Here is a 115,343-nt window from a genome sequence, read left to right as displayed (position 1 = left end):
GAAGGCCGGTGCAGACGATCTTTTCCCGGCCGGTGCCGTAAAGATGGATCATCTTCTCAGCCAGGTCTTTGATCCGGACAGGCTCACCCATATCCAGAATAAAGACTTCTCCGCCCTTTGCGATGCTGACCGCCTGAAGTACCAGGGAAGCCGCTTCGGGAATCGTCATAAAGTACCGGATGATATTGGGATCCGTAAGGGTCACCGGACCTCCGGCACGAATCTGGCGTTCAAAGATCGGAACCACAGAGCCATGGGAACCGAGCACGTTGCCGAAGCGCACCGCCATGAATTCAGTTTTCTTGTTCGGGATGGAAGTAATAATGATCTCCGCCAGGCGTTTGGAAGCGCCCATAACATTGGTGGGATTCACAGCCTTGTCCGTAGAGATCATGACAAAGCGTTTTACTCCGCATTCAATAGCCACTTTCGCGGTTTTATAGGTGCCGAACACGTTGTTCAGGATCGCCTGTTCGCTGCTGGTTTCCATCAGGGGAACATGCTTATGCGCCGCGGCATGGATCACAACGTCCGGCTTGTATTTCCCCATCACCCGCCAGAGGGATTCCTCATCCCGGACACTGCCGACCTCCAGGACCAGCGTGTTGGCCACCAGTTCCCCGTACTTTTCTTTCAGTTCGAAGAACAGGTCATACATATAGTTTTCGGATATATCGTAAAGGATCAGTTTTTTCGGGGTAAAGGCCAGGATCTGCCGGCACAGTTCAGAACCGATGCTTCCGCCTCCGCCGGTGATCAGGATGGTCTTGCCGGTCAGGTAGGCGTGCACCTCCGTCATGTCCAGGTGCTGCTCCGCGCGGCCCAGCAGGTCCGCAATATTGACGTCCCGGGCTTCGGCGCCTTCCCGGACGCCGGAATAGATCATCACATGAGCGCCCGTTCCGATGCAGTCATTCAGGAGCGTGGTAATATCCCCGTTGGGGGTGGCAATGGCGATGATAATCTCGCTGATATTGTATCTTTCGGCGGTTTCAGCTACCATGTCCGTTCCGCCCACGATCGGAACCCGCGAAATGGAGGAATGCTGCCTGGCGGGATCGTCATCCAGAATCGCCACAGCCGTAGCGTTGCCGTAACGGCCGTTCTGGATATCGCGGATCACGGTGGAACCGGCATAACCGGCGCCAATAATAAGGATACGTTTGGTTTCCTTGTCCTCTTTCCTGCGGCTGCCCGCGGTCCGGTAACGGATCAGGAAGCGGGACGCGCCCACCAGGAAGAACGTGATAACCCACTGGATAAAATAGACCGGACGGGGCATCAGGAAAAAATTCGTTCCGATCTGATCCCGGAACAGGTAGATAATCAGGGAGACCAGATAGGTGATGCCGGTACCTGCCAGGGTGCTGATCCCGCTCTGCAGGAGAATATCCTGTCCGGCATAGGCAAGAATGGTACGGTAGATCCCGCTGACAGCCAGCGCGGTCAACGTGGTTACGAGAAGCAGCGGCATCGTCCGCCACAGATGATATACATGTCCTTCCGGAACCCTCAGGGAGAAATAAAACTCCAGCGAAATCAGGAGGCCGATAAAGATGAAGACAGCGTCCAGCATAGGCCAGAAGTATTTTTTCAAACGGCTGATGGATCTTCACCTCACAACAGTTATTCTGAATCCGTAATAATACGGGAAAAACAGCATGGCTCCGCCGTCCGGAGCAGAGGCTTCTGCTTCGGGAAAAGGATGGTCCTTTTTGCCCCGGCAAGCCACCGCGGGCGGACCGTGGAAGGGCGGAATGGGCAGACTCTGCCCACATACCTATACAGAGTAAATTATAGTGTTTCTACCAATCTATGTCAATGAAAACGGGCCCTCCGGGAGGGTTCGCCGGACCGGCGGAAATGAACAGATTTTGCCCGCGAAAAAAATTTGACAACTTTTTTTTCGTAATTAGAATAAAAAGTGGCTTTTCGTTCGTCTAATATAGTAGAGTCGTCTGACTCATGTCGATTAAAGGAGTGAAAGAGATGAACAAGTTCCTGAGATGGATGTGCGCACTTTGTGCCGTATGTCTGATGCTGAGCGGCCTGGCCGTTGCGGAAGAATGCGGTATCGGAGAAGCGGCATCCCGTGTACCCACCACGACCACGATGTCTGTTGAGCAGGCTGTGCTGCCCGCGACAAGCGCTCCCGCTTCCAAAGGCGCAACCACCACTGCTCCTGCCTCCACGGGTTCCTCCACGAATCCCCTGGCAAACGAAAACAGCACCAAGGGTTTTGTTTACCGGATGTACACAACCGTCCTCGGCCGTGAGCCCGATGCTGTCGGTTTTGACTACTGGGTAAGCAAGCTGGAAAAGGGCGAGGTCGGTGCCGCGGAAATTGTGAACGGCTTCTTCAATTCCAATGAGTACATTGCCATGAAGAAGAACAACGACGCCGTTGTTGTTGACTGCTATCAGGCAATGCTCAACCGTGCTCCTGACGCCGAAGGCAAAGATTACTGGATGGCCCGTCTGAATGTCGGTATGACCGCCGACGCTGTCTGCTCCGGATTCGTGAGCAGCAACGAGTTCATCAAGCTGGCTGCCCAGTACGGCATCAAGACCGGTAAAATCACTCTTACAAAGGCCCGTGACCAGAGCTATGTGCGTACCGCCTTCGTGTATCGGCTGTACAAGGACTGCCTGGATCGGGATCCTGAAGTCGACGGCCTGGAATACTGGTGCGACAAGCTGAACAAGGGCACCGGCGGAACGCAGATCGCTTCCGGTTTTGTTTTCAGCAATGAGTACAAGAACCGCCTGGCGGACAATGACAAGTTCGTTGAAATGCTGTACCGGGCCATCCTGGGCAGGGATTCCGAACCCGCCGGCAAGAAGTACTGGCTGGATCAGCTGAATTTCACGATTTCCCGTGAAAAGGCCCTCAACGGCTTCATGACCAGCAACGAATTTGCTGCCAAGTGCGCGTCTGCCGGACTGAAGGTCGGCAAGAAGATTGCCGAACCCGATACCAGCCGCGACTGGAAAGCCAACATCCTGGTTCTTTCCCTGATCAACACCGAGCGTGCCAAGGCCGGCCTGCCTGCCCTGACCACCCGTGAGGATCTGTGGGAGCGCGTTGCCAAGGTTCGTGCCCAGGAAGTCAAAAAGTCCTTCAGCCATGTCCGGCCGAACGGAACTTCCTGCTTCACCGCTTATGATGAAGCCGGCTTCCCGGAATCCTACGAAGCTGAAAACATCGCCTTCGGCTACAAGAACGAGAAGGACGTTGTGAATGCCTGGCTGAACTCCGTTGACCACAGGGCCAGCATCATGTCCACCCTGTACAACACGGTTGCCACAAGCCTGTATGCCAAGACCAACTGGGCCCAGAACTTCTACGCCGAACTCGGCAAGTAAGAAGCCTAAACAAGAAAAATCAGATCTCCATTCCGGAGATCTGATTTTTTTATGCTGCTGATTCGTCTCTGTATCCGTCTCTGAATACCCGGGCGATATTATCAGAAACCAAACCGGGCCATGATGGCACCGAACTCATCGGAGGCCGCAAAGCCGGCCGCGATGCTTTCCCGGCTCATGCCGGACGCGATCTTGTTCAGCCAGTACTGCAGGCCGGCGGGTTCCGCCTCCCGGTCCAGGAAGGTGCGGTACATGACCTTCACAAACTCTGTATCGTTCAGTTTCTTGGCAATAAATTCATTGGAATGCATAAATCCGTCCACAGCCACCTGGACCAGCGTTGCCTTGGAGGGCGCCTTCAGGATGATCCGGCACCAGTAATTCAGACCCTCTATGTCAAAGCTCCGGCCCTGCATCCGGGTATACAGCCGGCTGACATAGGCGGTAACGCCATGGTTCCGGTCCCGGTCCTCCGTCGCAGCGCAGGAACCCTGCACAATACCGTATTCCCTGCAGATCACGCCGAACTCATCGGAAGCGGCAAAGCCGCTGATCAGCGCTTTGCGTGAGATCCCGGATTCCAGTTTCTGCAGCCAGTACGCCTTTCCACCCTGGTCTGAAGCACGGCCCAGGATACTCTCATAGGCCCGCTCCACATAATCCGCGTCATTCAGGTTGCGGGCGGTCATCTCATTGCTCGTAAAGAAGCCGAAAGCCACTTCCGCGCCGGTCTGCTTACGGCCTTTCAGCAGGTTGGTCCAGTAGACCAGTCCGCCTTCATCCGGTTCCCGCAGCAGGCAGACCCGGTACATCCGGTACACAAAGGCCTTCACCGGATCCCGGGTGGTCACGGTCACACGGCAGGAAGCGGTTTTGTCCCCCGCGGAAGCGGTGATCACGGCGGTACCGTCCCGCAGGCCGGTCACATAGCCCCGGTCTGTGACGGATGCCACAGACGGATTGGAGGAAGTCCAGACAGGTCTTCCTTTCCATGCCCCTTCCGGCTGGATGACGGCGGTCAGCCGTACTCCTTCGCCTTCCGGCATCACCACGGCATCCTGGTCCAGGGAGATCTCCAGTTCATGAACCGGCAGGTCCACCCTGAACTCCACCCAGTCCGTAATTCCCGGAACATTCCGGGCTGTCACAGTGATCCGGGCATTTCCGTTCCGGATAAAGCACAGCTCGCAGGAACCGCCGTCTGTCCGGACAATGGAGATCACCGACGGATCGGAAGTGGTCCAGATCAGGTCAGTCCCGTTGTTCTTCGCCGGTGTCAGCTCCGCGTTCAGGGTCAGGCGGCTTCCCAGGCCCTCAATAATGCCTGAGTTTTCCTTTACCGGATTGATCCGGTTGTCAAAGCCCTTGATCTTTACGGATTTCAGGCCGGAATTGACGCTGATGACGCAGGTGGCCGTCACGCCGTTGGAGCTGACCGCAGTCACTACCGCCGTACCGCCCTTCGGTCCCGCGGTCACCACTCCGTCCCCGGAAAGATAAACGACGTTTTCATCCGAGGTGTACCAGCGCAGCGACGTGTTGGTCGCGTTCGCAGGAGATATACTTGGAGTCAGGGTAACCGTTTCCCCGGTGGCGAGCGCCAGGGCCGGCCTATCCAGGCTGATCTCAGTCACGAGGCCCTCAGCCCCGTGTTTTTTGGTATACAGCTTGATCGTTGAGTCGCCCCGGTTCACGTTTTTCCCGTTGATCGTGAATCCGCCGCCGCCCACATCCGAGGTAAAGAGGATATCGGTCTGTGCCAGGTACTTTTCACCCTTGTACTGATAGGGGATATAAACCAGGGCTCCGGGCGCCTGCGCGGCATAAGTGACTTCCACTTCAGCCTCCGTCCGGCCGGATACCACATAGGGCGTTTTCAGATTAAGAAGATAGAAACCGTTATGTGCCGCGGAAACCGTGTCGCTGGAAGCAACCACTTTCCCGCCGATCCGCACGGAAGCCGTCAGTGCCAGCCCGTCAGTCACTGTTTCCACACCCACAGCGTGGAGCGTTTCCTGCCCGTCCACCGTAAACTTCTGGCGGACCACCGCTTTGTCCGGCTGCTCCGGATCAGCAATGATCGAGGTGGGGGCGTAAGACTTGTCATAGCTGTAGCAGAAATCCGACTTATCCGTCATATCCGCGTCAAAGGAAGCGGCTTTGGAAACGGAAGCATCCGCGTAGGACAGCCAGAAATAGCCGCCCATACCCCAGGAGGTTCCCCAGCTGTTGCGGACCTTCCAGGCGCCTTCTGTCTTCGGCCGCAGGCCGTTGATAAAGTTTCCTGTTCCGTACTGATCATCCCAGCCCACCAGCAGCACGTCATGATTGGTTACGGTATTGGTGCCGTACAGCGCCGCTGTTGAAGCGTTATAGCCAACCCGGCCGCCTCCGACGGAGTAGATCCGGCTTTCCGGATCATCCGGAAGCCAGATGCTGACCTTTACCGCGCCGTGGGCCATGATCTGCTGTTTGATCAGATCCCGGTCGGTAATGTCCAGGTTATACGCGCCGGTGATCTGGGCAGCGATAGAGGTATATGCGGACGGAAGCTTGTCCGGATCGTTGTCCGCCGGATAGGGGTTGTCCGACTCCGTGGTGGTTCCGATCAGGGTGGCCAGGATATGCCAGGCCAGGTCACTGTGGCCGCCGTTGTTCAGGTAGCTGTCCTTTCCCTTGTAAGCCACGCTGTCGCCATCCCCGCCGGCCTTGGGATACGCGTAATTGTGGGCGGAATAATAGGCAAGGAAGAATTCCGAAAGGTCAATGGAAAGGTTCGCGCCGGCCCGGATCAGGTCCGCCTCCATACCGCCTACCGCCGCGAAAGTCCAGCAGGTGTTGTAGAATCCCTGGTCCCGGATCGCGGGAAGCTCGTTATTCTCATACCGGACCGCAACCAGGCTTCCCTCCGTGACCACATACTCAGTCCCTGCTTCCGGTTCTTCAACAGAAAGGCTGTCCGCGGACAGGATGGTCCCGTCCGGAAGGGAACCAAAGGAAACCGGGGTTTCTTCTATGGTGAGAGGGGATTCTTCTGTTTCAGTCTGGACGGAAACGAGAACTGGTTCATCTTCCTCCTGTTCAGGGTCGGAATCTGAATCCGCGGGAGATTCTTCACTTTCGTCTTCGACTTCGTTCAGAATGACACCTGAAGGAATGGTCTCTTCTTCCGGTTCGCCGTCAGGAAGAGGCTCAGCAGGAGATTCATCGGCTTCGTCTTTTTCCTCTGTCGAAATGACTTCGGGAGCCGGTTCTTCTTCCGTCGGAACAGCGGGCAGGAGAAGATCGTCTGTCCGGAGGTCGGTGGGCGTCGCGGGATCAATCAGGCGCAGGTCTTTTCGGTTCACCCAGGCTTCGATCGGTTTTCCAGCCAGGCGGCAGGTGATCCGGGCCGCTTCGCTATCCGTCTCTGTCACCCTGACCACCGCGGTTTTCTCCAGGGTACCGATCACTTCTTTCAGGTCACTGCCGGTATAAAAAACCGCGCCGGCCGATAGTTCGGCCGCGCACGGCAGGCTTTCCTCCGCCGCGGCTCCCGGGAAAAGGGGAAGCAGCAGGCAGGTACAAAGCAGAAGAAGCAGGATCCTGTTCAGGTCGGTCGCGCGGTTCGTCATGACGAAGACTCCTTGTTCAGATCAGTGAGGTACCCCGGAATATCAGAAACCGTATCTCGCCATGATGGCGCCAAATTCATCCGATGCCGCAAACCCGGCGGCCACATTCTCCCGGGTCATACCGGAAGCCAGCTTGTTCAGCCAGTACTGCAGGCCGGCAGGTTCCGCCTCCCGGTCCAGGAAAGTACGGTACATGACCTTCACAAACTCCGTATCGCTCAGGTTTTTCGCCTTAAACTCGTTGGAGTGCATGAAGCCGTCCACCGCCACCTGTACCAGCGTCTCTTTCTTCGGATCTTTCAGGATAATATTGCACCAGTAATTCAATCCGCCGACATCATACACCCGGCCCTGCATCTTTGTATACAGTCGGCTGACATATGCCGTAATTCCGTAGTTCTGATCCCGGGGCTCCGTCAGGGCATAGGAACCGCGCTCAATCCCGTAACGGGCGCAGATCGCACCAAACTCATTGGAGCTGATAAAGCCGCTGATCAGCGCCTTCCGGGAGAAGCCCGCCTGGAGCCGCTGCATCCAGTATGCCTTACCCTCCGCATCGGAAGCCCGGCCCAGGATGCTCTCATAAGCCCGTTCCACATAATCCGTATCAGAAAGGTTCCGGGCAATCATCTCGTTGCTGAAGAAGAACTCAAAGGCCGCCTGGGCACCGGACCGTTCACCGCTCCGGATCTTGTCGATCCAGTAAACAAAGCCGATATCATCCGGTTCACGCAGCAGGCACACCCGGTACATCCGGTACACAAAGGCCTGGATCTGATCCTGGGTGGAAACCAGCACCACACAGGAGGCGGACGCGTTCCCGTCCTCGCTGGCCGCGGTGATCACGGCTGTACCGTCCTTCACGCCGGTCACAACGCCCATATCATTCACCGTGGCAACTGCCGGATTGGAGGAACTCCATTTAATCTTTTTGTTTTCCGCGTTTTCCGGCTGTACTGTCGCTGTCAGCTGCTGATTTCCGCCCTCCCAGAGGGCCGCGGCTGACGGTTCGAGCTTAACCGCGGAAACCAGCACCGGCAGATAAACCGTGAAGTCCACCCAGTCACTCAGGCTTGTGTTTTCGGTTGACTGCAGGGTGATCCGCGCGGAGCCGTTTTTGTTCAGCCTGATCGTGCATGTCCTGCCTTCTGTCTTTTCAATGGACAGCACAGACGGATTGGAACTCTTCCATTCAATCCCCGGCTGGGTGGTGTATTCCGGTGTCAGCACCGCCGTCAGTGTCAGCTTGTCGCCAAGCTTGATGCCCGCGTCGGTGGAATGATCGATCCGTTTGGTATGGGAATCAAAACCGGAGATCTTTACCTTCGTCACCGGCAGGTTCTGATAGACAACCTCCACATTGCAGGCGGCGGATTTGCCGTTGGAACTCACCGCGGTGATAACCGCGGTTCCGCTCTTCGCCATGCCCACCACCTTGCCGTTTTCATCCACGGTGGCAATGCTGGTGTCTGAGGAGTACCAGCGCAGTGACTGGTTTGTCGCGTTGGAAGGCGTTATGGTTGCTTTCAGCGTTTCATTCTCACCGGTTTTCAGACCAAGGGACGTCTTATTCAGACTCACCCCTGTCACCAGGCCGGTGGAGTTGTTCCGCTTCGTATACAGTTTGATGGTGGAATCACAGGCAACATTGTCTTCATCCTTGAGCTTTGTGCCGTTGACAATAACTCCGCTGCTGGCGGTTGATGCGGTCATCGCGATATCTCCCGCCTTGCTTGTGCTCTTGTTTTTCTGGTAAAGCACCGCTACCTTACCGGTTTGTTTTGTTTTGCAGGTAACCACCACTTCCACGGTCGAAGCCGCGTTCAGCACGCAGGGATCCTTCAGATTCAGCAGGTAGAAGCCGCTGTAGTTCGCGTCCACATTGCCGGTGGAGGCGATCACCTGGCCCTCCGCGTTCTTTACCACAGCGGAAAGGGTCATGGGAGCAAAGACTTTTTGGCCGCTGTCTTTATCTGTATATTCCGTTGTTTCAATACCGATGGAATGCAGGACTTCCTGTCCGTCCACTGTAAAGGACTGGCTGATCACCGCCTGGTTATCCACCACTGCGGCGCTTGAGGACAGGCCCTTATCATAGCTGTAGCAGTAATCCGCCATCTTGTCCGAGTCGTTTTCCGCGGTAAAGGACACCGCCTGGCCGGAACGCAGGGAAGCATCCTCATAAGAGATCCAGAATTCCCCGCTGATTCCCCAGCCGGAACCCCAGCTGTTCCGGGCTTTCCAGGCTCCCTTGCCGGAAGGACGAAGACCGGAAACAAAGTTTTCCGCCGGGTATTCATCATCCCAGCCGATCAGGAGCACATCATGATTTGTTCTTTTATATGTTCCGTAATATGCCGCTTTGGATTTGTTATATCCTACTTTGCCAACAACTTCTCCATTGCTCGTGTATGACTTGATAATGCCGGTAGTTGCCGTTGACATATTCTCCGGAGCCCAGATGCTGGCCTTGACCGACCCGTTTTCAATGATCTGCTGCTTAATCAGGCTGATGTTTGAAACATCCAGGTTATACGCACCGGTGATCTGGGCAGCGATATCCGCATTGGTGTTAACCTGCTGATCCACTCCATCCGCATCAGGATAGGGATTGTCCGATTCCGAGGTGGTACCGATCAGGGTAGCCAGGATATGATAGGCAAGGCGGCTGAATCCGCCGTTGTCAAGATAGCTGCCGTCCCCGTTATAGGTAACCTCATCGCCTTCACCGCCGGCCTTGGGGTTCGGGAAATTATGGGCGGAGAAGTACAGCAGGAAAAACTCGGAAAGGTCGATACTGCTTCCTGCGTTGTTCTGCTTTGTCAGATAGGCTTCCAGCCCGCCAATGGCGGCAAACGCCCAGCAGGTATCATAGTCTCCCTGATTCCTGACTTCGGGCAGTTCTTCTGTGACATATTCTGGATCACCGTAGTCCGCCATCTCCAGCTGGCCGGCTTCCGTAACCGTGTAGACCGCATTGCCGTTCAGGCTTTCACCCGACTGAGGTTCAGCAGTGATTTCCTCAAAGGAGATTTCGGAAATCTCATCTTCGTTTTCAGGGACGGAAGGGGCTTCCTCTTCCCGGATATCCGTAGGGGTGGCTACGGGAGCAGGGAATTCTTCCTCCTGTTTGGGGTCAGGATCTGAATCCGCAGGGGATTCCTCCACTCCGGTCGGAATGACATCGGGGGAGGCTGGTTCGTCTTCGACCGGTTCGCCGTCAGAAAGAGGTTCCGAAGGAGATTCTTCTGTTTCAGTCTGGACGGAAACGAGAACTGGTTCATCTTCCTCCTGTTCAGGGTCGGAATCTGAATCCGCGGGAGATTCTTCACTTTCGTCTTCGACTTCGTTCAGAATGACACCTGAAGGAATGGTCTCTTCTTCCGATTCGCCGTCAGTAAAAGGTTCAGAAGGAGATTCCTCTGTTTCCTCTTCGGCCGGTTCGTCCGCGGGTTCGTCTTCAGCCGGCTGTTCCTCCTCTTCCGGAGGGATCTCCGGAGCGGCCAGCTGCACATCATCGTCAGGGATCAGGGCATCCAGATCCGTAGGCGTGGCAGCAGAAAGCAGGATCAGGTACTTTCCCCTGACCCAGGCCTGCTGCCTGTTCTGCTTTTGGACTGTATAGGTAATCCGGGCAGCGTTTCCCCGTGTTTCCGTAACCAGGATCACAGCATCCTGCTGCAGGATACCCGTTTCCTCCGTCAGCTCAGGATCGGCACAGAAAGCTACGCCTGCCCGAAGCTTCGCGGCATACGGAAGGGCCTGCTCCTGCCAGGCTTCCCCTGCTGCCGCGGGCGCTGCCGGAACAGCGGAAAGCAGCAGGCACAAGGCCGTCAGGACAGCCAGGAAACGGGTGATTCTATGGTTACGAGTCACTTCGGGATAGCCTCCTCAATAATGCTTAGTTAAAACCGAACTGTGCCATAATGGCACCAAATTCGTTGGACGCCGCGAAACCGGCGGCCACATTCTCCCGGCTCATGCCGGAAGCCAGCTTGTTCAGCCAGTACAGCAGTCCTTCCGGTTCCGCCTCACGGTCCAGGAAGGTACGGTACATGACCTTGATAAAGGCTGTGTCATCCAGCCCCTTGGCTTTGAATTCATTGGAATGCATGAAACCGTCCACCGCGACCTGCACCAGCGTCGCCTTGGTGGGCTTCTTCAGGATGATATTGCACCAGTAGTTCAGTCCGCCGATGTCAAAATCCCGTCCCTGCATCTTGGTATACAGGCGGCTGACATAGGCTGTGATCCCGTAATTCTGATCCCGCGGTTCGGATACCTGGTAGTATCCGCGGTTAATCCCGTAACGGGCACAGATGGCGCTGAATTCATCCGAACTGGTAAAGCCGCTGATGATCGCCTGGCGGGAGAAACCCGCCTTCATCCGCTGCATCCAGTACTGCTTTCCGCCCGCGTCAGACGCCCGGCCCAGGATGGCTTCATAAGCACGTTCCAGGTATTCGGCATCCGGCAGGTTCCGGGCAATCATCTCATTGCTGAAGAAGAAGTTGAAAGCAGCCTGTGCGCCGCTCTGCCGCCCGCTCCTGATCTCTTTGATCCAGTACCTGAGACCTATATCATCCGGAAGCCGCAGCAGGCAGGTCCTGTACATCCGGAAAAGGAAGGCCTCCACCGGATCCCTTCTTGGATGAACTGTCACATCGCACGTAGCCGTATAACCGCCGTCTTTTGTTGTGGCAGTGATAACCGCTTTGCCTTCCATTACACACTGGACCATACCGTCAGAAGACACTGTGGCCACAGACGGATTGGAAGAAGTCCAGGTTACCCGCTGATCCGTCGCGTCTGAAGGATAGATGAGCGCTGTCAGCTGCTGCGTTTCTCCTTCATAATAGACAAAGGCATAGGGATTCACCAGCACCGCCTTCACAGGGATCGTCATGTCCAGGGTCAGATTCAGTTTGGCCGTCGCGTGGACTGTATTGTCTGCCCCTTTGGCTTCCACAGTGATCACTGCCGTGCCGTTTCCGTTGGCTCTGAACGTACAGGTGTGCTTCTTCCCGTTCAGGGCTACAAGCGAAACCACACTGGTGTCCGAAGTCGTCCACACAAGGGAATCGGTGCTGTATTTCGGATCCATCACCGCTTCCAGGTCAAAGATGTCACCGCCCATGATCCCGGTTGCGGACGTCCGGATCGTATACTGCGTGGTACCCGCGCTGATAAATTTACCTGCAATCTTCACCGTCGTGGCCGGAACATCCACGGCTGTATTGCTGACCTCGCAGGTGGCATATTTGCCGTTGGAGCTCATGGCCGTAATGACAGCCTTGCCCTTTTCCCTGCCGCCGACCACAATACCGTTTTCGTCGATCCAGGCAATATTGTTATTGGAGGAAGACCAGGAAAGCGTCTGGTTTGACGCGTCAGAAGGCGTGATCGTTGCGGTCAGCTTGATGCTTTCACCGCTCTGCAGGGAAATGCTCTTTTTGTCCAGGGTCACGCTCTGGACCAGCTTCGAGCTGGCTTTCCGTTCTGTATACAGGCGGAGCAGGCTGTCACCGTCCACATGGTTCCCGTTCGCTGTAAATCCGCCGCTGTCAATAACGCTTGTAGTGGTAATCAGTCCGTCAGTAACGCTTGCGCTTCCGGGCCTCTGGTACCAGATCCTGAGCAGCGTGCCTTCCTTCCGGGCCTGGTAAGTCACTTCCACATCGACTTTTGTTTTGCTGCTGACAAGCCAGGGGGAAGTCAGCTCCAGCCGGTAAAAACCAGCTATGGACGCGGTACAGGGTTTTGTTTCAGCCACTTTCCGTCCGTTTACCCGGATCACAGCCGATACGGTCACGTTTTCTGTATCCACATCCACGCCTACCGCGCGGATCTGTTCATCCCCGTCCACCGTAAATGCCTGGACAAGGGTGATTTTGTCATACGCGCTGTAAGAACGCTGGGGATCGATGACCCTCGCGTAGCTGTAGCAGTAGTCATCGATCTGGCTGTCACCGCTCACCGCGTCATAGGCGTGCATGGTTTTGTCGTTCAGGGCATAATCATAATAGGATACCCAGAAATAACCGCCTTCTCCGTCGCTTTCACCCCAGCTGTTGCGCACCAGCCAGGCACCCGGTCCCGCCGGCTGCAGCCTGGTGTCAAAATTGGATACAGCCAGGTCATCCTTCCATCCCACCAGCAGGACGGAATGGTTGCTGGTTGTGGTTTCGCCGTACAGGTAAAGGCCGTCCTTGCGATAAACCTTCCCTTTGTTACTGCTGTCCGGCATGGCAACCGAAGCTCCGACGGCACCGTGTTCCTTGATCATCTGCTTGATCTGATCCCTGTTCGTAGGATCGATCCGGTAGGCGCCGGTCATCTGGGCCGCGATATCCGTCACATTCTGCGGCGTCGTCTTTACGATGCTGCCGTAAGGATTGTCCACCTCAGTGGTGGTACCGATGAGAACCGTCAGGTAATAAAGGGCCAGTTCCCTGTTTCCGCCGTAACTGAGATAATTTCTCCAGTTCGTCGATTCTTTTTTCAGGCTGATATCATCGTCTGATATGCCCTTCGGATAAGGATAATTATGCGCTGTATAGTAGGCCAGGAAAAACTCGGAAAGGTCAATATCCTTGCTCTCGCCGCCCTTGATCAGGTCGGCCTCCAGGCCGCCGATGCTGGAAAAGATCCAGCAGGTTCCGAACGGATTCTGGTTCCGGGGCGCCGGCAGGATATCCTTGTTGCTGAAGTCGGGCGAAACCATCGCGCCGGTTTCTGTAATGGTATAGCTGTTGCCAGTTTCCGCCGCGGCCGCTTTTTCCGCTTCCTCCGCAGCCTGCCGGGCTTCCTCTCCGGTGATCACTTCCAGCACGATTGTGTCTTCAATGCTGCCAAAGCTGACGTCCGTTTCGGATTCTTCCACGGTTTCGATGACAGGGGAGTCTTCGGTCACGGCGGAAAGAACAGCGGAAGCGGCGGAGACGTCCTCCTGCTGCGGGTTGGAATCTGAATCCGCGGGAGATTCCTCGACTTCGACTTCGTCGACCCGGGGCTGCCGCCCGTTCTCCTCTGAGAACTGTCCACTGGACAGTTCTCCGGGCGTTTCGAACCCCAGAATGACAGAAGGAGAAGCGGGTTCCTCTTCCGATTCGCCGTCAGAAAGAGGTTCCGAAGGAGATTCTTCACTTTCGCCTTCGGCTCCGTTCAGAATGACACCGGGCGTGAGGTCATCCTCTTCCTGCTGTGAGTTGGAATCTGAATCCGTGGGAGATTCCTCAACGCTGCCCGGAATAACAACTGGCGCGGATTCTTCTTCCTCCTGTTGCAGGTCAGACTCTGAATCCGTGGGAGATTCCTCGCTTCCGCGAACGGGGCTGCCGCCCGTTCTCCACTGAGGAAGAGCCACTGGCTCTTCCTCCGGGCGTTCCGAACCTTCGGTCGGAATGACATCGATAGCGGAGGGTTCTTCAACATCCGTTGGAACAACACCCGTGGAAGGGTTGTCTTCATCTTCAGCTGGAATGACATCCGGAACAATTTCATCTGCCTCAAGCTGTTCTGGTTCATCCGGGACAATCGGGGCAAACAGGATGACATCCTCTTTGCGGGTCAGGTCTTCCAGGTCTGTAGGCGTCGCAACAGAAAGCAGGATCAGATCTGTTCCCGCGACCCAGGCTTTTTCAGTTTTCTCTTTGACCGTATAAACAATCCGGGCCGCCCGGTCCCGGATTTCGGATACTTCAACCACAGCCCCCTTCTGCAGGGTGCCCAGTTCTTCTGTCAGTTCAGAATTGGTATAAAAAACCGTACCTGCCTTCAGTTTCGCGCCGTAGGGCGTCTCCTGCGTTTTCCAGGCAGCCTCCGCGGCCGCAGGAAACACAGACAGCAGCAGGCACAGTGCCAGCAGCAGTGATATGATCCTCCGTGTCATTCCGGTACGAATTGGCATGAAGGCTCCTCCTTCGGGATTCCGGGTCATGTTCAATGGGGTTCTCCTGTCTCGTTTATTCTTCGGGAATCAGCCGGATGATCTCCTTGAAGGGCATCAGCATCTCATCGCATTCCTCTGCCCTGTGGTTTTTCAGGATGATCTCCGCGGCCTTCTGCATGGCGGGAACCTCCGCCCGCATCAGCTGGTTGGCGTAAATAATAATGTTGGCTCCCCGTTCCTTCCATTCTTCCTCCGTCACGGAGTTGAAGCTGGTGGGAACCAGCACGATGGGTGTCGTGCTGTCCTTTGCCCGGAACTTTTCAATGAATTCCTGAATTTCGGACGGATCCTTCTTCCGGCTGTGGATCATAATGGCGTCCGCTCCCGCTTCCACGAAAGCGAAAGCCCGCGTCAGGGCATCCTCCATGCCCTGCTCCAGGATCAGGGATTCGATCCGCGCACAGATCATGAACTCCTGCGTCCGCTGGGCTTTTTTGCCCGCCCGGATCTTCGCGCAGAAGTTCTCAATGGTGTCCTGGGTCTGGACAACCTCCGTACCGAAAAGGGAGTTCTTCTTCAGCCCGGTCTTGTCCTCAATGATCACCATGGAAACACCCATACGCTCTAAAGAACGTACCGTATACACAAAATGTTCCGTTAATCCGCCCGTATCTCCGTCAAAAATAATCGGCTTGGTGGTCACTTCCATGATATCGTCTATGGTGCGGAACCGGGAGGTCATATCCACCAGCTCGATATCCGGCTTGCCCTTGGCCGTGGAATCACACAGGGAGGAAAGCCACATGGCGTCAAACTGGCGGGCGCCGCCGTTTTCATGCACCACGGTGTTCTCCACGATCAGGCCGGTCAGACCGTCATGGGCTTCCATGACTGTCACCAGGCTCTTCACGTCCAGCAGGCGGCGCAGCCGTCCCCGGCGCATATCCGGCATGGCCAGTTCCGCCCGTTCCCGGCGCTGGAGTTCCCGGTATTTCTCATCATGGCTGTAGGGATATTCCACCAGTTTTCCACCATAGGACGCCAGGATGGAAACCACTTCATCCCGGACAGGCTGCTGGAACCCGGTGCACCAGTCATCCCCGTGAACAACGATGTCCGGATGATACTTCTCCAGGTTTTCCCGGTAACTGAGGGTCCGCTGTTCCACCACTTTGGAGACACCGGCAATATTCTCAAACAGGCGCATCCGTTCCGCTTCCGGAACCAGCGGGAACCGCTTATAGGAAGCCACCGCCTCATCCGAAAGGACGCCGATCACCAGTTTTCCCAGCCGCTGTGCCCGGCGGATGATCTTGATGTGCCCGCCGTGGATAATGTCTGAGGCAAAACACATATAGACCGTCCGGTTTTCCACGGTCTTCAGTTTCGCGGAAACAGCCGCCAGGTCCTCCGGGTTGTCGATCTCCGCGCACAGCAGGTCGCCCACGTCCAGCGCGGCAATATTCGCGGCGCCGTTCAGCTCGTTCAGGGCGTTTTCCGCATAAACCTTCCGGTTTCCGGCTTCGCAGAATTCAACAATCTTGTCCAGCCAGACCTTCCAGTCGTTTTTATTCAGTTTGTACAGAGCCTGGGCTTCCAGCGCGTCCTCAAAAATGTCCACGCCGACCCGCATGACCATACCGTCCTTCACCTGCGCCTTGAAATCCTTTTCCGGCAGCGGAAGGGTGGAGGAAACCGTCATGCAGGAAGATTCGGAAGCCAGCACCTTGTCAAATACTTCATTCTCAAAAACAAGATCACCGTGCATCAGCACGATGTCATCGTCCAGGTACTCCCTTGCGCAGTAGATGGAATAGATATAGTTTGTCTGGTCATAGACAGGATTTTTCACAAAGGTATAGTCCAGCGGAAGGTCCAGCGCCCTGCAGTAGTTCACCAGCACCTCGTCATAATAGCCGGTGGTAATGACTGCCTGCCGGATTCCGGCTTCGGAAAGCTGGCGAAGCTGGCGGGAAAGGATCGTTTCCCGCGGGGAGATCTCCGTCATGCACTTGGGATGCTCGGATGTCAGGACACCCATACGGCTTCCAAGCCCGGAATTCAGGATCAGTGCTTTCATTCTGTCACCTCTTGTCTCCGTCATTCCGTTCGTAACGATCCCGCGGGTTCGTTCATCCTGGTGAATGCGGAAACTCTTCCTGTCTGATAATAAAATGATTTTGCGTTACCGCAAAATCATATAGGTTCCTTCTTCCAGGTACTGAACAGACCAGTAGCCGTTCTCATTCCAAACGGTTTCGGTCTTTACCGGCTCATCGCTGTCAGCCAGCACAAGGGATACCTGCACATCCGCCCGGTTTTCCTGGTAAAAGCGCAGACTGATTCCTTCTCCATCCGGCTCTTCCCGGGTGTTGGAATCGATCACCAGGTACAGACCCGCGAACAGGCTCTTGTCTTCCTGCTCCGCGAGCATCAGATACAGGGATCCGCCGGTTTTCCGCGTCTGCGTCATCATATCCGCCACATTCAGGGCGATCGCGGCAGAGCCCTTCTTTCCCTTAACCAGCACAGTGTTTACCTTTGCGCTGTTCAGCGCGGAAAGATCGTCATAAGTCAGCGTCAGGCTCAGCATGTCTTCATCTGATGCCTGGCCGGCATACAGGGTACGCTCCCCTGGAATGTCCTCAGGCGCCGCGGTAGGTTCACTGGCCTGTTCATGATACCCGCACAGCACACAGACCCCTTTTTTCATGGTATGGGGGCGGTACTCTTCAGCTTCGCCTTCTTCACGGGCAATCTCCTGCCCGCAGTCCTGGCATACTGTCACAATGGACGCAGGGCCGTAAACACGGTGGGTCCTGGAACCCGTCGCGCTGTAGGCAGGGCTGTCATAGAAATAGATAATAACCTTTGTGTTCTCATGCGGACAGGTCAGATCCGTCGGCGTCGCCGGATCTGTTTCTTCTGCTGCGGCTATACCGGAAAGCATCGTCAGCAGGAGCATAAGCATCGCAAAAGCGAGTGATTTCTTCATCATCCTGATACCGGAATCCTCCTCAATCTTCGCATGGAGTATATTCCCCCATGTTCCGTATATTTTACTTCTATTAATATAAAATCGTCAAGTCGGGACGGTTTTGCACGCTGTTTCTGTTGAATTTGCTTACTTCTTGTGATAGAATTGCTGCATTATTCCGAACAGGGATTTCCATCGGGATAATCTGTCGGTCAGAGAAGTAATTCGTAATTGTAAATTATGAATTATGGATTATGAATTGATTTAGGGGGAAACACCAATGACTACCATCACCACCCGGGAACTGAAGGAGCGGCTTCAGGACCTGCAGGGCCAGGAAGTTACCCTGCTGGGCTGGATCCGCAATCATCGGAAACAGAAGAACATGGGCTTTGTCGACTTCTTTGACGGAACCTGCTTCAAGAATCCCCAGGTGGTCTATGATAATACCCTGCCGGACTTCGAGACGGTGCAGGCCCTCCGGGTTGGCAGCGCTGTGAAGGTGACCGGCAAAGTCGTCCCCAGCTACAAGGATCCGGAAACCCCTGAGATCCAGGCCAGTGAGATCACCCTTGAAGGCGACTGCCCGGAAGATTATCCGCTGCAGCCCAAGCGCCACACCGTGGAATACCTGCGGGAAATCGCTTACCTGCGTCCGCGGACCCGGCTGTTCCAGGCGGTCTTCCGTGTACGGAGCGTTGCCTCCATGGCGATCCACACCTATTTCCAGGACCGGGGATATGTTTATGTCCATACACCCCTGATCACCGGCAATGACGCTGAGGGCGCCGGCAACACCTTTACCGTAACCACCCTGCCCAAGGGCTCCACCGCGGACGCGTCCGAAGACTTCTTCGGCAAGCCCACGAGCCTGGCAGTCACCGGCCAGCTGGAAGGCGAAACCTTCGCCATGGCCTTCTCCAAGATCTACACCTTCGGACCCACCTTCCGCGCCGAGAACAGCAACACCAAGACCCACGCCGCGGAATTCTGGATGATCGAGCCGGAAATCGCCTTCTGCGACCTGGACCAGCTGATGGACCTGGAGGAAGACTTCCTGAAAGCCATCGTGAAGACCGTCCTGGAAAAATGCCCGGACGAGCTGAAGTTCCTGGACCAGTTCACCGGCGGCGGACTGCTGGACAAGCTGAACACCCTGCTCACCAGCACCTGTGCCCGTGTGACCCACGAGGAAGCCATCGCCATCCTGCGCAAGGCCATGGAGAACGGAACCGAATTCAAGTTTGAGCCGAAGTTCGGCGAGGATACCGCCAAGGAGCACGAGAAGTACCTGACCGAAGAATACTTCCACAGCCCGGTATTCGTTTACAACTGGCCAAAGGATATCAAAGCCTTCTACATGTACCAGAACGATGACGGAAAGACCGTCGCGGCAGTGGACCTGCTGGTTCCCGGCTCCGGTGAGCTGATGGGCGGCAGCCAGAGAGAAACCCGGTATGACCTGCTGGTACAGCGGATGGATGAGCTGGGCATCAGCAAGGAAGAGATGTACTGGTATGTCAACCTGCGCCGGTTCGGCGGCTGCACTCACTCCGGTTTCGGCATGGGCTTCGAGCGCCTGCTGATCTACCTCACCGGTGTGGATAACATCCGTGATGTCATCCCGTACTTCCGTACACCAATGAACTGCGATTTCTGATTTTGCAGGCAAAATCAGAAATCAATTAACAATTAACAATGAATAATGAACAATGATAAACCTGACGGAGTGTGCGGTTACCGCACACTCCGTTTTACTTCCGGCTGTAGCCCCGGAGACTATTATCATTATGAATTATGAATTATGAATTGTGAATTAAATATACCTGTGTTTCTTTTTCGTTTACATATTTTGCCAAACCTTGACAATTGTCTGCACTGCCTGTAATATTATTATGTTCGGCTGTGCGGTTTTTGATGACCGCCGCTGTTATCGATAGAGCTTCCCCCAAATGTACCACCGTGGAGCGTTGCCCCACGATCTGTTTTCTTTCGGACGCCTTACGGCGAACCGCATAAGATGACTTCCGCAGCAGGAAACATATATCTGTTGTTCCTGTATACAGGCGAATGTGAGAATCTTTCATTCAGGGATTCTCCGTCACCGCCCGGAATGACAGCCACGCATTTTCAGGCAATGCGTTTCCCCGCGGAGAAGATGTTACGATACCGGGAGTCCCTCGGTCGAAGCAGCGTACAGCCGTGCGAAGCATTTTTTCGTACGGTTTTTTCTGTGCGCCGATACCTGAATATGAAATTGAGAATCTGAAGAGAAGGGGAGGGAACTTATGAGTCCAATCATTGCCGCGGTCATTGCCGCGGTTGTGGGCTGCCTGCTCGGCGGCCTGGTGGGATACTCTTACCGGAAGAGCTTTACAGAGAAAAAGATTGAACGGACTGAAGACTACGCCAAGCGGCTGTATGACGACGCGGTTCGCAAGGCTGAAGACTACAAGAAGGAAAAAGTGCTGGAGGCCAAGGAGGAAATCCTGAAGGCCAAGGCTGAAAATGACCGGGAACGCGCGGAAAACGAACGGGAAATCCGTGAACGCCGCAACGAGATCCAGAAGAACGAACGCCGCCTGATCCAGCGTGAAGAAACCCTGGACAAGAAAGCCAGCAACCTGGAAACCCGGGAAGAAACCCTGAACAACAAGCTTGCTGATCTCACCAGGAAAGAAACGGAACTGGATGAGCTGAAAGCAAAGCAGATGACTGAACTGGAACGGGTCGCCGGCCTGAGCCGCGATGAAGCGAAGCAGATCGTGATCGACCGCGTCCAGAAGGAAGCCTTCCATGACGCCGCCGCCCAGGTTCGTGAGATCGAAACCCAGGCGAAGGAAGAAGGAGAAAAGAAAGCCCGCAACATCATCGCCCTGGCGATCCAGAAGTGCGCAGCCGACCATGTGGCTGAAAGCACTGTCAGCGTGATCAGCCTGCCGAACGATGACATGAAGGGCCGCATCATCGGCCGTGAAGGCCGGAACATCCGCGCGCTGGAAACTGCCACGGGTGTTGACCTGATCATTGATGATACCCCCGAAGCCGTGATCGTCTCCGCCTTTGATCCGGTCCGCCGTGAAGTGGCACGGGTTGCTGTGGAAAAACTGATCATGGACGGCCGGATCCATCCGGCGCGGATCGAAGAAATGGTTGAAAAGGCCCGCAAGGAAGTTGACAACCAGATCCGTGAAGCCGGTGAAAACGCCGTATTCGAAACCAACCAGCACGGTATCCACCACGAACTGGTCAAGCTGCTGGGCCGCCTGCGGTACCGCACCAGTTACGGCCAGAACGTGCTGAAGCACTCCATCGAGGTCAGCCACCTGGCCGGCCTGATGGCCGCGGAACTCGGCGCGGATGTCCAGCTGGCGAAGCGTGCCGGCCTGCTGCATGATATCGGCAAGGCCGTTGACCACGAAAGTGAAGGCACCCACGTGACCCTGGGCGCGGACCTCGCCCGGAAGTATCACGAGAACGCGGATGTAGTGCACTGCATCATGGCCCACCACAATGACGTGGAACCCCAGACCGTGGAAGCGGTGCTGGTACAGGCCGCGGACGCTATTTCCGCTGCCCGTCCCGGTGCCCGCCGCGAGAGCCTGGAAAACTATATCAAGCGTCTGGAGAAGCTGGAGGAGATCGCCAACAGCTTCGACGGTGTGGATAAGTGCTACGCCATCCAGAGCGGCCGTGAGGTGCGTATCATGGTCAAGCCGGAAGATGTCAACGATGAAGGCATCAAGGTCCTGGCCAAAGAGATCGCCAAGCGCATCGAGGAGCAGATGGAATATCCCGGACAGATCCGGGTCAACGTCATCCGCGAAACCAGAAGCACGGAATATGCGAAATAAAAAGGCCGGCAGGAAGGACACTTCCTGCCGATTTTTTATTTCAATGCAGAATTCAGAATGCAGAATGCAGAATGATATAGTGTTTCCACTGGCTGCGTACGATGTCTTATCTGCGCAGCTGTTTTCATGCCGGCAACATGCCTGAGACGGCGTCCCGCCGGGGTGTTATACCTCCTACCTCCTACCTTCTACTTCCTACCTTTATTCCGGCTTCTGCCGGAATAATCATAATTCGCTTTCTTCTTCCCAAACCGTTCGCTGTAGCAGGGATCATGCACCGTTGTTCCCCAGCGTTCCTCAAAGCGGGCAACATCCTCCGCGATCCGTTCTTCTCCGGACAGCAGCAGGGAGCAGCGTTCCAGGCGCGCCTGCGCATGAGGCGTGAAGACATACCGCAGCCCGGCCTGTTTCTGCCGCAGGCCCAGGTCCACAGCCGCCAGTCCGCCCCGGTATCCGTCGTCCAGGTCCAGCCAGTTTTCCCGCTTCACCATCAGGCAGCAAAGGCTCACCGCGCTGACGTTATGCACTTTGTTCATCATGTCGTGCCAGCCGCCGGCTGTCACATACATACCCTCGTTCACACACTGGGCCGTGTGTTCCATGCCCAGGGCAAACCCTCCGTGGGTAATATGCTTCTTCCGGTCCGTCAGGACGCCCGTGACTCCGGCCACATCATCCCGCTGCGCAAACATCAGCATCTCCCGGATGAAATACCGGTTCATCTCCGTGACCCTTGCGTCCAGGATCAGCAGGTAATCCGCTGTGCTTGTCCGGGCGGCCTCATTCAGCAGGGAGATCCGATCTTCCTCTCCCGCGACGATAATACTGCCGGTCAGCTGCGGCCAGTCCGTCCGGAACTGCAGCTCACCCAGGCATTCCTGGCACTCTTCTTCGGTATCCCCGTGAACAATCGCCTCCACGGTCACATCCCGCGGGATCTCATACCACAGCCGGATCTCCTTGTTCACCGGAACGGCTTCCGCCTTCCGTCCCAGGGCTGCCTCATGCTCCACCGCGGCGCGGCATCCGTTTTGCAGGCAGATTTCCAGGTTCCGGTGGCTTGCGCTGCTGAAGACCTCCCGCCAGCTGTAAAGGATATAGGGGAGATGTTCAATCCTGTCCGTCTTTTCCGCCACCCGCAGGAACAGGTCATGATCCTGGCTGCCGTCAAAACCGCTGCGCAGACCGCCGATCTCTTCCAGCACTGCCTTGCGGATGACTGCCAGATGGCAGATATAATTGTCGCTGACCAGGTTGTCCGGGCAGTAGTCCGGCTTATAATGCGGATCCATATGCCTCCGGCCGTTCTGGGTGATCCGGTCTTCATCGGAATAAACCAGATCCGGATGTTTCTCCGCGATACATTCAGCCACACGCCACAGGGCATCCGGGCTCAGCAGGTCGTCATGATCGCACAGGGCAATATACTCTCCCCGGGCCAGTTTCAGTGCTTCATTGGTGTTGCTGCTGATTCCCCGGTTTTCCTCTCCGCGGATCACGCGGAAACGTGCCTGTTTTTCACTTCTTTCGCGCAGCACCGCCGCGGTTTCCGCCCGGGTGCTCGCCCCGTCATACAGCACCGCCTCAAAATCCAGGTAAGTCTGGTTTTCCAGGCTGTCCAGGAGCGCGTTCAGCATGCCCGGATCCGTGTTATAGACCGGGATCACCACACTGATGAGTCCCGCCGCCGGCTGGTTTTCCCGCTGCGCTTTCAGTTCTGCTTCCGAAGCCCTTTCCCGCTTCCACCGGCGGTCATAGGTACCCAGAAACTGCTGGGCCGCTTTCTGCCCCAGCCGCTTCAGCGTATAGACGGTCCCGTGGCTCTGCCTGTACTCCCGGATCCTGTCAATCGCTCCCATTTCCATCCCTCTGTTCTTCTGCTATAATCCTTATTAAACTTGTATTTCAAACCACTGCGCATTGACAAACTATTATACGCGATGTATACTGATTCCACAATTTGTCATATTTGGTAAAGTTCGCAGGGGGAATAACCATGCATTCCTATTTATTGAAAGAGATCCCGGATCACCTGGCTGCACTGGCCGTGGAAGGCTATCATAAACCCGGCAGCCTCACGCAGGCAAGCGGCGCGTGGATCCACTCAGCCGGCTCTTTCGTGCTGGAAAAAGGAACCTGGCCCCTGAATCCCCATGATCAGTGGGTCTGGCTTGCCGTGGAAAAGGGAAACATTGTCCTGCTCTGGGACAATCACGAACTCGCCCTGTCCGCCGGTTCCACCTGCTTCCTGCCCGGGGGAGACAAACGCTGTGAAATCTCCACGGAAGAAGATACCCGCTGCCTGTGGATCGCGCTGGAAGGACCGCTCAGTCCCATGGTCGTCCGCAAGATGGGCGCGCTTCTCCATATGCCGCTCAAGCAGGGCGCGCTGCCCAGCCAGATCTACCTGGCGGAGCAGATCGTCCAGGTCATTGTCCGCCACAGCGGCACCGCGGACGCAACCTACCAGCTGCAGCACCTGCTCTACGGCATGATCGCGTCCCACTGGGGACAGCCCGTGGCTATGGATGCCATGCTCTCCCACGAGATCGCCAAGGTGGTGGACATGCTCCGCGCCAACCAGTATAAAGACAACTTCTCCCTGGCCGACATGGCCGCGATCTCCCGCATGCCCATGGAAACCTTCCGGAAACGCTTTGTGGCGGAAGTGGGTATGCCGCCCCTCAGCTATGTGCTCCACTGCAAAATGGAACGGGCGAAAGAACTCCTGCGGGACCAGAACTGCTCTGTCCGCCAGGCCGGCGCGGAAGTCGGCATGCAGGATCCCTACCATTTCTCCAAGCAGTTCAAGCACATCGTGGGCATCAGCCCCAGCGCCTTCATGAAACAGGCCTCCGTGCCCAACGCCACCATCCGCGGCGTCGCGCCGAAGGCGAAGAAGAAATAATGCCGTTCCGGCAAATTCAGAATTCAGAATTCAGAATTATAGATACCGCCTCACTCTGAACGAACCCATTTCGCCCGCAGTTTGTTGAGTAAACGAGCCGCGGGTTTTTCTATGGCGTAAGTCACAAGGATCGCCAGCAGCAGGGAAAGCACGAAGGACACCAGCGTATACTGGTTCTGCCACGGCTGTTCCCCGGCCATGTTCGGCATATCGCTGACCGACGGCGGAAAGCGAAGTCGTTTCAGATGAACAATCACCGTCTGATGGATCAGGTAATAATTCATGCTGACACCGCCGAGGAATTTCGTGACCGGATTTCCCAGCAGTTTACGCAGCGGCAGCAGCGCGAAAGGCGCCGAGAGCAGTAAAGAGACAAAGCACAGGGCGAAGACCGGCCGGTAGATCATCTGTCGCATCTGGATCTGCGTGTTATCCATGGAGGAAGCCTGGAAGCGCAGCATCCGGAGGAGGGCAATGAATCCGACGATAAACACAAATGTTGCCAGCACCTGGTATCCGTACTTCCGCCAATCCGGTTTCCGCTGCGGTTCTGCCGTCTCCGGCTGCCCGTCCGTCCTCCCGGCGCGCTTTCCGTCCAGGCGTACATAAACCATTGCGGCCAGGATACCCACCGTATAAACATCCAGGAAGTTGATCAGCTGGTTTACGACCATGTTGTAATCCGTCAACGCCCAGATGCACCACGCCCGGAATCCGAAGCAGACCGCGCACAAAACACCCAGCATAAGCACCGGCTTTTTCATCACGCCGCGGGCGATCAGCGGGAACAAAGCATAGGCCTGCACCTCGATCGCCAGGGTCCAGCTGGCGGCCCCCAGCGGTGTCAGGAGATAGGTATCCGTAAAGAAGGGAAAAGTAAAGGTCAGGTGTGTTGCCACATCCTTGACCAGGAACTGCGGATTGTCATACAGCTTCCACGGGATCGCGATCGCCAGCAGCGTCACAAGGATAATGAAATAATATCCGGGCAGGATCCGCCTTGCCCTGCGGAAATAAAAATCCCTTGTGTCCGGTGCGGGAGTCCGGTCGAGCATCGCCTTCGCGTAGGGAAGAAACAGCAGGAAAGAACTGAGCAGGACCGTACCGTCCACCCATACATAGCCGGACCGCACCAGGTAATCCAGGCTGTAGGATCCGATCACCGGTCTCAGCCAGCTCTGCTGCCAGATATGAAACCAGCTGACGATAAAGATCATCAGGGTCCTCAGCCCGTCCAGTTCGGGGATCCGCTGTCTTCTCTCACTCATGGTTACTCGTCCTCAGTGACCAGGAAAGGGTCCGGAACCGGTGTTTCCGTCGGAGCGGCTTCCGGTTCGGGGGTGTTTTCTGCGGGTACAGGCGTTTCAGCCGGCACCTCCGGCTCCGCTGCCGGTGTGGGATACGGATCAATACCGGCGCCTTCGCAGGCCTGCAGGTACAGCTGTTCTATATCCCGGTACTGCCGGCGCAGGCCTTCCCGGTCCATGCTTCCCAGCAGTTCCGCCGCCGTAGCCCAGTCCTCCTGGTAAATCGCGTTTTTCGCTTTCTCATAGGAGGCTTCCGCCCGCAGGGCGGCTGTTTTTTTATAGTCATCCGGAACACCACTCAGCAGTTCCAGCGTCCGGGTAAATTCCCGTACAGCAACCGCTTCCTCCGCCAGCGTGTACCGGCATTCCTGGTCTTTGGTATTGCTGTCCAGGTAATCCGGAATAGACGCGTACAGGCTCTGGGCGCTCTTGATATCCCCGGCGGCATACTTTTCCTCCGCCTGGGCATAGGTCAGCGATTTGCACCGTGTCGGCGCGTCTCCCCAGTTGCCTGCCAGCAGGAATTCCCGGCTTGCGCCTTCAGGATCCCCGTCTTCCAGCAAATCTTCCGCCTTGTGATAATGGCACTCCAGCGTCAGTTCCCGGCTGTCCTGGTAATCCGGGATGCCGCTGAGCTTATCGATCGCGCCGTCCCAGTTTTTCTGCGCCATCAGTTCCTTCGCGGGTTCATAGAGACACGCGGACGCTTCTTCCCTTGCGCCAGGGTAACTGCCCAGGGACAGGAAGATCGTCCGGGCATCATCGTAGCTGCCATCCGCTTTCAGCTTGGCTGCCCGGGCCATGTTGGCTTTCTGATCCAGCTCCGTCCGTCCGTCATAGTCCTCCGGCAGCGAGGCCAGCGCATCCAGCGTTCCCTGCCAGTCTCCCTGTTCCATCAGCATCCTGGCCCGGATCAGATCCGTCTCATTGGCCTTGTCCACCGCTTCCGGCTTGTCCACTGCCCGCAGCATCGCGGAAGCCTCTGCCAGCGCCTCAGCGGTTGTGCCTTCCTCCGCCGCCTTCAGGGCAATCCGCCAGTCACACTCCGAGATCATTTCATCCGCTCCGCCGTAGGTTCCCAGCATGCTGAAGATCGCTTTCGCTTCGGCCGGTTTGCCCTCTTCCAGCGCGTTGCGTCCGGCGCACAGCCGGAGCCAGGGCGAAGCAAAGAAAAGCACTCCGGCAGTCAGGGCCGCTGCCGCGATCACCGCGATACCGGTCCGGATACGGCTTCCGCGGCGGTCCTTCTTCTGCCGGTATTCCTCTTCGCGGATCCGCTGCAGGCGGATCGTATCCTCCCGCATACTCCGGCTGTTCAGGTCCAGCTGCCGTTCCTTCATGCTGATCTGCGCTTCCACGGCTTCCGGGCTGAAGCGGGTGAAAATGGTTTTCCGGTCCCGGCCGCAGCGGACGCAGTATTCTGTTTCATCCGTATTGGGCCGGCCGCAGACGCAAACCCACAGGCCGTCCTGCTGGCTCGGGTAGCCTACCGCGGTCTCGCCGGCCGCGTACTTCAGGTTTGTCAGCGCCGGGCTCACCGGAAGATTGTTCGGTACATACTCAACCGCGGCAGCCGGATCCCTCCGCCAGGTTTCATTGTCCGCGTACCAGACCTTCTCAATCGAGGCTGTAATGGATTTCAGCCCCTCAGCCGGCGCGCACGGAACCGTCAGCAGGAAAGTGGAATGAGGCCGCCCGTTCAGTGCCCTTCCGCGAAAAGCCAGACGCTCTGTCTCGCCGCCGTCTTCATCTAGAAGGTGCAGCAAAACCTCGACCGAGGTGATCACCCGGTCGCTGAGGTTGAACAGGGTCAGGGTAGCCGCGGGAACTTCCTCCGTTGGCATCGCCGTACGGAAGATTTCGGCCGGACAGGTTAAATCAATGTAGTTCATAATTCACAATTCATAATTCATAATGATTTATACAGTGTGGATGATGATCTCCGTAAGGATGTTGTATTCGTATTTCAGCAGCAGCTCCACCTGGAGGCCGTCCGCGGTTTCCGTCACATAGCGCAGGTTCATCTCGGAGGGGTCATAGCTGGCGATTCCATAGGGAGCCGTTCCTTCCGTTCCGTAAAGCAGCTCCGTCATGTCCTCCGCCATCTCGTTTTCCCCGTTGCGGAACCGGTTGAAGTCCTCATTGAACTGATCGCCGATCCGCACGCGCCGCGGTCCTTCCATTTCCTCATCCAGGATGGAGAAACTCAGGATAGTCGCGTTTTCCCCGTTGGCGTCGCAGAGGAAAACCGCTTCATATCCGTCCCCGTCACACCGCAGCAGCCACGTGCCGTCCTCATTGTCCAGAAGTTCCGTTTCCGGTGACCCGGGCAGCGTATCCGGCTGCAGCGCGGTATAGGAGAAAGCGTCAAAAACCAGGTCATTCTCATCAAAGGGCGTCAGGGCTTCGCCGATCAGGCTGCTCTTTACCGCGCTGTAATCCTTTTTGTCCGCAAGGCTGATCAGTTCATCATACATTTCCTGCATGGAAGCGGCGTCCATCAGGTCCCGGGCAATGTTCAGCCCTTCCACCCGGATGGAATTCACCAGTCCGTTCTGCATGGAATAAGTCACAGCCACGCAGCGGAACTGATCCCACACCGGCTGCACCTCACCGTATTCCACAGCAGTGATCCGCTGTCCGTCCCGCAGGATCCGGCCGTAAAGGAATCCGCCTTCCGCGCCTTCCCGCAGGTAAAGAACCGCTTCCTCCCGGGTGCCGGAGAGATCGTAATTGTCCTGCGGATAAGCCGCCAGCAGATCCTCCACCCGGGTATCCATTCCTGTTCCGCGGAAAATCGGTCCTTCCAGGCTTTCAAACACCAGCGCGTTGACTGGAGTATCCGCAGTCAGTTCCGTGCTGTCGGCATAAATCCTCGCGTTCTCATACCAGAAGCAGGTACCGTCCTCATCCTGGGCGCTTTCTTCAGCAGGATCGTTCAGCGGGGCGGCGGTCAGCGCCTCCGCCAGGACATGGTCCAGCAGCGCACCCAGTTCAGCTGCTGTCACCGGTTCCGCTGCTTCCTCCGCCGCGGCGGAAAACACAAAACCAATCGCCAGCGCTGCCAGCAGACACAGGATTCTCTTCATCATAACGGGTTTCACTCCTCCCGATGGGGATGTTTGTTTCAGCTCAAAAATGAACATACTGCCTGAATTATAGCACAGGCCCATCATCATGACAACTAAAGCGCCTGTGCCACAAGATATAGGGGAATTGCCAAAGCAGCTTTGGCCCTGCTACAATAGGGAAAACGCAGCTGAACAAAACAGATATGAAGCAGGAGGGATTTCTCTATGAAGAACCGGATTCTTTGTTTCCTGACAGTCATGATCCTGACCCTGCTTTTTTGTGTTCCTGCCGGCGCGGGCTGTAAAAACGAGGATGAACACAAAAGTTCCTGGGTACTTACAACCATTGAAGAACCACAGCCCGGTATACCCGGCTACGGAATCCTGTCCTGCCCGATCTGTAACGAGGTGATCAACGATCACTTTGATCTGCCGGCACTGCTTGACCCTTTCAACAACGATCCTCTGGATCCCAACAACAACATTCCGGCAAACCCGGATGACCCTGTCACTCCGGACACTCCGGATACCCCCGCGCAGCCGGATAACCCGGACGGACCGGCCGTTCCGGAACAGCCGCTGACACCGGATACGCCCCATACCCCTGACAGCCCCGATACTCCGGCCGGTTCCGAAACACCCGAAGACCCCGAAACGCCGGTCATTCTTCCCGGAAAAGATGACAACGACCAGCCGGGAGAAGATCCCCAGTCCGAAGTACCGGTGGTCCTCCCGGAACAACCCGTTCAGCCGGAAACACCCGCGGAGCCTGAACAGCCCGTGCAGCCGGCACAGCCGGTCCAGCCCGAAACACCCGCAGAGCCGGAAGCGCCTGTTCTTCCCGCGGTCCAGGAACCTTCCGATGTCCCGGCCGCTCCCGAAGAAGAGCTTCCCGCTGTTCCCGTTCCGGAACCGGATGAACCGGTTCCCGGCGATGAAGCTTCCAGCGGCGGAACCGGTTCTGCCGGAAGCTTCCGGCGGCCCCGTTTCTCCAAAGATTATCCGTACCGCCGGATCAAAATGAAGCCGGAAGAGAACATCCGCGCGGAAGCCGCCGGCACCCTGATCTGGCCCGTCGCCGCTTCCCCTTTCCAGAAGATACTGAATCACTGATCGTTCCCGATATTCAATTCAACTTCCATAACAGGATATTTTCCGTATCCCTTTTCATGCCCATACAGCTTGTTTCCCTTGCCCCGCAACGCTGTTTGTGCTATACTGCTTTCAATATTTTTTACAGGATCAGGTGAAAGAGCATGGACCGCATTTATGACCCGAAAGCCATTGAACCGAAATGGCAGAAATACTGGGAGGAGCATAAGACCTTCAAAACGGACGTATGGGACTTCTCAAAGCCCAAGTTCTACGCCCTGGACATGTTCCCCTATCCCAGCGGTGTAGGCCTGCATGCCGGCCATCCGGAAGGCTATACCGCCACGGATATCGTCAGCCGCATGAAGCGGATGCAGGGCTATAACGTCCTCCATCCCATGGGATACGACAGCTTCGGCCTGCCGGCGGAACAGTATGCGGTCACCACCGGACATCATCCGGAAGGCTTCACGCAGGAAAACATCAAGACCTTCAGCCACCAACTGAAGGAGCTTGGTTTTGACTATGACTGGGACAAGATGATCGCCACCAGCGATCCGGAGTTCTACAAGTGGACCCAGTGGATCTTCAAACAGCTCTACCTGGACGGTTACGCCCAGTATATCGATATGCCCGTGAACTGGTGCGAAGAACTGGGCACCGTGCTGTCCAACGATGAAGTCATCGATGGCAAGAGCGAACGCGGCGGTTATCCCGTGGTCCGCAAGAACATGAAGCAGTGGGTCATCGACCAGCCCGCCTTCGCGGAAAAGCTGCTGGAAGGCCTGGAAGAGATCGACTGGCCGGAAAGCACAAAGGACATGCAGCGCCACTGGATCGGCAAGAGCACCGGCGTTGAAGTCAAGTTCCAGATCGTCGGCGGCGGTGAGTTCAGCATCTTCACCACCTGTATCGAGACCATCTACGGTATCACCTTCATGGTGCTGGCGCCCGACGGACAGCTGGTTCAGGATCTGATGCCCCGCATCAAAAACCAGGAAGAAGTCAAAGCCTATATTGAGGAAACCCGCAAAAAGAACGACATGGACCGGACCGAGCTGAACAAGGGCAAGACCGGCTGCCGCCTGGAGGGTGTCAAGTGCATCAACCCGGTCAACGGCAAGGAAGCCGAACTGTTCATCGGTGACTTCGTACTGGCCAGCTACGGCACAGGAGCGGTCATGGCCGTTCCCAGCCACGATCAGCGTGACTTTGAATACGCCGTGGCCCATAACATCCCCATGATCCAGGTCATCGACGGAGCCGATGTGAGCGAGCACGCCTTTGAAAAGCAGGATTACCTGGGCAAGGGCTGCAAGCTGATCAACAGCGAGGAGTTCACCGGCCTGACCGTGGAAGACGCCAAGGAAGCCATCACCGCGAAACTGGAAAAGATGGGCGTGGCCAAGCGCACTGTCAACTACCACTTCCGTGAATGGATCTTCGCCCGCCAGCGCTACTGGGGCGAACCCGTACCGGTGGTGCACACCGAAGACGGAAAGATCTACCCCCTGCCGGATGATGAGCTGCCGCTCATCCTGCCCGAGCTGGAAGACTATAAGGGAAAGAACGGCAAAGCGCCCCTGGAAAACGCCGAAGAGTGGAAACACTATGACAAAAACGGCGTGAAGGGCCTGCGGGAAACCAGTACCATGCCCGGCTCAGCCGGCAGCAGCTGGTACTATATGCGCTATATCGATCCGCACAACGATAAGGAGTTCGCGGACTACAAACTGCTGGAGCACTGGCTGCCGGTCGACCTGTATATCGGCGGACCGGAACACGCGGTGGGTCACCTGATGTACAGCCGGATCTGGAACCGCTACCTGTATGACAAGGGCCTGAGCCCGGTCAAGGAGCCCTTCAAAAAGCTGGTCCACCAGGGGATGATCCTGGGCGAGAACGGCATCAAGATGGGAAAACGCTTCCCCAAGTATGTGGTCAACCCCAGCGACATCGTGGAAAAATACGGTGCGGACACCCTGCGGCTTTATGAAATGTTCATGGGCCCGCTTGAAGTTTCCAAGCCCTGGAGCCCCCAGGGTGTGGAAGGCGCCCGGAAGTTCCTGAACCGCGTCTGGACCTTCTTCACCAATGAGGACAACCTCACCGCCGAAAGCGACGGAACACTGGACCGGGTCTTCCACCAGACCGTGAAAAAGGTCAGCGGAGACTTCGAAACACTGGGCTTCAACACCGCCATCAGCCAGATGATGATCTTCGTGAATGCCTGCTACAAGAACGGTACCTGCCCGAAAGCCTACGCGGAAGCCTTTGTGAAGATGCTCAGCTGCATCTGCCCCCACATCGGCGAGGAAATGTGGAGCCTGCTGGGCCATGAAGACACCATCGCCTATGAACCCTGGCCCGCCTGGGACGAGGAGAAGATCAAGGAAGACACGATCCAGATTCCCGTACAGGTTAACGGCAAGGTCCGCGCCACCGTGGAGATCGGTGTGAATGAAGAACAGGACAGCGTGCTGGAGAAAGCCCACGCCATGAAGAACGTCCAGTCCTTCATCGATGGCAAGACCATCGTCAAGGAGATCTACGTCAAGGGTCGAATCGTAAATATCGTAGTGAAATGATAACAGGGAGCGCAAAGCGCTCCCTGTTTCATTTCACAATGCAGAATTCAGAATTCAGAATGCAGAATTATATATTGTGATATTCCAATGGCCTGTCCTGATTCTTTTTCAGCATCTCTGTCTTCGCTCGCTTTCATTTCTGTTAAAAAAATGAACGCAAAACGCTATATTTTCTTTAATATTTTATTGACATTGTAACATTTCCGTAATAGAATGATTCTGTATCTTTGGATACCTTATGTTTGTGTGCCGAAGACTGATGATTTTACAGAGGTGAACCATTCATGACCATGTATCGCCGCCGCCTGCTTTGTTTTGCTCTGGCGCTGAGCATGCTGATCACGCTGATCCCTGCCGCAACCGGCAGCCGGATTTCTGCCTATGCCGAAAACGTTCGTATGGGCATCACACTGGACAAGGTCAACCTGCGCTACGGCGCCGGAACCGACCAGAAGATCGCTTTTGAACTGCCGGCTAATCACGTCTGTGAGATCCTGGGAGACAAAACGGCACAGAAGATTCATTGGTTCAAAGTCAGGACTACCGATCCGTCCCGTAAAAACAGCAATACCTATACCGGTTATATCCATGGCGATTTCATGCGTGAGCTGACCGCCGCGGAGATCACCCAGTATAACGCGGGCAACAGCGTTTCCACGCCTACGCCCATTCCCGCCTCCAACGGCGGAGCTCCTACACCGACACCTACCCCCGTACCTGCCGGCAGGAGCCAGGACCTGCCCGCGATCGCCGGATCCATCGGTTCGGTTACCGCAGGCGGTACCAACTTCCGGGAAGGACCCGGCACCGGATACCACAGCATCGAACGCCTGGACCGCAATACCCAGGTGGAACTGCTGACCATCCCGTCCATCCGCGGTGTGGGATCCGGCACCTTCTATAAAGTTAAATACAACGGCACCGTCGGCTATATCATGAGTGATTTTATCTCCATTATCAGCGGCGGCCCTGCCAGCGGAAGCTCCGAAGTCGTCACCGCCACACCAGCGCCGGCTTCCAGCGCGGCTACTCCGGTTCCCGCGTCCAGCGCGTCTTCCGCCGCCAACTTTACCTATACCCATGTCAAACTGACCCTGTCGAGCTGCCACCTGCGGGTCGCCCCCGGCGGAGATTATGACGACAAGAATGACTGGCTGGGAAAGGGCTCTGTTCTGCCCCTCGCCGGAGTCCCTGTAAAGCAGGGCGGTTATACCTGGTATCCCGTTTCCAAGGACGGGAAAACCTTCTACGTCCGGAACGACTGCGTATCTCCGTTCACTGACACGAATGCGGCGCCGGCCGCCCCGACTCCCACGCCTGCTCCCGCTGCCGCGACAGATACCCCTGCTCCGGCGCCCGCTACCCCGGCTGTCTACAGCAACGTACAGCTTAAGCTGACCAGCTGCCACCTGCGGGTCGCCCCCGGCGGGGACTACGATGACAAGAACGACTGGCTGGGAAAGGGCAGTATCCTGCCCCTCGCCGGAAATCCTGTAAACCAGGGGAATTATACCTGGTATCCTGTATCGAAGGACGGAAAGACCTACTATGTCCGGAACGACTGCGTACAGCTGACCGGAGGCGATAACCCCGCTGTACCGACTGCCACGCCTGAACCCACCGCCACGATTAATCCCAACGGCATCGGCTGGGTACAGACCATCAAGGGCGGTGTAAACTTCCGTGCCACCATCAACGGCACTGTTATCAAGCAGATCAAGAAAAACGTGACCCTGCCTTACCTGCTGGAGCCCGTCCAGAAGAACGGCTATACCTGGTATTTTGTCCAGGACGGCGCAAACCGCGGCTACCTGCGCGGTGATATGGTCAAGGTGATCAACGCCCCGGTCAACACACCGACACCTACCCCTGCTGCCGGAACAGAGACCCCGACACCGACCGTGGCTCCCGCGGAAGAACAGCCCACCGGTTACCTGAAGACCAACTCCGGCGGGGTTAACCTGCGGAAAAAGGCCGGTTATACCGATACCATCGGCCGTGTGGACAAGAATGTGGTTCTTCCTTACTTCGGAGAACCGACAAAAGTCAAGGGCGTCCTCTGGTACCGTGTCAAGCATCCGACCCTGGGTTACGGATACCTGCACGGAACCTATGTGAACATGTGCAATGCCGACGGCACCGCCATCGCGACACCGACTCCCGCGCCCGGAACCACTCCGGCTCCCATCAACACCAACAGTCAGACGGAAGCCACCTATACCACGCTGAAGACCGGCTCCACCGGCGACGCTGTCCGGAACCTGGTGACCGAGCTGAAGAACCAGGGTTATTTCTCCGGAAGCGTAACCAACAAATACACCACGGCTGTTGCCAGCGCCGTAAAGGCTTTCCAGAAGGCCAAAGGCCTGACCGCGGACGGTATAGCCGGCGCCGCGACCCAGCATAAGCTGTTCAACACCGTTCCTGTCGGTGCTGCCGATACAAGCAACCTGAGCATGACCCTGTACCCGGCCGAAAAGATCGACTGGTACACCGGCGGTATCAATGAACTGTGGGCCAAGGGCAGCAACTACAAGGTATATGACGTGAAGACCGGCATCGTCTGGTGGGCACACCGCTGGTCCGGCGGCAACCACGCCGACGTGGAACCGCTGACCGCAGCCGATACCGCACGCCTGTGCAAGTGCTACGGCGTCAGTACCGCCCAGGAGATCGAAAGCAAGAACCTGTACCAGCGCCGTCCGCTGCTGGTCACCATCGGATCCCGTACCTTCGCCTGCTCCCTGTTCGGTATTCCCCACGGTTATCCCGAAGGTGATACCATTCCCAACAATGACATGAGGGGTCAGGTCTGTATCCACTTTACCAACAGTAAGACCCACAACAGCAACAAGGTGGACAGCGGTCACGAAGCGGCTATCCAGTACGCGTATGAGCACGCACCCAACGGACACAAGTAAAAACTGAATGGAATTCAGTTTTTACAATGCAGAATGCAGAATTCAGAATGCAGAATTATGAATACTTTTTACAGAAGGCGGAGCGAATGCTCTGCCTTTTGTGTTATGCTGAAATGGTGGGAAACCATATTCAATTATGAATTATGAGTTGATTTTGGAGATTTGGCGATGGAAAACTGAATGGAATTCAGTTTTTACAATGCAGCGATCGCTGTTACCAAAAGGCTAAAAAGCCTTTTGACAGCTGTAGCATGGCAACTGTATACCGCAATCTCAAAGGTCGTAACTCCACACCGTGGAGATTACTCCCTTTCGATTGACCTCGTATTATTGAATAGTAGTTTATCAACTCTTCTCCAAGAGCTTGTGCTACACTGCTGGGGATGCTGTGGATTGGTGCGATTGACCTACCGCTAGACGGTTGTGGTGAGGCTCCAACCACAGCCCCCTTGTTTGTTCGTTAATCAGTTAGATACCGCTCGACGGTTTATGTGGAACGAGGTTACGAGTGCAAGAGGTACTGTGGACCCAGCAGCATCAATTAACCAAAGGAGGAATGACCATGGTATACCTTGGAATTGATGTCGCCAAAGACAAGCACGACTGCTACATCGTAAACTCGGATGGAGAAATCCTGGCGAATGTTTTCACCATCCCGAATGACCAGGCCGGCTTCAACCTGCTTCTCCAAAGACTCAAGTCTGTAGCACCGGATCTGAGCAAAGTAAAAGTAGGGCTTGAGGCTACTGGTCATTACAGCTACAACATCCTCGGATTTCTTCTTGACAACGGTCTCCACACCTATGTCATAAATCCGTTGCACGTCAATCTGTTTCGTAAGGCAGCCAACATCCGCAAAACGAAAACTGATCCGATTGATGCGCGTACCATTGCAGAGATGATAATGTCCAATGTAGTCCTCACGTCCTACACGGCCAAATCATACCACAATGAAGAACTGAAGTCACTGACAAGATACAGATTCGACAAGGTTCAGGAACGAGCTAAGTTAAAAACGTCTGTTGCCCGACTCGTCAGCATCCTGTTCCCGGAATTGGATAGGCTTGTACCAACACTCCATGTGCATACAGTTTATGCATTATTAGCCGAATTCCCGGGAGCAAGCCAACTTGCATCCTGTCATCTTACTCGGTTAACTCACCTGGTTTCTGAATCCTCCAAAGGTCGTTACAAACGAGACAAAGCCATTCAGATCCGAGAAGCTGCTAGAAACTCCATTGGATCGGTAATGTCTGCCAAGTCTATGGAGTTAAAACATACCATTCACCTGATTGAAGTCCTCACTGAGGAAATCAATGAAATCGAAAGTTCAATCAAGCGAATCATGGATGCAGATCCTTCTCCAATCCTCACAATTCCCGGAATAAGCTACCGGATGGGAGCCATGATCCTGGCAGAAATCGGTGACTTTTCTCGTTTCAGTTCACCTGACCAGATCCTGGCTTATGCCGGCCTTTCTCCATCCACATACCAGTCAGGCAAACTGGATAACGCTTATCCTCACATGGAAAAACGGCTCTCACTATCTACGCTTTGCCTTGTTCAATGCCACTCGGTTCGTTTGCAACTGGGATCCGACTTTCGCGGCATACCTGGCAAAGAAGCGAGCTGAGGGAAAGCATTACTACGTCGCCATTTCTCATGCGGCAAAGAAACTTGTCAGATTGATTTTCGCGCTAGTCAGGTCCGGCCAGGCATATTCTCCGGCAACCTGATGCTATACCCTTCGGAGCCTGAGCTCTTTGTTCGCTGACGCTCAAGCAGCCGGCGTAGCGAACTTTTGACAAATCGAAGCATTCAAGTGCTACACTCCCTTTTTGCGAGGGCGGCTGTGGCTTTGTTTGCTATACCCTCCATCGCCCTCGCTCGGCCAATTTCAGCACTTGAATGCTGTTTGTCAAAAGCGGCGGTGGATAACGAAATTTTCTTCGATTTCCTCCTTTCAGGGGCTTGACTTTTAATAGTTAGTCTCAGCTCTTTCGATATTTCTGCCACTGGCAGTCGAAAGAGCTTCGCCCAAATCAAAGATTTGGACAGTTGCTCAACAATATGAATACTTTTTACAGAAGGTGGAGCGAATGCTCTGCCTTTTGTGTTATACTGAAATGGAGGAAAACCATATTCAATTATGAATTGTGAATTATGAATTAATCGGAGAGTCGATGATGGCAAAAGTCAAAAGCACCTACGCATGCACCGCCTGCGGCTATGAAAGCCCCCGGTGGGTCGGACGCTGTCCGGGCTGCGGCGCGTGGAATACTTTGGAAGAAAGCCTGCAGGCTGTCCCGGAGAAAGCCTCCGGCAAGATTGCCGCGAACCAGCGGCCGGGTACCGGTGCGAAACCTCTTGCCCTGAAAGATATTCCGGAAGATATCACCGTGCGAACCGGCACCGGGATCAGCGAGCTGGACCGGGTTCTGGGCGGCGGTATCGTAGAGGGCGGCCTGATCCTGATCGGCGGCGATCCGGGTATCGGTAAGAGCACGCTGCTGCTCCAGGTCTGCGATCATCTGGCCAAAAGCGGAAAGCGTACGCTGTATATCAGCGGCGAAGAATCCGCCCGGCAGATCAAGCTGCGCGCGAAACGGCTTGGGATCGAAAGCGATATCTACGTCCTGGCGGAGAACGCCCTGGACGCCATTGAGGAAAAGATCCGGGAGCTCCAGCCGGACACCGCTGTGATCGACAGTATCCAGACCATGTATCGTCCGGAAATGGCCAGTGCTCCCGGAAGCGTCAGCCAGATACGGGAAGGCACAAGCCTGATCATGCGCCTGTGCAAGGAAACCGGGACCAGCGTCTTCCTGGTGGGACATGTGACCAAGGACGGCGCCATTGCCGGCCCGCGGATGCTGGAGCATATGGTGGACGTGGTTCTGTACTTTGAGGGAGACCGGCAGCAGGATTACCGCCTGCTGCGGGCTGTGAAAAACCGTTTCGGTTCCGTAAATGAACTCGGTGTGTTCCGGATGACCGGACAGGGTATGCAGGTAGTGGAAAACCCCAGTGAGGAACTGCTGAGCCACCGGGCCAAGGGAGCCAGCGGAAGCACCGTTTTCTGCGGAATTGAAGGCAGCCGTCCGCTGCTGTGCGACGTCCAGTCGCTTACCAGTCCCACTTTCTACGGAACGCCCCGCCGGGCCGTAAACGGTGCGGACAGCGGACGGGTCGCAATGCTGCTGGCCGTCCTTGAAAAACGTGCCAACCAGCGGACCTATAACCAGGATGTATATATCAACGTTGCCGGCGGACTGGAGCTCAGCGAGCCTGCCGCGGACCTTGCCCTGTGCGTGGCGGTGGCTTCCAGTCTGAAAGAAAAACCTGTCGGCCCCGACATCGCCGTGATGGGCGAAGTCGGCCTGGCGGGTGAAGTACGCACCGTGCCCCAGTGTGAGCGGCGCATTTCCGAATGTGCCCGCCTGGGTTTCACCACCATCATCATTCCCCGGTCCAACGCCCAGCGGATCAAAGCGCCGGAAGGTGTACGGGTGATCGGTGTGGATACCGTCGCACAGGCGTTAAGCGTAGTGTTCTGAAATCCTTCAGAACACTACGCAATGAACAATTAACAATGAATAATGAACAATTGATTTGTTCATCCCGGTGTGGAGGGATCTGAAAAAACTGCTTTCATATACCGGATAATTATCGATAGCGAGGTATGCAATCTTGAGATCAAAAGCAATGGAAAAACTGTTACGCTTCCTGCTGGTGCTGCTGGGAATCGGCGTAGGCCTGGCCGCTGCCCAGCTGGGCCTGGCCCTGTACCGGCTCAGCCATCAGAACGCGGATATCCCCACCTGGGTACCCGTTGCTGCTTATTCCGCTATGGCGGTAGTGGGCGGCCTGCTCCTGCTCCTGCTGAGCCGCCGCATCATCCGGCGCGTGAGCAGCTTTTCCCTGGAGATGCAGAAGGAATTTGACAAAATGCCGGCCAACCAGCTGATCGGCGCGGTTGTCGGCCTGATCCTGGGGCTCATCGTCGCGGCCCTGCTGCGGCAGATGGTCTCCTTCCTCGGTGACGGCGTCGCAGGCGCAGCCCTGACCGCAATCCTGTACCTGACCCTCGGTGCTTTGGGATATAACATCGGAAAACGCCGGAGCCGTGAATTCATCACCATGATCACGCGGCTGTCCGGTGCCCGGGAAAAGAGCAAGATCCGGAAACACGGCTATGCTTCCCGGAAATATATCGACACCAGCGCGATCATCGACGGACGGATCCTGGAGATCGCGAAAACCGGTTTTATCGAAGGAGAGTTTGTGATTCCCCAGTTTGTGGTGGATGAGCTTCAGCACGTGGCCGATTCCTCCGATGATACCCGGCGTGAGCGGGGCAGGCGCGGACTGGAAATCCTGCGGGAAATGCGGGACAGCCTGAAACAGCTGGTGATCGATCCCGCCGACATTGAAGACATCCAGGATGTGGACGTCAAGCTGCTTCGGCAGGCCCGGGACTGCGGCGGTACCGTGATTACAGTGGATTATAACCTGCAGAAGGCCGCTGCTGTCAGCGGTGTGAAAAGCCTGAACGTGAACGAACTGGCGGAAGCCTTCCGCCCGGCAGTGGTCCAGGGCATGGAAATGCGGGTCCGCCTGACCAGGGAAGGCAAGGAAGCCGGCCAGGGCGTCGCGTACCTGGATGACGGTACCATGATCGTTGTGGAAAACGCGAAATCCCTTGTCGGTGAAGAGTCTGACATCCTGGTCACCAGCGTCCTGCAGACCTCAGCCGGCCGCATGATCTTTGCCCGCCTGAAAAACTAATTCATAATTCACAATTCATAATTCATAATGATTTTGTTTCACCCACACATAAGGCAGCGATTCGATATGAAACGCTGCTTTTATTATTCGCGCAGTATCCATAATTATGAATTGTGAATTATGAATCATGAATTGCAATAAAATAAGGCCTTTCGGCCTTATTTTATTGCAGTATGCTGTTTGTCACCTCGTCCTCGTACTGCCTGGTATAAAGTCTGTAGTACGCGCCTTTGGCGGCAAGCAGGTCCTGATGGGTGCCCTGCTCCACGATCTTGCCGTCCCGGACCACCAGGATCAGGTCGGCATTCTTTACAGTGGACAGCCGGTGGGCGATCACCAGGGATGTTCTCCCCTTGATTACCTCATCGATAGCGGACTGGATCTGCTGTTCAGTCAGGGTGTCCACGGAAGCGGTCGCCTCGTCCAGAACCAGGATGCGGGGATCCGCCAGGATAGCCCGGGCGAAGGAGATCAGCTGTTTCTCACCGGTGGAAAGCAGGTCACCGCCCTCACCAACGTCTGTATCGATACCCTTTTCCATTTTGGCTACCACCTTGTCGGCGGAGACCAGCTTCAGAGCCCGTTCGATGTCTTCTTCCGATGCGTTCGGGTTGCCGTACAGCAGGTTCTCCCGGATCGTTCCGGAGAACAGGTGCGGCGTCTGCAGTACATAGCCGATGGCGCTGTGGAGCCAGAGCTGGCTCCTTTCCCTGGCATCCCGTCCGTCGATCAGTACTTTGCCCTCCGTGGGCTCAAAGAAGCGGCAGACCAGGTTTACCAGGGTGCTTTTGCCGGCGCCGGTTTCACCTACAATGGCAATATTGCTTCCAAAGGGGATCTTCAGGCTGAAGTGCTCCAGCACGTTCTCGTCTCCGTCCGGATACCGGAAGGTGACGTCCTCAAACTCAATATCCCCGCGGATGGGTTCCCAGTTTTCCTTCTTCGGAGAGAAGGAATCACCGTATTTTTCAATCACTTCCGGCGTATCTGTCACGTCGGATTTTGTTCCGAGCAGCCTTGTGAGGCGCTCGATGTTCACCTGGGTGGTGATCACGTCCGAGATCGCGTCCACGATCCAGCGGACAGGCTCCATCATGCCCTGTGCATAAGACATGAACATGGAGAAAGTACCCACCTCCGAAGCGGCGATCACGCCGCCCTTCCACAGAACAATAGCCAGGGCCATGGAGGAAGCCAGGTGCATGGTCACGGCGAAAGCGCCGCGCAGGCGGGCCGCCCGTACCGAAGTGCTGCGGTATTCCTCCGTGTCTCCCACGAAGTCCTTTTCCATGCGTTCCTCAATCGTCAGGGTCTTGATCGTCTTCGCCCCGGTGATCGCCTCGTTAAAGTCTCCCGTGATCCTTGAATTCAGCTCCCGGATCTGCCGGTTGGCATGGATCAGTTTCTTCTGGAACAGGGAGTAAAGCACGAAGATCAGGGGCAGGATCACCAGTACCATAAGGGCCAGCCTGGCATTGATCACCAGCATGACCACCGCGGCACCGATCACGTAGCTCGTATGCCATACACTGTCCATAAAGGTCCAGGATACGAGGCCGCCAATACGGGAAGTGTCAGACATGACACGGGAATGGATCCACCCTACGCTGTTCTGGTTGAAATAGGAAAAGGACAGGGTCTGCAGGTGGCTGAAAGCCGCTGCCCGCAGGTCCCGGTTGACAGAGACCTCCGTTGTCATGGCGCCCCTGCAGGCAAAAAACGTCGCTACGCCGGCAAGGATGATTGCCGCCACATAGATCACAATGAAAAGCGGCAGGGTATCCAGCGTACCAAGGGCAATAAAGTGATCCAGGGCATAACGCTGGAAAAGGGGCAGGCCGATATCCATACCGGTGCCGATCAGGCCGCCGATCAGCATAACCAGCAGGGTTTTTCTGTATTTCTTCACATAGGGAAGGATCCGCGGAATGCCGAAAAACGGCAGGGACACCGCGTCCTTTTTGATGCTGTCTGTCATCTGCGTCATTCCGCAGTCACCTCCTTCAGATCAGCTGCAGATTCTTTTTCTTTTGTTTCCGGTTCAGCGGAGTATCCCTGTATCTCCATGATCCGGCGGTACAGGCCGTCCTGCCCGGACAGTTCTTCCGGAGTACCCAGCTGGCTGACCTTTCCGTGATCCAGGACCAGGACCTGGTCCGCCTTGGAAAGGGTCGTGATCCGGTGGGAGATCAGGATAATCGTTGCTGAACCAAAGCGCTTCTCCAGCGCCGTGCGGATCTTCGCGTCCGTCTCCGTATCCACGGCGGAAAGGGAGTCGTCAAAGATCATAATGGGCGTGGGCCGGGTCAGCATCCGGGCAATCGCCGCCCGCTGCTTCTGGCCGCCGGACAGGGTTACGCCCCGCTCACCCACAAAGGTGTCATATCCCTTGGTGAAAGACTGGATGGTTTCATCCAGGCACGCCGCCTGAACCGCCGCTTCCAGCTCCTTGTCCCCGAGATCACGGACAGCAATCCCCAGGTTGTCCCGCAGGGTACGGGAGAACAGATAGGGTTCCTGCAGAACGATGCCAATATTACCGCGCAGGTGTTCCAGCGCGATCTTTGAGATATCCGTGCCGCCGATGGTGATCTTTCCGCAGTCAGCGGGCAGGGGATACAGCCGGTCCAGCAGGTACATCAGCGTGCTCTTTCCGGAGCCGGTACCACCGAGGATTCCCAGCGTTGTTCCTGCCGGGATGGTAAAGTTCACGTCATGCAGCATTTCCTTGCTTCCTTCGTAAGCAAAGGTCACATGATCGAAGCAGATATCCCCGTCCATCGGCGGCGTCAGCGCGCCTTCCGGATCTTTCTCTTCCTCCGCGTCCATGATATAGCCGATACGGTCAATACCGACGCCGGCCTTGGACATCTCGCTCAGCATCCGGCCCAGCTGGCGTACCGGCCAGACCAGCATGCCATTATAGCTGATAAAGGCGATATACTCGCCGCTGGTCATGCTGCCCCGCAGGCAGAAAAGCACACCGAAAATCACAACCAGCATGATCTGGATGCCGGAAAGGATATCGGAAGAGGACCAGAAGAAGCTCATCAGCCGGCCCAGCTTCACCCACAGGGAGGTGTAATACTCATTATGCTTTTCAAACCGGTCCCGCTCATAGCGTTCCCGGCCGAAGGCCCGCACCACCCGCACGCCGGTCAGGTTTTCCTGGGCCATGGCGGAGAGCTTTCCCTCGTTTTCATCACATTCCTCAAATCCTTTGCGGAACTTCCGGTGGAAAAACAGGGAATACCAGATGATCACCGGCAGGGGAGCCATGGCGATCAGCGTCAGGGAGCTGTTCATGGAAAACATGAAGCTCATGCTCATGACCAGCAGGATTCCGATTCGGATGAGGTTTGTCATCTGCTCGGAAATGAAATTCCGGGTTGTTTCAATATCACTGGTACACCGCTGGATGATATCCCCGGTGTGGTTGCTCATATGCCACTGGAAGGGGAGCCGCTCAATGTGGCCAAAAAGGGTATCCCGCATGTTTTTGACCAGCCTCTCACTGGCTTTCACATCGGAAACGCGGAATAAATACCGGGCCACGGCGCAGATCCCCGCCACAACAAGCACAGCCAGCGCCATGATCCACATCCGGCCGCGCAGCGCTTCCGCGCCGCCCAGGGAAGTGATCATGTTCTGCACCACAGGGGCCAGGTTTTCCGTTGATGCTCCGCCTATGATATTGTCAATTGTGATACGGATTATCTGGGGAACGATCATCTCGCCCAGCGAAACCAGCGCTGAGCAGGTCATACAAAGAATGAATAAGGCTTTGCTGCCCTTTAAAAACCGCCAGATCAGTCTGCCCCGGCCCTTCCGGGGCTTAATATGATCCTTGGTCTGAATATTTTCCATATATATGTCTCCTTGCAGTCAGTTTATGGTTTTTCGTTTCCCTGACCCGAAGGATGGCATAAAAACTGCCCGCCGTCGGTTCTCCGACAGCGGGCATGATTTTCGCAACTTGTACTTTGCTTGTCGTTCCGGGTTCAACCAAAGGATTCTTTTCAGATCAGGCTTACGCCTGTATCAAGAGATCCCTCGACTGCGCTCGGGATGACACTGACGTGTCACTTCAGTTCAGCGAAGTACTTGATGGTGCGGACCATCTGGCTGGTGTAGCTGTTCTCATTGTCGTACCAGGACACGACCTGCACCTGATAGGTGTCTTCGTCGATCTGGTTGACCATGGTCTGGTTGGCATCGAACAGGGAGCCATAGGTCATGCCGATGATATCGGAGGAAACGAGTTTCTCGGTGGTGTAGCCGAAGGATTCGGAAGTCTGAGCCTTCATAGCGGCGTTGATAGCTTCCTTGGTCACATCCTTGCCCTTAACAACGGCCACCAGGATGGTGGTGGAACCGGTGGGCACGGGCACACGCTGGGCGGAGCCGATCAGCTTGCCGTTCAGTTCGGGGATAACCAGGCCGATAGCCTTGGCAGCACCGGTGCTGTTGGGCACGATGTTGGCGGCGCCGGCACGGGCACGCTGCACGTCACCCTTGCGCTGCGGGCCATCCAGGATCATCTGGTCGCCGGTGTAAGCGTGTACGGTGGTCATGATACCAGCCTGGATCGGGAAGGTATCGTTCAGAGCCTTGGTCATGGGAGCCAGGCAGTTGGTGGTGCAGCTGGCAGCGGAGATGACCGTGTCTTCGGGCTTCAGGGTCTTGTGGTTTACGTTGTAAACGATGGTGGGCAGGTCGTTACCGGCAGGAGCGGAGATAACAACCTTCTTGGCGCCCGCTTCGATATGAGCAGAAGCCTTTTCCTTGGAGGTGTAGAAACCGGTGCACTCGAGCACGACGTCTACGCCCAGTTCGCCCCAGGGGCACTCTTTAGCGTCCTTGATGGCATAGATGGTGATCTCTTTGCCGTCAACGATGATGGAGTTCTCGGTCGCTTCGACGGTGTGCTTGTTCTCACCGATCACGCCGCAGTAGCCCTTCTGAGCGGTGTCATACTTCAGCAGGTGAGCCAGCATCGCGGGGCTGGTCAGGTCGTTGATCGCAACGACATCATAACCAGGAGCGCCGAACATCTGACGGAACGCAAGACGGCCGATACGGCCAAAGCCATTAATCGCAACTTTAACTGCCATGGAAAAAACCCTCCTCTAAATAGTCGCTTTCGCATTTATAAGGTCCGCATGGTATTGTACCTGTTTTTCCCTTGTTTTGCAACAGTTTTTTGTTCTGCTCCGGGTTTTTCGGCTCCGGATCAGCCCTGTTTTTTCAATCTCTTCCGGCTTTTGTGCAAAATGGGCGCGAATCGTTGAAAAAAGCTCAAATTCCTTGACTTACAGGAATCAGAATGATATGCTGTAAACTACGGTAAGTCCGTATATAATTATGGATATTTTATGGAGGAGGTCTATACCCATGATGGAAAACATCCCCGTCATCAAGCTGGGACTCGTCGCCGTCAGCCGCGACTGTTTCCCCATCGCGCTGAGCGAAAAGCGCCGTGCCGCCATCGCTGAAAAGTGCGGCCAGAAGAAACTGGATTTCGTTGAGATCAAAACCACCGTTGAGAATGAAAAAGACATGCTCAAGGCTGTGGAAGAGCTCAACGCCGCCGGCTGCAACGCCGCCTGTGTGTTCCTGGGCAACTTCGGCCCTGAAACCCCTGAAACCCTGATCGCCCGTTACTTCGACGGCCCCGTGATGTTCGTGGCTGCCGCTGAAGGCGACGGAGACATGATCAACGGCCGCGGCGACGCGTACTGCGGTATGCTGAACTGCTCCTATAACCTGGGTATGCGCCACCTGAAGGGCTATATCCCGGAATATCCCGTGGGCAACGCTGAAGAACTGGCCGACAAGATCGCCGAGTTCATCCCGATCGCCCGCGTTATCGTCGGACTGAAGAACCTGAAGATCATCACCTTCGGGCCCCGTCCCCAGGACTTCTTCGCCTGCAACGCCCCCATCAAGGGTCTGTATGAGCTGGGCATCGAAATCGAAGAAAACAGCGAGCTGGACCTGCTGGTCAGCTACAAGGAACATGCCGGCGACAAGCGCATTCCTGCTGTCTGCGAAGACATGAAGAAGGAAATGGGCGAGGGCAAGTACTACGACGATATGCTCGAGCGTATGGCCCAGTTTGAACTGACCCTGCTCGACTGGGCAGAAGCCCACAAGGGCGCCCGGAAGTATGTGGCCTTTGCCGACAAGTGCTGGCCCGCCTTCCCGTCCCAGTTTGGCTTCGAGCCCTGCTACGTTAACAGCCGCCTGGCCTCCCGCGGCATGCCCGTATCCTGCGAAGTGGATATCTACGGCTGCCTGAGCGAGTACATCGGCGCCTGCCTGACCGGTGATGCCGTGACCCTGCTGGACATCAACAACAGCGTTCCGGAGTACATCTACGACAAGGACATCAAGGGCAAGTTCGACTACACGCTGCATGACACCTTCATGGGCTTCCACTGCGGCAATACCCCCAGCTGCAAGATGTGCGCTGACCGCGCGATCAAGTATCAGCTGATCCAGCACCGCCTGCTCGAGCCCGAAGGAAGCGAACCGGACTTCACCCGCGGCACCCTGGAAGGCGACATCGCTGCCGGCCCCATCACCTTCTACCGCCTGCAGTGCGACAGCGAAGGCGATGTTCGTGCCTACCTGGCTGAAGGCGAAGTGCTGCCCGTAGCCACCCAGTCCTTCGGCGGCATCGGTATCTTTGCCATCAAGGAAATGGGCCGCTTCTACCGCCACGTGCTGGTTCAGAAGCGCTATCCGCATCACGGCGCTGTTGCGTTCGCTCACTGCGGCAAGCTCCTGTTCGAAGTGTTCAAGTACCTGGGAGTCAAGGATATCGCCTGGAACCAGCCCAAGAACCTGCCTTATCCCACTGAAAATCCCTGGGCTTAATCCACAAACAAAAAGACCGCTTCGGCGGTCCTTTTTCGTTTTGGAAAATGCACAATGCATAATGCATAATGCACAATGAAAGATACTTTTTCCTGGCGGACAGATCCAAAGGATGATACTGACTCATGTATGTATTCAAATATTACAGCGGTGGGAATGGATCATTCTGAATTCTGAATTCTTAATTCTGAATTAAACCTCCGGTGGGGATTGATTATCAAATCATGGAATTTTCTTGCAAAAATCAGTCGCTCCTGTGGATAATATGTGGCAAAAATTTGACAAAAGTGGGAAACAGTGTTACACTTCTGTTCAATGAAACGGTTCGCTGCCTCTCCCTTCAGGCGGCTTTGAGATAGATGATTTGTCTTGTACACCCTTTGGCCGGAAAGACAAAGGATGCTATTTACGATGCCGTGGAGGTGCGCATCTGCGTGGAGCAAGATCTCTTAATTACTCATTATTACCACAGTGGTTTTTCAGTCGCGAGCGAGCGTACGCTGGTTGTTTTTGACTACTGGCGGGGTGAAAAAGCGGAACTTCCTCCGGACAAACAGCTGACCATTGAAAAACTCAAAGCATTTGAAAATGTATTTGTTTTCATCAGCCATGAGCATATAGACCACCTGGACCCGATCGTCTTCACCTGGGGTGAAGCCGGGAATGTTTCCTATATCGTTTCCTCGGATATGCCGGTAGGCACCCGGGGTAAACGAATGGCACCGGGAGATACCCTGAAGCTTTCAGACGAACTGACAGTCACCGCGTTTGATTCCACAGACCTGGGTGTCAGCTTCCTGGCTGATTTCTGCGGTATCCGTATTTTCCACGCCGGGGACCTGAACTTCTGGCACTGGCGGGAAGAATCCACCATGCAGGAAATTGAGGAAGCGGATGCTGAATTCCGCAAAGCAGTCCTCCCGCTGTCCAAAGAACAGATTGACGTTGCCTTCTTCCCGGTGGATCCCCGGCAGGGTGCCATGTTTGAAGCCGGTGCCAATTATTTCATCCTTAGTGTCAAACCCCGCATCCTGATTCCGATGCATTATTTCCACCGTGCCGATACAGCTGTGGATTACGCGCGTACAGCAAGCTGCCGCACCACGGAAGTCATTGCCATGCCCGGATACGGAGACAGGATCCGGATCCAGTCGGACGAAGACCACTACCTGAATGTCTCCTTCCCGTCAGACGGCGAAGAACAGCCTGAAGAGGAAGACATCAGCCTGTATGGCAGCGACGCGGACCTGCCTGCGGGCGATGAGGATACCCTGCTTTCCGAAGACGACCCGTTCCTTGAAAGCGACCTCCCGGTATCCTACCTGGCGGAAGAGGAAGACCAGAACCCTGAATCCGGTGATTCATGACGGTTTCAGACATTATCCACAAGTTATCCACAGTTTTGCACAAGCGTTTCAGAATTATAAACGATCCACGGAAGCGTTGATTTTCCTCACTTCCGTGGATCGTCTTTTTATAACTGCTTATATTGTAAGGCTTCACAGGTTGTGGATAACCTGTGAGTTTTTTTAAGGGGAATTACAGGGGAAAAACCCTCCGGATTATGCTTTTGAAAGCATGTACGCCTTATCCACAGACAGTGCATAAAGCCAGCTTTCCAGAACCGGTCTGCCTGTCAGTTGTTTCAGCGCCAGGGCATACCATTCCAGCTGAGGGCGGTATTCCTCCATAAACGCTTTTTCATCCCGGATCCTGTCCGTTTTATAGTCCAGCAGGATCCATCCTTCTCCCTCCCGGAAGGCACAGTCGATCATGCCCTGCACGATCATGCCGCGGTCCTGAACATACAGGTTAAAATCCCATTCCCTGTGTATTTCCGGACTGGCCAGCATCCGCTGCCCTATATCGGAAGTGTAGAAGCGGCTGATGGCTTCCGGGCGGATCCATTCCGCTTCCTCCGGTGTAAATACCTGTTCCTTTGCCAGGTGATCAATAAGCGCTTTCAATTGTTCCGGATCCGATCCGCCCTCCCGGCGTACTGCATCCAGATCCGCCAGGCAAAGGAAACGGTGTACGACCGTACCCCTGGCCGCTCCGTCCGCTTCAGCCGTTATACCGGACAAATCCGGCCTTATGCCGCTGCGATACCGGTTCAGGAACTTTTCCACATATTCCGGAATCCGTTTTTCTTCCGGAGTCTGTTCCGTGTCCTCCATAAAGATCCGGTTACGCGCTTTCCGCAGCACAGACGTTACGGAGTATTTTTTCAGTTGGTTTTCCGCCCTGCTGACTTCATTTCTGTCCGGAACAGTCTTCCACATTTCATCCACAGGCGGTGCAGAAAGCAAGGTTTCAACCCATGGCTGCAGGTTGTGGAAAACTTTCGGACTTTCCACATTTTCCTGTTGAATACTGTCAAGAATCCTTATTTTCCAAGGCTTTGAGCCCTGTGTAAAGGTTGTGGATTTCTTGTCTTCATCGTACAGGGCAGGCATAATCAGATCAAGGTAATCTGCCGCAGCAAGCGTCCGATGATCACCTGACGGCATGTGCCAGAGCGACCTGTCCTGTACCGCCCCGACAAGGAAGAGTTTTTCCTGCGCACGGGTAACAGCGACATACAGGAGGCAGATTTTTTCTGCCTTCACATCATGATTCTTTTTCCATTCGAAAATCTCATCCGCCGCTGTTTTCCGGGATAAACGGCATTCCGGAACTTTATAGCGCAGACAGACGCCCAGTTCTTCATCCAGCTGAACAATACTGCCCGGTTTTCCTTTCAGGCCTTTTTCCAGGCCCAGGCAGAATACCACCGGGAACTGCAGTCCTTTGGATTTATGCATGGTCATGATCCGGACCAGGTCGTCCTCGTTTCCCAGGGCCGAAGCCGCCTGCAGTTCTCCGCCGGCAGCCTGTTCCGAAAGGAAGCCAAGGAATTCCCGGAGCGTGCAGACATTCCGTTCCGCCGCCTTTTCAGCCTGCAGGCAGAAGCTTCTCAGGTTTTTCTGGGCGGACAGTCCATGATCTGTAGCACCGAAGATCGCGCACAGGTCTGAATCTTCCACCAGATACCAGAGAAAGACCGGCAGCTGAATCCGTCTGGACTGGAACCGCCACTCCTCCAGCCTTTTGATCACTTTCCGGACTTTGTTTCCGATCAGGCTGTCCTGTTCCGCGGCCGCCTCAAAAGCCTGCCAGAAAGGAATATCCCTTCCTGTTTTCATCAGGCGGACAGCGCTCAGCTCCTCCTCCGAAAAATCAAAGGGCGGATTCACAAGCACCGTCAGCAGGGGCAGATCCTGATGCGGATTGTCCAGCAGCATCAGCAGGTTCCGGAAAACCTCCACTTCCTGCTGTTCAAAAAAGGAACCTTTCCCGTCAAAGAAAACAGGAATGCCCTTGCTTTTCAGCATTTCAGTCAGTTTCGGACCATCCGTGCTGACTTCCGGCATCAGGATCACGATATCCCGGAAACGACACTTTTTATCCGCGACCATCTCCAGGATCTCATTCGCTGTATGATTCGCGACAGCTTCCAGCTTAGTCTGATCTTCTCCCGGCTCGAGCAGGTCGACCATCACCGGTTCATATCCCGTACAGTCTGTTCTGCCGGTTTTCAGTTCATCCTCCGGCGCGTATTCCAGATCCGCGGCTTCCTTCCGCATGACGTCCCGGAAAATCGTGTTTGCCGTTTCAAGGATTTCCGGCCTTGAACGATAGTTCTCCTGCAGGAAAATACACTCGTCCGCGTCTGGTCCCCTGTCTGTAATCCTGGACAGGAAGAGTTTCGGATTGGCCAGCCGGAAACGGTAGATGCTCTGTTTAACGTCTCCCACCATAAACAGGGAGGAATCCTCCCCTGCCAGCGCCTGGATCAGCGCATCCTGCACAGAGGATATATCCTGACATTCATCCACAAAAATACGCTGCCACCGGTTCCTGACCGCGGCCCGGCCGGCCTCATCCTTCAGGATCCCCAGAGCCTTATGCTCCAGGTCCGAAAAATCAAGGCAGCAGATCCTTGCTTTATTTTTTTCGTATGCGATATGAGTTTCTTCCGTAATCTTTGCCAGGCCCCGCAGCGTATCCCGGATTCCTGAAAATTCCTTTTTCATCCGGTCCTGCTCCGGAAAGATCCATGATTTCAGGCTTGCGCAGGTATCTTTCAGTTCCTTCCGAAGTTCCTGATAGCGTTCTTTCCACGCAATCTCATGATCGTTCAGGTTTTTCAGCGGAGGCACCCTGATAAAATCCTTTTTCAGATCCTCACTGCTGACTTCTTCTCCGTCCCTCCACCTGCATATCGCATCCACAATCGCCTGGTCTTCCTTAAAAACAGGCCGGTATGCCTCCTGCTTTTCATAATCGTCAAACATATCCGCCTGCTGACGCAGGATCACCCGGAGTGACAGGATTTTTTCATCAACCATGCGGGACACAGTCCGGAACCAGGGATGATCTTTATTGATTTCAACAGGCACGTCTTCTGTTTTTTCCCGCAGCCAGCCAAAGGGATCCGGAAGGCTCATGATAAACTGCCATACCGCCGTGACAATCTCCTGAGCCGCTGCCGGTTCATACTGCCGGATAAAAGACAGATAATCCGGATCCTCGTTTTCACGAAGGGTATTGCATGCCTGGCGGAAGGCATCCGCAAAAAGCTGCTCCCGCTGGGCTCCCGTACAGATTCCGAAAACAGGATCAACCCCAGCAAGCTGGAACTCCTGACGGATCAGGTGCTGGCAGAATGCATGGATCGTACAGATCTCCATGACGCCCGCTTTTTCCGCAGCTGCGGCTATCACCGGATCCTTCCGTTCAGACAGAAGACGTTTCCGGATCTTCTCTTTCATTTCAGCCGCCGCGGCGTTGGTAAAAGTGATCACCAGAAAAGAAAAAGGATCTGCCCCTTCCCGAATCAGGCGCACAATCCTTTCGATCATGACCGTTGTTTTACCGCTTCCGGCCGCAGCAGAACAAATGAGTCTTCCGGAAGAAGACCCGATTACCCTTTGCTGATCCTTTGTCCACTGCGGCATGTAAAAAAACCTCCGGTTTCATTATGAATGAACAATTAACAATGAAAAATGAACAATTATATATACTCAACACCTATTGATATCCTGATGAATCTGATTTCCAGATCAATTGTTTCACGTGAAACAATTTCTGAAGGTATTGAATAATCAATATATTGCAGGTAATGAATATTAGTTCTGAATTTGTTCCACACTGGCTTCGCCGTCGCTGGCTCTTACCTGCCATACAGCCTGTACTTTATCACAGTCCACGTCATTCCTGTCGGCGCAGGTGATGAAAGTCTGATAGGAGCTGATCTCCCCGATCAGGCTAGCCCTCCGTTTCCGATCCAGTTCACTCATTACGTCATCCAGTAACAGAACAGGATCCTCACCGCTGAGATCCTTCAGGATTTTCATCTGTGAGAGCTTCATGCTAAGCGCCGCTGTCCGGATCTGTCCCTGACTCGCAAATTGCTTCATCTGGTTTTTGTTCAGTGTCAGGATCAGGTCATCACGGTGCGGTCCGACAGAGGTGAATCCCATCCGGATATCGTCTTCCCTGTTTTCCCTGAACAGGCGGCACAGGATTTCCTCAATATTGGTTTCTTCTTTTACGGAAGAATGATATACCAGTCTGAACACTTCATCAGTATCGGATATTCTCTGATAGGTATCCCGCGCGATATCGGAAAGCATACCGACAATACGTCGTCTTTCCTTTATGATCACCGCCGCAGGTGATGCCATTGTTTCCTCAAAAGCAGACAGAAGCGACATGTTTCCGGTACCCGTTGCACGATAATTCCGGATCATGGCATTCCGCTGTTCCATACCGGTCCTGTATTGCTGCAGGGCAACAAAATACGGCCTGCTGATCTGGCTGATCATCATGTCCAGGTATCTTCTCCGCTGGGAAGGACCTTCCTTGATCAGTCCAAGATCTTCCGGTGAAAAGATCACACAGCACAGGCATCCCATCATATCGGAAAACCTGGCAATCTTTTTATCATCAATCAGGATCGCTTTTTTCTGAACTTCATCAGGATGAAACCTGACATCTATTTTTCTGTGTCCCAGTGAGTTCAGGATTGAAACAGAAGAAAGGGCAAAAGATTCATTGTTTTTAACCACATTGATGTCATTGGTCACACGGTGGGAACGTCCCAGTGAACAATAATGAATTGCCTCAAGCAGGTTTGTTTTTCCGGAACCGTTCCTTCCGAAAAACAAATTGACACCGGGATGCGGACATAGCGTCAGCTCCCGGTAATTCCTGAAGTTCTTCAGTTTCAGTTCTTCTATCTGCATTTCTTCTCAAAAGAGAAAACGGCATGATCCGGTGATCCGGACAGCCGTTTTCTGACAGTATCCTTTATATTACTGGAAAACACGTACCGGCAGAATCAGGTAGAGATAATCATCGCCCTTCTGCGGGACAACAACACAGGGGCTTACACTGGAATTGAACTTCATGCACAGTTCTGTGTCCGGCACATTACGGATCACGTCTGTAATATAACGGGCATTGAAAGCAATATCAATCGGTTCACCGTTCAGCGAAGCTTCCATCTCTTCTTCAACATCGCCCAGTTCAGCATTGGATGAAATCTTCAGCGTGTCATTCCGGAAGCTCATCTTGATCAGATTGTTCTTGCCTTCCCTGGCCATCAGACTGGCACGTTCAATAGCATCCTGGACGCTGTTCTTGTCAGCCAGCGCTTCTGTCTTGAAGTCTGCGGGAAGAATCCGGCGGTAATCGATATACTCGCCAGCCAGCAGCACACTGGACAGACGGATATTTCCGAAACTGCACTGCATCCTGCCCTTATCCACCAGCATGCTGCAGAAAGCATCGTCATCGGGCAGAATCTTGGACAGTTCACTGAGCACCTTACCGGGAATCACGGCACTGACCATGTCAACACCCGCCGGCAGTTCGAAAGGCTGGAAAAGCTTGAACATTGCCAGGCGGAAACCGTCCAGGGCGACCAGTCTCGCCTCGCTGTGATTGACTTCCAGCAGGCTGCCTGTCAGGATCTGGCGGCTTTCATCCGTTGCAATGGCAAAAACCACATGGGAAATCATTTCCTTAAACTTGTTCTGCTGGATCTTCACAACAGAACCTGTTTTCATCGGATTGATTTCAGGATATTCCGCAGGATTCATGACCGCAAGGGAACTGCGGTTCTTCATGCAGCGGATCGTCGCGGACCTGTGATCCTGTTCTGTGATTGTAACAGTTCCCGCAGGCATCTTACGGATCATCTCTGTAAAGATCCTTCCGGGCAGGACCGTCTGACCCTCTTCCTGTACGGAAGCGGCATTCGTGTACTCAATCGTAAGGGATCCGTCAGAGCAGGTCATCAGCACCCTGTTTTCCTCAGCGGAAATCAGGACGCCTTCCAGAATCTGTTTGGCAGGACGGGGGGAAAGCGCTCTCGTAACAATATTGAGTCCTTCGAGCAGGTCCTGGGAATTCATGGATAGGATCATGTCGGTTCAACCTCTTTCGTTTTGAAAACGCGGAATGATCTTATATATATAAGATCAATTCGTTGTAGTAATAGAATCTGTTGATTCTGTGGAAAAGCGGGGTGAGGGCATGTATGCCGTCACTTTCGGTGTGAATAATATGTGATTACATTGGGTGAAAATTAACAGTTTCCTGTAACTATTCCCTATCAGCCTGCCTAAATCCTTCTTTTGGGAAGGAGAAAGGAGAGATTGGAAAAGGGAAACCGTCATTCGCCAGGTTAAAGGAAGGTAAAAACAGGATCATTTATCCACTGTTTTCAGTGAATTCACCGGGCTGTGGAAAAGCCCCTGTGAAAAGGGCCAATCCTTTATTTTTCGGAAATCACAGAGATATTCCGGACAAAATAATCCACACCGGAGATCAGTGTAAGCAGAACGACAATGCCGGCAAGAACCGCCAGCGGCCAGCACTGATAAACCGAAAGGTTCAGGATCAGCATGGCACTGATGAGGATCATCTGGCAGGCGGTTTTCCATTTGCCGAGGGGGCCGGCTGCAATAACCTGTCCTTTGGTGACAGCCACCATCCGCAGTCCGTCCACAGCAAGTTCGCGGCAGAGGATGATGATCACGATCCAGGCAGGCATCATCTGAAGCCGCACCAGCATGATCAGGGTTGTCAGGACAAGGAGCTTATCCGCAACGGGATCAATAAACTTTCCGAAGTCGGTCACCAGGTTTCTTTTACGGGCAATCTTACCGTCAAGAAAGTCTGTCAGGCATCCGATGATGAACAGCGCAGCCGCGATCAGCCGGCAGGTATCGGAAGGAAAATGAAGCAGGGTCACAATAGCGGGAATACAAAGTACCCGCGCCACACTCAGTTTATTGGGAAGATTCACAGCATCTTACCTCGCAAGTCATATTCTTCGGCGGAAAGAATCTGTACCGGGATGAACTGTCCGGGCTGCGGACGGGCATCCCCGCAGGATACATAGATCTCTCCGTCTGTTTCAGGAGCTTCCCGGCAGCTGCGGCCGAGAATGTTTCCTTTTCCGTCTGTATCGGTAACCAGTACCTGTTCCACGGAACCGATCCTGGCCTTGTTTCGTTTCAGGGATATTTTCTGCTGGAGGGTCATCAGGCGGTCCAGCCGCTCCTGTTTGATCTCATCGGGAATCTGATCAGGCATTTTCGCGGCAGGGGTTCCTTCTTCCGGTGAATAGGCAAAGGCGCCGAGCCGGTCAAATTCAGTTTTTTCCACAAAGTCCATCAGTTCACGGAACTGGTCCTCTGTTTCTCCGGGGAAGCCGACGATCAGGGTGGTCCGCAGGGTGAGACCTCTTTCCCGCGCGCCGCGGACACAGCGAAGGATATCTTCCCTTGTACCCCGACGGTGCATACGTTTGAGCATTTCAGCGTTGATATGCTGAACAGGAATATCCAGATAGGGACAGACATTATCCACATCCGCCAGCACGTCCAGCAGGGCATCGTTTGTTTCATCGGGATAGCAGTACAGAACCCTGAGCCAGTCTACACCGTCAATGGCGGCGGCTTTTTTCATCAGATCCGGCAGGGTGGTGTGGGGATGATCTTCCGTACCGTAGCGGGTGGTATCCTGGGCGACCAGGATATGCTCCCGGACACCGGAGCAGGCAAGGGACCGGATTTCCCGGAGAATGGCCTCTTCATTCCGGCTGCGGTATGGTCCGCGGATCATCGGAATGGCACAGAAGGTGCAGCGGTTGGAGCAGCCTTCGCCGATCCGGATATAGGCTGAATAAGACGGGGTAGTCAGCACCCGGTCATGTTCATAGTATCCGTAGTCATCAGAACACAGGCAGGGACGTTCCGCGCCGAGCGCCTTGTTAATGGCGGCAGGCAGTTCCGCATACTGGTTCACCCCGAGCAGTACATCGATCTCGGGAATTTCTTCCATCAGGTCCCCGGAATACCGCTGGCTGAGACAGCCGGTCACGACAAGCACCTTGCAGCGGCCGGATATCTTATACTGGGCCATTTCAAGAATGGTATTGACGGATTCCTCCTTGGCAGGATCAATAAACCCGCAGGTGTTGACCAGCAGGATGTCCGCTTTGGCAGGATCATCCGTCAGCAGGAATCCTTTTTCCTTCAGCAGGCCGAGTGCCGTTTCGGTATCGACCCGGTTTTTGTTGCAGCCCAGGGAGACCGCTCCGACAGTATATGCCATGGGGTATCCTTTCTTCTCATAACCGGTTCTGTATATACAAATGGAAGTATATCATGTTTCCTCCGGTTTGAAAAGGAATGGACAGGAAAGAGCGGCATCCTATATAATGAAGAAACTGAAAGAGAGAGAAACGGAGGGACTTCCTTGAAGGATATCTTCCTGATCGTAGACGGCAACAGCCTGATGCACCGCGCGTTCCACGCCCTGCCTGTGATGGACGCGGACGGCATTTACACCAATGCGGTGTACGGCTTTCTGAGCATGCTTTTAAAAGTCATCAAAGAGGAAAACGTCCAGTACCTGGCGGTCTGTTTTGATGAACACGGACCTACATTCCGCCATACGGTCTACGCGGATTACAAAGCCGGGCGGAAGGAAACACCGCCTGAGCTCCGGCAGCAGTTCGGGACCATCCTGACCCTGCTGGATGATATGGGAATCCGGCGTTTCTCCCTGCAGGGATGGGAAGCGGATGACCTGCTTGGTACACTGAGCCTGAAAGGCGCGGCGGCCGGTGCGGCTCCCCTGCTGCTGACCGGGGACCGGGATGCCCTGCAGCTGGTAGGCGGCGGTACGGAACTGATGTTTACCAGGAAGGGAATCACCGAAACGATCCGCTTTACCCCCTCAAAGATCTATGAGGAGTACGGTTTCACTCCGGAACAGGTTACGGACTGGAAAGGCCTGGCCGGTGATTCCAGCGATAATATCCCCGGTGTTCCCGGTGTCGGCGACAAAACGGCGGTCAAACTGCTGCAGGAATACGGCACCCTGGAAAAGGTGCTGGAAAACGCCGGACAGGTAAAAGGAAAACTGGGCGAAAAGCTGGTCACTTACGCGGACCAGGCCCGTTTCAGCAAGGAACTGGCGACCATCCGCCGGGACGCTCCGGTGGAGTTTACCCTCAGCTCATGCATCCTGCCAGACCTGAAAAAAGGTATTCCGGCACTGGCAAAGCTGAAGCTGAACAGTATTATCCGCCGGCTGGATGACGGGGAGGACAGCGGGGAATCCGCGGCCCGGCCCGGTCCGGCACAGATCACATTTGAACCGGCGGCTTCCCTTGCCACCGCTTCGGAGATCGCTTCATGGCTTGATCAGACAAAGGATGCCGGTCCCCTGTGTGTATACCTTTCGGAAACGGCTGTTTCCCTTGCCCGGGAAGGCGGGAAACGGGCGGAGATCACCCTGGGCGGCGATCTGCTGAATCCGGGACTGGATCCGGCGGAGGTGCTGGGCTGCCTGACGGCGGAGCTGAAGAAGGGCGACGCGGTTGTTCATAACGGCAAGGCGCTTCTGCATATGCTGGACCGCAGCGGACTGGAAACACCGGAAAGCTTCGGCTGGGATACGATGCTGGCGGCTTACCTGCTGAATCCGCAGGAAAAGAGTTACCGGCTTGGTGCCTTGTGTCCGGATCTGCCGGAGGACGCCGGAACGCTCTGTTCCCTGGCTGCCTGGCAGAAAAACCGGGTGGAAGAGGACGGTATGACGCGGCTGATGAAGGAAATCGAACAGCCGCTGAGTTTCGTACTGTTCCGGATGGAACAGGCAGGCTTTACGGTGAACACGGAATTCCTGCGGGACCTGGGCGGAAAATACACGGCGGAGATTGAGGAAAAGCGGGAGCAGGTTATCGCGGCCGCCGGTCATCCCTTTAACCTGAACAGCACGCAGCAGCTCGGGGAAGTCCTTTTTGAGGAAATGAACCTCCCCCACGGCAAAAAGACCTCCAAGGGATATTCCACCTCGGTGGAGGTACTGGAAGGCCTGCGCTTTGACGCGCCGGAGATCATTGAACCGCTGCTGCGCTACCGCCAGCTGACCAAGCTGAACAGTACCTACGTGGAAGGCTTGCTGCGGCTGGTGGACAGCAAGGGACGGGTGCATTCCACCTTTGACCAGACTGCCACCGCCACGGGACGGATTTCTTCCTCGGAACCGAATCTCCAGAACATCCCTGTGCGGACAGAGGAAGGTAAGGAAATCCGGGAAGCTTTCCTGCCCCGGGAGGGCTGGATCCTGCTGGACGCAGACTACAGCCAGATCGAACTGCGGCTCATGGCGCACTTCTCCGGGGATCCCGCGCTGATCGACGCCTTCCGGAAAGGAGAAGATATCCACGCCCGGACAGCGAGCGAGATCTTTGACGTACCGCCGGAATGGGTAACACCGGAACTGCGCAGCCGGGCCAAGGCAGTCAATTTCGGCCTGATCTACGGAATCAGCGGATTCGGCCTGAGCCGCAATACTGGCGTCAGCCGGAAGGAAGCGGCGGCGTTTATTGAAAAATATTTCGCCACCTATCCCGGGGTGAAGCGTTTTATGGACCGGACAGCGGCGGAAGGCGCTGACAGGGGCTATGCCGAAACACTGATGGGTCGGCGGCGGTACCTGCCGGAGCTGCGCTCCCCCAAGGCACCTATCCGGGAATTCGGAAAGCGGGCGGCAATGAATACCCCGGTCCAGGGAACGGCGGCGGATATCATCAAGCTGGCTATGGTCCGGATTGACAAAGCGCTGCGGGAGGCGGGGCTTCAGAGCCGCCTGATCCTGCAGGTACACGACGAACTGCTGCTGGAATGCCCGCCGGAGGAAGCTGAACAGGCCGCGGTCCTGCTGAGGGACGCGATGGAAGACGCGATCAGGCTGGAGGTTCCGCTGGTGGCGGAGGTCCATCAGGGACAGAACTGGGCTTGCGCAAAATAAGCTGAATCCCTTGAAAGAATTGACATTTTAGGGTAAAGATGATACATTGTGTTCCGTTCCGGATGAGTTCCGGGTAAGTAAGGAAGGAGACGCAGGAAAATGCTTGAGTTTAAATTCGATACCCAGCTGCTGATCGAGGGAAAAGACCTGGACGAAGACGCGATCAACGATTATTTCACCAGCCATTTCAAGGGTGACTGCCTGCTGGCTGTCGGCGATGATGAACTGATCAAGATTCATTTCCATACCAATGAACCCTGGCAGGTGCTGGAATACTGCGCCAGCCTTGGTGAGATCTACGACATCGTTGTGGAGAACATGGAACGCCAGGAACAGGGCCTGAAGGGCTGATAAATCAACGGAAAATACCGACGGGATATGAATTTTCATATCCCGTCTTTTTTGTACAGGTATTGTCTTTCCTTTGTACTTAGATTGTTTTTTGGCAGTGCGGTGGGTATACTGAAATAACTTAGACAAGGGTGTCAACTACATACACTAAGGAGGAAGTCCCATGAAGAAATTTGTTGCCCTGTTTTTGGCCGTGATGCTGCTCGTTCCCGCCTTTGCAATGGCGGATAATGTGATCAAAATCGGCGTTTATGAGCCTGCTTCCGGTTCCAACGGTGCCGGCGGCAAGCAGGAAACCCTGGGCGTTCAGTACGCCAACGCGGAAACCCCCACCGTCAAGATCGGTGATGAAGAGTACAAAGTGGAACTGGTGATCGCGGACAACGGTTCCGAAAACGACAAGGCTCCTTCCGCCGCCCAGCAGATCATCTCTGCCGGTGCCAGCGTGGCGCTGGGTTCCTACGGCTCCGGCGTTTCCATTGCCGGTTCCGAATACTTCAAGAATGCGAACATCCCGGTGATCGGCCTGACCTGCACCAACCCGCAGGTGACCGCCGGCAACAGCCACTACTTCCGTGTCTGCTTCCTGGATCCCTTCCAGGGCACGGTTCTGGCGAACTACGCTTTCAACACGCTGGGCGTGAAGACCGCATACTGCCTGGGCGAGCTGGGCAATGACTATGACCAGGGCCTGATCGAGTACTTCAAGCAGGCGTTCGAAGGCCTGGGCGGCGTGGTCTTCAAGGAAGACTTCCCCTCCAAGACCCAGGACTTCAACTCCTACATCAGCAATGCTGTTGCCTATGGTGCTGAAGTGTTCTTCTGCCCCGTGTCCATTGAATACTCCACGCTGATCATCCAGACCGCCAGCGCGCAGGGCCTGGAAATCCCGATCCTGGGCGGTGACACCCTGGACAGCAACAAGGTTGCTGAAGCGGCCACCGGCACCAACATCAAGGTCATCATCACCACCTTCTATCAGGAAGGCGCGAATGCCCAGTTCGACGAAGGCTTCAAGGCCTGGCTGAACGCGAATCCCGAAATGCTGACCAACAACGGCGGCAACGACATGATCGCTGCGGTTTCCGTGATGGGTTATGACGGATACTACATGGCGCTGGCTGCCCTGCAGGCTGCCGGTTCTCCCGACGGTGCCGCTGTGATGGCTGCCCTGCCGACAACCGAGATCGACGGTGTATCCGGACACATCAAGTTCGATGAGACGGGCGACGCGATCCGCACCTCCGCTTTCGTGAAGACCATCAACAACGAGACCGGCGCCTGGGAATTCGTCGCCGAACAGACGGTTGAATAATCCGGGAAACAAATCTGAATGATTTTTCATGCGGCGGAGGCATGCATGCCTCCGCCGCGTTTCGTATGAATGAATACGATGTGATTGGAGTGTCCGAATATGTGGGATACCATTTTCCCCTATCTGCTTTCCGGCGTCTCCGTCGGCGGGCAGTACGCGCTGATCGCCATCGGCTATACGATGGTCTACGGCATCCTGCGCCTGATTAACTTTGCCCACGGCGATGTGTTCATGGTGGCGGGCATCATCATGGTGTATGTGGCCGCGTCCGGACTGCCGCTGTGGCTGTGCATTCCGCTGGTCCTGCTGATTACTGTGGCGGTGGGTTTCCTGATCGAGCGGGCAGCTTACAAGCCCCTGCGTTCCGCGCCGCGGATGTCGGTAATGATCTCCGCTATCGGCGTCAGCTATACCCTGCAGAACCTGGTGCTTTATATTACCGGCGGCCTGAACAAACAGTACCCGACGATTCCTCTGATATCCGAAACCATGCAGATCGGAGCGGCCAAGACCAAGGTGGTTACGGTGGTAACCCCGATCCTTGTGATCGTCCTGGTGGTCGCCCTGGTGCTGCTGATCAATAAAACCAAGATCGGTATGGCCATGCGGGCTGTTTCAAAGGATTTTGAAACCAGCCAGCTGATGGGTATCAAGATCAACAACGTTATTTCCGCCACGTTCATTATCGGTTCTTTCCTGGCGGGCGTTGGCTCGATCCTGTTCTTTACCAACTATCCCACCGTCATCCAGACCTCCGGTGCCATGCCGGGCCTGAAGGCTTTTGTGGCGGCGGTGTTCGGCGGCATCGGCTCCATTCCGGGAGCGGTGATCGGCGCGTTCATCATCGGTATCATGGAGAATATCATCAAGGGCCTGGACGTGATCCTGTTCAAGCTTGGCCTGATCAAGGCCCCGATGGGCCTGGCGACCTTCTCCGATGCCTTCACGTTTGCACTGCTGATCATCATTCTTATTGTGAAGCCGACCGGACTGTTCGGCGAAAAAGTGACGGATAAGGTGTGAGGTGAGCAGAATGAACCAGAAGAAGTCAAAAGCACCGATGATCATCACTTTTGCGCTGGTCCTGGCGATCTATGCCGCGGTCTTTATTGCGGAGCAGACGCTGCCGGCGACTTCCATGCTTTTCACGGTGCTGAAAAAAGGCGCGACCTACGCGCTGGTGGCAGTATCCATGAACCTGCTCAACGGCTTCACGGGAATCTTCTCCCTCGGCCAGGCGGGCTTCATGCTGGTAGGTGCCTATGTTTACGGTATTTTCACCATTCCTGTTGCCCAGAGGGCTTCTGTTTACCAGTACTTTGACGGCGGTATTGTACAGTTTACGGTGCCGGTTGTCATCGCGCTGATCATGGCGGGCCTGGCGGCGGCGTTCTTCGCCTTCCTGATCGGCCTGCCGGTGCTGCGGCTGAAGAGCGACTACCTGGCCATCGCGACACTGGGTTTTGCGGAGATCATCCGCGCCATCTTCCAGTGGAACGGACTGGGCCCGGTGACCAACGGTTCCAACATGCTGCGGGCCTTCCCGAACTTCAACGATTTCAATATCAAAGATGCCCAGGGAAATGTGACGATCTATCTGTCCACGCTGATCCCGTTCATCATTGCGGGCGTGTGTATCGCGCTGATCGTGCTGCTGATCAACTCCAGCTACGGCCGTGCCCTTAAGGCGGTCCGGGATGACGAAGTCGCCGCGGAAGCCATGGGCATCAACCTGGCGCACCATAAGCGGCTGGCTTTCTGCATCTCCTCCTTCTTTGCCGGAGTGGGCGGTGCCATGCTGGCCATGTACCAGACCACGGTGCAGGCGAAATCCTTCACCTCGGCCATGACGTATGAGATCCTGCTGATCGTCGTGATCGGCGGTATCGGCTCGGTATCGGGCAGCGTATTCAGCTCTTTCCTGTTTGTGGCCTGCAGCGAATGGTGGCTGCGTTTCCTGGATGAAAAGCAGATCATCGGCGACTTTGAGGTGCCGCTGCTCAGGACCGGATTCCGGATGGTGGTCTTCTCCGTGATCATCATGATCGTGGTGCTGTTCTTCCGCCGCGGGATCATGGGAGACAAGGAGCTGCCGGATCTGCTCTCCCGTAAGATCAAAACGAAAGGGAGGGCGGCCAAATGAGTGAAGCAGTGAACAACAGCGTCCTGAAAATGGAAAACATCACCATGCAGTTTGGCGGCGTGGTGGCAATCAATAACCTGTCCCTGGAAGTGAACCAGGGCGAGATCGTGGCCCTGATCGGCCCGAACGGCGCCGGCAAGACAACCGCTTTCAACTGCATTACCGGCGTGTATGAACCCACGAACGGCATGGTGTATTTCCATGGAAAGCCCATCGTGGTCAACCATCCCCAGGGCAAGATGATCAAACAGTACGGCGGGATCAACGGCGACCTGTACAAAGATAAGAAACCCGTTGTCCATACGCCGGATAAGATCACACATATGGGTATTGCCCGTACTTTCCAGAACATCCGGCTTTTCAAGAGCCAGACGGCTTTTGAAAACGTGCTCATCGGCACCCATCTGCGCCGCACAAGCAATATGCTGACCGCAACCTTCCGGATCAACGCGAAGGAAGAGAAAGCCAACCGGGAAAAGGCATACCGCCTGCTGGAAATTGTCGGCCTGGCGGATGTGGCGAACGAGCTGGCCACGTCTCTTCCCTACGGTAAACAGCGCCGACTGGAAATTGCCCGTGCGTTGGCTACGGATCCGACGCTGCTGCTGCTGGATGAACCGGCGGCCGGCATGAACCCCCAGGAAACAGACGAGCTGGGTGAGTTCATTGTGGATATCAAGAACCGGTTCAACCTGACAGTCTTTATGATCGAGCACCATATGAACCTGGTCATGGATATCTCGGACCGGATCTATGTGCTGGACTTCGGAAAGCAGATCGCCGAGGGCACCCCGGAAGAGATCCAGAAAAACCCTGTCGTGATCGCGGCTTATCTGGGGGTGGATGAAGAATGAGCATGCTGAAAGTAACGGACCTTGTGGTTTCCTACGGCGGCATTGAAGCCCTGAAAGGGATCTCCTTTGAGGTGGAACAGGGACAGATTGTGACGCTGATCGGCGCCAACGGCGCGGGCAAGAGCACCACCCTCCGGACCATTTCCGGCCTGGTGCCTCCCAAGGACGGACGGATCTACTTTGAAGGCCGGGATATTACCGACCTGAATACCCAGAAGATCGTGGAAATCGGTATTGCCATGGTACCGGAAGGACGGCGGGTTTTTGCCAACCTGACGGTGCTGGAAAACCTGCGGATCGGCGCGTATCTGCGCAAGGACAAGGAAGCCATTGAAGAGGATATCCGCTATGTATATGACCTGTTCCCCCGGCTGAAGGAGCGCTCCTGGCAGCTGGCCGGTACGCTTTCCGGCGGTGAACAGCAGATGCTGGCGGTAGGCCGCGCGGTGATGACAAGGCCGAAGCTGATCATGATGGATGAGCCCAGCCTGGGCTTGGCGCCCCTCGTGGTCAAGGATATCTTCAAGATTATCCAGACCCTTAAGGGCACCGGCATGACAGTGCTCCTGATCGAGCAGAACGCCAACGCCGCCCTGCACGCCTGCGATTATGCCTACGTCATGGAGACGGGCAGGATCACGACCAGCGGTACCGGCGAGGAACTGCTGGCCAGCGAGGCGATCCAGGAAGCCTATCTCGGGAAGACAAGCAAATAAAAAGGCGGGCGGTCCCAGCAGGAACCGCCCTTGCTTTTTGCCCGGCTGACGGCTATACTGGGTGCACTGAATCCAGACAGGAGAGATGAGGATATGAGCAGACTGGGAGACCTGATCCGGACCGAGCGGATCCGGCAGAAACTGACGCCGAAACAGGTGGCGAGAAAGTGCGGTGTCAGCGAGAGCTATCTCCTGGCAGTGGAGGCGGGCACACGGATCATCGCGGATGACCAGGCGCGGCGGATCCTGAAGAGCATCGGCCTGAAGCAGCAGAATGAAGCAGAGTTTACACTGGACGATATCGCGGCCACCGTAGACCTGGTGCAGGTACAGCCGAAGATGGCCGCGGCGGTGCAGGCGAAGAAGCCTGTGAGGAAAGAAGCGGAGCTGGCGGCTTCCACGGAGGACGAGGAAGGCGTGGCCGGAAGCGTCTGGCTGGACGCGCTGCAGAGCGTGCTGAAGCGGGTACCGGTGATGAACGCGGTGATGAAGCCGGTGAGCTACCAGCTGGTACCGGTGGAAAACGGCCGGATCGAAGGAGCCAATCCGGATAAGGTGTTCTTCTATCTCGCACCGGATGACAGTATGCGCGGGTTCCGGATCCATAAAGGCGACATTGTACTGACAGTGCCGGCGAACAGCCCGGTGGACGGGGCGGTTATGCTCATGACTTACAATGAGCACCGGTACCTGCGCAAGATCAAGCTCCTGGATGACCGGAACGTGCTGCTCCAGTCCTATGACCGGCAGTATGAGGCGGAAACCGTGCCGATCAATGAGATCGGGTTTATCGCACGGTGCGTCAAGGTGACATTTGAACTGACATAAAACAAAAGGCTTCGGCAATGCCGAAGCCTTATTGTTTCAGTCATCCCGAGCGAAGTCGAGGGATCTTGTACTAATTCAGAATTCAGAATTCAGAATTCAGAATTATATATGGTAAGGCCAAAACAAATAATCATTATGCATTATGCATTATGCATTGAGAATCTGAAATGATATTTCAGATTCTCTTCGCTTCCATATAGAACCGCTTTTCGTCCGCTTCGCCCATGGAGAAGGTTTTCCGGGGCAGCACGCCGAGCTTTTCCACATCTTTGAAGAAAGTATGCTTATCGATTTCCGGCAGCAGGAAGCCGACGGTTTCCGGTTTGGCGGCCAGAGTCCGCAGGGAACCTTCCCCGTGGATGAAGTCGATTCCGGCTTCCGGATGCCTGGACAGGAAATCGTCCAGGAACTTCTGGATGGTTTCGCAGGGGATCGCGCCTTCGGGGTTCAGCACGGAAACCGTTTCTTCCCCGTCAGCGGAAACAACGGTAAACCGGTGGTCGGAGCCTTCAGCGGCCAGGGTCATTCCCTTTGCTTCGGCATAGGCCTTCCAGTCCGCCATCACCGCGGCGCGGGTGGTGCCGGTCACGATGCGGTAGATCGGCTCAAACAGGAGGGCCTCGTCATGGATGTTGACGATCTCACACAGGGCAAAGCGGGCAGGATGGTTTTCACGTTCCGCCTCGGACAGTCCTTCACGGATCTCATTCCAGTAGGCCTTGGCGGTGGCGAGGCTGTGGTTGCCGTCACCCACGGCCAGGAGCAGCGGATGCTCTCCTTTTGTATCCATCAGCGCGTTCAGGCTGCGGTCCACCTGTTCCAGCAGGGCATCGCCTTCCACGGCCCAGCCGGCGAGGTGTCCGCCGTTCATCATCAGGTCAAAATCATAGACCTTCCGCAGGGAGGCTTTCGCGGCCTGCAGGGGCTCCAGGACGGTACGGTCCGGATCGTCGATCAGGATCATGATATGGGTCAGTTCAACAGGCGCGCCGCGGCGGATCTTCAGCCGCGGAGGCAGGCGGTCGGTGATCGTCTGCTCGGTCGGGCGGATCAGTGGCAGGGACCCCTTCTCGAAGGAATACTGCTCCAGGTCCACGGCGCAGACCAGGCCCAGGCGGGAACCGGAGGCAATGGTGCGCTCACACAGGATGAAACCGGGGTCCACAGCGGGAGCCAGGAGGCCTTTGGCCAGGTAGTCCGCCATGGTGCGGTGGATCTGCGGGATCAGGGTATCACTGTTTTTCAGGTTATATTCCGGCAGGATCAGCCGGATGGCGGAAGGAGCGTCTCCCGCGACAGCAAAGGCCTTTTCCCAGTATTCCGGTTCGGAGGTGTACTGGTCACAGGCAATGCAGGCCCAGGTTTCCGGTTTGACGCCGGGAGCCGGGAGGAGGATCTGCGCGGGACGGATTCCGATTCGTTCAAAGGACATGGTCTTCTTCCTTTCAGGTCAGAATGTTATCAGACAGACCGTATTATACTGTAACGGATTATACCACAGATGCTTTTACTTTGTTTTCATTTAAAAAGCGGCTGCCTGCCGGCAGCCGCAAGACTCGTCTGTAAGGATTATTTGATGGAATCCGCCGCAGTCTGGCCGGCGATACGGCCAAAGACAACGAAGTCAGCCACGGCATTGCCGCCCAGGCGGTTTCCGCCGTGGACACCGCCGGTCACTTCACCCGCGGCAAAGAGGCCGGGGATGATCTGGCCTTCGGTGTTCAGCACATGGGTCTGGGTATCGATCTTCAGACCGCCCATGGTGTGGTGGATACCGGCAGTCACCTTAACCGCGTAGAAAGGCGCGGTATCCAGCGGCTGGGCGAAGCTGGTGCGGCCGAAGTCGGGATCGTTCTTTTCAGCCACATAGCTGTTCCACTTATCCATGGTTGCGGCAAAGGTGTCAGCAGGGATGCCGAGTTCGGCAGCCAGCGCTTCACAGGTATCGCCCTGCAGCATCAGGCCGCGGGAGATATAGCCCTGGATGACGGAGGAAGCGTCCACCATCTTCTGGTCGACCACCAGCCAGCTGAAGGAATCAGGCTGGGCGATCTCAGCGGCGGAGACCACGTCACGGGTACCGACTTCGTCGATGAAGCGTTCGCCGTTGGCGTTCACCAGGATCGCACCGTCGCCGCGCAGGCCTTCGGTGATGAGGGAAGCGGTATCAGCCTGTACGGTGGGATGGATCTGGATCTGCTCCATGTCCACGGTGGCAGCGCCGATCTCGGTGGCCATCAGGATGCCCTGGCCCTGGATGCCGGCAGCGTTGGTGGTCATGAAACCGGCCAGTTCAGGCTTGTACTGCACAACCATGTCCAGGTTCGCACCGAAACCGCCGGTCGCCAGGATGACGGCCTTTGCGTTCACGGTGATCTTGTTACCGGCCTTGCCCTGGGCTTCCACGCCGCACACAGCGCCGTTTTCATCCGTCAGGAGTTTGGTGGCGGTCACATCGGTCAGCAGCGCCAGGTTGTCCCGGCTCTGGCAGGCAGCCTCCAGCAGCGGCACGGTGTAGGCGCCGACGGAAACGGTCTTGCCTTCAGCATTGACAGGGCGGTGAATACGTTTCACGGAGGCACCGCCGAAGGCAGCCACGTTGTTCAGGTGGATGCCGATGGAATCGAGGTAGTCAATGGCAGCGGCGCTGTTATTGACCAGCGTGCTGACCAGCTCCGGATCGTTCAGTCCTTTGCCGCCGATCAGGGTATCCAGGGCAAAGAGCTCGGTGGAGTCAAAATAGCCTTCGGGATTGGCCTGCCAGGCTTCCCACTGTTCCTTTACGGTGGCGGCCAGGGCAGTGATCGCCTCGTTGTCCGCATAGGCTTCGGCGGCCTTCAGGGTCTTTTCAATGCCGGCAGCCTCGTCAAAGGTGTTGTTGTCCTGGTAGGTCGTCTTGGCAGCGTTCATACCGCCGGTGGATTTGACAGAGTTACCGCCGACAGCGGGCTGGCTTTCAAGCACCAGCACGTTCTTTCCGGCGTCGGAAGCGGTCAGGGCGGCGGTCATGCCGGCGCCGCCGGCACCGATGATCACGATATCGGAATCAATGACCACGTCCAGGGCTTCTTCCGTTTCCATCTCGCGCATGAAGTCATCCGGGTTCACACCGGCGTTTTCCAGCGCCTGGCGCATGGCGGCAATGACCGCTTCCCGGGTGATGCCGGCGAAAGTGGCGCCGGTATAGGTGTCAACGATGCCGTTGTACTCGATGAAGGCATTGGGCCACTCATCAATGATCTTTTTGCCGATGCCTTCGGTCTCACCATCGCCGGTGATGGTAACATCCTTGATGTTATCACCATCCAGGGTGACGGTTACGGTAATGTCTCCGCCGAAACCCTGAACCGTAGCGGTTCCGGTGACGGCAGTGGTGGTTTCAGCCATGACAGACGCGCAGCCCAAAATCATGGCCAGCGCGGTCAGCAGGGCCAGCAGCCTTTTTTTCATGAAGTTTTCCTCCTTGTCCGCAGACAGTTCCTATATAGTTGATACCATATATGAATTATACAGCTCTAACAGGGAGGGGTCAAGGATGTGCGGAGTGAATTGTCAGTCACAGGTATAGCCGGGCTTCACATACAGTTCCTGACCGGCGGGAGTGATCCTGGAATCCCATACTTTTTCTTTCCAGTCTTCCTCGGCTACCTCATGGATCGTCACGGAAACGCTGGACAGGTTACAGCCCAGGGTGGCGGCGATATCTTCCGCGATTTTTTTGGCACATTTCTGCTTTACTTCCTCAGTTCTTCCGGGAAAGCAGTTGATTTCAACATGCGGCATGGTGGTTTTCCTCCTTTTTATTGAATAATGGCTTTTATTGGGGAATATCTTTTTCAACGTGGTCCAGCTCTTTGATACCGGACAGCCGGTCTCCATCGAAAGACAGTTCCGTGATGTACGGCATCCAGCTGACGATCCGGAGAAAGTCCTGCAGGCCGAAGTCCGGGTTATAGAAATTCAGGATGGTACTGAGCGCGGTTCCGTGGGTGCCGATGACAACTGTCCGGCCGGCATAATTCCGCAGGACATCCCGCAGGGCTTCCATATTCCTGTCCTGCACGGAACGGAGGCTTTCGCCGTTTTCTTCCGCCCAGGAGAAGTCTGTCCAGCGCTTTGCCAGGGAGTCGGAGCTGAAATCCCCGCACTTCCGTTCGCGGAAACGTTCATCCGTCAGGATTTCCATTCCCCGAAGCTCCGCGGCGGGCCGGATGGTTTCCATGCTCCTTCTGTAGGGGCTGCTCAGGAAAGCGTCAATCTTCCGGTCTTTCAGGGCTTCCGCCACGATTTTCCTGTCTTCCATGCCCGCCTCTGAAAGCGGCCGGTTCCGGTCATCGTTTCCGTATACCGCCTGCGCGTGCCGTACAAAGATCACCGCAGTGTGACAAGGGGACGGTTCTCCTGACACATTTTTCTCCGCCGCCCCGGAGCCGGTTTTGTAATATCCCCTGTAAAACACGGAATCATTTGGTTTCAGCGGGATCAGCACGGCATTGATGATGTCTGAGGACGCAATGATCGCGTTGCTCCAGGCAATATACAGGAGATAAGGCCGGAGGGCTCCGGTATCCGGCAGCAGAAGAACCGCCGGCACAACGGTCAGCGTGAAAAGGGGCAGGGTCATGAACAGGAAAAACCGGCCTTTGGACATTCTGGCATGAGGCTGCATCCAGAAAAAGAGCCCGGAATGGGAAAGGTAAATATCCCCGATCCGGTAAACAACCAGCATATGCAGTGACTCATGCACCAGGAAAACCAGCACAAAAACCGGCAGCCGGAGCAGGCTGTGGATTGCTTTCACCGCACCGGTAGCGAAGAACAGGACAGTCAGCAGCGCCATCAGTCCATAGGCGAAAAACATATAGTGATTCCGGAACCAGTCATTCCGGATGAAGGGTTTGTACTCGCTGTGGTCTATGTCGGCCTGCGGCTGTGTTTTAACCCAGTAAATCATAGGCTATTCCTTTCTCCTGCCCCCCCCGGAGTCAGACATCCAGCAGGCGGGCAAGGAGTTTTTGTTTTGTTTCCTCTGATAGTCCGATACAGGCAAAGTAGCCGTCAACACTCCCGAAGCGCTCCCGGAACAGATCCATGAAATCCCGGATAAAGGATTCCCTTGGAATGACGATATTCATATCCAGGTCCGGGCGGCGTTTCCGGAGAAGTTCAAACCGCTCCCGGTTGCATTCCTTGGTCAGCATGTAGTCGGCGGTGATCTCCTCATCGCTGACGCCGCAAAGCATCAGCAGGATGGCGGTGACAACGCCGGTCCGGTCCTTGCCGGCAGCGCAGTTGTACATTACGCCGGTATCGGCGTCCGCGATGGCTTTGAGGATCCGGGGCATGTTTTCCGAACAGGCGATGTTCATATAGCTTCCGGGAACAGCCTCAACGGATTCCGGGATCGTATCTCCTTCTATGATTGGATAATTCAGGAAAGTAAAGCCTTCCAGCGATCGAAAGAAGCTTGGCTTGGTGAGGTTGTCCTCCTCAGTCCGCATGTCAATGATGGTGGTGATCCCTTTGGAGCGCAGAAGGGCAATGTCCTCCGGATCGGGGTTTTCCTGGCGATCGCTCCGCCAGATCCGGTCCGGGACGGTAACCCGGCCGCCGGCTGCCGGATGGCCGCCCAGGTCCCTTGTGTTTCGTGTGGTCTTCAGGAGGCTTACGGCTTTCATATTCGATCCTTTCATGTGACGGGAGATGATCCTGCTGTTACCGCCGGTAAAATTCCAGGGCAAACAGGATGGCCAGCATGGAGACGCCGTCCCTGGTTTCATTTTTCCGGAGAAGTTCCCTGACTTTTTCCACGGGCATCCACACTTTGGACGCCACTTCATCCGTGTCCCCGATACTGCCTTCGGAACCGACACGGGCTGCAAACACGTGACACAGGCAGTCGGACATGCCGTTCGCCGGATTCTGGGAGCAGAGGAAGGTCAGGTCCTTCAGGGTGCAGCCGGTCTCTTCCATGGCTTCCCTTCGGGCGGCTTCTTCCCGGCTTTCGCCCTCTTCGATCTTGCCGGCGGGGATTTCCCATTCCAGCCTGCCGACAGTATACCGTTTTTCGCGGATCATCAGGATCTCGTTCTTTTCATTGAAGATAACGATGCTGACGGCTTCTCTGGGATAATGTACCTGGTGGTACTTTTCAATGATATATCCGCTGGGAAGCCTGACCTTATCCGCGTAAAGGCATACATAGTCACTTTCGTAGATGACGGTTCTGTCCAGTCTTTCCGGAAGGGTGTTCTGGTCCATATCCCTGTCCTTTCAGTGTGGTTTTTATCAGATCTTCAGGTCTCCGTCCTTGACCCAGCCGGCCTTCTGGACGAAGGAATGAATGATCAGCGACAGCACCGCGGGAAGCACGAAGCAGATCAGGACAAGACCCAGCCAGTCCATCCCGGTGATGGCTTCCTTTGCGCCGGCGGCGATGTCATTGAGCCAGCCGGTATAGACGCCCAGAGGACCGACCAGTCCGCAGGTGCCCATGCCGGAGGAGATGGGGGCACCGTTCATTTCCATCCGGAACACGCAGGTGGCGATGGGACCGGTAATGGCGGAAGCAAGGGTGGGAGCGATCCACACCCGGGGATTCTTGATGATGTTGCCCATCTGGAGCATGGAGGTGCCGAGTCCCTGGGAAACCAGGCCGCCGACTTTGTTTTCCCGGAAGGAGATCACAGCGAAGCCCACCATCTGCGCGCAGCAGCCGGCCACGGCAGCGCCGCCGGCAAGTCCGGTCAGCAGCAGGGCCGCGCAGATCGCCGCGGAGGAGATGGGGAGGGTCAGGGCCACGCCCACAATGACGGATACCAGGATGCCCATCAGGAAGGGCTGGAGTTCAGTTGCCCATTTGATAACGTCTCCGATGTACATGGCGGCTTTTCCCAGCGCGGGAGCGATCCACCAGGACAGGAGCACACCGATGGCAATGGTCACAAGGGGAGTCACCAGGATATCAACCTTGGTTTCCTTGGATACAGCCTTGCCGAATTCAGCCGCGATGATGGCGATGAAAAGCACGGCCAGCGGACCGCCTGCTCCGCCGAGCGTATCAGCCGCAAAGCCGACAGTCGTCATGGAGAAGAGGACCAGCGGAGGACATTTCAGCGCATAGCCGATGGCGATAGCCATGGCGGCCCCGCTCATGGCCTGGGGCAGGCTGGCAATGGTGAAGACTCTTGTACCGATCGTTGCCACGGTCTGATTCAGGAAGTCGATATGCAGCTGCTGGGCAAAGGTGTTGAGGATCGTGCCGATCAGCAGGGAGCAGAACAGGCCCTGCGCCATGGCACCCAGCGCGTCAATTCCGTAGCGCTTCAGGGAGATTTCAATGTTTTTCCTCTTTAAAAACTCTTTCATCGTTCCTCCGGGCACATCCTTGGTGCCTAAAACATATTTCAAGGAGTGATTATACCTTTTTTTGCCCGCAGTTCCAGTATTTTTATCGTTTGTCAGAGGGCGAATTTGTCTTTGATCAACCGTGCAGCTTCCTGCGGTTCCATGCGGGTATTGTCGATCCGGATATAGTTTTCAAAGGGAATCTCGCCCTCCCGGCTCACAAGGCGGTAGCGGGAATCCTCCCGCAGGAGCCTTTCCTGTGATACAGCGAGGTCCCGTTTGGATGCCTTGTTTCTCAGACGGTTCTCTGTCCGGTTTCTTTCCAGGCGCACCGCCTGGTCGGCGATAAGTTCCACATAATACACATTTCCGCCGGTTGCTTCGAACCGCTCTGCCACAGAACGGATATAATCCCAGTCTTCCTGCATATCAAAAGCCCACATATAGGTAAAAATCATCCCCCGGTACTTTGTCTTCAGGAATTCCTCAAAGATCACCTCCCGGAGCCGGCCGACAACCGGGCCGCAGTAATCCCCGAAAACCTCTATGACGGGTTCGATCATCATATGATTATGGAAGAGACGGAAATCAGTAATCTTCATCAGTTCCTGGCCTACGGTCATTTTACCGACAGCGCCGCTGCCGATCAGCACGATCAGGTCCATCTGTTTTCCTCCTTATTTACTCCTGTCAAACAGGATGAGCGGAATCAGCATTTCATCCTCCGTTACGCTGCCGTGGGTGGATAACCACCGGTGGTCTTCCGGCTCATTTTTGAAATAGATGGTCAGGTTGTCCAGGGCAAGGGCGAGATAATCTCCCAGCATTCCCCGGAACTCCTGATGGGGTTTCCCGGTTCCGAGAAGCTTCCGCGCGAGGACTTCCTCCATAGGAAGCAGCAGGAACTTATCGCCGAACAGCCGGTTGAACTCTTTTTCAAAAAACGCTTTTCTGCCATCTTTCACAAACAGGTTGAGAACGCGCGGCTCCAGGGAGGGCAGGCGAACAAGGCAGTCAAGGAGTTCCGGATAGTCCTGCAGCATGACGTGGTCCGTGTCGATGTGCCCGTGGTCAGCGGTAACGATGACCAGGGTATCTTCCAGGTCACCGGCCAGCTTTTCGACAGCGGTTTCCATTTCCCGGATTGCCTCATGAACAGGATCAGCGGCACAGCCGAGCCTGTGCATCAGCCCGTCCGGCTGGTTCCAGTAGGCATAGATATATTGTTTGCCGGGCTTCCGGCAATACGCCCTGATCGTGTCGCAAAGCGCGCTGAAATCTGCCGGATACGGTTCCGTGAAGGGGGAAAGCATGGCGGCACGGATGCCGGCGCTGTTCAGCCGGTCAAAGACGCTGACATAGGGGGTGACGGTTCTCGGTACGTTATAATCGGCGGCCTGGATATCGATCCCCTGGATCGTGCTGAAGAAAACGGTCACGTTCTGGTCCACCCGGGGATAATAGCATTCCCAGCCCAGCCAGCTGTGCTCACAGGGCTGCAGTCCGGACATGACCGAGGTGGTTGCGGCAACCGTGGTGGAAAGGAACACAGACTGATAGATACCGGCCAGGCGGGAACGAAAAGCCCCGTCCTTATCCAGGTGTTTTTCCAGGATGCTTTTACCCATGCCGTCCAGCAGGATGACAACGATATTCCGGTAATCCTTTTCCAGATACCGGTCAAGCAGCGGAAGAGTGTCTCCGGCGGGAGTGACGCCGAATTTCCGGAGAATGGAGTTGGGCAGGTTCGCGATGCAGTTTTTGTAGTCAGGCCATACCAGTTTCTGATTCATGGGGTTTCCTCCTTCCGATATGGAAAAAGGCCGTTCATCCTGCAAGGATGAGCGGCCTTTTATCAGCATAATGATAAACTGGCGGGGTTTACTCTTCCCTGCGGGTCATAAAAGAATATACGCGATCAGAATCGTGCGTGTAATCCATACGCATGACCATATCTCGTACATAAGACTTTCTGACGGTGCAGGTGTTCATGAGCAAACTCCTTTCCCTGTAAATTGTGCAAAGTATAACGCCGGGGGAACAGGTTGTCAACGAAAAGGATAAACTTCAGGAAACAGGATCATTCGCCGTGGTATTCCCGTTCAAATCCGTTGACCGCGTAAGGTTTCAGTTCCTCATTCGGGATCCATACCCGGTCAGCACTCCACAGATGGGGGAATACGGCGATGACGGCCTCTTTGTTCAGCAGACCGTAGATGTGGGGAAAATCAAGCCCGCCGCCGTCCTCCCAGCGGATCTCCGGTTCGGTCTTGTCCGTGTCGATCACCAGGATCACTTTCTCATCGGTATCGTTCCTGAAATTCGGAGCCACAAGGTAATAGGTGTCCAGGTCGGAGCAATGGATGAAACCGCACCTTTCCACGCTTCTTCTTCCGTAGAAACCGGTGCGGATCTCTTTTTCGTATTCTTCCTTATTGGCAACATGAATGATGTACATATGTTTTCCTCTTATTGATGAAGCAGTTATGTCAGGAATCCCTGGACAGGAGGCAGACGGTCTCAACGCCGGAGGTCCAGCAGAACATATCCACCGGCTGGACTTTGCGGACGAGGTATCCTTCATCCCGCAGGAGACCGGCGTCCCGGGCCAGGGTGGCGGGATTGCAGGAAACATAGACGATCCGGTCCGGCCCCGCCTGTGCCATGGCGTGAATGACTGCCGGATCCAGTCCCTTCCGGGGCGGATCCACACAGATCACGTCCGGCCGGAGGCCGCCTGCCACCATCTGCGGCAGCAGCTCTTCCGCTTTTCCGGCCCGGAAGGAGACGTTGCTGATCCCGTTCAGGACCGCGTTCCGCTTCGCGTTTTCCACGGCAGCTTCCACGATTTCGATACCGATGGCTTCCCGGCAGTGCCGGGCCATGGTCAGGGTAATAGTGCCGGCACCGCAGTAGACATCACAGAGGAGATCCGCCGGCTTCAGCTGCGCGAAATCCACCGCTGTCTGGTAAAGCTTTTCCGTCTGGACAGGATTCACCTGGAAAAAGGAAGCGGGAGACAGCTCAAACTGCAGGTCAAAGAGGGTTCCGGTGAAGGTTTCCCTTCCATATATAAGATGGAACCGGTCTGAAAGGATCACATTGGTGGCGGCACGGTTCTCATTCAGCCAGAGACTGACAGTACCCAGCTTCACAAGGGCATCGGTCAGTTCCTGCTGATGGGGCAGGGTGCTGCCGTTGGCCGCGACCGTGACCATGCTCTCCCCCTTCCGGTTTACGCGGATCACCAGGTGGCGGATCAGTCCCCTGCGGGTTTCTTCGTGATAGGGTTCCACATGGAACTGTTTCATCCAGCCCAGGAAGGCCTCGGCCAGGTCATTGGCGGGCGGCATGGCGTTCGGGCAGGTTTCCGCGGGAATGACCGCGTGGCTCCGTGGCGCGTAAAAGCCAAGCACCGGTTGTTCGGCGGTTCCGCCGGCGGGCAGGGAAGTCTTGTTCCGGTAGCCGTAAGGGGAATCCATTCCGAGAACCGGCGGGACTTCCGTCTCAATACCGGCAATACGGCGAAAACAGTCTTCCACCTGCTGCCGCTTGGCAGCCAGGGTGGCTTCATAACTCATATGGCGGCCTGTACATCCGCCGCAGCGGGGATAGGAAGCACAATCCGGAGTCCGCCGATCCGGGGAAACGGGATCGGGTTTTGATTCCATCCGGCCGAAGGCGTAGCGTTTTTCAGCTTTTACGATTTTGATACCGGCGCCTTCACCGGGCAGCAGGCCTGGAACGAACACGGGCATACCTTCATGGATGCAGATACCCTCCAGGTCCGCGCCCAGACGGTCCGCGGTCATGGGAAAGCATTCGTTCTTTTTCATCCTGTTCGTTCCTTTCATTTTGATTTCTTCCTATTATAACAGGGGTTATCTGAAGTGTCCACCAAATATAGAAGGGGAAACCGGGTGTTCACCACAAGATATGGAGACGTCCGAAACCCCTTGAGAATGCAGGAAAAGAAAGACATTTTTGGGTCAAAGAAATTTCAAAAAACTGCTTGACAAGTAGTAGTGGCTTTGGTATTATAGTCAAGCTCGCCCGAGCGAAAGCGAGGGAATGATGCAGAGCGAACCTTGAAAACGATACAGAGAAGAAACGCGCAAACATTAAGGAAAGACTAGCGAAGATTCCAAAGAGTGAAGCATCGAAAGATGTTAACAGGATTAAACGGAAGAGTTTGATCCTGGCTCAGGACGAACGCTGGCGGCGTGCCTAACACATGCAAGTCGAGCGGGGACATTGCGACGGACATGAAGTTTTCGGATGGATTGAAAGATGTAATGTTCTAGCGGCGGACGGGTGAGTAACGCGTGAGCAACCTGTCCCTTACAGGGGGATAACACAGCGAAAGTTGTACTAATACCGCATGAGACCACAGAGCGACATCGCTTAGGGGTCAAAGGAGTAATCCGGTAAGGGGTGGGCTCGCGTCCGATTAGATAGTTGGTGAGGTAACGGCCCACCAAGTCGACGATCGGTAGCCGACCTGAGAGGGTGATCGGCCACATTGGGACTGAGACACGGCCCAAACTCCTCGGGGAGGCAGCAGTGGGGAATATTGGGCAATGGGGGAAACCCTGACCCAGCAACGCCGCGTGAGGGAAGAAGGTTTTCGGATCGTAAACCTCTGTCCTTGGTGAAGAGAAAGAGACGGTAGCCAAGGAGGAAGCCCCGGCTAACTACGTGCCAGCAGCCGCGGTAATACGTAGGGGGCGAGCGTTGTCCGGAATGATTGGGCGTAAAGGGCGCGTAGGCGGCCCGGTAAGTCTGAAGTGAAAGTCCTGCTTTTAAGGTGGGAATTGCTTTGGATACTGTCGGGCTTGAGTGCAGGAGAGGTAAGTGGAATTCCCAGTGTAGCGGTGAAATGCGTAGAGATTGGGAGGAACACCAGTGGCGAAGGCGACTTACTGGACTGTAACTGACGCTGAGGCGCGAAAGTGTGGGGAGCAAACAGGATTAGATACCCTGGTAGTCCACACTGTAAACGATGAATGCTAGGTGTAGGGGGTATCGACCCCTTCTGTGCCGCAGTTAACACAATAAGCATTCCGCCTGGGGAGTACGGCCGCAAGGTTGAAACTCAAAGGAATTGACGGGGGCCCGCACAAGCAGCGGAGCATGTGGTTTAATTCGACGCAACGCGAAGAACCTTACCAGGTCTTGACATCCAGTAAAACTTGTAGAGATACATCGTGTCTTCGGACATACTGAGACAGGTGGTGCATGGTTGTCGTCAGCTCGTGTCGTGAGATGTTGGGTTAAGTCCCGCAACGAGCGCAACCCTTATTTTCAGTTACTAACAGGTAAAGCTGAGGACTCTGAAGAGACTGCCGGGGACAACTCGGAGGAAGGTGGGGACGACGTCAAATCATCATGCCCCTTATGACCTGGGCTACACACGTGCTACAATGGCCACCACAGAGAGGAGCGAACCCGTAAGGGAGAGCGGATCTCAAAAAAGTGGTCCCAGTTCGGATTGTGGGCTGCAACCCGCCCACATGAAGTCGGAGTTGCTAGTAATCGCGGATCAGCATGCCGCGGTGAATACGTTCCCGGGCCTTGTACACACCGCCCGTCACACCATGGGAGTTGGGAGTGCCCAAAGTCGGTGAGGTAACCGCAAGGAGCCAGCCGCCTAAGGCAAGACCAATGACTGGGGTGAAGTCGTAACAAGGTAGCCGTATCGGAAGGTGCGGCTGGATCACCTCCTTTCTAGGGAGAAAGCAGAAGCCGAAAGGTGGACGCCGAAACCGAGGTCGATTGCGGACGAAAGTCCGTATCATTAAAAGCTTCAAAGAAGCAAAACGGAACGTCAACGAACGTTCGAAAAGAATAGTCGCTAATCCTTAATAGCGCGCGAAACTCTGTATCGTCTTCAGGGCTCGCACTGTTTCGAGCTTATATAGTGCCGATTATGTGGGGGTTTAGCTCAGCTGGGAGAGCGCCTGCCTTGCAAGCAGGAGGTCAGCGGTTCGATCCCGCTAATCTCCACTCACATGGGTCGCTAGCTCAGCTGGTTAGAGCACCCGCCTGATAAGCGGGAGGTCGGTGGTTCGAGTCCACTGCGACCCACCACCTTCTTTCAGAAATGAAAGAATGGCACGCGCACCTTGACAACTGCACAGCAAAGAAAAAGATTCAGGAAAGACCAGTTTGAGGGTAAAATGAAGATTTTACCAAACCGATTGGTCTCAGGATCAGAACGACGAGAAATCAAGCTACAAAGAGCACAGGGTGGATGCCCTGGCACCATACGCCGAAGAAGGACGTGGCAAGCTGCGAAAAGCTACGGGGAGCCGCAAGCAGGCACCGATCCGTAGACATCCGAATGGGGAAACCCGGCAGGTGAAGAACCTGTCACCGTAAGATGAATCCATAGTCTTACAGGAGGGCACGCGGGGAACTGAAACATCTAAGTACCCGCAGGAAGAGAAAATAAATAATGATTTCCTAAGTAGCGGCGAGCGAACGGGAAAGAGGCCAAACCGGGGGGCATGCTCCCCGGGGTTGTGGGTCAGTAACGTGTATGGAAGACTTTAGCCGAAGAGAGATGGAAAGCTCAGCCAGAGAGGGTAACAGCCCCGTAAGCGAAAGAGTCAACCAGCTAACTGATACCAGAGTACCGCAGGGCACGTGAAACCCGGCGGGAAGCAGGGAGGACCACCTTCCAAGCCTAAATACGATATGGTGACCGATAGCGCATAGTACCGTGAGGGAAAGGTGAAAAGAACCCCGGGAGGGGAGTGAAAGAGAACCTGAAACCCTGTGTTTACAAGCAGAGAAAGTACATGTTATGTACGATCTCGTACTTTTTGTAGAACGGACCGGCGAGTTACGTTATGCAGCGAGGTTAAGGACTGAAGGTCCGGAGCCGAAGCGAAAGCGAGTTTGAATAGGGCGATAGTTGCATGACGTAGACCCGAAACCGGGTGACCTATCCATGGCCAGGTTGAAGTGGGAGTAAAATCCCATGGAGGACCGAACCAGACGTCTGTTGAAAAAGGCGGGGATGAGCTGTGGATAGGGGAGAAATTCCAATCGAACCCGGAGATAGCTGGTTCTCCTCGAAATAGCTTTAGGGCTAGCCTCATGGATAATTGATGGGGGTAGAGCACTGAATGGGCGCGGGGGACTCAAATCCTACCAAACTCTATCAAACTGCGAATACCATACAATGCAAACCATGGGAGTCAGTCCGCGAGAGATAAGTTCCGCGGGCAAAAGGGGAACACCCCAGATCAACCGCTAAGGTCCCAAAGTACACGTTAAGTGGAGAAGGATGTGGAATTGCACAGACAACCAGGATGTTGGCTCAGAAGCAGCCACACATTTAAAGAGTGCGTAATAGCTCACTGGTCGAGTGGTTGTGCGCCGAAAATGTCCGGGGCTAAAACGTGACACCGAAGCGATGGATGCGCGAATGCGCGTGGTAGAGGAGCGTTCTGTACGGGCTGAAGCTGTATTGTGAAGCACAGTGGACTGTACAGAAGAGAGAATGCCGGTATGAGTAGCGAGAGCGAAGCGAGAAACTTCGCCGTCGAAAGCCCAAGGTTTCCTGGGGAAGGTTCATCCACCCAGGGTAAGTCGGGGCCTAAGCCGAGGACGGAAGTCGTAGGCGATGGACAGCAGGTGTATATTCCTGCACTACCGAAGAATGAAGCAGTGACACAGAAGGATAGTCTGAGCGGGGTGATGGTCAACTCCGTACAAGCACTGAGCTTGGAATGTAGTGAAGTACGCATTCCTATAAGGTGAGGTGTGACAGTGGACCGAAATTTAGTAGGGAAGCAGATGAGTTCACGCTGGCGAGAAAAGCTGCTAGTATATCTGAAGGTACCCGTACCGGAAACCGACGCAGGTGGGCGAGGAGAGAATCCTGAGACGAACGGGAGAACCCTTGTTAAGGAACTCGGCAAAATGACCCCGTAACTTCGGGATAAGGGGTGCCTCGAGAGAGGCCGCAGAGAATAGGCTCAAGCGACTGTTTAGCAAAAACACAGGTATCTGCGAAAGCGAGAGCTGACGTATAGGTGCTGACACCTGCCCGGTGCTGGAAGGTTAAGGGAACATGTTAGAGCAATCGAAGCATCGAACCGAAGCCCCAGTAAACGGCGGCCGTAACTATAACGGTCCTAAGGTAGCGAAATTCCTTGTCGGGTAAGTTCCGACCCGCACGAATGGTGTAACGATTTGAGCGCTGTCTCAACAGGGGGCCCGGTGAAATTGAAGTATGGGTGAAGATGCCCATTACCCGCGACTGGACGGAAAGACCCCGTAGAGCTTTACTGTAGCCTGATATTGGATTTCGGTAACGGATGCACAGGATAGGTGGGAGGCTTGGAGACTAGGACCTCGGTCTTAGTGGAGCCGCTGTTGGGATACCACTCTTCTGTTACTGGAATTCTAACATGGACCCGTGAACCGGGTAATGGACAGTGTCAGGTGGACAGTTTGACTGGGGCGGTCGCCTCCGAAAGAGTAACGGAGGCGCCCAAAGGACCCTCAGAATGGATGGAAATCATTCGAAGAGTGCAAAGGCAGAAGGGTGCCTGACTGCGAGAGTGACAATTCGAGCAGAGACGAAAGTCGGGCTTAGTGATCCGGCGGTATTGAGTGGAAAAGCCGTCGCTTAACGGATAAAAGCTACCTCGGGGATAACAGGCTGATCTCCCCCAAGAGTCCACATCGACGGGGAGGTTTGGCACCTCGATGTCGGCTCGTCGCATCCTGGGGCTGAAGCAGGTCCCAAGGGTTTGGCTGTTCGCCAATTAAAGCGGCACGCGAGCTGGGTTCAGAACGTCGTGAGACAGTTCGGTCCCTATCCATCGTGGGCGTAGGAGTCATGAGAGGAGCTGTTCCTAGTACGAGAGGACCGGAATGGACGCATCACTGGTGCAACTGTTGTCGTGCCAACGGCACAGCAGGGAAGCGAAATGCGGACGGGATAAACGCTGAAGGCATCTAAGCGTGAAGCCCACCTCAAGAATAAGACTCCCATTGCGCAAGCAAGTAAGACCCCCGGAAGACTACCGGGTAGATAGGTCATCGGTGGAAGTACGGTAACGTATGGAGCTTGATGATACTAATAGGTCGAGGGCTTGATTTCAGAAGATCTTGAGATCAATTAGAACAGAAAAACAGGTCAACTAATTCCTGAATCTTATGGCTGTGCAGTTGTCAGGGTTGCGTAAGGCAATCCGAAGGGCCCTGGAAGAGGAAGAAAAGAACGACGGAAAGGGCCAATCGTTCCGCTAAAGGGACGAAGAAATCACGAAAGTGATTTCCTAAATAGCTCACAATTTCCGGTGGCTATGACGAAGAGGTTCCACCTGTTCCCATACCGAACACAGAAGTTAAGCTCTTCAGTGCCGATGGTACTTGACTGGCAACGGTCCGGGAGAGTAGGTCGCCGCCGGATTCCATATTCCTCAGTAGCTCAATGGCAGAGCATTCGGCTGTTAACCGAAGGGTTGTAGGTTCGAGCCCTACCTGGGGAGCAGAAAAAGCCTGATCGAAAGATCAGGTTTTTTTCTGCTCCCCAGGAGGTAGATAACTCCCGCATTCTCAATGGTCGCAACTCCACACTGTGGAGATTGCTTCCTTTCGAATGACCTCACCTCTTTCGATACTTCTGCCACTGGCAGTCGAAAGAGGTTCGCCCCTTCCGAATCTCAATCGTCGCAGAGAACCTCGCGGGGACGCTTCGGCTCTCTGCTCGTTTCGGTTGACCTGCCCGGGGCTGCCGCCCGTTCTCCACTGAAAACGAGCACACTGGCTCGTTTTCCGGGCGTTCCGAACCCCACCTCGTTTTCGCCTGCGGCGAATGCCCCACTGGGGCACCACTCCCTCTCCGCAATCTCAATCGTCGCAGAGAACCTTGCGAGGACGCTTCGGTCCTCTGCTCGTTTCGATTGACTCGCTCGGGTCGCTTTTGACTTCGTCAAATGCCACACTGTGGCACCGCTTCCCTTTCCGCAATCTCAATCGTCGCAGAGAATCTCGCGGGGACGCTTCGATTCTCTGCTCGTTTCGATTGACTCGCTCACCTCGTTTCCATCTTCGATGGACAGCCCACCGGGCTGCCACTCGGATCGCTCCCCCCCCTGGGGAGCAGAAAAAGCCTGATCGAAAGATCAGGCTGAATTACTTTGGGCCTTTTATATATGTATCATTGTATTCAGTGTATCTATGAAGTATAATGGGCAAAACAATCTGTATAACGGAGGCGGGAAATATGCAGCGCCGAATCATAACACCCGGTCCGCTTCATGATGGGAACGGACGGCTGGTTGAAACCGGATACGCCACAGAACTCATTAAGACCTATGACAGATCCCGGATCTGTACGGGACGGTCGAGAATCAAGGAATGGGATTACTATGCGGTCTGCTGTGACCGCTTTGCCCTGGCACTGACCATCGACCATAACGGCTATATGACCATGGACAGCATTTCCCTGATGGATTTTGAACGGAAAAGCCAGATTACAAAATCCGCCATGAACCTGCCCATTTTCGCTCCGCGGAACCTGCCGTCCAGCAGCAAGAACGGCAGCATCCGGGTGACCGGGAAAGGCTATATGCTTTCTTTTGAAAATGACGGGATCAGCCGTCGGCTGACCGGTTTCATGAACAAGTTCAGCGGGGAAGACACGATCGTGTTCGACCTGATGCTGACGGATGAACCGAAGGAATCCATGGTGATCGTTACACCCTATAAAGACCATCCGGAAGCCTTCTACTATAACCAGAAGATCAACTGCATGCGTGTGGAAGGAACCATCACGCTTGGAGGACGGGAATACAAATGTGATCCGGCGGACACCTTTGCGGTGCTGGACTGGGGCCGCGGCGTATGGACCTATGACAATACCTGGTACTGGGGTTCCGTATCTGGACTGGCGGAAGGAAAACCCTTTGGATTTAACCTTGGATATGGCTTTGGGGACACGTCCGCTGCCAGTGAGAATGTGCTGGTGTATGAGGGAAAGATCCACAAGCTGGAGCAGGTTCAGTTTGAGATTCCGGTGAAGGACGGGAAAGAGGATTACCTGTCTCCCTGGACGATCAAAGACAGTGAAGGCCGTCTGGAGCTGACCTTTGAACCGATCATGGACAGATGCATGAAAACCGACCTGCTGGTCATCTGTTCCGACCAGCACCAGGTTTTCGGACGGTTCTCCGGGAAAGCTGTCCTGGATGACGGCAGGGAACTGAAGATCGAAAACCTGACCGGATTCGCCGAAAAAGTCCGGAATAAATGGTAAGCAATGGAGGAAAGAAAAATGCTGACCCTGGAAAGAGCTGCCGAACTGAACGGCACAATGGTAAAGGAAGAACACCTGATCATTCACGCGAAGAATGTGAGCTATGCCATGGGGGCCATGGCGGAACACTTCGGGGAGAACCGGGAACACTGGGAGGCTGTGGGCCTGCTGCATGACTATGATTATGAAAAATATCCGGAGGAACACCTTCAGCATACAAAGGAACCGCTGCTGGCCGCAGGTGTGGACGAAGAGGACGTGCGGGCGATCATGAGCCACGGCTGGGGGATCTGCACGGACGTGAAACCGGAAACCAACATGGAAAAGAGCCTGTTTACGGTGGATGAACTGACGGGAATCATCCAGGCCTGCGCACGCATGCGTCCGAACGGGATCCAGGATCTGGAGATCAAGAGCTTCATGAAGAAGTATAAGGACAAAAAGTTCGCGGCCAAATGCAACCGGGATCTGATCCAGCAGGGCTGTGACCTGCTGGGAATGGAAGTCCGGGAAGTGGCGGAAATCTGTATTGAGGGCATGAAACCGCACTCGGCGGAGATCGGCCTGGAGGGAACCGGCGCGGAAGCATAAGCCGGACACAAAACAAAAAGCCTGTTCGTAATGAACAGGCTTTTGTTATTCCGGAAATCAGTAGTTTTCAGCGGCGATTTCGAAATAGCTCTGGGGGTGATTGCAGACGGGGCAGACTTCGGGAGCCTTGGTGCCGACCACAATATGGCCGCAGTTGCGGCATTCCCAGATTTTGACCTCGCTCTTTTCGAACACCTGCTGCATTTCGATGTTTTTCAGCAGGGCCCGGTAGCGTTCCTCATGATGCTTTTCGATCGCGGCAACACCGCGGAACTTCGCGGCGAGTTCCGGGAATCCTTCCTCTTCCGCTGTTTTGGCGAAGGATTCGTACATATCGGTCCACTCGTAGTTTTCACCGTCGGCCGCGGCGGCCAGGTTGTCCGTGGTGGAACCGATGCCCTTGAGTTCCTTGAACCACATCTTGGCGTGTTCTTTTTCGTTCTCGGCTGTTTTCAGGAACAGGGCAGAGATCTGCTCATAGCCTTCTTTTTTCGCCACAGAGGCAAAATAGGTGTACTTGTTCCGGGCCTGGGATTCGCCCGCGAAAGCAGCTTCAAGGTTCTTTTCGGTTTGTGTTCCGGCATAGGGATTTGACATGACTTTTTCCTCCTTTTATTGATTATTCTGGTTGCTATCTTCATCTTCAGCCTTGGAACCGCCGGTGTAATACAGCTGAAGGGAACTGCAGATGGAACTGACCTGGCCGCTGAGGGAGCGGGGCAGGAGCACGACATAAAGCGCCTCGTCTGTGGAAGCGTGAAGCCGGATCATGCTGTCGTTTTCCATTCTCACGGAGGGGGACGCGTTGCCGAAAAGCGACGGACCGCCGTAGGGCATGAAATGGAATCCGTCTTCCAGCAGGTTAAGGGCCGTGGCGGGCCAGATGCTGCGAATGGTGACCGGTTCTCCTTCCGCGGTCAGCCAGGACTGATCAACAACCCGGCCGAAACCGCCCGGGATCGTCACATCGTAGGCGGAGGCGGAAACAAAATCCATTCCGGATCCGCTCAAAAAGCTCATCAGGTGTGCCGGAAAGGTGGTCATCAGCTGGGGAATGTCGGTCTCCTGTTCAATGGTAACAGCCGGAACGGCTTCGGAAGAAGCGGCGGCAGCAGGTTTATCGGTTTTATCCTCCTGGGGTTTGGCCAGGATCAGGGAGGCGGTGAGCAGCGCCATCAGGGCAACGGAAAACAGGATCTGGAGAACCCTGAACAGGATCTTCCGCAGATTTTTTCCGTTGTTCAAGGCGGTTACCTCCTTCGCTCCAGGTGTGAAACGGCAGGTTTTTGCCCCGCTGTTTCGTTCATTATATACGGGGCTGAATGAGACTGTCAAATTGGCGTAAAGCACGATGGAATGGGGGTTGACTTGCTCCGAAACCCAAAAGGTTGTAAAATATTAGTTCACGGAGGGATGAAAATGAAGCTTATTCCAAGGATCCTTCTGACAGCCGGTCTGATGATGGCTCTGCTGTTTTCCGCAGGCACCTGTCCGGCGGAGGAAGCGTTTGCGGTTGAAGACACAGGACTGGATCTGGCGGAGACGCTCAGTGTTCATTACCCCGCACTGACCGGAGGGGAGAATGAAGAGCTGACGCAGCAGATCAACGATCTGATCCGGGAAGAGTGCGGCATCAAGGCTTATCTGTCCCGCGCGGCCCAGCTGATGTCCGGCGGAAGCCTGACGGTTGAATGGAAAGGCGGCCTGCTGAATGATGTGTTCAGCTGCGCGGTTTCCGCGGCCGGGGCGGTGGAGAACAACAGGCCTACCCATGTGTGGACCGCCTGCACGGCGGATCTGCGGGACGGCCGGAAGATCATCCTTTCGGAGCTGTTTACGGATGAGGAAACGGCCCGGGAACTGATCGTGAATTACCTGGCGGAGGATGTGCTGCCTGATCTCAGCGCCCACCTGGAAAACAGTGAACTGGAACCCCTTCCGGAAACGTTCTTCCTGGAACGTTCCGGCCTGACCCTGCTGTATCCGGTCAGGCAGCTGAGCACACTGGGAGACCGGGCCGGAGATATCCGGATCGGCTGGCATGTCCTGAAGGATGTGCTGGACCTGGGAGAAGACAGCTTGCTTTCCCGGATCGGTGTCAAAGAGATGATTGAGCTGTCCGAAGAAAGCGCGGAACAGCTCCGGACAGCATCAGCGGAAGGCTCGCTGACCGGGATCCCCGCGAAGATCGGGGACAGCGTACAGGAGCTGACAGACAGGTACCACCTGCTGACGGATCCGGACGGTTTTGAAGGCGGACGTCTGTTTGCCCTGGAGGGCGGTTGTTTCCGGGGCGTATACCTGATGACCGATGACCTGACCCGAAGCTGGGAGAACAGCAAGGTGCAGGGAATCAGGATGGACCAGGGCTGCCTGTGGGGACTGTGTATCAGCGAAACGCCGCGGGACAGCTGGATTTCTATCCTGGGAGAGCCGGATGGTTCGGCGGAAGTGAATGAGGAAAAAGCGGAGGCAAACCGGATTGAACCGGGCACCTGCGATTATTACAGCTGCGGAGAGTATCAGCTGCGGCTGTACAGCGATGAGTCCGGGATCCTGATCAGTGTGGTCCTGGCAGAATAAACAGAGATACGGAGGAAAGAATGGCTCAGAGAGGGAGCGGCAAAAGGAAACAGGCCCCCGCGTATTCCGCGGACGCGATGGCCATCCGGTATATGGCCGGACTGGTGCTGATCGCGCTTGGTGTACTGATCTTTATGGCGGTGGAACTGGGACTGTCGGGGAATATCTTCGAGGGCCTGCGCAGGCTCTGTTTCGGCCTGTGCGGAATTATGGCCTATGTGCTGCCGGTACTGCCTGTGTGGGCAGGTGTACTGGTGATCTGGTCCACCCAGCGCCGCGCGCCTGTGCGGCCGTGGCTGTTCGCTTTCCTGGCCTTCTTTGGACTGTGCGCCTTCTTAATGATCACCGGCGCCATGCAGTACCTGAACACGACTTACGGCGGGGACTGGGGTGCCGTCATAAACGGTACATATGCGGAAACCGCGGCCCGGCTGAAGCCTACAGGCGGCGGCGCGATCGGAACAATCCTCGCCTGGCCGCTGTGGAGGTATCTCGGGCCGGTGCTTGGAACCTTTATCGTTTTTGTGCTGACTGCCCTTTGTATCCTGCTTATGTTTAACCTGACTCCCGCACGGATCCGCGATATTTTCACGGGCCAGGCCGGGGCGCGCCGGGAACAGCAGAAACTGGAGCGGCAGCGGATGGAACAGCAGCAGCTGGCCTGGCAGCAGCAACAGGCGCTCTGGCAGCAGCAACAGCAGCAGATCCTTGAACAGCAGCAGTACCAGATGCAGCAGGCGCAGATGCAGCAAAACACACAGCCGCCCTATTCCCAGGGACAGGCTTATCCGCAGCAGCCTGCCCAGCAGCCGGTCCAGCAGTGGCCGAGACAGGATGACGGCAGTGTCCGTGACTGGCAGGAACAGGCCGCTGCCGGACAGATGGCAGCCACCGGTCACCAGAGCCGGATCTTCGGTAAAAAACAGGATAAACCCGCATCTGCTGACAAGTCCTTTGTGAGCCGCATTTTCGGACGGGGCAGGAAAGAAGAATATGACGGCCTGGTAGACAGATCCGAAGCCGCAGAGGCGGAAGCAGCCGGAAGGAACGCGGGACAGGCAGCAAGGCCTGCCCGGAGGACTGCCGTAGGAACCGAGATCACCCCGCCGGAGACCCACTGGAAACCGGAGATTCCTGAAGAAATGGAAACCGGGCGGCGGCGCCGGACTCAGCCGGCACAGCAGACGACGATGGAAATCCCGGAGGAACAGATTCCTGTCCGTCCGGAAACGGTTCGTCCGGAGCCGGTCCGGGAGAGAAAACCGGTACAGGAAAAGGAACCTGTCCGGGACAACACGAATTACCGCAGGCCTTCCACGGCAGAACCGAAACCGGAGGAAAAACCGCAGGTCCAGGCAGCTGTACCGGTGGTGCAGCAGACCATCGGGGAGGAAGCCTACCGGCCGAAGATCAAGGTTCCGGAGAGGAAGAAAACAGAAACAGAGGACGAAGGTCCCTGGATGCCCACGCCCTACAACTATCCGCCTATCACGGACCTGGCCAGGCCCCAGCAGGGTTTTGAGGATACCCGGGGGGAGGATGAAACACGGTCCCGGAAACTGGAGGAAACCCTGGCGAGCTTCAGGGTACCGGCCAGGGTGGTCCATGTGACCCACGGCCCCGCCATTTCCCGTTTCGAACTGGAGCTGGAAGCGGGTACCAAGGTCAACAAGGTTTCTGAACTGGAAAAAGATATCGCCTACGGCATGTCCGCCACATCGGTCCGCATTGAAGCGCCGATCCCGGGCAAGCGCCTGGTCGGCGTGGAGGTTCCCAACCGGAAAGTGACCACCGTAACGCTGCGGGAAGTCATGGAAAGCGAACCGATGCAGAACGCGAAGTCGATTCTGACGGTGGCGCTGGGCAAGGATATTGCCGGTACGCCGATCGTGTGCGACCTGGCGAAGATGCCCCATATGCTGATCGCCGGACAGACCGGCAGCGGTAAATCCGTATGTATCAACGCGATCATCAACAGCCTCCTGTACAGGGCAAGCCCGGATGAGGTCAAGCTGATCCTGGTTGACCCGAAGGTGGTTGAACTGCAGTGCTACAACGGGATCCCGCACCTGCTGATCCCGGTGGTGAATGATCCGCGCAAGGCCGCGGCGGCACTGGCCTGGGCTGTGGCGGAAATGATGGAACGCTACGACCGGTTTGCCGAAAAGAAGGTCCGGAACCTGGAAGGCTACAACCAGCTGGTTGAACGGACCGGTGAAAAGCCCATGGCCCGGATCGTCATCATTATCGATGAACTTGCGGACCTGATGATGGTCTGCAAGAAGGACGTTGAAGAATATATCTGCCGGCTGACCCAGCTGGCGCGCGCGGCTGGCATCCATCTGATCGTCGCGACCCAGCGGCCTTCGGTGGACGTCATCACCGGCCTGATCAAAGCGAATATCCCGAGCCGGATCGCTTTCAAAACGGCCAGCTCGGTGGACAGCCGCACGATCCTGGACCGGAACGGTTCGGAACAGCTCCTGGGCTGGGGCGACATGCTGTATGCCCCCACCGGTTCCTTCGCGCCTACCCGTGTGCAGGGCTGCTTCCTGAGCGATGATGAAGTCAACAGGATCGCGAAGCATGTGAAGGATGCCAATCCCAGCACGTATGATCCGGATATCCTGGAAAAACTGGATGAGATCGCCAATGGCGGGGAATCCGGCGGGGCGGATATCATCATCAACAGTTCCGATATGAGCGGCGGAGACGGCGGCCTGTTTGAGCAGGCGGTGGAATTCGCCATCCAGGACGGACAGATCTCCACCAGCACGCTGCAGCGGCGGCTGAAGATCGGCTATGCCCGGGCGGGGCGGCTGACGGATGAAATGGAGGAACGGGGCATTGTGGCGGCCAAGGATGGCAGCAAACCCCGCAAGTGCCTGATCACCCGGGAAGAATGGGAAGAAATGAAGAAGTCAACGGAAGGAATGAGATAAAGCATGGCGAACATGGTGGACTATCTGGCCTGGCGCGGGGACCTGCATCTGGAAACCTCGCCATGGAACGAGATTGACGGTCTGCTGATCGCCACCATCAGCTATCTGGACTTTAACGGCGGACGGGATCCCAATGGCTGGATGCTGGAGGAGATGGCCCGTATTGACCTGATCAGGCCGGGGACAAGCTCCGCTTTCCCGGGCCGGAAAACCGCCTTTGAAAAAATGGCGGCCTGCGAACGCTTTCACAGCAGCAGGCTCCACCATGCCATTGCCCTGACGGATCCTGAGATCGGAATGCAGTTTTCCGCCCTGTGCCTGGACCTGCCGGACGGAACCACCTGCGTGGCTTTCCGCGGAACGGACAACACGGTGATAGGCTGGCGGGAAGATTTTGACATGGCCTATACCACCCGGGTACCGGCGCAGGAAGCCGCCGCGCTGTACCTGGTCCGGGCCGCGGCCCTCTCAAAGCGGCCGCTGAGGCTGGTGGGACACAGCAAGGGCGGAAACCTCGCGGTGTATGCCGCCGCCATGGCGCCGGCAAAGGTACAGAAACGGATCGAAGGGATCTGGAGCTATGACGGACCGGGCATGAACCGGGAGACCTCCCAGACGGAGGGCTTCCAGCGGATTAAGGAAAAAATCCATTCCTATATTCCCCAGACCAGTATTATCGGCCTGCTGATGGACTATTATGAACCCTACACGGTGGTGCGTTCCACGGCCAGCGGCATCAGCCAGCATGACCCCATGAGCTGGGGAGTTTACGGCCCGCAGTTCAGGACTATGAAGGCTGTGGACAAAACGGCGGTGGTTGTCCGGGATACGCTGCACGAGTGGCTGCAGAACAGCACGCCGGAACAGCGGGCGGCCTTTGTGGATACCCTGTTCAGCATGGTGGAAAGCACAAAAGCCACCCGGATCAGCGATCTGACGAGTGAAAAACTCAGGAGCATCCTGACCATGGTGGGCAGCCGCAAGGAAGTGGATCCGGAAACACGGAAAGTATTCACCCGCCTGGTGGGCCAGGCCGTATCCCTGGGCTTCGGCAACATGATCGACTGGGTGCGCGGCCGGAGGGATGAAGGCGGTACCGGAGACTGGGAAACCATGTCCCCGGAAAAACGAAGGGAAATGCTGAACACGGCGATGAACAACGGCGCGGAGGATGACGCTGCAGAAGAAAGCGATTCCGCGAAAGAACAAAAAGAGGGATAAATCGCCCCTTGACAACTGTCCGGCTGTATGATAAAAGATATACCGGTACCGATCTTTAAGACGATACAGAGATATCGGCAAGATTGGATGAGCGCGTATGCCGCTGTGCGGCAGACGCTGTATGCATGCGATCCAGACTCTGCCGATTCTCCGGCAGAGTTTTTTTGTAAGGAGGGTTGCGTGATGACGGCGAGACAGGAAATGAACCGGATCCCGCTCCAGGCGGCCCAGGGCCTTCTTATCAGCAAAAAAGATAATGTCTTTACTTTTCCCGGCTTCTGTGATGTGCACGTTCACTTCAGGGAGCCGGGTTTTTCTTATAAGGAAACCATGGTTACCGGAAGCCGGGCAGCAGCGCGGGGCGGTTATACGGCTGTATGCGCCATGCCGAACCTGAATCCGGTGCCGGACAGTGTGGAACACCTGAAAGAAGAGGAAGACCTGATCCGGGCGGCAGGGGACCTGGTGGACATTTATCCTTATGCGGCGCTGACCGTAGGGGAAAAGGGAGCGGAAGCCGCGGCGCTGGAAGAGCTGGCGCCGGGTGTGATCGCCTTCTCTGATGACGGAAAGGGTGTTCAGTCCGAAAGCATGATGCGGTCCCTGATGGAACGGTGCAGGAAACTGGGAAAGGTACTGGCGGCTCACTGTGAGGATGAAACGCTGGTGAAGGGCGGATACATTCATGACGGTGTATACGCCGCGGCCTACGGACACAGGGGAATCTGCTCCGAAAGCGAGTGGGGCCCGATCGCCCGGGACCTGAAGCTGGCGAAGGAAACCGGCTGCGCGTACCATGTGTGCCATATCAGCTGCAAGGAAAGCGCGGACCTGATCCGGCAGGCCAAACGGGACGGCGTGAATGTGACCTGTGAGACCGGACCGCACTACCTGCTGCTGGACGAGAATGACCTGCAGGAGGACGGCCGCTTCCGGATGAATCCGCCCCTGCGGTCGAAAGAGGACCGGGAGGCCCTGCTGGAAGCGCTGCTGGATGGTACGATCGACATGATTGCCACGGACCACGCACCTCACAGCGCGGAGGAGAAAAGCCGGGGGCTCGCGGGAAGTGCCTTCGGGGTGGTGGGACTGGAATGTGCCTTCCCGGTACTGTATACCGGACTGGTCAGGACCGGCATCCTGCCGCTGGAAAGGCTGGTTCAGCTGATGGCGGTTGCCCCGCGGGAGCGGTTCGGGATCCCGCTGCGGGAGGATGACCTGTGCGAGTGGGATCTGGAAGCACAGTACACGATCAATCCGGAAGAGTTTGAGAGCATGGGGAAGGCAACGCCCTTTGCCGGACAGAGTGTTTACGGCCGGTGCCTGAAAACAGTGCACGCAGGCAGGACAGTATATATAGGATAAGAAGCGGGAGGAAAAAGAACATGGCGAAACGGACAGACATCAAAAAAGTACTGATCATCGGCAGCGGCCCCATCGTGATCGGTCAGGCGGCGGAGTTTGACTATGCCGGAACGCAGGCCTGCCTTGCCCTGAAAGAAGAAGGGTATGAGGTGGTGCTGTGCAACTCCAACCCGGCAACGATCATGACGGACACCTCCATCGCGGATAAGGTTTACATGGAGCCCCTGACGCTGGAATATATCGCGAAGATCCTGCGGTATGAACGTCCGGACGCCATCGTGCCCGGTATCGGCGGCCAGACCGGCCTGAACCTGGCAGTGCAGCTGGAACGAAAAGGCGTGCTGAAGGAATGCGGCGTGGAACTGCTGGGCACCAGCAGCCGGAGCATTGAGCGGGCTGAAGACCGGGAACTGTTCAAGGAAATGTGCGAGTCCATCGGCGAGCCGGTCATCCCGAGCGAAATTACCTATAACCTGGAAGAAGCCAAAAAAGCGGCACTGGACATCGGCTACCCGGTGGTGCTGCGTCCTGCCTTTACCCTGGGCGGCACCGGCGGCGGTTTTGCCAACAATGAGGAAGAGCTGATCGAGATCGGCACCAACGCCTTCCGCCTGAGCCCTGTGCACCAGGTGCTGGTTGAAAAGAGCGTCCGCGGCTTCAAGGAAATCGAGTTCGAGGTTATGCGGGACAGCAATGACAAAGCAATTACGATCTGCGGCATGGAGAACGTGGACCCCGTAGGCGTACACACCGGCGACAGCGTGGTTGTGGCGCCGATCCTGAGCCTGTCTGATCATGACCTGAAGATGCTCAATGACAGCGCGATCAAGATCATCCGGGAACTGAAGGTCGAGGGCGGCTGCAACGTGCAGTTCGCGCTGGACCCGAACAGCAGCAAATACTACCTGATCGAGGTTAACCCGCGGGTCAGCCGGTCTTCCGCCCTGGCCAGCAAGGCCAGCGGCTATCCCATTGCCCGGGTGACCGCGAAGATCGCCCTGGGCATGGCGCTGGAAGAGATCCCGGTGGCCGGCGGCAACGCGGCCATGGAACCCTCCCTGGAGTACATTGTGGCGAAGTTCCCCCGCTTCCCCTTCGACAAGTTCACCTCCGCCAGCAACCAGCTGGGCACCCAGATGAAGGCCACCGGCGAAGTGATGGGCATCGGCAGCAACCTGGAAGAGTGCATGCTCAAGAGCGTGCGCAGCCTGGAGACCGGTGTGTGCCACCTGCACCTGGCGAAGTTCGACAGCATGAGCACAGAAGACCTGCTGGAGTATGTGAAGGAGTTCCGGGCTGATACGCTCTTCGCGGTCACGGAACTGCTGCGCAGGGATGTGGCGATCGACGCGATCCATGAACGGACCATGATCACGGAGCTGTTCCTGGAGAGCATCAAAAAGATCACCGAAATGGAAAAGCGCCTGAAGGCGGCCCCCGGAGATGTGGCCCTGCTGAAGGAAGCAAAGGAGATGGGCTTCGGCGACCAGGAGCTCTCCATCCTCTGGAATATGAAGGAAACGGATATCTACACCCTGCGCAAGGAGAAGGGAATCGTCCCGATCTTCCGCATGGTGGATACCCTGCACACCGGCAAGTACATTGCCTACCTCTACTCCAGCTACAGCGGAAAGAACGACTCCATCCTCACGGACAAGAAAAAGATTGTGGTGCTCGGCGCCGGCCCGATCCGTATCGGCCAGGGCGTTGAGTTCGACTACTCCACCGTGCACGCGGTGCAGACCATCCGCCGCGCGGGCTATGAAGCCATCATCATCAACAACAACCCCGAGACGGTTTCCACGGACTATACCACCGCGGACAAGCTGTACTTTGAGCCCCTGACGCCCGAAGACGTCATGGCGATCATCGACTTTGAAAAGCCGGAAGGCGTCATCGCCTCCCTGGGCGGCCAGACGGCCATCAACCTGGCGGAGCCGCTGATGAAGCGCGGCGTGAAGATCATCGGTACCGACTGCGATGCCATTGAGCGGGCGGAAAACCGGGACAGCTTCGAAAAGATCCTGGAGGAACTGGGAATCCCGCAGCCCCAGGGCCGGGCGGTTACCCGGATTGAGGACGGCGTGAAGGCAGCTGAGGAGATCGGCTATCCGGTGCTGGTCCGTCCGAGCTTCGTGCTGGGCGGCCGGGCCATGCAGATCGTCGGCGATGAGGATCAGCTGCGCCATTACCTGCGCACGGCTGTGGAAATCGACGCTGACAAGCCGGTGCTGGTGGACAAATACATCCGCGGTAAAGAGGTTGAGGTGGACGCCATCTGCGACGGCCGGGACGTCTTTGTGCCGGGCATCATGGAACTGGTGGAACGCACCGGTATCCACAGCGGCGACTCCATCTCCGTCTATCCCACCTTCTCCATCAGCAACAAGGTGAAGGGTATCATCCTGCAGTACGCGAAGAAGCTGGGTCTGGGCATCGGCATCATCGGCCTGTTCAACATCCAGTTCATTGTGGATCAGAATGAGAACGTCTACATCATCGAGGTGAACCCCCGCTCCAGCCGGACCGTGCCCTTCCTGAGCAAGTCCACAGGCTACTCCCTGGCGGACATCGCCACCGAGGTCATCCTGGGCAAGAGCCTGAAGGAGCAGGGAATCTTCGATCTCTATCCGGAAGAAAAGAAACGCTACTATGTGAAGGTGCCGGTTTTCTCCTTCAACAAGATCAAGGGCCTGGACGCTTACCTGAGCCCCGAAATGAAGTCCACCGGTGAAGCCATCGGATACGATGACAAGCTGAACCGCGCGCTGTACAAGGCGCTGCAGGCCGGCGGAACCCGGCTGCAGAACTACGGCACGGTGCTGGCCACCATCGCCGACCGGGACAAGGACGAGGCGCTGCCGCTGATCCGCCGCTTCTACAACCTGGGCTTCAACATTGAGGCGACCCGGGGCACTGCCCGTTTCCTGAAGGAAAACGGTATCCGCACCCACGCCATGCTGAAACTGAGTCAGGGATCCGATGAGATCCTGAACAGCATCCGTCAGGGTCATGTGGCTTACATCATCAACACCCGGGAGATCGGCGAGGCGGAGAGCGAGAGCGACGGCCTGCAGATCCGCCGCTGCGCCACGGAGAACAACGCCACGATCTTTACCAGCCTGGATACCGTCCGGGTGCTGCTGGACGTGCTGGAGGAAACCACGCTGACGATCTCTACGATTGATGCATAAAACCAATTCAGAATTAAGAATTCAGAATTCAGAATTATTAGTTAAACTGAAAGGGCAGTATGAAGCAAGAGATTCTGACTATCAGGGAGAATGTGCCGGTGACAGGCTGTGTTTACCGGATGCGGCTGGAAGGCGCGGAGCTGGAGGCCCAGAAGCCGGGCGGATTTGTGAATATCCGCCTGGAGGGCCTGTTCCTGCGCCGGCCTATCTCCGTCTACGATTCCGAACCCGGTTCACTGACCATCCTGTATAAGGTGGTAGGGAAAGGTACGGAACAGATGGCCGGGATGATGCCCGGCGAAACCCTGGACGTGCTGACGGGACTAGGGAACGGATATGACCTGACAAAGGCTGGTGATACTCCGCTGCTGCTGGGCGGCGGCGTGGGCGTTCCGCCTCTGTACCTGCTGGCAAAGAAGCTGATCGCCGAAGGGAAAAAACCGCAGGCAGTGCTGGGATTCAACACGGCAGGAGAAGTGTTCGGGGAAGAAGAGTTCAGGGCGCTTGGCTGCGGTGTGACGGTGACCACGGCGGACGGCAGTTACGGCGTCAAAGGGTTTGTGACCGACGCCCTGCCGGAAGAGTACAGCTACTTCTACACCTGCGGACCGGAACCCATGCTCCGGGCGGTATACCGGGCAGCAAAAACCTCAGGCCAGTTCTCCTTTGAGGAACGGATGGGCTGTGGCTTCGGCGCCTGTATGGGCTGCAGCTGCAAAACCATTACCGGATACAAGCGCATTTGCCGGGAAGGTCCGGTGCTGGAGAAGGAGGAGATCATTTGGGACGCCTGACAACAAACCTGTGCGGTATTGATCTGGATAATCCCGTAATCCCCGCCAGCGGTACCTTTGGTTTCGGATATGAGTTTGCCCAGTGGTATGACATCAACTGCCTGGGAACCTTCTCCTTCAAGGGAACGACGAAGGATCCCCGCTTCGGGAATCCGACGCCCCGCATTGCGGAATGCCCGGCCGGCATGATCAATGCCGTCGGTCTGCAGAACCCCGGGGTGGAAAAAGTGATCGCGGAGGAACTGCCGAAGCTGAAGGAAGTTTTCCATAAGCCGGTTATGGCAAATGTCAGCGGTTTCAGCGTGGCGGATTACGCCTATACCTGCGAACGGCTGGATCAAGAGGAACAGGTCGGCTGGCTGGAGGTCAACATCTCCTGCCCGAATGTACACGGAGGCGGGATGTCCTTCGGTACGGATCCGAAAGCGGCAGCGGAGGTAACCGCGGCGGTGAAGCGGGTCACGACAAAGCCGGTCATTATGAAACTGAGCCCGAATGTGACGGATATTACCGCCATCGCGAAAGCCTGCGAGGATGCCGGCGCGGACGGCGTATCCCTGATCAACACCCTGCAGGGAATGCGTATTGACTTGCGGACCCGGAAACCCGTGATCAAAAATGTGATGGGCGGGGTCAGCGGACCGGCTGTTTTCCCGGTGGCGCTGCGGATGGTCTGGCAGGTATGCCGGGCGGTGAAAATCCCGGTGGTGGGCATGGGCGGTGTGACAACCGCGGAGGATGTGCTGGAAATGATGATGGCCGGCGCGTCCGCGGTAGAGGTCGGCGCGGCGAACCTGGCCGACCCCTGCGCCTGCAAAAAGATTATTGACGACCTGCCTGCGGCAATGGACAAATACGGGATCCGGAGCCTGCAGGAACTGGCGGTACAAGCATAAAGGGAGGAGAAACACACATGGGTAAAGACGTGATCGTAGCCTGCGATTTCCCGAACGCTGAGCAGACGCTGGCCTTCCTGGACAGGTTCCAGGGACGCAAGCCGTTTGTGAAGATCGGCATGGAGCTGTTCTACGGAGCGGGTCCGGACATCGTCCGGCAGATTAAGGCACGGGGACACAAGATCTTCCTGGATCTGAAGCTGCATGACATTCCGAACACAGTGAAAAAGGCGATGATGGTCTTGAGGGATCTGGATGTGGATATCTGCAACCTGCACGCTGCGGGTACAATCCGGATGATGGAGGCCGCGCTGGAAGGCCTGACCAGGCCGGACGGCAGCAGGCCGCTGCTGATTGCTGTGACCCAGCTGACCAGCACGGACCAGGAAGCCCTGGAAAAGGATCTCCTGATCGAACGGCCCATAGACGAAGTGGTTATGCATTATGCCCTGAACGCCCGGAAAGCCGGACTGGACGGGGTGGTCTGCTCTCCGCTGGAAGCAGGTAAGGTGCACGAGGCCTGCGGAAAGGATTTCCTGACCGTGACACCCGGCGTGCGTTTCGCGGATGGAGATGTGGGAGACCAGAAGCGGGTGATGACGCCTGCGGAGGCAAACCGGATCGGCAGCGATTACATTGTGGTGGGACGCCCGATCACCGCGGCGGAAGACCCGGTGGCGGCATATGAGCGCTGCATCGCTGAATTCATTGGATAAAATCCAATGAATTCACAATGAAGAATTCAGAATTCAGAATGCAGAATGATAGTTGGTGTGAACCGGATACTGAACGGGAAGCGGCACACTGAATCATGATGAATTGAAAGTGAGTGAAACTTATGACACGGGAAGAACTGAACCAGCAGATCGCGCGGGACCTGCTGAAGATCAAGGCGGTCTTCTTCCGCCCGGAGGAACCCTTTACCTGGGCCAGCGGGATCAAAAGCCCGGTTTACTGCGACAACCGGCTCACCCTGACGGCGCCGGAGGTCCGCACGGACGTGGAAAAAGGACTGGCGAAGCTGATCGGGGAGGAATATCCTTCTGTGGAAGTGCTGATGGGTACCTCCACCGCCGGAATTGCCCACGCGGCGATCACGGCGCATATCATGGGCCTGCCCATGGGTTATGTGCGTTCCGGTGCCAAGGACCACGGCCGGCAGAACCAGATTGAAGGCAGGCTGGAGCCCGGCCAGAAGGTCGTGGTTGTGGAAGACCTGATCTCCACCGGCGGCAGCGTGCTGGAAGTTGTGGATGTGCTGCGCCAGGCAGGCGCGGAAGTACTTGGCATCGTGAGCATTTTCACCTACGGCATGCAGAAGGGCCTGGACCGGCTGGCGGCTGCCAATGTGAAGAATGTGTCCCTGACGAACTTTGACGTCATTGCGGAAGAAGCCGCTAAGGAAGGTTATATCCGGCCCGAGGATATTTCCCGGCTGATCCGGTTCCGGAATAATCCGTCTGATGAATCCTGGGCCCGGCTCTGATAACTTCTGAAACAGGCGATCTGTCCCCCGGACGGTCGCTTCATTAATAAACGCGGAGGATAAGATGAAACGAAGCATTATTGATGTTCCGGATCTGACCCCGGAGGAGCTGGACCAGCTCATGGATACGGCGGAAGACATTATCGCCCATCCGGACGATTATGCCGATGCCTGCCGGAGGAAAAAACTGGCGACCCTCTTCTTTGAACCCAGCACCCGTACGCGCCTGAGCTTTGAGGCTGCCATGTATGAGCTGGGCGGTAATGTACTCAGCGTGACCGGCGCGGGCACCAGCTCCGCCGCCAAAGGGGAAAGCGTGGCGGATACAGCCAAGACGGTTTCCTGCTACGCGGATATCATTGCCATGCGTCATCCGAAGGAAGGCGCGGCACTGGTCGCGGCACGGAACGCTTCCGTACCGGTGATCAATGCCGGAGACGGCGGTCACTGCCATCCCACCCAGACGCTGGCGGACCTGCTGACCATCCGCAGGGAAAAGGGAAGACTGGGCAGCATGACTGTGGGTCTGTGCGGCGACCTGAAGTTCGGCCGTACGGTGCATTCCCTGCTCAATGCCATGTCCCGCTATGAAGGACTGAACTTCGTACTCATCAGCCCCGAGGAACTGAAAGTTCCCAGCTATGTGAAAAACGACGCCCTGAAGAAAAAGAACATTCCCTATGTCCAGACCACGGACCTGGAGGAAGTCATCGGGGACCTGGATATCCTGTATATGACCCGGGTGCAGCGGGAACGCTTCTTCAACGAGGAAGACTACCTGCGCCTGCGGGACAGCTACATCCTGACGCCGGAAAAGATGAAGAAAGCAAAGCCGGACCTGTGCGTGATGCATCCCCTGCCCCGCGTGAATGAGATCAGCGTCGCGGTGGACGAGGATCCCCGGGCCTGCTATTTCAAGCAGGTGCTGAACGGAAAATATATGCGCATGGCACTCATCCTGAAACTGTTGAATTTGAGTCGCGCGCGCACCGCGGACGCAAGCGTCTCACGCACCGCGCACGAGATGGAGGGGGGAACGATATGAACGTGGATTCCATCCGGGACGGGATCGTGATCGATCACATCGCCGCGGGCTGCGGTATGAAGCTTTATCGCCTGCTGGGCCTGGAAAGCCTGGAGGCGCCGGTCGCCATGATCACCAATGTGGTTTCCCGCAAACTGGGCAGGAAGGATATCATCAAGGTCGACGCGGCGATCGATGTGGATCTGGATATCATCGGCTATGTGGATCCGGGCGCCACGGTCAACATTATCCGGAACGGTGAGCTGAAAGAGAAAAAGCGTATCGAAATGCCGGAAAAACTGGTGAACGTGATCTTCTGCAAAAACCCCCGGTGCATTTCCTCCTGTGAGCAGGAACTGGACCAGGTTTTCCACCTGACAGACCGGGAAAAGAAAGAATACAGGTGCGCTTACTGTGAAGCAAAAGCCTCCAGCCTCTGACCGGAGATAGAGAAAATAGCAAGAACTGCACCAGAAAGCACAAAATCCGAAGAAACCCGAACGTTTATTTCCGAACGTTCGGGTTTTTGATTAAATTATTATGAATTTCCTTTGTTTTCAATTGACAATGTTCGTGTTTTGAAGTATAGTGGGAACGGTTTCAATGGAGAAGTCAGGAGGATCCTATTGTGAGAAAAGTAGGTATCATCATGGGCAGCGACAGCGACCTGCCCGTGATTAAAAAAGCAACGGATCAGCTCAAAAGCCTGGGTATTCCCTTCGAGGTGCATGTCTATTCAGCACACCGCACACCGGAGGAGGCCCGGGCTTTTGCAGTCAATGCGCGGAAGAACGGCTTCGGGGCGCTGATCGCGGCGGCCGGTATGGCGGCCCATCTGGCCGGTGCCATCGCGGCGAACACGACCCTGCCGGTGATCGGGATTCCCTGCCAGGGACCCTGCCTGGAGGGACTGGACGCCCTTCTTTCCACGGTTCAGATGCCCACCGGTATCCCGGTGGCGACCGTGGCGGTGAACGGCGGGGCGAACGCGGCCCTGCTGGCGGCGCAGATCCTGGCCGTGGAAGACGCGGACCTGGCTGCGAAGCTGGACGCGAAGCGCAAAGCCGACGCGGAAGCGGTCCTGGCAAAGGACGCCGGGATTGCCGAACGGCTTTAATTCAGAATTCAGAATTAAGAATTCAGAATTATGATTACTTAAACGTAATCAGGAACATCTTTCACAGGACAGAAACGGCAAAGTGGTCCGAATTATGAATTGTGAATGATGAATTATGAATTGATATAAAACCGGAGGTTCAATAACTATGGGCGGTTTTTTCGGGATTACATCCAAAAAGGACTGCATGCTGGATGTGTTTTTCGGTGTAGACTACCACAGCCACCTGGGCACACGCCGTGCCGGTATGGCCGCGTGGGATGAGGAGATCGGTCTGCAGCGGAAGATTCATAATATCTGCAACGCTCCTTTCCGGACCAAGTTTGAGCATATTTTTGAGGAAATGCGCGGCACTTCCGCCATCGGATGTATTTCCGACGCGGATCCCCAGCCCCTGCTGATCAGGTCCAATCTTGGCACCTATGCCATCTGCATGACCGGTGTGATCAACAACGCGGATGAACTGATCGATCAGTACCTCAGCTTCAGCGGCGGTCATTTTGATTCCATGACCGGCGGCAAGATCAACCAGACAGAGCTGCTCAGCGCGCTGATCAACCAGAAGAGCAATTTTGCCGAGGGCATCCGGTTCGCCCAGAAGTCCATCATCGGCACTGCTTCCATCCTGATCCTGACGGACAAGGGTTCCATCATTGCCGCCCGGGACCGCATGGGCCGCCTGCCCGTGGCGATCGGCAAGCGGGATGACAGCTACGCCGTGGCCTTTGAATCCTTTGCCTTCCATAAGACCGGATACGAAGACGTTCGTGAACTGGGCCCCGGGGAGATCGTGGAACTGACCCCCAGCAAGATGACCCAGTTGGTGCCTCCGGGAAAGAAAAAGAAGATCTGCTCCTTCCTCTGGAGCTATTACGGCTATCCCACCTCCACCTATGAAGGGGTGAACGTGGAAGAGATGCGCTACCGCAACGGCGCGATCATGGCGGACAATGACAAGGCCGCCGGCCGGAATGATCCGATCGACTACATCGGCGGTGTTCCGGATTCCGGTACGCCCCATGCCATTGGCTACGCGAACCGCAGCGGCGTTCCCTTTGCCCGTGCCTTCATTAAATACACCCCTACCTGGAGCCGCAGCTTCATGCCGGCCAACCAGACGGACCGGGACAAGATTGCCAAGATGAAGCAGATTCCCGTGAACGAACTGATCAAGGACAAGAACCTGCTGTTTGTGGATGACTCCATCGTCCGGGGTACCCAGCTGAGGGAAACCGTTGAGTTCCTGTACGAGAGCGGTGCCAAGTCCGTGCATATGCGCAGTGCCTGCCCGCCCATTATGTACGCCTGCAAATACCTGAACTTCTCCCGCTCCAACAGCGACCTGGAGCTGATCGCCCGCCGGGTGATCCTGGAGCTGGAAGGGGAGGAAGGTTTCGAGCACATCGATGAATATGCCGACGGCAGCACCGAGCGCGGCAAGAACCTCCGGGAATGCATCTGCAAGAAGTTCAACTTCGCTTCCCTGGAGTTCCAGACCCTCGAGGGCGTGATCAAGGCCATCGGTATTGATCCCTGCGAGCTGTGCACTTACTGCTGGAATGGGGAGGAAGGCGAATGACAGCCCAGTGGGCTGTCCGTCGAAGGCGGAAATGAGCCGACCGAGTCAACCGAAACGAGCAGTGAGCCCGCTCCAAGGGCGAGATGCGACGATTGAGGTTGCGGGAAAGAATAAACACAACCATGAGATGAAAGGAATAACACCATGCTGAATTCCAAATCCGAAGCCTACGCCGCCGCTGGCGTTGATATCACTGCCGGCTACAAGTCGGTCGAACTGATGAAAAAGCATATCCGGAAAACAGAGACCCCCGGTGTCTTCTCCGATGTGGGAGGATTCGGCGGACTGTTCCGTCCGGATCTGACCGGCATGAAAGAACCGGTGCTGGTATCCGGCACCGACGGCGTGGGCACCAAGCTGAAGATCGCCCTGCTGATGGACAAGCATGACACCATCGGAATTGACTGTGTGGCCATGTGTGTGAATGATATCATCTGCTGCGGCGCCGAACCCCTGTTCTTCCTGGACTATATTGCCTGCGGAAAGAACATTCCCGAGCGGATCGAGCAGATTGTCAAGGGCGTCTGCGACGGCTGCGTCCAGGCCGGCTGCGCGCTGATCGGCGGCGAAACGGCGGAGCATCCCGGGATGATGCCTGAAGAGGAATATGACCTGGCCGGTTATTCCACGGGTATTGTGGACAGGGCTAAGATCATTGACAACAAGACCATGAAAGCCGGGGACGTAGTGATCGCGCTGCCTTCCACCGGTGTTCATTCCAATGGTTTCTCCCTGGTGCGGAAGGTGTTCGACGTGGAAAACGCGGACCTGACCTCCCCGGTGGAGAAGCTGGACGGCAAAAGCCTGGGCGAGACCCTGCTGACCCCCACCCGCATTTATGTGAAACCCGTGCTGGCCCTGCTGAAAGAAGTCGCGGTGAAGGGCATCAGCCATATCACCGGCGGCGGCTTCTATGAAAACATTCCGCGCAGCATTCCGGACGGCCTTGGCGCGAAGATCGAGCGAAGCAGTGTTAAGGTGCTGCCGATCTTCGATCTGATCGCTGAAAAGGGCGGCATCAGCGAGCGGGATATGTTCAACACCTTCAACATGGGTGTGGGCATGAGCATCGTTGTGGCCGCGGAAGACGCGGAGAAAGCGGTCCGCATCCTGAAAGAGAACGGTGAGGACGCTTACGTGATCGGTGAGATCATTGAAAGTGAAGACAAGATCACAATTGTCTGATCAATAAACACGGAGGTGCGTATGAGCAAAAAAGCCCGTATTGCCGTGCTGGTTTCCGGAGGCGGAACCAACCTGCAGGCGATCCTGGACGCCGCGGCCCGGGGAGAGATCCCGGACGGGGAAGTGGCACTGGTCATCAGCGACCGTTCCGGAGCCTATGCCCTGGAGCGTGCTGAGAAAGCCGGCATTCCGGCCCTGGAAATCAACAAGAAAGCCTGCGGAGGCCAGCTGCCTTTCGAGCAGCAGCTGATCGCCGCCCTGACCACGAACCGGATTGACCTGATCGTGCTGGCCGGTTTCCTGAGCATCCTGACCGAGAACTTTACGACACTGTATCCCCGCCGGATCATCAACGTCCATCCGAGCTTGATCCCCAGCTTCTGCGGCGCGGGCTTCTATGGCCTGAAGGTGCACCAGGCAGCGCTGGACCGGGGCGTAAAGGTAACAGGAGCGACCGTGCACTTTGTCAATGAGATTCCGGACGGCGGAGAGATCATTGCCCAGAAGGCAGTGGATATCCTGCCGGAGGATACGCCTGAAACCCTGCAGCGCCGGGTGATGGAACAGGCAGAGTGGATCATCCTGCCGCAAAGCGTTGAAAAGATTTCAAAAGAAATCATTCTTCATTAATTATTCTGAATGGAAACGAGGAGGAGCCTATGGACATCTACCGCATCTTTACCCCTGAAGAACTGCTGAAGGACAACACCTACCCCGGACGCGGCATCATCATCGGCAAGACGCCGGACGGCACAAAAGCCATGACAGCCTATTTCATTATGGGCCGCAGCGACAACAGCCGTAACCGTATCTTCACCGAGAAGAATGGCGAAGTCTTCACCGAGCCTTTTGACGCGTCAAAGGTCCAGGACCCCTCCCTGATCATTTACGCCGCGATCCGTTCCTATGAAAACAACCTGATCGTGACCAACGGCAACCAGACCGATACAATCCGGGACGGCCTGAAGGAAGGCAAAACCTTCTCTGCCGCGCTGGAAAGCCGCGAGTTTGAGCCGGACGGCCCGAACTTCACGCCCCGCATCAGCGGTATGCTGACTTTCGGTGAAGGAGATTTCACCTACCAGATGAGCATCCTCAAGAGCGCCGACGCGGAAGGCAGCGCCTGCAACCGCTACACCTACAGCTACGCGCCGCTGAACGGACTGGGCCACTTCATTCACACGTATGTGTGCGACGGCAACCCCATCCCGACTTTCCAGGGAGAACCGGAGCGCATCGCGGTCAGCAACGATATCGACGAGATGACCGATATCCTGTGGAAGAACCTGAATGAACAGAACAAGATCAGCCTTTATGTCCGCTATGTGGACCTGAAGACCGGAACCGCCGAAAACCGCCTCGTGAATAAAAACAAGTGAAGGAGTCAGGAAAAATGAAAGAATTCGAGCTCAAGTATGGCTGCAACCCCAACCAGAAACCCGCGAAGATCTACATGAATGACGGCAGCGAACTGCCCATCAAAATCCTGTCCGGCCGTCCCGGATTCATCAATTTCCTGGATGCCTTCAACAGCTGGCAGCTGGTGAAGGAACTGAAGGCTGCCCTGGGCATGCCCGCCGTGACCAGCTTCAAGCATGTGAGCCCCACTTCCGCCGCGGTCGGCATTCCGCTTTCCGCCGACCTGAAAAAGGCCTGCTTTGTGGATGATATCGAAGGCCTGGATGATTCTCCCCTGGCTTGCGCCTATGCCCGTGCCCGCGGTACGGACCGGATGTGCTCCTTCGGTGACTGGGTTGCCCTGAGCGACGTGTGCGACGTGACCACCGCGAAGATGATCAAGCGGGAAGTGTCCGACGGCGTCATTGCCCCCGGCTATGAGCCCGAAGCCCTGGAGATCCTGAAGCAGAAGCGCAAGGGCAACTACAACATCGTGGAGATCGATCCCGATTATGTGCCGGAAGTGCAGGAGCGCAAACAGGTTTTCGGCATCACCTTCGAACAGGGCCGCAACAATTTCGAAATCAACCGGGAGCTGCTCTCGGATATCGTGACGAAGACCAAGGATCTGCCGGATTCCGCCGTGCGTGACCTGATCATTGCCCTGATCACCCTGAAGTACACCCAGTCCAACTCCGTCTGCTACGCGGTGGACGGCCAGGCGATCGGCGTTGGTGCCGGCCAGCAGAGCCGTATCCACTGCACCCGTCTTGCCGGTTCCAAGGCGGACACCTGGTTCCTGCGCCAGCATGAGAAAGTCCTGAACCTGCCCTTCCGCGCGGACCTGGGCCGGCCTGAACGGGACAATGTCATTGACGGCTACATCAACCAGAACGAGGAAGATGTCTGCGCGGACGGCAACTGGCAGAAGTATTTCACTGAACAGCCCGCTCCCCTGACCGACGCGGAGAAGCGCGCTTTCCTGGACACCCGGCAGAACGTGGCCCTGGGTTCCGATGCCTTCTTCCCCTTCAGCGACAACATTGAGCGCGCTTACAAGAGCGGCGTGAAGTATATCGCAGAGCCCGGCGGATCCATCCGTGATGACGCGGTCATCGAGTGCTGCGACAAATACGGCATGACCATGGCCTTCACCCACATGAGGCTTTTCCATCATTAATCTTATTATCAGGTAGGAAGCAGGAGGCGGAATAAACCTCCTGCCTCCTACCTCCTGCTTTTTATCATTAAGTACGCAGAGGAGATCAACTATGAACCTGCTTGTTGTCGGCGGCGGCGGCCGTGAACATACCATCATCAAAAAGCTGAAACAGAATCCTGCTGTTGAAACGATCTATGCCCTGCCGGGCAACGGCGGTATCGCCGCGGACGCGACCTGCGTGGATATCAAGGCGACGGATATTGAAGGAATTGTGGCCTTCACCCGGAACACGAAGATCGATTACGCGGTTGTCGCTCCGGATGATCCGCTGGTGCTGGGATGCGTGGACGCCCTGGAGGCGGAAGGCATTCCCTGCTTCGGTCCCCGTGCCAACGCGGCCATCATTGAAGGCAGCAAGGTTTTCTCCAAGGACCTGATGAAGAAATACGGCATTCCCACCGCGGCGTACGAGGTTTTCTCCGATCCGAAAAAGGCCCTTGAATACCTGGAAACCTCCCCGATCCCGACGGTGATCAAGGCGGACGGCCTTGCCCTGGGCAAGGGCGTGACCGTGGCCATGACCCGCTGGGAAGCACGGGCGGCCGTACGGGAGATCATGGAAGACAAGAAATTCGGAAAGAGCGGTGATAAGATCGTTATTGAGGAGTACCTCGAAGGTCCGGAAGTTTCTGTTCTGGCGTTCACCGACGGAACGACTGTGAAACCCATGGTTTCCAGCATGGACCACAAGCGGGCGGAGGACGGTGACAATGGTCCGAACACCGGCGGCATGGGAACGGTTGCTCCGAATCCCTTCTACACGGAGGGGATCGCGGAAGAATGCATGCAGACGATCTTCCTGCCGACCATCCGGGCGATGAAGAAAGAAGGCCGGGAATTTCGCGGCTGCCTCTACTTCGGCCTGATGCTGACAAAGAAGGGACCGAAGGTCATCGAGTACAACTGCCGTTTCGGCGATCCCGAGACCCAGGTGGTGCTGCCCCTGCTGGAGAGCGACCTGCTGACAGTGATGCAGGCGGTTACCAACGGTACCCTGGCGGACTGTGAAGTGAAATTCCGGGACGCGTACGCCTGCTGCGTAGTGCTTGCTTCCATGGGCTATCCGGTGCATTATGACAAGGGATATGAAATCACGATTCCTGACGCTGTGAAGGAGCATGTCTATGTGGCCGGCGCAGCCCTGAAGGACGGGAAACTGGTCAATTCCGGCGGCCGCGTACTGGGCGTGACGGCTGTGGCGGATTCCCTGCCGGAAGCCGTGAAGGAAGCCTACGCCATGGCGGATACGATTTCCTTCGGGAATAAGTACTGCAGGCGGGATATCGGACAGCGGGCGCTGAGCGCAATCAATCAGTAAGAATTCAATTCATAATGATTACTGCATTGTGAATGATAAATAAAAGAGGTACATATGGTTTACAGAATCTTTGTTGAGAAGAAACCCGGCCTGGACAATGAAGCCCGCGGCCTGAAAAATGACGTGGTAAAATTCCTGGGCATCAAGGGCCTGGAGAAGATCCGCCTGCTGAACCGCTATGACGCGGAGAACATTTCCGATGAGATGTTCGCGCTGGCGGTACGGGAAGTGTTCTCTGAGCCCCAGCTGGACGATACCATGGAGCAGTTTGACGCGGAAGGCGCCGCCGCAGTGTTCGCGGTGGAATTCCTGCCCGGTCAGTTTGACCAGCGCGCGGACTCCGCGGCCCAGTGCATCCAGTTCCTGTCCCAGGGTGAACGGCCCCTGGTCCGCAGCGCGAAGGTTTACCTGCTCTACGGCAGCCTGTCCGCGGAGGAGATCGCCGAGATCAAAAAATACGTGATTAACCCGGTGGAAGCCCGGGAGGCTTCGCTGGATCTGCCGGAAACCCTGAAAACCGAATACGCGGTGCCCACGGAAGTGGCAACGCTGGACGGCTTTACAAAGTTGGACCGCGCGGGCCTGGAGAAGTTCGTGGCGGACTACGGCCTGGCCATGGACGTGGATGATATCACTTTCTGCCAGTCCTGGTTCCGGGAAGAAGGCCGGGAACCCACCATCACGGAAATCCGGATGCTGGATACCTACTGGAGCGACCACTGCCGCCATACCACCTTCCTGACCGAGATCGACAGCGTCCGCTTTGAGGATCCGGTGCTGGAGAAGGCCTGGAAGCGCTACATGGATGTCCGTGCCGAACTGGGCAGGGAAAAGAAGCCCGTGTGCCTGATGGACCTGGCGACTGTGGCGGTGAAATACCTGAAGAAGCACGGAAAGCTGGACAAGCTGGACGAGAGCGAAGAGATCAACGCCTGTACGGTGAAGATGGACGTGGAGCGTGACGGGGTGAAGGAACCCTGGCTGCTGCTGTTCAAGAATGAAACCCATAACCATCCCACGGAAATCGAACCTTTCGGCGGCGCGGCCACCTGTATCGGCGGCGCTATCCGGGATCCCCTGAGCGGCCGGGCTTATGTTTATGGCGCGATGCGTGTTACCGGCGCGGCGGATCCCACCAAACCGGTGTCTGAAACCATTCCCGGCAAGCTGCCCCAGCGTAAGCTGGTTACCACCGCGGCAGCCGGCTATGCCTCCTACGGCAACCAGATCGGCCTGGCAACGGGTATCGTGGATGAAGTGTATCATCCCGGCTATGCCGCCAAGCGCATGGAGATCGGCGCGGTGATCGCGGCGGCTCCCGCTGAGAATGTCCGCCGTGAGCGTCCGGCTCCCGGTGACGTGGTCATCCTGCTGGGCGGTTCCACAGGCCGTGACGGTATCGGCGGCGCGACGGGTTCCTCCAAGGCCCATAACGCCCACAGCGTGGAAACCTGCGGCGCGGAAGTCCAGAAGGGCAACGCGCCTGAAGAACGCAAACTCCAGCGGCTGTTCCGTAATCCCAAGGCGACAAAGCTGATCAAGCGCTGCAACGACTTCGGCGCCGGCGGTGTCAGCGTTGCCATCGGCGAACTGGCAGACGGCCTGGAAATTGACCTGAACGCGGTTCCGAAGAAGTATGACGGCCTTGACGGCACGGAACTGGCGATCTCCGAAAGCCAGGAGCGCATGGCTGTGGTTGTGGCGGCGGAAGACGCGGCTGCCTTCCTTGCCCTTGCGGAAGAAGAAAACCTGCAGGCGTGCATCGTGGCGGAAGTGAAGGCTGAGCCCCGCCTGCGCATGAACTGGAACGGAAAGACCATTGTGGATATCAGCCGGGAGTTCCTGAACTCCAACGGCGCGCCGAAGCATACGGCGATCACTCCCGCGGCATCCCGTCCTGTGGCGGACCTGCCGAAGCAGAAACCCGCGGACTTTGCCGGCCTGCTGAAGGAAACAGCGGCGGACCTGGCGGTCTGTTCCCGCCGGGGCCTTTCCGAGCGGTTTGACTCCACCATCGGCGCAGGCACAGTGCTCATGCCTTTCGGCGGAAAGAACCAGCTGACGCCCATCCAGGCAATGGTCCAGAAGATCAGCCTGGAAAAGGGCCATACGGATGACTGCTCCCTCATGGCCTGGGGCTATGATCCGGAGCTGACTTCCTTCAGCCCCTATCACGGCGCATACCTGGCAGTGGTGGATTCGGTCACCAAGCTGATCGCTGCCGGCGCTTCCTTTGAAGATGTCTACCTGACTTTCCAGGAATACTTTGAAAAGCCCGGTACGGACGGAAAACGCTGGGGCAAGCCCCTGGCGGCTCTCCTGGGTGCCTTTGAAGCCCAGATGAACCTGGGCGTGGGTGCCATCGGCGGCAAGGACTCCATGTCCGGCTCCTTTGAAAAGCTGGATGTGCCGCCCACGCTGGTATCCTTTGCGGTCACCACGGCAAAAACCGGTGATATCATCTCCCCCGAGTTCAAGAAGGCGGGCAATCCCGTGATTCTGCTGGAGCCGGAGCGGGATGAACAGGGCCTCCCGGTAACGGAATCCCTGCTGGCGCTCTACCGGCAGGTGACAGACCTGATCCGTGCGGGGAAGATCGTTTCCTGCCGCACGGCGGAAGTCGGCGGTTCCATTGCCTCTGTGCTGAAGATGGCGCTGGGCAACGGCCTGGGCTTTGCCTTTGAAAAGGACTGGGAACTGCAGGAACTGGCGGAGGTCCGCTACGGAAGCTTCCTTGCGGAGCTTTCGGAAGATATGGATCTGGGCCGGAAGCTGGGCACCGTTACGGAAGAACCGGTGCTGACCTGGCGTGACAGCGCGGCGGACGTGAAGGAGCTGCGCGTGATCGGCCGGGACAAGCTTGAAAAAGTCTATCCGACGCTGAATCCGGAATGGACCCTGGAAGACCGGGCGGAGGCGGATGCCTGCTGGCCCGCGGCCCGGAAGGAAGAACGGACGGAAGCGTTCAACTACAAGGCGACCGGCTGGAAGGCCCCGGCACTGCACATCGCGAAGCCCGGCGTGCTGATCCCGGCGTTCCCGGGAACCAACTGCGAAGTGGACAGTGCCCGCGCGGCGGAAGATGCCGGCGCGAAAGCCGAGATCTTCGTGGTCCGGAACCGGTCCGCGGAAGATATTGTCCGCAGCGCGGAAGCGTTTGCCGCGAAAGTGCGTGAGAACCAGATGATCTTCATCCCCGGCGGATTCTCCGGCGGTGATGAACCGGACGGCAGCGCGAAGTTCATTATCGCCTTCTTCCGGAACAAGGGAGTCAGCGAAGCGGTGACGGAGCTGCTGGACAAGCGGGACGGCCTGATGTGCGGTATCTGCAACGGCTTCCAGGCGCTGATCAAGCTGGGTCTGGTGCCCTACGGAAAGATCATTGAGACCGATGAGCACTGCCCGACCCTGACCTTCAACACCATCGGACGTCACCAGAGCCGCATCGTCCGCACCCGGGTGGCCAGCACGCTGAGCCCCTGGCTCCGCGGCGCGCAGCAGGGCGCGGTTTACAGCGTACCGATCAGCCACGGTGAAGGCCGCTTCCTTGCGGAGGAAAGCCTGATCCGGAAGCTGGCGGAGAACGGCCAGATCGCCACCCAGTATGTGGACCTGGACGACCAGCCGACGATGGACCTGCGCTTCAATCCCAATGGCAGCCTGTATGCCATTGAAGGTATTACCAGCCCGGACGGCCGTGTCTTCGGCAAGATGGGACACAGCGAGCGGGTCGGGAAGGACCTGTACAAGAACGTTCCCGGCAACTACGACATTAAGATGTTCGAATCCGCCGTGAAGTACTTCAGATAATCCCCGATGCAAGTTCATGCTGGTGAACCTGGACACTTCATCAGCGTGAGTTGTGAATAATCAAAGAAAAGAAACCGGAGGTTGCAGCCATGGCGTACTTAACCGACATCGAGATTGCCCAGCAGTGTGAAATGAAGCCGATCATGGAGATCGCGAAAAAGGCCCACGTAGACGAGAAGTACGTGGAACAGTACGGCCGCTACAAGGCCAAGATTGATCCAGCCCTGATTGATGAAACAGACCGGAAACCCGGAAAACTGATCCTGGTGACGGCGATCACCCCCACTCCAGCGGGTGAAGGCAAAACCACCACGACGATCGGACTGGCGGACGGCCTGTCCCGGATCGGCAAGGACGTCACGGTGGCCCTGCGGGAGCCCAGCCTTGGCCCGGTCTTCGGCGTAAAGGGCGGCGCTGCCGGCGGCGGATATGCCCAGGTGGTGCCCATGGAAGATATCAACCTCCACTTTACCGGTGACTTCCACGCCATCGGCGCGGCGAACAACCTGCTTGCCGCGATGCTGGACAACCATATCCAGCAGGGAAATGCCCTGGGGATCGACGTGAAGAAGATCACCTGGAAGCGCTGCGTGGACATGAATGACCGCCAGCTCCGCTTTGTGGTGGACGGCCTGGGCGGCAAAGCCAACGGCACTCCCCGTGAGGACGGTTTTGATATCACCGTGGCCAGCGAAATCATGGCGGTGTTCTGCCTGGCTTCCTCCATGGCGGACCTGAAAGCGCGTCTGTCCAGGATCATCGTGGCCTATACCTATGATGACAAGCCTGTAACCGCGGGCGACCTGAAGGCGACCGGCGCCATGGCGGCGCTGCTGCGCGATGCCCTGAAGCCGAACCTGGTTCAGACGCTGGAAGGTACCCCGGCCTTTGTGCACGGCGGACCTTTCGCAAACATCGCCCACGGCTGCAACTCCGTGATGGCAACCCGCATGGCCATGCGCATGGGCGACTACACCGTGACAGAAGCCGGCTTCGGTGCCGACCTGGGCGCGGAGAAGTTCCTGGACATCAAGTGCCGTATGGCCGGCCTGACGCCGGACGCGGTGGTCGTTGTCGGCACCGTGCGCGCGCTGAAGATGCACGGCGGCCTGGACAAGAAGCAGCTGGCGAACGAAGACCTGGCGGCGCTGGAGAGGGGTATTCCGAACCTGCTGCGCCATGTGAACAATATCAAGAACGTCTATCAGCTTCCCTGCGTGGTGGCCATCAACCGCTTCCCCACAGATACGGACGCGGAAATTGATTTCATCATCCGCAAGTGCCGCGAACTGGGCGTCAACACCGTCCTCTCCACCGTCTGGGCGGAAGGCGGCAAGGGCGGCGAAGACCTGGCCCGCGAGGTTGTTCGGCTGTGCGAAGAGGAGCAGGGCAACTTCACCTTCTCCTATGAGCTGGATGCCACCATCGAGGAGAAGCTGGAAGCGGTTACAAAGAAGATCTACGGCGGTGCCGGCGTAGTGCTGACCCCTGCCGCGAAGAAGCAGGCGGAACGCCTCACCGCGCTGGGCTTTGACAAGATGCCTGTCTGCGTGGCCAAGACCCAATACTCCTTCTCGGATGATCCGTCCCTGCTGGGCGCGCCGGAAGGATTCACCGTTACCGTCCGGAACCTGAAGGTTTCCGCGGGCGCCGGCTTCCTGGTTGCCCTGACGGGTGAGATCATGACCATGCCGGGCCTGCCGAAGTCCCCCGCCGCCGAACGGATCGACGTGGATGACAACGGCAAGATCAGAGGCCTGTTCTGAGAAAAAAGAAAACAGATTAAAAAGCGCCCCGGAAGCTCAGCTTCCGGGGTGCATTGTTTCGATGATGCGGTCGAACCGGATTTCCTTCAGGTGCCGGACGACGTCGCTGACCGATTTCATATTGAACTTCTTCAGGATACTGTGGATCTGCGTTTTAACCGTTCCCTGGGAAACGTAGCGGGATTCGGAAATCTGCCGGGCGTTCATTCCCTGGTACAGGCATTTCAGCACCTCAAACTCACTGTTGGACAGCATGGTGAGGATGTTCAGGCCGTAGAGCAGGCCGCTCTGCTCCTCCCGGACCCGCTTCAGCTCCTGGATGATCTTTTCCGCGTATTTGGGGCGAAGGATCATCTGGTTCTGGTGGGCATTCCGGATGGAGGTCAGGATCTGGCTGATGGAGTCTGTTTTGATAATATAATCGATCACACCGGCACAGTAGGCCTGGAAGAGCAGGTCATCGTCCTCCAGGATGGTCAGGATGATGACCTTCATCGCGGGATGCTCCCGCAGGATCTGTTTGGAGGCGGAGATTCCGGCGATCCGGGTCTCCATCTGGATATCCATCAGGATGATGTCCGGACGGAGTTCATGGGCCATCTGGACCGCTTCCGCGCCGGAAGCGGCGGTTCCGACAAGATCCATATCCGCTTCGTGGCTGATGATGTTGGAAAAATAGCTCCGGATTTCGGGGCTGTCATCGGCCATCATAATTCGAATCCGCTCCATTACACGTCAATCCTTTCTCTGGGCAGGAGAATATCCACCTGTGTATAGGATCTGCCCGCCTGGTCGCTGCTCCGGATCCGCATCTGGCCCAGCTGGGCGTTGACTACACGGAAGGCATAGGGCAGGCCGATTCCCCAGTTGCTTGTTTTCGATTTTGTGGACACAAAGGGCATCATGACCCGGCGAAGCTCCTGCTTCGGGATACCGGGGCCGTTATCCCGGATGGACAGGCTGACCCAGGCCTTGCTGGCTTCCACGCTGACGGAGAGCACCTTGTCCTCCCGGCCGGTCAGCTGCAGGGCATCGACCGCGTTGACAAAGATGTTTTTGAGCGCGTTCCGGGTGTGGTATTCGTCCACCATGCAGAGGACAGCTTCATTGCAGAAATGCTTTTCGATGCGGATGCCTTCCGGCAGGGTCAGGTTGTCCAGCGCCTGGCTGACCAGTGTACGCATGTCCGTCGGCGTCGCGTGGAGATGCAGTTCCCGGATCCGGTTCAGGGAGGATGTGATCATCTCCATCCGGTCCTTTGAAATCTCAGTCAGGCGATCCAGCTTTTCCAGCCCTTCCGGTGTGCCGTAGGCATCCCGGGCCTCGTTGGCCAGGATCAGGATGCTGAACATCAGGTTTTTTTCGGAATGGAACACG

General features: G+C 56.1%; 75 protein-coding genes, 3 tRNA genes, 3 rRNA genes and 1 pseudogene (2 of these 82 only partly in view). 48 read left to right on the top strand and 34 right to left on the bottom strand.

Translation table 11 applies throughout. The annotated features are described in order from the left end of the window. Positions 1 to 1,597 carry the 5' portion of a nucleoside-diphosphate sugar epimerase/dehydratase gene (locus JYE50_RS12120; RefSeq protein ID WP_143763651.1) on the bottom strand. 224 nt of this gene lie to the left of the window's left edge, so 1,597 of the gene's 1,821 nt are visible here — the first part of the coding sequence; the start codon lies at positions 1,595 to 1,597; its stop codon lies off the left edge, out of view. A 392-nt stretch (positions 1,598 to 1,989) separates the two neighbouring features. Between JYE50_RS12120 and JYE50_RS12115 the strand changes: the two genes are divergently transcribed. Then, positions 1,990 to 3,366: a DUF4214 domain-containing protein gene (locus JYE50_RS12115; protein ID WP_179138368.1), complete on the top strand. Its 1,377-nt coding sequence runs from the start codon at positions 1,990 to 1,992 to the stop codon at positions 3,364 to 3,366. Between the two features lie 101 nt (positions 3,367 to 3,467). Here the strand turns inward: JYE50_RS12115 and JYE50_RS12110 are convergent, their stop codons facing one another. From JYE50_RS12110 to JYE50_RS12090, 5 genes are all read right to left on the bottom strand, one after another. Then, positions 3,468 to 6,980, bottom strand: coding sequence for a DUF4214 domain-containing protein (locus JYE50_RS12110; RefSeq protein ID WP_084096272.1), 3,513 nt, complete (start codon positions 6,978 to 6,980; stop codon positions 3,468 to 3,470). Positions 6,981 to 7,022: 42 nt separating this feature from the next. Further along, positions 7,023 to 10,856 (bottom strand): DUF4214 domain-containing protein, encoded by a 3,834-nt coding sequence (locus tag JYE50_RS12105; protein WP_084096271.1) that lies wholly within the window; start codon positions 10,854 to 10,856, stop codon positions 7,023 to 7,025. 25 nt (positions 10,857 to 10,881) lie between these two features. After that, positions 10,882 to 14,889 (bottom strand): DUF4214 domain-containing protein, encoded by a 4,008-nt coding sequence (locus tag JYE50_RS12100; protein WP_179138367.1) that lies wholly within the window; start codon positions 14,887 to 14,889, stop codon positions 10,882 to 10,884. Positions 14,890 to 14,944: 55 nt separating this feature from the next. Next, on the bottom strand, positions 14,945 to 16,951 hold the full coding sequence (gene aepX / locus JYE50_RS12095; protein WP_084096269.1) for a phosphoenolpyruvate mutase: 2,007 nt from the start codon (positions 16,949 to 16,951) through the stop codon (positions 14,945 to 14,947). A 105-nt stretch (positions 16,952 to 17,056) separates the two neighbouring features. Beyond that, entirely contained in the window at positions 17,057 to 17,869 is an 813-nt protein-coding gene (locus JYE50_RS12090) for a hypothetical protein (protein WP_084096268.1), read from the bottom strand. A 259-nt stretch (positions 17,870 to 18,128) separates the two neighbouring features. On the opposite strand from JYE50_RS12090, the gene asnS reads away from it, so the two are divergent. Continuing rightward, complete coding sequence (asnS, locus tag JYE50_RS12085) at positions 18,129 to 19,508, top strand: asparagine--tRNA ligase (RefSeq protein WP_084096267.1); 1,380 nt, start codon at positions 18,129 to 18,131, stop codon at positions 19,506 to 19,508. A 142-nt stretch (positions 19,509 to 19,650) separates the two neighbouring features. Here asnS and JYE50_RS12080 read toward each other — a convergent pair whose 3' ends face one another. Continuing rightward, a complete protein-coding gene (locus tag JYE50_RS12080; protein ID WP_084096266.1) occupies positions 19,651 to 19,935 on the bottom strand; it encodes a hypothetical protein in 285 nt (94 codons plus the stop codon). 201 nt (positions 19,936 to 20,136) lie between these two features. On the opposite strand from JYE50_RS12080, the gene rny reads away from it, so the two are divergent. Further along, on the top strand, positions 20,137 to 21,702 hold the full coding sequence (gene rny, locus JYE50_RS12075; protein WP_084096265.1) for a ribonuclease Y: 1,566 nt from the start codon (positions 20,137 to 20,139) through the stop codon (positions 21,700 to 21,702). A 188-nt stretch (positions 21,703 to 21,890) separates the two neighbouring features. Here the strand turns inward: rny and JYE50_RS12070 are convergent, their stop codons facing one another. Next, positions 21,891 to 23,567 carry a glycosyltransferase family 2 protein gene (locus JYE50_RS12070; RefSeq protein ID WP_084096264.1) on the bottom strand — a complete coding sequence of 559 codons (1,677 nt, stop codon included), beginning with the start codon at positions 23,565 to 23,567 and terminating at the stop codon, positions 21,891 to 21,893. A gap of 131 nt (positions 23,568 to 23,698) precedes the next feature. Here JYE50_RS12070 and JYE50_RS12065 point away from each other — a divergent pair, with 131 nt between their 5' ends. Further along, a complete protein-coding gene (locus JYE50_RS12065) occupies positions 23,699 to 24,610 on the top strand; it encodes a helix-turn-helix domain-containing protein (RefSeq protein ID WP_084096263.1) in 912 nt (303 codons plus the stop codon). A gap of 50 nt (positions 24,611 to 24,660) precedes the next feature. Here the strand turns inward: JYE50_RS12065 and JYE50_RS12060 are convergent, their stop codons facing one another. The 3 genes from JYE50_RS12060 to JYE50_RS12050 are packed head-to-tail and all read right to left on the bottom strand — an operon-like array spanning position 24,661 to position 29,009. Beyond that, on the bottom strand, positions 24,661 to 25,878 hold the full coding sequence (locus tag JYE50_RS12060) for an acyltransferase family protein (protein WP_084096262.1): 1,218 nt from the start codon (positions 25,876 to 25,878) through the stop codon (positions 24,661 to 24,663). A 2-nt stretch (positions 25,879 to 25,880) separates the two neighbouring features. Continuing rightward, entirely contained in the window at positions 25,881 to 27,809 is a 1,929-nt protein-coding gene (locus tag JYE50_RS12055) for a hypothetical protein (protein ID WP_084096261.1), read from the bottom strand. Between the two features lie 27 nt (positions 27,810 to 27,836). Next, positions 27,837 to 29,009 (bottom strand): hypothetical protein, encoded by a 1,173-nt coding sequence (locus JYE50_RS12050; protein ID WP_084096260.1) that lies wholly within the window; start codon positions 29,007 to 29,009, stop codon positions 27,837 to 27,839. Between the two features lie 204 nt (positions 29,010 to 29,213). Here JYE50_RS12050 and JYE50_RS12045 point away from each other — a divergent pair, with 204 nt between their 5' ends. From JYE50_RS12045 to JYE50_RS12020, 6 genes and pseudogenes are all read left to right on the top strand, one after another. Next, positions 29,214 to 30,101, top strand: a complete 888-nt coding sequence (locus JYE50_RS12045) for a hypothetical protein (protein WP_143763649.1) — start codon at positions 29,214 to 29,216, stop codon at positions 30,099 to 30,101. Between the two features lie 143 nt (positions 30,102 to 30,244). Further along, entirely contained in the window at positions 30,245 to 32,668 is a 2,424-nt protein-coding gene (gene leuS, locus JYE50_RS12040) for a leucine--tRNA ligase (protein ID WP_084096257.1), read from the top strand. Positions 32,669 to 32,952: 284 nt separating this feature from the next. After that, positions 32,953 to 35,589, top strand: a complete 2,637-nt coding sequence (locus JYE50_RS12035) for an SH3 domain-containing protein (protein WP_084096256.1) — start codon at positions 32,953 to 32,955, stop codon at positions 35,587 to 35,589. A gap of 562 nt (positions 35,590 to 36,151) precedes the next feature. Continuing rightward, positions 36,152 to 37,325, top strand: a pseudogene (locus JYE50_RS12030) (IS110 family RNA-guided transposase). Positions 37,326 to 37,775: 450 nt separating this feature from the next. After that, positions 37,776 to 39,146, top strand: a complete 1,371-nt coding sequence (gene radA / locus JYE50_RS12025) for a DNA repair protein RadA (RefSeq protein WP_084097628.1) — start codon at positions 37,776 to 37,778, stop codon at positions 39,144 to 39,146. Between the two features lie 148 nt (positions 39,147 to 39,294). Continuing rightward, entirely contained in the window at positions 39,295 to 40,377 is a 1,083-nt protein-coding gene (locus JYE50_RS12020) for a PIN/TRAM domain-containing protein (protein WP_084097627.1), read from the top strand. A 163-nt stretch (positions 40,378 to 40,540) separates the two neighbouring features. On the opposite strand, the gene JYE50_RS12015 is transcribed toward JYE50_RS12020, so the two are convergent. From JYE50_RS12015 to gap, 3 genes are all read right to left on the bottom strand, one after another. After that, positions 40,541 to 42,364, bottom strand: coding sequence for an ABC transporter ATP-binding protein (locus JYE50_RS12015; RefSeq protein WP_366212569.1), 1,824 nt, complete (start codon positions 42,362 to 42,364; stop codon positions 40,541 to 40,543). Next, entirely contained in the window at positions 42,361 to 44,244 is a 1,884-nt protein-coding gene (locus JYE50_RS12010) for an ABC transporter ATP-binding protein (RefSeq protein WP_283399265.1), read from the bottom strand. Before JYE50_RS12010 ends, JYE50_RS12015 begins: the two co-directional genes overlap by 4 nt. A gap of 215 nt (positions 44,245 to 44,459) precedes the next feature. Next, positions 44,460 to 45,491, bottom strand: coding sequence for a type I glyceraldehyde-3-phosphate dehydrogenase (gap, locus tag JYE50_RS12005; protein ID WP_084097625.1), 1,032 nt, complete (start codon positions 45,489 to 45,491; stop codon positions 44,460 to 44,462). A gap of 283 nt (positions 45,492 to 45,774) precedes the next feature. On the opposite strand from gap, the gene JYE50_RS12000 reads away from it, so the two are divergent. Together JYE50_RS12000 and JYE50_RS11995 are read left to right on the top strand one after the other, a co-directional pair. Next, positions 45,775 to 47,259, top strand: coding sequence for an L-fucose/L-arabinose isomerase family protein (locus JYE50_RS12000; RefSeq protein ID WP_084097629.1), 1,485 nt, complete (start codon positions 45,775 to 45,777; stop codon positions 47,257 to 47,259). Positions 47,260 to 47,693: 434 nt separating this feature from the next. Next, positions 47,694 to 48,626, top strand: a complete 933-nt coding sequence (locus JYE50_RS11995; RefSeq protein WP_143763701.1) for an MBL fold metallo-hydrolase — start codon at positions 47,694 to 47,696, stop codon at positions 48,624 to 48,626. Positions 48,627 to 48,821: 195 nt separating this feature from the next. Here the strand turns inward: JYE50_RS11995 and JYE50_RS11990 are convergent, their stop codons facing one another. From JYE50_RS11990 to rimO, 5 genes are all read right to left on the bottom strand, one after another. Then, positions 48,822 to 52,259, bottom strand: coding sequence for a UvrD-helicase domain-containing protein (locus JYE50_RS11990; RefSeq protein WP_084097621.1), 3,438 nt, complete (start codon positions 52,257 to 52,259; stop codon positions 48,822 to 48,824). Positions 52,260 to 52,430: 171 nt separating this feature from the next. Beyond that, complete coding sequence (gene recF / locus JYE50_RS11985) at positions 52,431 to 53,549, bottom strand: DNA replication/repair protein RecF (RefSeq protein ID WP_084097619.1); 1,119 nt, start codon at positions 53,547 to 53,549, stop codon at positions 52,431 to 52,433. Between the two features lie 69 nt (positions 53,550 to 53,618). Further along, complete coding sequence (gene dnaN / locus JYE50_RS11980; protein ID WP_084097617.1) at positions 53,619 to 54,734, bottom strand: DNA polymerase III subunit beta; 1,116 nt, start codon at positions 54,732 to 54,734, stop codon at positions 53,619 to 53,621. 350 nt (positions 54,735 to 55,084) lie between these two features. Next, positions 55,085 to 55,618 carry a CDP-diacylglycerol--glycerol-3-phosphate 3-phosphatidyltransferase gene (pgsA, locus tag JYE50_RS11975; protein ID WP_084097615.1) on the bottom strand — a complete coding sequence of 178 codons (534 nt, stop codon included), beginning with the start codon at positions 55,616 to 55,618 and terminating at the stop codon, positions 55,085 to 55,087. Then, positions 55,615 to 56,931: a 30S ribosomal protein S12 methylthiotransferase RimO gene (gene rimO, locus JYE50_RS11970; RefSeq protein WP_084097613.1), complete on the bottom strand. Its 1,317-nt coding sequence runs from the start codon at positions 56,929 to 56,931 to the stop codon at positions 55,615 to 55,617. Before rimO ends, pgsA begins: the two co-directional genes overlap by 4 nt. A gap of 144 nt (positions 56,932 to 57,075) precedes the next feature. On the opposite strand from rimO, the gene polA reads away from it, so the two are divergent. The 8 genes from polA (at position 57,076) to JYE50_RS11930 (ending at position 65,847) form a co-directional block, all read left to right on the top strand. Next, positions 57,076 to 59,640, top strand: a complete 2,565-nt coding sequence (gene polA, locus JYE50_RS11965) for a DNA polymerase I (protein ID WP_084097611.1) — start codon at positions 57,076 to 57,078, stop codon at positions 59,638 to 59,640. 99 nt (positions 59,641 to 59,739) lie between these two features. After that, a complete protein-coding gene (locus tag JYE50_RS11960) occupies positions 59,740 to 59,991 on the top strand; it encodes a fatty acid kinase subunit FakA-related protein (protein WP_084097609.1) in 252 nt (83 codons plus the stop codon). Positions 59,992 to 60,154: 163 nt separating this feature from the next. Further along, the gene (locus tag JYE50_RS11955) at positions 60,155 to 61,306 is read left to right on the top strand and encodes an ABC transporter substrate-binding protein (protein ID WP_084097607.1); all 1,152 of its coding nucleotides are present in this window, start codon (positions 60,155 to 60,157) and stop codon (positions 61,304 to 61,306) included. A 99-nt stretch (positions 61,307 to 61,405) separates the two neighbouring features. After that, positions 61,406 to 62,329: a branched-chain amino acid ABC transporter permease gene (locus tag JYE50_RS11950; protein WP_084097605.1), complete on the top strand. Its 924-nt coding sequence runs from the start codon at positions 61,406 to 61,408 to the stop codon at positions 62,327 to 62,329. 10 nt (positions 62,330 to 62,339) lie between these two features. After that, positions 62,340 to 63,449: a branched-chain amino acid ABC transporter permease gene (locus tag JYE50_RS11945; protein ID WP_084097603.1), complete on the top strand. Its 1,110-nt coding sequence runs from the start codon at positions 62,340 to 62,342 to the stop codon at positions 63,447 to 63,449. Further along, on the top strand, positions 63,446 to 64,303 hold the full coding sequence (locus tag JYE50_RS11940) for an ABC transporter ATP-binding protein (protein WP_084097601.1): 858 nt from the start codon (positions 63,446 to 63,448) through the stop codon (positions 64,301 to 64,303). Before JYE50_RS11945 ends, JYE50_RS11940 begins: the two co-directional genes overlap by 4 nt. A gap of 2 nt (positions 64,304 to 64,305) precedes the next feature. Next, positions 64,306 to 65,019 carry an ABC transporter ATP-binding protein gene (locus JYE50_RS11935; protein WP_084097599.1) on the top strand — a complete coding sequence of 238 codons (714 nt, stop codon included), beginning with the start codon at positions 64,306 to 64,308 and terminating at the stop codon, positions 65,017 to 65,019. Between the two features lie 93 nt (positions 65,020 to 65,112). Beyond that, complete coding sequence (locus JYE50_RS11930) at positions 65,113 to 65,847, top strand: LexA family transcriptional regulator (RefSeq protein WP_084097597.1); 735 nt, start codon at positions 65,113 to 65,115, stop codon at positions 65,845 to 65,847. 175 nt (positions 65,848 to 66,022) lie between these two features. Here JYE50_RS11930 and JYE50_RS11925 read toward each other — a convergent pair whose 3' ends face one another. The 11 genes from JYE50_RS11925 to rlmD form a co-directional block, all read right to left on the bottom strand. Then, positions 66,023 to 67,279 (bottom strand): DUF1015 domain-containing protein, encoded by a 1,257-nt coding sequence (locus JYE50_RS11925; protein WP_084097595.1) that lies wholly within the window; start codon positions 67,277 to 67,279, stop codon positions 66,023 to 66,025. A gap of 137 nt (positions 67,280 to 67,416) precedes the next feature. Further along, positions 67,417 to 69,297: a flavocytochrome c gene (locus tag JYE50_RS11920; RefSeq protein WP_084097593.1), complete on the bottom strand. Its 1,881-nt coding sequence runs from the start codon at positions 69,295 to 69,297 to the stop codon at positions 67,417 to 67,419. Between the two features lie 102 nt (positions 69,298 to 69,399). Beyond that, on the bottom strand, positions 69,400 to 69,726 hold the full coding sequence (locus tag JYE50_RS11915) for a tautomerase family protein (RefSeq protein ID WP_084097591.1): 327 nt from the start codon (positions 69,724 to 69,726) through the stop codon (positions 69,400 to 69,402). After that, positions 69,665 to 70,801: a histidine phosphatase family protein gene (locus tag JYE50_RS11910; protein ID WP_084097589.1), complete on the bottom strand. Its 1,137-nt coding sequence runs from the start codon at positions 70,799 to 70,801 to the stop codon at positions 69,665 to 69,667. The genes JYE50_RS11915 and JYE50_RS11910 overlap by 62 nt, the downstream gene beginning before the upstream one ends. 31 nt (positions 70,802 to 70,832) lie before the next feature. After that, positions 70,833 to 71,525: a tyrosine-protein phosphatase gene (locus tag JYE50_RS11905; protein ID WP_179138460.1), complete on the bottom strand. Its 693-nt coding sequence runs from the start codon at positions 71,523 to 71,525 to the stop codon at positions 70,833 to 70,835. 37 nt (positions 71,526 to 71,562) lie between these two features. Further along, complete coding sequence (locus JYE50_RS11900; RefSeq protein ID WP_084097585.1) at positions 71,563 to 72,108, bottom strand: NUDIX hydrolase; 546 nt, start codon at positions 72,106 to 72,108, stop codon at positions 71,563 to 71,565. Positions 72,109 to 72,135: 27 nt separating this feature from the next. After that, positions 72,136 to 73,215, bottom strand: a complete 1,080-nt coding sequence (locus tag JYE50_RS11895; protein WP_084097584.1) for a PTS sugar transporter subunit IIC — start codon at positions 73,213 to 73,215, stop codon at positions 72,136 to 72,138. A gap of 92 nt (positions 73,216 to 73,307) precedes the next feature. Next, positions 73,308 to 73,859 (bottom strand): nucleoside/nucleotide kinase family protein, encoded by a 552-nt coding sequence (locus JYE50_RS11890; protein ID WP_084097582.1) that lies wholly within the window; start codon positions 73,857 to 73,859, stop codon positions 73,308 to 73,310. A 12-nt stretch (positions 73,860 to 73,871) separates the two neighbouring features. Next, positions 73,872 to 74,987 carry an alkaline phosphatase family protein gene (locus tag JYE50_RS11885; protein ID WP_084097580.1) on the bottom strand — a complete coding sequence of 372 codons (1,116 nt, stop codon included), beginning with the start codon at positions 74,985 to 74,987 and terminating at the stop codon, positions 73,872 to 73,874. A 287-nt stretch (positions 74,988 to 75,274) separates the two neighbouring features. Further along, on the bottom strand, positions 75,275 to 75,652 hold the full coding sequence (locus JYE50_RS11880; RefSeq protein WP_179138459.1) for a DUF952 domain-containing protein: 378 nt from the start codon (positions 75,650 to 75,652) through the stop codon (positions 75,275 to 75,277). 31 nt (positions 75,653 to 75,683) lie between these two features. After that, positions 75,684 to 77,048 (bottom strand): 23S rRNA (uracil(1939)-C(5))-methyltransferase RlmD, encoded by a 1,365-nt coding sequence (gene rlmD, locus JYE50_RS11875; RefSeq protein WP_084097576.1) that lies wholly within the window; start codon positions 77,046 to 77,048, stop codon positions 75,684 to 75,686. A 326-nt stretch (positions 77,049 to 77,374) separates the two neighbouring features. Between rlmD and JYE50_RS11870 the strand changes: the two genes are divergently transcribed. The 8 genes from JYE50_RS11870 (at position 77,375) to JYE50_RS11835 (ending at position 85,066) form a co-directional block, all read left to right on the top strand. After that, positions 77,375 to 78,921, top strand: a 16S ribosomal RNA gene (locus JYE50_RS11870). 206 nt (positions 78,922 to 79,127) lie between these two features. Beyond that, a tRNA-Ala gene (locus JYE50_RS11865) sits at positions 79,128 to 79,200 on the top strand. Between the two features lie 7 nt (positions 79,201 to 79,207). Next, a tRNA-Ile gene (locus JYE50_RS11860) sits at positions 79,208 to 79,284 on the top strand. A 136-nt stretch (positions 79,285 to 79,420) separates the two neighbouring features. Beyond that, positions 79,421 to 82,315 (top strand): 23S ribosomal RNA (locus JYE50_RS11855). A gap of 195 nt (positions 82,316 to 82,510) precedes the next feature. Beyond that, a 5S ribosomal RNA gene (rrf, locus tag JYE50_RS11850) occupies positions 82,511 to 82,627 on the top strand. Together the 16S, 23S and 5S rRNA genes with 3 tRNA genes alongside form the textbook arrangement of a ribosomal RNA operon. Positions 82,628 to 82,634: 7 nt before the next feature. Continuing rightward, positions 82,635 to 82,706: transfer RNA gene (locus JYE50_RS11845), tRNA-Asn, on the top strand. Between the two features lie 737 nt (positions 82,707 to 83,443). Continuing rightward, positions 83,444 to 84,475: a DUF2804 domain-containing protein gene (locus tag JYE50_RS11840; protein ID WP_084097481.1), complete on the top strand. Its 1,032-nt coding sequence runs from the start codon at positions 83,444 to 83,446 to the stop codon at positions 84,473 to 84,475. 18 nt (positions 84,476 to 84,493) lie between these two features. Beyond that, complete coding sequence (locus tag JYE50_RS11835; RefSeq protein ID WP_143763696.1) at positions 84,494 to 85,066, top strand: hypothetical protein; 573 nt, start codon at positions 84,494 to 84,496, stop codon at positions 85,064 to 85,066. Positions 85,067 to 85,123: 57 nt separating this feature from the next. Here JYE50_RS11835 and rbr read toward each other — a convergent pair whose 3' ends face one another. Then, positions 85,124 to 85,663 carry a rubrerythrin gene (rbr, locus tag JYE50_RS11830; protein WP_084097477.1) on the bottom strand — a complete coding sequence of 180 codons (540 nt, stop codon included), beginning with the start codon at positions 85,661 to 85,663 and terminating at the stop codon, positions 85,124 to 85,126. 15 nt (positions 85,664 to 85,678) lie between these two features. Continuing rightward, on the bottom strand, positions 85,679 to 86,311 hold the full coding sequence (locus JYE50_RS11825) for a hypothetical protein (RefSeq protein ID WP_084097476.1): 633 nt from the start codon (positions 86,309 to 86,311) through the stop codon (positions 85,679 to 85,681). A 174-nt stretch (positions 86,312 to 86,485) separates the two neighbouring features. On the opposite strand from JYE50_RS11825, the gene JYE50_RS11820 reads away from it, so the two are divergent. The 20 genes from JYE50_RS11820 (at position 86,486) to JYE50_RS11725 (ending at position 113,966) form a co-directional block, all read left to right on the top strand. Next, positions 86,486 to 87,649 carry a hypothetical protein gene (locus JYE50_RS11820; RefSeq protein WP_084097474.1) on the top strand — a complete coding sequence of 388 codons (1,164 nt, stop codon included), beginning with the start codon at positions 86,486 to 86,488 and terminating at the stop codon, positions 87,647 to 87,649. A gap of 20 nt (positions 87,650 to 87,669) precedes the next feature. Further along, entirely contained in the window at positions 87,670 to 90,591 is a 2,922-nt protein-coding gene (locus JYE50_RS11815; protein ID WP_084097472.1) for an FtsK/SpoIIIE family DNA translocase, read from the top strand. A 3-nt stretch (positions 90,592 to 90,594) separates the two neighbouring features. After that, positions 90,595 to 91,812, top strand: coding sequence for an Mbeg1-like protein (locus JYE50_RS11810; protein WP_084097470.1), 1,218 nt, complete (start codon positions 90,595 to 90,597; stop codon positions 91,810 to 91,812). A 183-nt stretch (positions 91,813 to 91,995) separates the two neighbouring features. Next, the gene (locus tag JYE50_RS11805; RefSeq protein WP_084097468.1) at positions 91,996 to 93,177 is read left to right on the top strand and encodes a dihydroorotase; all 1,182 of its coding nucleotides are present in this window, start codon (positions 91,996 to 91,998) and stop codon (positions 93,175 to 93,177) included. 20 nt (positions 93,178 to 93,197) lie between these two features. Continuing rightward, positions 93,198 to 96,371 carry a carbamoyl-phosphate synthase large subunit gene (gene carB / locus JYE50_RS11800; RefSeq protein ID WP_084097466.1) on the top strand — a complete coding sequence of 1,058 codons (3,174 nt, stop codon included), beginning with the start codon at positions 93,198 to 93,200 and terminating at the stop codon, positions 96,369 to 96,371. 59 nt (positions 96,372 to 96,430) lie between these two features. Continuing rightward, positions 96,431 to 97,165, top strand: a complete 735-nt coding sequence (locus JYE50_RS11795; protein ID WP_084097464.1) for a dihydroorotate dehydrogenase electron transfer subunit — start codon at positions 96,431 to 96,433, stop codon at positions 97,163 to 97,165. Next, on the top strand, positions 97,153 to 98,061 hold the full coding sequence (locus JYE50_RS11790; RefSeq protein WP_084097462.1) for a dihydroorotate dehydrogenase: 909 nt from the start codon (positions 97,153 to 97,155) through the stop codon (positions 98,059 to 98,061). Before JYE50_RS11795 ends, JYE50_RS11790 begins: the two co-directional genes overlap by 13 nt. Before the next feature lie 17 nt (positions 98,062 to 98,078). Continuing rightward, positions 98,079 to 98,777 (top strand): orotidine-5'-phosphate decarboxylase, encoded by a 699-nt coding sequence (pyrF, locus tag JYE50_RS11785; RefSeq protein WP_084097461.1) that lies wholly within the window; start codon positions 98,079 to 98,081, stop codon positions 98,775 to 98,777. 122 nt (positions 98,778 to 98,899) lie between these two features. Further along, positions 98,900 to 99,547 (top strand): orotate phosphoribosyltransferase, encoded by a 648-nt coding sequence (pyrE, locus tag JYE50_RS11780; RefSeq protein ID WP_283399261.1) that lies wholly within the window; start codon positions 98,900 to 98,902, stop codon positions 99,545 to 99,547. 64 nt (positions 99,548 to 99,611) lie between these two features. After that, entirely contained in the window at positions 99,612 to 100,592 is a 981-nt protein-coding gene (gene pyrB / locus JYE50_RS11775) for an aspartate carbamoyltransferase (protein ID WP_084097459.1), read from the top strand. Further along, complete coding sequence (locus JYE50_RS11770) at positions 100,589 to 101,011, top strand: aspartate carbamoyltransferase regulatory subunit (protein WP_084097457.1); 423 nt, start codon at positions 100,589 to 100,591, stop codon at positions 101,009 to 101,011. The genes pyrB and JYE50_RS11770 overlap by 4 nt, the downstream gene beginning before the upstream one ends. 185 nt (positions 101,012 to 101,196) lie before the next feature. Continuing rightward, positions 101,197 to 101,688 carry a 5-(carboxyamino)imidazole ribonucleotide mutase gene (purE, locus tag JYE50_RS11765; RefSeq protein ID WP_179138456.1) on the top strand — a complete coding sequence of 164 codons (492 nt, stop codon included), beginning with the start codon at positions 101,197 to 101,199 and terminating at the stop codon, positions 101,686 to 101,688. A 148-nt stretch (positions 101,689 to 101,836) separates the two neighbouring features. After that, positions 101,837 to 103,267 carry an amidophosphoribosyltransferase gene (locus tag JYE50_RS11760; protein ID WP_084097453.1) on the top strand — a complete coding sequence of 477 codons (1,431 nt, stop codon included), beginning with the start codon at positions 101,837 to 101,839 and terminating at the stop codon, positions 103,265 to 103,267. A 144-nt stretch (positions 103,268 to 103,411) separates the two neighbouring features. Continuing rightward, positions 103,412 to 104,452 carry a phosphoribosylformylglycinamidine cyclo-ligase gene (gene purM, locus JYE50_RS11755; RefSeq protein WP_084097451.1) on the top strand — a complete coding sequence of 347 codons (1,041 nt, stop codon included), beginning with the start codon at positions 103,412 to 103,414 and terminating at the stop codon, positions 104,450 to 104,452. A 21-nt stretch (positions 104,453 to 104,473) separates the two neighbouring features. Continuing rightward, the gene (gene purN, locus JYE50_RS11750; protein WP_084097449.1) at positions 104,474 to 105,082 is read left to right on the top strand and encodes a phosphoribosylglycinamide formyltransferase; all 609 of its coding nucleotides are present in this window, start codon (positions 104,474 to 104,476) and stop codon (positions 105,080 to 105,082) included. 29 nt (positions 105,083 to 105,111) lie between these two features. Next, a complete protein-coding gene (locus tag JYE50_RS11745; protein WP_084097447.1) occupies positions 105,112 to 105,831 on the top strand; it encodes an IMP cyclohydrolase in 720 nt (239 codons plus the stop codon). 14 nt (positions 105,832 to 105,845) lie between these two features. After that, positions 105,846 to 107,030 (top strand): phosphoribosylaminoimidazolecarboxamide formyltransferase, encoded by a 1,185-nt coding sequence (locus JYE50_RS11740; protein ID WP_084097445.1) that lies wholly within the window; start codon positions 105,846 to 105,848, stop codon positions 107,028 to 107,030. Positions 107,031 to 107,121: 91 nt separating this feature from the next. Next, positions 107,122 to 108,390, top strand: coding sequence for a phosphoribosylamine--glycine ligase (gene purD / locus JYE50_RS11735; protein WP_084097443.1), 1,269 nt, complete (start codon positions 107,122 to 107,124; stop codon positions 108,388 to 108,390). Positions 108,391 to 108,444: 54 nt separating this feature from the next. Then, positions 108,445 to 112,200, top strand: coding sequence for a phosphoribosylformylglycinamidine synthase (locus tag JYE50_RS11730; RefSeq protein ID WP_084097441.1), 3,756 nt, complete (start codon positions 108,445 to 108,447; stop codon positions 112,198 to 112,200). Between the two features lie 89 nt (positions 112,201 to 112,289). Next, a complete protein-coding gene (locus JYE50_RS11725; RefSeq protein ID WP_084097439.1) occupies positions 112,290 to 113,966 on the top strand; it encodes a formate--tetrahydrofolate ligase in 1,677 nt (558 codons plus the stop codon). Positions 113,967 to 114,002: 36 nt separating this feature from the next. On the opposite strand, the gene JYE50_RS11720 is transcribed toward JYE50_RS11725, so the two are convergent. Both JYE50_RS11720 and JYE50_RS11715 read right to left on the bottom strand, forming a co-directional pair. Next, complete coding sequence (locus JYE50_RS11720) at positions 114,003 to 114,695, bottom strand: response regulator transcription factor (protein ID WP_084097437.1); 693 nt, start codon at positions 114,693 to 114,695, stop codon at positions 114,003 to 114,005. Then, on the bottom strand, positions 114,695 to 115,343 hold the end of the coding sequence (locus JYE50_RS11715) for a sensor histidine kinase (protein ID WP_084097435.1). Its footprint extends 890 nt past the window's final position; the window shows 649 of its 1,539 coding nt (coding positions 891–1,539); its start codon lies beyond the right edge, outside the window — the gene reads right to left on this strand; its stop codon occupies positions 114,695 to 114,697. The genes JYE50_RS11720 and JYE50_RS11715 overlap by 1 nt, the downstream gene beginning before the upstream one ends.

The organism is Aristaeella lactis, from assembly GCF_018118585.1.
GTDB classification, from domain to species: domain Bacteria; phylum Bacillota; class Clostridia; order Christensenellales; family Aristaeellaceae; genus Aristaeella; species Aristaeella lactis.
The sequence above is the reverse complement of the archived record's forward strand: the minus strand, read 5'-3'. Positions and strand labels throughout refer to the sequence as shown.

Coding starts and splice junctions, on each gene's coding strand:
- JYE50_RS11910 (WP_084097589.1), bottom strand. CDS start 70,801: ATGATTTACTGGGTTAAAACACAGCCGCAGGCCGACATAGACCACAGC.
- JYE50_RS11835 (WP_143763696.1), top strand. CDS start 84,494: ATGCTGACCCTGGAAAGAGCTGCCGAACTGAACGGCACAATGGTAAAG.
- carB (WP_084097466.1), top strand. CDS start 93,198: ATGGCGAAACGGACAGACATCAAAAAAGTACTGATCATCGGCAGCGGC.
- JYE50_RS11960 (WP_084097609.1), top strand. CDS start 59,740: ATGCTTGAGTTTAAATTCGATACCCAGCTGCTGATCGAGGGAAAAGAC.
- JYE50_RS11955 (WP_084097607.1), top strand. CDS start 60,155: ATGAAGAAATTTGTTGCCCTGTTTTTGGCCGTGATGCTGCTCGTTCCC.
- JYE50_RS11945 (WP_084097603.1), top strand. CDS start 62,340: ATGAACCAGAAGAAGTCAAAAGCACCGATGATCATCACTTTTGCGCTG.
- JYE50_RS11740 (WP_084097445.1), top strand. CDS start 105,846: ATGAAAGAATTCGAGCTCAAGTATGGCTGCAACCCCAACCAGAAACCC.
- aepX (WP_084096269.1), bottom strand. CDS start 16,951: ATGAAAGCACTGATCCTGAATTCCGGGCTTGGAAGCCGTATGGGTGTC.
- JYE50_RS11730 (WP_084097441.1), top strand. CDS start 108,445: ATGGTTTACAGAATCTTTGTTGAGAAGAAACCCGGCCTGGACAATGAA.
- JYE50_RS11950 (WP_084097605.1), top strand. CDS start 61,406: ATGTGGGATACCATTTTCCCCTATCTGCTTTCCGGCGTCTCCGTCGGC.
- JYE50_RS12010 (WP_283399265.1), bottom strand. CDS start 44,244: ATGGAAAATATTCAGACCAAGGATCATATTAAGCCCCGGAAGGGCCGG.
- JYE50_RS11930 (WP_084097597.1), top strand. CDS start 65,113: ATGAGCAGACTGGGAGACCTGATCCGGACCGAGCGGATCCGGCAGAAA.
- JYE50_RS11770 (WP_084097457.1), top strand. CDS start 100,589: ATGAACGTGGATTCCATCCGGGACGGGATCGTGATCGATCACATCGCC.
- rbr (WP_084097477.1), bottom strand. CDS start 85,663: ATGTCAAATCCCTATGCCGGAACACAAACCGAAAAGAACCTTGAAGCT.
- dnaN (WP_084097617.1), bottom strand. CDS start 54,734: ATGATCCTATCCATGAATTCCCAGGACCTGCTCGAAGGACTCAATATT.
- JYE50_RS12020 (WP_084097627.1), top strand. CDS start 39,295: ATGGAAAAACTGTTACGCTTCCTGCTGGTGCTGCTGGGAATCGGCGTA.
- JYE50_RS11925 (WP_084097595.1), bottom strand. CDS start 67,279: ATGTCCTTTGAACGAATCGGAATCCGTCCCGCGCAGATCCTCCTCCCG.
- JYE50_RS12000 (WP_084097629.1), top strand. CDS start 45,775: ATGGAAAACATCCCCGTCATCAAGCTGGGACTCGTCGCCGTCAGCCGC.
- asnS (WP_084096267.1), top strand. CDS start 18,129: ATGACTACCATCACCACCCGGGAACTGAAGGAGCGGCTTCAGGACCTG.
- JYE50_RS11760 (WP_084097453.1), top strand. CDS start 101,837: ATGGGCGGTTTTTTCGGGATTACATCCAAAAAGGACTGCATGCTGGAT.
- recF (WP_084097619.1), bottom strand. CDS start 53,549: ATGCAGATAGAAGAACTGAAACTGAAGAACTTCAGGAATTACCGGGAG.
- rny (WP_084096265.1), top strand. CDS start 20,137: ATGAGTCCAATCATTGCCGCGGTCATTGCCGCGGTTGTGGGCTGCCTG.
- JYE50_RS11815 (WP_084097472.1), top strand. CDS start 87,670: ATGGCTCAGAGAGGGAGCGGCAAAAGGAAACAGGCCCCCGCGTATTCC.
- radA (WP_084097628.1), top strand. CDS start 37,776: ATGGCAAAAGTCAAAAGCACCTACGCATGCACCGCCTGCGGCTATGAA.
- JYE50_RS12070 (WP_084096264.1), bottom strand. CDS start 23,567: ATGGAAATGGGAGCGATTGACAGGATCCGGGAGTACAGGCAGAGCCAC.
- JYE50_RS11795 (WP_084097464.1), top strand. CDS start 96,431: ATGAAGCAAGAGATTCTGACTATCAGGGAGAATGTGCCGGTGACAGGC.
- JYE50_RS11890 (WP_084097582.1), bottom strand. CDS start 73,859: ATGGACCTGATCGTGCTGATCGGCAGCGGCGCTGTCGGTAAAATGACC.
- JYE50_RS12100 (WP_179138367.1), bottom strand. CDS start 14,889: ATGCCAATTCGTACCGGAATGACACGGAGGATCATATCACTGCTGCTG.
- JYE50_RS11805 (WP_084097468.1), top strand. CDS start 91,996: ATGACGGCGAGACAGGAAATGAACCGGATCCCGCTCCAGGCGGCCCAG.
- JYE50_RS11725 (WP_084097439.1), top strand. CDS start 112,290: ATGGCGTACTTAACCGACATCGAGATTGCCCAGCAGTGTGAAATGAAG.
- gap (WP_084097625.1), bottom strand. CDS start 45,491: ATGGCAGTTAAAGTTGCGATTAATGGCTTTGGCCGTATCGGCCGTCTT.
- JYE50_RS11720 (WP_084097437.1), bottom strand. CDS start 114,695: ATGGAGCGGATTCGAATTATGATGGCCGATGACAGCCCCGAAATCCGG.
- JYE50_RS11810 (WP_084097470.1), top strand. CDS start 90,595: ATGGCGAACATGGTGGACTATCTGGCCTGGCGCGGGGACCTGCATCTG.
- rlmD (WP_084097576.1), bottom strand. CDS start 77,048: ATGAAAGGAACGAACAGGATGAAAAAGAACGAATGCTTTCCCATGACC.
- JYE50_RS11920 (WP_084097593.1), bottom strand. CDS start 69,297: ATGAAAAAAAGGCTGCTGGCCCTGCTGACCGCGCTGGCCATGATTTTG.
- JYE50_RS11915 (WP_084097591.1), bottom strand. CDS start 69,726: ATGGAGACCGGCTGTCCGGTATCAAAGAGCTGGACCACGTTGAAAAAG.
- purN (WP_084097449.1), top strand. CDS start 104,474: ATGAGCAAAAAAGCCCGTATTGCCGTGCTGGTTTCCGGAGGCGGAACC.
- JYE50_RS12060 (WP_084096262.1), bottom strand. CDS start 25,878: ATGAGTGAGAGAAGACAGCGGATCCCCGAACTGGACGGGCTGAGGACC.
- JYE50_RS11905 (WP_179138460.1), bottom strand. CDS start 71,525: ATGAAAGCCGTAAGCCTCCTGAAGACCACACGAAACACAAGGGACCTG.
- pyrF (WP_084097461.1), top strand. CDS start 98,079: ATGGGTAAAGACGTGATCGTAGCCTGCGATTTCCCGAACGCTGAGCAG.
- rimO (WP_084097613.1), bottom strand. CDS start 56,931: ATGGCATATACTGTCGGAGCGGTCTCCCTGGGCTGCAACAAAAACCGG.
- JYE50_RS11885 (WP_084097580.1), bottom strand. CDS start 74,987: ATGAATCAGAAACTGGTATGGCCTGACTACAAAAACTGCATCGCGAAC.
- leuS (WP_084096257.1), top strand. CDS start 30,245: ATGGACCGCATTTATGACCCGAAAGCCATTGAACCGAAATGGCAGAAA.
- JYE50_RS12035 (WP_084096256.1), top strand. CDS start 32,953: ATGACCATGTATCGCCGCCGCCTGCTTTGTTTTGCTCTGGCGCTGAGC.
- purM (WP_084097451.1), top strand. CDS start 103,412: ATGCTGAATTCCAAATCCGAAGCCTACGCCGCCGCTGGCGTTGATATC.
- JYE50_RS12045 (WP_143763649.1), top strand. CDS start 29,214: ATGAAGAACCGGATTCTTTGTTTCCTGACAGTCATGATCCTGACCCTG.
- JYE50_RS12080 (WP_084096266.1), bottom strand. CDS start 19,935: ATGAAAGATTCTCACATTCGCCTGTATACAGGAACAACAGATATATGT.
- purD (WP_084097443.1), top strand. CDS start 107,122: ATGAACCTGCTTGTTGTCGGCGGCGGCGGCCGTGAACATACCATCATC.
- pyrB (WP_084097459.1), top strand. CDS start 99,612: ATGAAACGAAGCATTATTGATGTTCCGGATCTGACCCCGGAGGAGCTG.
- pyrE (WP_283399261.1), top strand. CDS start 98,900: ATGACACGGGAAGAACTGAACCAGCAGATCGCGCGGGACCTGCTGAAG.
- JYE50_RS11935 (WP_084097599.1), top strand. CDS start 64,306: ATGCTGAAAGTAACGGACCTTGTGGTTTCCTACGGCGGCATTGAAGCC.
- JYE50_RS12115 (WP_179138368.1), top strand. CDS start 1,990: ATGAACAAGTTCCTGAGATGGATGTGCGCACTTTGTGCCGTATGTCTG.
- JYE50_RS11895 (WP_084097584.1), bottom strand. CDS start 73,215: ATGAAAGAGTTTTTAAAGAGGAAAAACATTGAAATCTCCCTGAAGCGC.
- JYE50_RS11745 (WP_084097447.1), top strand. CDS start 105,112: ATGGACATCTACCGCATCTTTACCCCTGAAGAACTGCTGAAGGACAAC.
- JYE50_RS12055 (WP_084096261.1), bottom strand. CDS start 27,809: ATGAACTACATTGATTTAACCTGTCCGGCCGAAATCTTCCGTACGGCG.
- JYE50_RS11940 (WP_084097601.1), top strand. CDS start 63,446: ATGAGTGAAGCAGTGAACAACAGCGTCCTGAAAATGGAAAACATCACC.
- JYE50_RS11840 (WP_084097481.1), top strand. CDS start 83,444: ATGCAGCGCCGAATCATAACACCCGGTCCGCTTCATGATGGGAACGGA.
- JYE50_RS12065 (WP_084096263.1), top strand. CDS start 23,699: ATGCATTCCTATTTATTGAAAGAGATCCCGGATCACCTGGCTGCACTG.
- JYE50_RS12090 (WP_084096268.1), bottom strand. CDS start 17,869: ATGATGAAGAAATCACTCGCTTTTGCGATGCTTATGCTCCTGCTGACG.
- JYE50_RS11820 (WP_084097474.1), top strand. CDS start 86,486: ATGAAGCTTATTCCAAGGATCCTTCTGACAGCCGGTCTGATGATGGCT.
- JYE50_RS12050 (WP_084096260.1), bottom strand. CDS start 29,009: ATGATGAAGAGAATCCTGTGTCTGCTGGCAGCGCTGGCGATTGGTTTT.
- JYE50_RS11880 (WP_179138459.1), bottom strand. CDS start 75,652: ATGTACATCATTCATGTTGCCAATAAGGAAGAATACGAAAAAGAGATC.
- JYE50_RS12015 (WP_366212569.1), bottom strand. CDS start 42,364: ATGACGCAGATGACAGACAGCATCAAAAAGGACGCGGTGTCCCTGCCG.
- JYE50_RS12110 (WP_084096272.1), bottom strand. CDS start 6,980: ATGACGAACCGCGCGACCGACCTGAACAGGATCCTGCTTCTTCTGCTT.
- JYE50_RS11900 (WP_084097585.1), bottom strand. CDS start 72,108: ATGGACCAGAACACCCTTCCGGAAAGACTGGACAGAACCGTCATCTAC.
- JYE50_RS11990 (WP_084097621.1), bottom strand. CDS start 52,259: ATGCCGCAGTGGACAAAGGATCAGCAAAGGGTAATCGGGTCTTCTTCC.